This is a genomic window from Arthrobacter sedimenti (assembly GCF_042652025.1).
In the GTDB taxonomy this organism is placed as follows: domain Bacteria; phylum Actinomycetota; class Actinomycetes; order Actinomycetales; family Micrococcaceae; genus Arthrobacter; species Arthrobacter sedimenti.
In genome coordinates, this window is record NZ_JBHSDQ010000001.1 from 382,774 (window position 1) to 495,899 (window position 113,126).

107 protein-coding genes, 1 tRNA gene and 1 riboswitch (2 of these 109 only partly in view) are annotated in these 113,126 nt (G+C 66.1%); of the genes, 41 read left to right on the forward strand and 67 right to left on the reverse strand.

All coding sequences use genetic code 11. From position 1 onward, the window contains the following. The 3 genes from ACFO0G_RS01690 to ACFO0G_RS01700 all read right to left on the reverse strand — a co-directional run. A protein-coding gene (locus ACFO0G_RS01690) for a UvrD-helicase domain-containing protein (RefSeq protein ID WP_376976216.1) crosses the window boundary here: on the reverse strand, positions 1-2,755 show its 5' portion. It extends 776 nt beyond the left edge of the window; only the first 2,755 of its 3,531 coding nucleotides appear in the window; its start codon is at positions 2,753-2,755; the stop codon falls past the left edge of the window. Then, complete coding sequence (locus ACFO0G_RS01695) at positions 2,752-5,964, reverse strand: ATP-dependent helicase (RefSeq protein WP_376976218.1); 3,213 nt, start codon at positions 5,962-5,964, stop codon at positions 2,752-2,754. The genes ACFO0G_RS01690 and ACFO0G_RS01695 overlap by 4 nt, the downstream gene beginning before the upstream one ends. Positions 5,965-6,113: 149 nt before the next feature. Continuing rightward, positions 6,114-6,530 carry an MGMT family protein gene (locus ACFO0G_RS01700; RefSeq protein ID WP_286397967.1) on the reverse strand — a complete coding sequence of 139 codons (417 nt, stop codon included), beginning with the start codon at positions 6,528-6,530 and terminating at the stop codon, positions 6,114-6,116. Between the two features lie 63 nt (positions 6,531-6,593). Here ACFO0G_RS01700 and ACFO0G_RS01705 point away from each other — a divergent pair, with 63 nt between their 5' ends. From ACFO0G_RS01705 to ACFO0G_RS01720, 4 genes are all read left to right on the forward strand, one after another. Continuing rightward, on the forward strand, positions 6,594-7,304 hold the full coding sequence (locus ACFO0G_RS01705; RefSeq protein ID WP_376976221.1) for a 3'-5' exonuclease: 711 nt from the start codon (positions 6,594-6,596) through the stop codon (positions 7,302-7,304). 326 nt (positions 7,305-7,630) lie between these two features. Then, a complete protein-coding gene (locus ACFO0G_RS01710) occupies positions 7,631-8,581 on the forward strand; it encodes a substrate-binding periplasmic protein (RefSeq protein WP_376976223.1) in 951 nt (316 codons plus the stop codon). Between the two features lie 33 nt (positions 8,582-8,614). After that, positions 8,615-9,379, forward strand: coding sequence for an amino acid ABC transporter permease (locus ACFO0G_RS01715; RefSeq protein ID WP_286397970.1), 765 nt, complete (start codon positions 8,615-8,617; stop codon positions 9,377-9,379). After that, on the forward strand, positions 9,376-10,113 hold the full coding sequence (locus tag ACFO0G_RS01720; RefSeq protein ID WP_376976225.1) for an amino acid ABC transporter ATP-binding protein: 738 nt from the start codon (positions 9,376-9,378) through the stop codon (positions 10,111-10,113). Before ACFO0G_RS01715 ends, ACFO0G_RS01720 begins: the two co-directional genes overlap by 4 nt. A 102-nt stretch (positions 10,114-10,215) precedes the next feature. Here the strand turns inward: ACFO0G_RS01720 and hemL are convergent, their stop codons facing one another. From hemL to hemE, 10 genes are all read right to left on the reverse strand, one after another. Beyond that, positions 10,216-11,547, reverse strand: coding sequence for a glutamate-1-semialdehyde 2,1-aminomutase (hemL, locus tag ACFO0G_RS01725; protein WP_286397972.1), 1,332 nt, complete (start codon positions 11,545-11,547; stop codon positions 10,216-10,218). Between the two features lie 34 nt (positions 11,548-11,581). Continuing rightward, positions 11,582-12,673: an LLM class flavin-dependent oxidoreductase gene (locus ACFO0G_RS01730; protein ID WP_376976227.1), complete on the reverse strand. Its 1,092-nt coding sequence runs from the start codon at positions 12,671-12,673 to the stop codon at positions 11,582-11,584. Beyond that, entirely contained in the window at positions 12,670-13,653 is a 984-nt protein-coding gene (hemB, locus tag ACFO0G_RS01735) for a porphobilinogen synthase (protein WP_236798958.1), read from the reverse strand. Before hemB ends, ACFO0G_RS01730 begins: the two co-directional genes overlap by 4 nt. 58 nt (positions 13,654-13,711) lie before the next feature. Then, positions 13,712-14,593 carry a uroporphyrinogen-III synthase gene (locus tag ACFO0G_RS01740; protein ID WP_376976230.1) on the reverse strand — a complete coding sequence of 294 codons (882 nt, stop codon included), beginning with the start codon at positions 14,591-14,593 and terminating at the stop codon, positions 13,712-13,714. Positions 14,594-14,600: 7 nt separating this feature from the next. Continuing rightward, a complete protein-coding gene (gene hemC / locus ACFO0G_RS01745; RefSeq protein WP_286397975.1) occupies positions 14,601-15,599 on the reverse strand; it encodes a hydroxymethylbilane synthase in 999 nt (332 codons plus the stop codon). After that, positions 15,596-16,837 carry a ferrochelatase gene (locus ACFO0G_RS01750; RefSeq protein WP_376976232.1) on the reverse strand — a complete coding sequence of 414 codons (1,242 nt, stop codon included), beginning with the start codon at positions 16,835-16,837 and terminating at the stop codon, positions 15,596-15,598. The genes hemC and ACFO0G_RS01750 overlap by 4 nt, the downstream gene beginning before the upstream one ends. Beyond that, positions 16,834-17,535: a hydrogen peroxide-dependent heme synthase gene (gene hemQ / locus ACFO0G_RS01755; protein ID WP_286397977.1), complete on the reverse strand. Its 702-nt coding sequence runs from the start codon at positions 17,533-17,535 to the stop codon at positions 16,834-16,836. The genes ACFO0G_RS01750 and hemQ overlap by 4 nt, the downstream gene beginning before the upstream one ends. A gap of 113 nt (positions 17,536-17,648) precedes the next feature. Then, positions 17,649-18,674: a hypothetical protein gene (locus tag ACFO0G_RS01760; protein WP_376976234.1), complete on the reverse strand. Its 1,026-nt coding sequence runs from the start codon at positions 18,672-18,674 to the stop codon at positions 17,649-17,651. Between the two features lie 106 nt (positions 18,675-18,780). Then, positions 18,781-20,262, reverse strand: coding sequence for a protoporphyrinogen oxidase (gene hemG / locus ACFO0G_RS01765; RefSeq protein WP_376976236.1), 1,482 nt, complete (start codon positions 20,260-20,262; stop codon positions 18,781-18,783). Positions 20,263-20,266: 4 nt separating this feature from the next. Next, a complete protein-coding gene (hemE, locus tag ACFO0G_RS01770) occupies positions 20,267-21,361 on the reverse strand; it encodes a uroporphyrinogen decarboxylase (protein ID WP_376976238.1) in 1,095 nt (364 codons plus the stop codon). Between the two features lie 158 nt (positions 21,362-21,519). On the opposite strand from hemE, the gene ACFO0G_RS01775 reads away from it, so the two are divergent. Beyond that, positions 21,520-22,842, forward strand: a complete 1,323-nt coding sequence (locus ACFO0G_RS01775) for a glutamyl-tRNA reductase (RefSeq protein ID WP_376976240.1) — start codon at positions 21,520-21,522, stop codon at positions 22,840-22,842. Between the two features lie 67 nt (positions 22,843-22,909). Here ACFO0G_RS01775 and moeB read toward each other — a convergent pair whose 3' ends face one another. Then, entirely contained in the window at positions 22,910-24,109 is a 1,200-nt protein-coding gene (gene moeB, locus ACFO0G_RS01780; RefSeq protein WP_286397982.1) for a molybdopterin-synthase adenylyltransferase MoeB, read from the reverse strand. Positions 24,110-24,194: 85 nt separating this feature from the next. Here moeB and ACFO0G_RS01785 point away from each other — a divergent pair, with 85 nt between their 5' ends. From ACFO0G_RS01785 to ACFO0G_RS01795, 3 genes are all read left to right on the forward strand, one after another. Next, a complete protein-coding gene (locus tag ACFO0G_RS01785; RefSeq protein ID WP_236798967.1) occupies positions 24,195-24,860 on the forward strand; it encodes a TetR/AcrR family transcriptional regulator in 666 nt (221 codons plus the stop codon). A 61-nt stretch (positions 24,861-24,921) separates the two neighbouring features. After that, positions 24,922-25,146, forward strand: a complete 225-nt coding sequence (locus ACFO0G_RS01790; RefSeq protein ID WP_142133232.1) for a DUF3107 domain-containing protein — start codon at positions 24,922-24,924, stop codon at positions 25,144-25,146. A 22-nt stretch (positions 25,147-25,168) separates the two neighbouring features. Beyond that, the gene (locus tag ACFO0G_RS01795; protein WP_286397983.1) at positions 25,169-25,471 is read left to right on the forward strand and encodes a hypothetical protein; all 303 of its coding nucleotides are present in this window, start codon (positions 25,169-25,171) and stop codon (positions 25,469-25,471) included. A gap of 80 nt (positions 25,472-25,551) precedes the next feature. Here ACFO0G_RS01795 and ACFO0G_RS01800 read toward each other — a convergent pair whose 3' ends face one another. The 3 genes from ACFO0G_RS01800 to thiO form a co-directional block, all read right to left on the reverse strand. After that, positions 25,552-26,367 (reverse strand): thiazole synthase, encoded by an 816-nt coding sequence (locus ACFO0G_RS01800; protein WP_376976243.1) that lies wholly within the window; start codon positions 26,365-26,367, stop codon positions 25,552-25,554. A 4-nt stretch (positions 26,368-26,371) separates the two neighbouring features. Beyond that, a complete protein-coding gene (gene thiS / locus ACFO0G_RS01805) occupies positions 26,372-26,608 on the reverse strand; it encodes a sulfur carrier protein ThiS (protein WP_376976245.1) in 237 nt (78 codons plus the stop codon). Next, on the reverse strand, positions 26,605-27,918 hold the full coding sequence (gene thiO, locus ACFO0G_RS01810; protein ID WP_376976247.1) for a glycine oxidase ThiO: 1,314 nt from the start codon (positions 27,916-27,918) through the stop codon (positions 26,605-26,607). The genes thiS and thiO overlap by 4 nt, the downstream gene beginning before the upstream one ends. Next, positions 27,912-28,030, reverse strand: a riboswitch (TPP riboswitch). Its footprint overlaps the gene before it by 7 nt. A 27-nt stretch (positions 28,031-28,057) precedes the next feature. Between thiO and thiE the strand changes: the two genes are divergently transcribed. From thiE to ACFO0G_RS01830, 4 genes are all read left to right on the forward strand, one after another. Then, positions 28,058-28,807: a thiamine phosphate synthase gene (gene thiE, locus ACFO0G_RS01815; RefSeq protein ID WP_376976249.1), complete on the forward strand. Its 750-nt coding sequence runs from the start codon at positions 28,058-28,060 to the stop codon at positions 28,805-28,807. Positions 28,808-28,846: 39 nt separating this feature from the next. Next, complete coding sequence (locus ACFO0G_RS01820; protein ID WP_376976251.1) at positions 28,847-30,337, forward strand: RNB domain-containing ribonuclease; 1,491 nt, start codon at positions 28,847-28,849, stop codon at positions 30,335-30,337. Positions 30,338-30,628: 291 nt separating this feature from the next. Continuing rightward, the gene (locus tag ACFO0G_RS01825) at positions 30,629-32,314 is read left to right on the forward strand and encodes a DEAD/DEAH box helicase (protein ID WP_376976253.1); all 1,686 of its coding nucleotides are present in this window, start codon (positions 30,629-30,631) and stop codon (positions 32,312-32,314) included. A gap of 8 nt (positions 32,315-32,322) precedes the next feature. After that, a complete protein-coding gene (locus ACFO0G_RS01830; RefSeq protein ID WP_286397990.1) occupies positions 32,323-33,195 on the forward strand; it encodes a DNA-methyltransferase in 873 nt (290 codons plus the stop codon). Between the two features lie 33 nt (positions 33,196-33,228). On the opposite strand, the gene ACFO0G_RS01835 is transcribed toward ACFO0G_RS01830, so the two are convergent. Continuing rightward, the gene (locus ACFO0G_RS01835) at positions 33,229-34,077 is read right to left on the reverse strand and encodes a PHP domain-containing protein (protein ID WP_376976255.1); all 849 of its coding nucleotides are present in this window, start codon (positions 34,075-34,077) and stop codon (positions 33,229-33,231) included. An 80-nt stretch (positions 34,078-34,157) separates the two neighbouring features. Between ACFO0G_RS01835 and ACFO0G_RS01840 the strand changes: the two genes are divergently transcribed. Then, on the forward strand, positions 34,158-35,732 hold the full coding sequence (locus ACFO0G_RS01840) for an aminopeptidase P family protein (RefSeq protein ID WP_376976257.1): 1,575 nt from the start codon (positions 34,158-34,160) through the stop codon (positions 35,730-35,732). A 99-nt stretch (positions 35,733-35,831) separates the two neighbouring features. On the opposite strand, the gene ACFO0G_RS01845 is transcribed toward ACFO0G_RS01840, so the two are convergent. Further along, a complete protein-coding gene (locus ACFO0G_RS01845; RefSeq protein ID WP_376976259.1) occupies positions 35,832-36,800 on the reverse strand; it encodes a YflT domain-containing protein in 969 nt (322 codons plus the stop codon). Positions 36,801-36,877: 77 nt separating this feature from the next. On the opposite strand from ACFO0G_RS01845, the gene ACFO0G_RS01850 reads away from it, so the two are divergent. From ACFO0G_RS01850 to ACFO0G_RS01860, 3 genes are read left to right on the forward strand one after another with little or no spacing between them, the layout of a single operon-like run. After that, on the forward strand, positions 36,878-38,161 hold the full coding sequence (locus ACFO0G_RS01850; protein WP_376976261.1) for a magnesium transporter MgtE N-terminal domain-containing protein: 1,284 nt from the start codon (positions 36,878-36,880) through the stop codon (positions 38,159-38,161). Continuing rightward, positions 38,145-38,837 carry a DUF1003 domain-containing protein gene (locus ACFO0G_RS01855; RefSeq protein WP_286397998.1) on the forward strand — a complete coding sequence of 231 codons (693 nt, stop codon included), beginning with the start codon at positions 38,145-38,147 and terminating at the stop codon, positions 38,835-38,837. The genes ACFO0G_RS01850 and ACFO0G_RS01855 overlap by 17 nt, the downstream gene beginning before the upstream one ends. A gap of 58 nt (positions 38,838-38,895) precedes the next feature. After that, entirely contained in the window at positions 38,896-40,053 is a 1,158-nt protein-coding gene (locus tag ACFO0G_RS01860) for an Mrp/NBP35 family ATP-binding protein (protein WP_286397999.1), read from the forward strand. Between the two features lie 45 nt (positions 40,054-40,098). Here the strand turns inward: ACFO0G_RS01860 and ACFO0G_RS01865 are convergent, their stop codons facing one another. The 3 genes from ACFO0G_RS01865 to sigE all read right to left on the reverse strand — a co-directional run bounded on the left by ACFO0G_RS01865 (position 40,099) and on the right by sigE (position 42,091). After that, complete coding sequence (locus ACFO0G_RS01865; protein ID WP_286398000.1) at positions 40,099-40,503, reverse strand: twin-arginine translocase TatA/TatE family subunit; 405 nt, start codon at positions 40,501-40,503, stop codon at positions 40,099-40,101. A 69-nt stretch (positions 40,504-40,572) separates the two neighbouring features. Further along, a complete protein-coding gene (locus tag ACFO0G_RS01870; RefSeq protein WP_286398002.1) occupies positions 40,573-41,469 on the reverse strand; it encodes an anti-sigma factor in 897 nt (298 codons plus the stop codon). A gap of 7 nt (positions 41,470-41,476) precedes the next feature. After that, the gene (gene sigE, locus ACFO0G_RS01875) at positions 41,477-42,091 is read right to left on the reverse strand and encodes an RNA polymerase sigma factor SigE (protein ID WP_286398004.1); all 615 of its coding nucleotides are present in this window, start codon (positions 42,089-42,091) and stop codon (positions 41,477-41,479) included. A 228-nt stretch (positions 42,092-42,319) separates the two neighbouring features. Here sigE and ACFO0G_RS01880 point away from each other — a divergent pair, with 228 nt between their 5' ends. Continuing rightward, complete coding sequence (locus ACFO0G_RS01880; RefSeq protein ID WP_142133214.1) at positions 42,320-42,952, forward strand: O-methyltransferase; 633 nt, start codon at positions 42,320-42,322, stop codon at positions 42,950-42,952. Between the two features lie 60 nt (positions 42,953-43,012). Here ACFO0G_RS01880 and ACFO0G_RS01885 read toward each other — a convergent pair whose 3' ends face one another. The 4 genes from ACFO0G_RS01885 to ACFO0G_RS01900 form a co-directional block, all read right to left on the reverse strand. Then, a complete protein-coding gene (locus tag ACFO0G_RS01885) occupies positions 43,013-43,180 on the reverse strand; it encodes a DUF3117 domain-containing protein (protein WP_009357720.1) in 168 nt (55 codons plus the stop codon). A gap of 233 nt (positions 43,181-43,413) precedes the next feature. After that, positions 43,414-44,670, reverse strand: a complete 1,257-nt coding sequence (locus ACFO0G_RS01890) for a hypothetical protein (protein WP_376976263.1) — start codon at positions 44,668-44,670, stop codon at positions 43,414-43,416. Then, entirely contained in the window at positions 44,667-45,140 is a 474-nt protein-coding gene (locus ACFO0G_RS01895) for a DivIVA domain-containing protein (RefSeq protein ID WP_376976264.1), read from the reverse strand. Before ACFO0G_RS01895 ends, ACFO0G_RS01890 begins: the two co-directional genes overlap by 4 nt. A 44-nt stretch (positions 45,141-45,184) precedes the next feature. Continuing rightward, complete coding sequence (locus ACFO0G_RS01900; RefSeq protein WP_286398011.1) at positions 45,185-45,967, reverse strand: LOG family protein; 783 nt, start codon at positions 45,965-45,967, stop codon at positions 45,185-45,187. A gap of 104 nt (positions 45,968-46,071) precedes the next feature. Here ACFO0G_RS01900 and ACFO0G_RS01905 point away from each other — a divergent pair, with 104 nt between their 5' ends. The 4 genes from ACFO0G_RS01905 (at position 46,072) to ACFO0G_RS01920 (ending at position 49,355) form a co-directional block, all read left to right on the forward strand. Continuing rightward, the gene (locus ACFO0G_RS01905) at positions 46,072-46,827 is read left to right on the forward strand and encodes an amino acid ABC transporter ATP-binding protein (protein ID WP_175316462.1); all 756 of its coding nucleotides are present in this window, start codon (positions 46,072-46,074) and stop codon (positions 46,825-46,827) included. 71 nt (positions 46,828-46,898) lie between these two features. Continuing rightward, positions 46,899-47,786, forward strand: coding sequence for a glutamate ABC transporter substrate-binding protein (locus tag ACFO0G_RS01910; RefSeq protein WP_286398015.1), 888 nt, complete (start codon positions 46,899-46,901; stop codon positions 47,784-47,786). 82 nt (positions 47,787-47,868) lie between these two features. Continuing rightward, entirely contained in the window at positions 47,869-48,519 is a 651-nt protein-coding gene (locus ACFO0G_RS01915; protein WP_286398017.1) for an amino acid ABC transporter permease, read from the forward strand. Further along, positions 48,516-49,355: an amino acid ABC transporter permease gene (locus tag ACFO0G_RS01920; RefSeq protein WP_286398019.1), complete on the forward strand. Its 840-nt coding sequence runs from the start codon at positions 48,516-48,518 to the stop codon at positions 49,353-49,355. Before ACFO0G_RS01915 ends, ACFO0G_RS01920 begins: the two co-directional genes overlap by 4 nt. 72 nt (positions 49,356-49,427) lie before the next feature. Here ACFO0G_RS01920 and dapE read toward each other — a convergent pair whose 3' ends face one another. After that, entirely contained in the window at positions 49,428-50,564 is a 1,137-nt protein-coding gene (gene dapE, locus ACFO0G_RS01925) for a succinyl-diaminopimelate desuccinylase (RefSeq protein ID WP_376976265.1), read from the reverse strand. 51 nt (positions 50,565-50,615) lie between these two features. On the opposite strand from dapE, the gene dapD reads away from it, so the two are divergent. Both dapD and ACFO0G_RS01935 read left to right on the forward strand, forming a co-directional pair. After that, a complete protein-coding gene (dapD, locus tag ACFO0G_RS01930; RefSeq protein WP_376976266.1) occupies positions 50,616-51,644 on the forward strand; it encodes a 2,3,4,5-tetrahydropyridine-2,6-dicarboxylate N-succinyltransferase in 1,029 nt (342 codons plus the stop codon). Between the two features lie 22 nt (positions 51,645-51,666). Then, the gene (locus ACFO0G_RS01935) at positions 51,667-52,524 is read left to right on the forward strand and encodes a transglycosylase SLT domain-containing protein (protein ID WP_417281457.1); all 858 of its coding nucleotides are present in this window, start codon (positions 51,667-51,669) and stop codon (positions 52,522-52,524) included. Between the two features lie 28 nt (positions 52,525-52,552). On the opposite strand, the gene ACFO0G_RS01940 is transcribed toward ACFO0G_RS01935, so the two are convergent. Next, a complete protein-coding gene (locus ACFO0G_RS01940) occupies positions 52,553-53,164 on the reverse strand; it encodes a hypothetical protein (protein WP_286398024.1) in 612 nt (203 codons plus the stop codon). 114 nt (positions 53,165-53,278) lie between these two features. Then, complete coding sequence (locus ACFO0G_RS01945; RefSeq protein ID WP_286398026.1) at positions 53,279-53,887, reverse strand: TetR/AcrR family transcriptional regulator; 609 nt, start codon at positions 53,885-53,887, stop codon at positions 53,279-53,281. Positions 53,888-53,986: 99 nt separating this feature from the next. On the opposite strand from ACFO0G_RS01945, the gene galE reads away from it, so the two are divergent. After that, positions 53,987-55,000, forward strand: a complete 1,014-nt coding sequence (galE, locus tag ACFO0G_RS01950) for a UDP-glucose 4-epimerase GalE (protein ID WP_376976267.1) — start codon at positions 53,987-53,989, stop codon at positions 54,998-55,000. A gap of 157 nt (positions 55,001-55,157) precedes the next feature. On the opposite strand, the gene ACFO0G_RS01955 is transcribed toward galE, so the two are convergent. The 3 genes from ACFO0G_RS01955 to fdxA form a co-directional block, all read right to left on the reverse strand. Continuing rightward, the gene (locus ACFO0G_RS01955; RefSeq protein ID WP_056334606.1) at positions 55,158-56,444 is read right to left on the reverse strand and encodes a citrate synthase; all 1,287 of its coding nucleotides are present in this window, start codon (positions 56,442-56,444) and stop codon (positions 55,158-55,160) included. A 235-nt stretch (positions 56,445-56,679) separates the two neighbouring features. Further along, positions 56,680-57,831, reverse strand: coding sequence for a succinyldiaminopimelate transaminase (gene dapC, locus ACFO0G_RS01960; protein ID WP_286398030.1), 1,152 nt, complete (start codon positions 57,829-57,831; stop codon positions 56,680-56,682). A gap of 14 nt (positions 57,832-57,845) precedes the next feature. Next, the gene (gene fdxA / locus ACFO0G_RS01965; protein ID WP_013601705.1) at positions 57,846-58,172 is read right to left on the reverse strand and encodes a ferredoxin; all 327 of its coding nucleotides are present in this window, start codon (positions 58,170-58,172) and stop codon (positions 57,846-57,848) included. Between the two features lie 137 nt (positions 58,173-58,309). Here fdxA and ACFO0G_RS01970 point away from each other — a divergent pair, with 137 nt between their 5' ends. Beyond that, positions 58,310-58,549, forward strand: a complete 240-nt coding sequence (locus tag ACFO0G_RS01970; RefSeq protein WP_376976268.1) for a putative acetyltransferase — start codon at positions 58,310-58,312, stop codon at positions 58,547-58,549. A gap of 49 nt (positions 58,550-58,598) precedes the next feature. Here ACFO0G_RS01970 and ACFO0G_RS01975 read toward each other — a convergent pair whose 3' ends face one another. Together ACFO0G_RS01975 and typA are read right to left on the reverse strand one after the other, a co-directional pair. Next, the gene (locus ACFO0G_RS01975; protein ID WP_376976269.1) at positions 58,599-59,408 is read right to left on the reverse strand and encodes a hypothetical protein; all 810 of its coding nucleotides are present in this window, start codon (positions 59,406-59,408) and stop codon (positions 58,599-58,601) included. Between the two features lie 202 nt (positions 59,409-59,610). After that, a complete protein-coding gene (typA, locus tag ACFO0G_RS01980) occupies positions 59,611-61,539 on the reverse strand; it encodes a translational GTPase TypA (protein ID WP_236798999.1) in 1,929 nt (642 codons plus the stop codon). Between the two features lie 231 nt (positions 61,540-61,770). On the opposite strand from typA, the gene ACFO0G_RS01985 reads away from it, so the two are divergent. Then, positions 61,771-62,706, forward strand: coding sequence for an SGNH/GDSL hydrolase family protein (locus ACFO0G_RS01985; protein ID WP_376976270.1), 936 nt, complete (start codon positions 61,771-61,773; stop codon positions 62,704-62,706). A gap of 49 nt (positions 62,707-62,755) precedes the next feature. Here ACFO0G_RS01985 and ACFO0G_RS01990 read toward each other — a convergent pair whose 3' ends face one another. The 5 genes from ACFO0G_RS01990 to ACFO0G_RS02010 form a co-directional block, all read right to left on the reverse strand. After that, positions 62,756-64,462 (reverse strand): dipeptide ABC transporter ATP-binding protein, encoded by a 1,707-nt coding sequence (locus tag ACFO0G_RS01990; RefSeq protein WP_376976271.1) that lies wholly within the window; start codon positions 64,460-64,462, stop codon positions 62,756-62,758. Between the two features lie 11 nt (positions 64,463-64,473). After that, positions 64,474-65,418, reverse strand: coding sequence for an ABC transporter permease (locus ACFO0G_RS01995; protein WP_286398035.1), 945 nt, complete (start codon positions 65,416-65,418; stop codon positions 64,474-64,476). Continuing rightward, positions 65,408-66,337 carry an ABC transporter permease gene (locus tag ACFO0G_RS02000; protein WP_236799003.1) on the reverse strand — a complete coding sequence of 310 codons (930 nt, stop codon included), beginning with the start codon at positions 66,335-66,337 and terminating at the stop codon, positions 65,408-65,410. Before ACFO0G_RS02000 ends, ACFO0G_RS01995 begins: the two co-directional genes overlap by 11 nt. A gap of 126 nt (positions 66,338-66,463) precedes the next feature. Beyond that, complete coding sequence (locus tag ACFO0G_RS02005; RefSeq protein WP_286398036.1) at positions 66,464-68,152, reverse strand: peptide ABC transporter substrate-binding protein; 1,689 nt, start codon at positions 68,150-68,152, stop codon at positions 66,464-66,466. A 272-nt stretch (positions 68,153-68,424) separates the two neighbouring features. After that, positions 68,425-70,197 (reverse strand): ABC transporter family substrate-binding protein, encoded by a 1,773-nt coding sequence (locus ACFO0G_RS02010; RefSeq protein ID WP_376976272.1) that lies wholly within the window; start codon positions 70,195-70,197, stop codon positions 68,425-68,427. A 150-nt stretch (positions 70,198-70,347) separates the two neighbouring features. Between ACFO0G_RS02010 and ACFO0G_RS02015 the strand changes: the two genes are divergently transcribed. Next, a complete protein-coding gene (locus ACFO0G_RS02015) occupies positions 70,348-70,773 on the forward strand; it encodes a DUF3788 family protein (RefSeq protein ID WP_376976273.1) in 426 nt (141 codons plus the stop codon). A gap of 121 nt (positions 70,774-70,894) precedes the next feature. After that, on the forward strand, positions 70,895-71,674 hold the full coding sequence (locus ACFO0G_RS02020; RefSeq protein WP_376976274.1) for an alpha/beta fold hydrolase: 780 nt from the start codon (positions 70,895-70,897) through the stop codon (positions 71,672-71,674). A gap of 294 nt (positions 71,675-71,968) precedes the next feature. Here ACFO0G_RS02020 and ychF read toward each other — a convergent pair whose 3' ends face one another. Then, a complete protein-coding gene (ychF, locus tag ACFO0G_RS02025) occupies positions 71,969-73,054 on the reverse strand; it encodes a redox-regulated ATPase YchF (RefSeq protein ID WP_376976275.1) in 1,086 nt (361 codons plus the stop codon). 90 nt (positions 73,055-73,144) lie between these two features. Between ychF and ACFO0G_RS02030 the strand changes: the two genes are divergently transcribed. Then, positions 73,145-74,374 carry a DNA recombination protein RmuC gene (locus ACFO0G_RS02030; protein WP_376976276.1) on the forward strand — a complete coding sequence of 410 codons (1,230 nt, stop codon included), beginning with the start codon at positions 73,145-73,147 and terminating at the stop codon, positions 74,372-74,374. A 96-nt stretch (positions 74,375-74,470) separates the two neighbouring features. Here the strand turns inward: ACFO0G_RS02030 and ACFO0G_RS02035 are convergent, their stop codons facing one another. Then, entirely contained in the window at positions 74,471-75,550 is a 1,080-nt protein-coding gene (locus ACFO0G_RS02035; protein ID WP_286398041.1) for a 4-hydroxy-3-methylbut-2-enyl diphosphate reductase, read from the reverse strand. Positions 75,551-75,559: 9 nt separating this feature from the next. After that, positions 75,560-76,411 (reverse strand): hypothetical protein, encoded by an 852-nt coding sequence (locus ACFO0G_RS02040; protein ID WP_376976277.1) that lies wholly within the window; start codon positions 76,409-76,411, stop codon positions 75,560-75,562. Between the two features lie 160 nt (positions 76,412-76,571). On the opposite strand from ACFO0G_RS02040, the gene xseA reads away from it, so the two are divergent. Continuing rightward, the gene (gene xseA, locus ACFO0G_RS02045) at positions 76,572-77,924 is read left to right on the forward strand and encodes an exodeoxyribonuclease VII large subunit (protein ID WP_376976278.1); all 1,353 of its coding nucleotides are present in this window, start codon (positions 76,572-76,574) and stop codon (positions 77,922-77,924) included. Further along, a complete protein-coding gene (locus ACFO0G_RS02050) occupies positions 77,921-78,139 on the forward strand; it encodes an exodeoxyribonuclease VII small subunit (RefSeq protein WP_285248717.1) in 219 nt (72 codons plus the stop codon). Before xseA ends, ACFO0G_RS02050 begins: the two co-directional genes overlap by 4 nt. Before the next feature lie 11 nt (positions 78,140-78,150). Here the strand turns inward: ACFO0G_RS02050 and ACFO0G_RS02055 are convergent, their stop codons facing one another. From ACFO0G_RS02055 to ACFO0G_RS02080, 6 genes are all read right to left on the reverse strand, one after another. Next, positions 78,151-79,005: a polyphosphate kinase 2 family protein gene (locus ACFO0G_RS02055; protein WP_376976279.1), complete on the reverse strand. Its 855-nt coding sequence runs from the start codon at positions 79,003-79,005 to the stop codon at positions 78,151-78,153. A 51-nt stretch (positions 79,006-79,056) separates the two neighbouring features. Then, complete coding sequence (locus tag ACFO0G_RS02060; protein WP_286398046.1) at positions 79,057-80,277, reverse strand: pyridoxal phosphate-dependent aminotransferase; 1,221 nt, start codon at positions 80,275-80,277, stop codon at positions 79,057-79,059. A 141-nt stretch (positions 80,278-80,418) separates the two neighbouring features. Then, positions 80,419-81,381, reverse strand: coding sequence for an ABC transporter substrate-binding protein (locus ACFO0G_RS02065; RefSeq protein ID WP_286398048.1), 963 nt, complete (start codon positions 81,379-81,381; stop codon positions 80,419-80,421). After that, positions 81,378-82,124, reverse strand: a complete 747-nt coding sequence (locus ACFO0G_RS02070) for an ABC transporter permease (RefSeq protein WP_286398050.1) — start codon at positions 82,122-82,124, stop codon at positions 81,378-81,380. The genes ACFO0G_RS02065 and ACFO0G_RS02070 overlap by 4 nt, the downstream gene beginning before the upstream one ends. Continuing rightward, positions 82,121-82,843, reverse strand: coding sequence for an ABC transporter permease (locus ACFO0G_RS02075; protein WP_376976280.1), 723 nt, complete (start codon positions 82,841-82,843; stop codon positions 82,121-82,123). The genes ACFO0G_RS02070 and ACFO0G_RS02075 overlap by 4 nt, the downstream gene beginning before the upstream one ends. After that, positions 82,843-83,943 carry an ABC transporter ATP-binding protein gene (locus ACFO0G_RS02080; RefSeq protein ID WP_376976281.1) on the reverse strand — a complete coding sequence of 367 codons (1,101 nt, stop codon included), beginning with the start codon at positions 83,941-83,943 and terminating at the stop codon, positions 82,843-82,845. Before ACFO0G_RS02080 ends, ACFO0G_RS02075 begins: the two co-directional genes overlap by 1 nt. Positions 83,944-84,178: 235 nt before the next feature. On the opposite strand from ACFO0G_RS02080, the gene ACFO0G_RS02085 reads away from it, so the two are divergent. Next, entirely contained in the window at positions 84,179-85,201 is a 1,023-nt protein-coding gene (locus tag ACFO0G_RS02085; RefSeq protein ID WP_376976282.1) for a pirin family protein, read from the forward strand. A gap of 17 nt (positions 85,202-85,218) precedes the next feature. Here the strand turns inward: ACFO0G_RS02085 and ACFO0G_RS02090 are convergent, their stop codons facing one another. Further along, positions 85,219-86,199 carry an N-acetylglucosamine kinase gene (locus tag ACFO0G_RS02090; protein ID WP_376976283.1) on the reverse strand — a complete coding sequence of 327 codons (981 nt, stop codon included), beginning with the start codon at positions 86,197-86,199 and terminating at the stop codon, positions 85,219-85,221. A 93-nt stretch (positions 86,200-86,292) separates the two neighbouring features. Then, on the reverse strand, positions 86,293-87,267 hold the full coding sequence (locus ACFO0G_RS02095; protein WP_376976284.1) for a LysR family transcriptional regulator: 975 nt from the start codon (positions 87,265-87,267) through the stop codon (positions 86,293-86,295). Between the two features lie 101 nt (positions 87,268-87,368). On the opposite strand from ACFO0G_RS02095, the gene ACFO0G_RS02100 reads away from it, so the two are divergent. After that, positions 87,369-88,607: an MFS transporter gene (locus ACFO0G_RS02100; protein ID WP_376976285.1), complete on the forward strand. Its 1,239-nt coding sequence runs from the start codon at positions 87,369-87,371 to the stop codon at positions 88,605-88,607. 142 nt (positions 88,608-88,749) lie between these two features. Then, complete coding sequence (locus tag ACFO0G_RS02105) at positions 88,750-89,253, forward strand: Lrp/AsnC family transcriptional regulator (protein ID WP_142133173.1); 504 nt, start codon at positions 88,750-88,752, stop codon at positions 89,251-89,253. A 25-nt stretch (positions 89,254-89,278) separates the two neighbouring features. Here the strand turns inward: ACFO0G_RS02105 and ACFO0G_RS02110 are convergent, their stop codons facing one another. Beyond that, positions 89,279-90,523 (reverse strand): MFS transporter, encoded by a 1,245-nt coding sequence (locus ACFO0G_RS02110; RefSeq protein WP_286398059.1) that lies wholly within the window; start codon positions 90,521-90,523, stop codon positions 89,279-89,281. 170 nt (positions 90,524-90,693) lie between these two features. Between ACFO0G_RS02110 and ACFO0G_RS02115 the strand changes: the two genes are divergently transcribed. Then, positions 90,694-91,188, forward strand: a complete 495-nt coding sequence (locus tag ACFO0G_RS02115) for an Lrp/AsnC family transcriptional regulator (protein WP_286398061.1) — start codon at positions 90,694-90,696, stop codon at positions 91,186-91,188. Then, positions 91,189-92,184, forward strand: a complete 996-nt coding sequence (gene corA, locus ACFO0G_RS02120) for a magnesium/cobalt transporter CorA (protein ID WP_142133170.1) — start codon at positions 91,189-91,191, stop codon at positions 92,182-92,184. Here corA and ACFO0G_RS02125 read toward each other — a convergent pair. The 6 genes from ACFO0G_RS02125 to galU all read right to left on the reverse strand — a co-directional run bounded on the left by ACFO0G_RS02125 (position 92,162) and on the right by galU (position 96,053). Continuing rightward, the gene (locus ACFO0G_RS02125) at positions 92,162-92,917 is read right to left on the reverse strand and encodes a Pr6Pr family membrane protein (RefSeq protein WP_286398064.1); all 756 of its coding nucleotides are present in this window, start codon (positions 92,915-92,917) and stop codon (positions 92,162-92,164) included. The two genes, corA and ACFO0G_RS02125, sit on opposite strands and share 23 nt — an antisense overlap. A 100-nt stretch (positions 92,918-93,017) precedes the next feature. After that, a complete protein-coding gene (locus ACFO0G_RS02130; RefSeq protein WP_286398066.1) occupies positions 93,018-93,170 on the reverse strand; it encodes a hypothetical protein in 153 nt (50 codons plus the stop codon). Between the two features lie 123 nt (positions 93,171-93,293). After that, positions 93,294-93,366: transfer RNA gene (locus ACFO0G_RS02135), tRNA-Ala, on the reverse strand. Between the two features lie 130 nt (positions 93,367-93,496). Beyond that, positions 93,497-94,417: a hypothetical protein gene (locus ACFO0G_RS02140; protein WP_286404508.1), complete on the reverse strand. Its 921-nt coding sequence runs from the start codon at positions 94,415-94,417 to the stop codon at positions 93,497-93,499. 105 nt (positions 94,418-94,522) lie between these two features. Beyond that, positions 94,523-95,143, reverse strand: a complete 621-nt coding sequence (locus ACFO0G_RS02145; protein ID WP_286398068.1) for a GNAT family N-acetyltransferase — start codon at positions 95,141-95,143, stop codon at positions 94,523-94,525. 4 nt (positions 95,144-95,147) lie between these two features. Continuing rightward, entirely contained in the window at positions 95,148-96,053 is a 906-nt protein-coding gene (galU, locus tag ACFO0G_RS02150; protein WP_286398070.1) for a UTP--glucose-1-phosphate uridylyltransferase GalU, read from the reverse strand. 103 nt (positions 96,054-96,156) lie between these two features. On the opposite strand from galU, the gene ACFO0G_RS02155 reads away from it, so the two are divergent. The 3 genes from ACFO0G_RS02155 to ACFO0G_RS02165 all read left to right on the forward strand — a co-directional run bounded on the left by ACFO0G_RS02155 (position 96,157) and on the right by ACFO0G_RS02165 (position 98,005). Next, a complete protein-coding gene (locus ACFO0G_RS02155; protein ID WP_286398071.1) occupies positions 96,157-96,777 on the forward strand; it encodes a 5-formyltetrahydrofolate cyclo-ligase in 621 nt (206 codons plus the stop codon). A gap of 111 nt (positions 96,778-96,888) precedes the next feature. After that, positions 96,889-97,161, forward strand: coding sequence for an FmdB family zinc ribbon protein (locus tag ACFO0G_RS02160; RefSeq protein WP_188570909.1), 273 nt, complete (start codon positions 96,889-96,891; stop codon positions 97,159-97,161). Between the two features lie 115 nt (positions 97,162-97,276). Next, the gene (locus ACFO0G_RS02165) at positions 97,277-98,005 is read left to right on the forward strand and encodes an RcpC/CpaB family pilus assembly protein (protein ID WP_286398074.1); all 729 of its coding nucleotides are present in this window, start codon (positions 97,277-97,279) and stop codon (positions 98,003-98,005) included. 92 nt (positions 98,006-98,097) lie between these two features. Here ACFO0G_RS02165 and ACFO0G_RS02170 read toward each other — a convergent pair whose 3' ends face one another. The 7 genes from ACFO0G_RS02170 to ACFO0G_RS02200 form a co-directional block, all read right to left on the reverse strand. After that, positions 98,098-102,363, reverse strand: coding sequence for an AAA family ATPase (locus ACFO0G_RS02170; protein WP_465251106.1), 4,266 nt, complete (start codon positions 102,361-102,363; stop codon positions 98,098-98,100). Positions 102,364-102,543: 180 nt separating this feature from the next. Continuing rightward, positions 102,544-104,133 (reverse strand): glutamine-hydrolyzing GMP synthase, encoded by a 1,590-nt coding sequence (guaA, locus tag ACFO0G_RS02175; protein ID WP_376976287.1) that lies wholly within the window; start codon positions 104,131-104,133, stop codon positions 102,544-102,546. A 115-nt stretch (positions 104,134-104,248) separates the two neighbouring features. Further along, positions 104,249-104,758: a DUF3817 domain-containing protein gene (locus tag ACFO0G_RS02180; RefSeq protein WP_286398080.1), complete on the reverse strand. Its 510-nt coding sequence runs from the start codon at positions 104,756-104,758 to the stop codon at positions 104,249-104,251. Then, positions 104,755-105,639, reverse strand: coding sequence for an SURF1 family protein (locus ACFO0G_RS02185; protein WP_286398082.1), 885 nt, complete (start codon positions 105,637-105,639; stop codon positions 104,755-104,757). Before ACFO0G_RS02185 ends, ACFO0G_RS02180 begins: the two co-directional genes overlap by 4 nt. An 85-nt stretch (positions 105,640-105,724) precedes the next feature. Beyond that, a complete protein-coding gene (locus tag ACFO0G_RS02190; RefSeq protein WP_286398084.1) occupies positions 105,725-106,213 on the reverse strand; it encodes a PTS sugar transporter subunit IIA in 489 nt (162 codons plus the stop codon). A 38-nt stretch (positions 106,214-106,251) separates the two neighbouring features. Further along, positions 106,252-107,991 carry a glycerol-3-phosphate dehydrogenase/oxidase gene (locus tag ACFO0G_RS02195; protein ID WP_286398086.1) on the reverse strand — a complete coding sequence of 580 codons (1,740 nt, stop codon included), beginning with the start codon at positions 107,989-107,991 and terminating at the stop codon, positions 106,252-106,254. A 103-nt stretch (positions 107,992-108,094) separates the two neighbouring features. After that, complete coding sequence (locus ACFO0G_RS02200) at positions 108,095-109,231, reverse strand: GuaB3 family IMP dehydrogenase-related protein (protein ID WP_142133157.1); 1,137 nt, start codon at positions 109,229-109,231, stop codon at positions 108,095-108,097. Positions 109,232-109,386: 155 nt separating this feature from the next. Here ACFO0G_RS02200 and ACFO0G_RS02205 point away from each other — a divergent pair, with 155 nt between their 5' ends. Together ACFO0G_RS02205 and ACFO0G_RS02210 are read left to right on the forward strand one after the other, a co-directional pair. Next, positions 109,387-110,034 carry a hypothetical protein gene (locus ACFO0G_RS02205; RefSeq protein ID WP_376976288.1) on the forward strand — a complete coding sequence of 216 codons (648 nt, stop codon included), beginning with the start codon at positions 109,387-109,389 and terminating at the stop codon, positions 110,032-110,034. A gap of 28 nt (positions 110,035-110,062) precedes the next feature. After that, on the forward strand, positions 110,063-110,680 hold the full coding sequence (locus tag ACFO0G_RS02210; RefSeq protein ID WP_376976289.1) for a hypothetical protein: 618 nt from the start codon (positions 110,063-110,065) through the stop codon (positions 110,678-110,680). Positions 110,681-110,718: 38 nt separating this feature from the next. On the opposite strand, the gene ACFO0G_RS02215 is transcribed toward ACFO0G_RS02210, so the two are convergent. The 3 genes from ACFO0G_RS02215 to ACFO0G_RS02225 form a co-directional block, all read right to left on the reverse strand. Then, a complete protein-coding gene (locus tag ACFO0G_RS02215) occupies positions 110,719-112,578 on the reverse strand; it encodes an ABC transporter ATP-binding protein (protein ID WP_376976290.1) in 1,860 nt (619 codons plus the stop codon). Positions 112,579-112,617: 39 nt separating this feature from the next. Further along, positions 112,618-113,028: a hypothetical protein gene (locus ACFO0G_RS02220; protein WP_376976291.1), complete on the reverse strand. Its 411-nt coding sequence runs from the start codon at positions 113,026-113,028 to the stop codon at positions 112,618-112,620. A gap of 91 nt (positions 113,029-113,119) precedes the next feature. Next, positions 113,120-113,126 carry the 3' portion of a hypothetical protein gene (locus tag ACFO0G_RS02225; protein WP_376976292.1) on the reverse strand. 1,349 nt of this gene lie beyond the right edge of the window, so 7 of the gene's 1,356 nt are visible here — the last part of the coding sequence; its start codon lies beyond the right edge, outside the window — the gene reads right to left on this strand; its stop codon occupies positions 113,120-113,122.

The following is a 113,126-nucleotide window of genomic DNA, read 5'->3' on the forward strand; positions in this document are numbered from 1 at the left end:
GCTCCAGAATCCCCAGCACGCGCTGGGCGGCTGCTTCCATGGCTGTCCGGCGTCCGCTGGCCAGGCGCAGGCGTTCACCGCTCCGCGGGTCCACAGGACCTTCCAGTGGATCGTACGGCCAGCCTGCTTCTTCTGTTTCGAGGGTCAGCGGGCTCTGGTCAGGAAGAGCAGCTTCTTCCAGCGACAGTGGGTGGACCACCGCGTTCGGAGGCGAGGCACCGCCCGCCCGCTGCGTCAAGGTTTCAAGCTCGGCAAGGAACGGTGACATCTCCGCCCGCCCGGCCCGCGAACCAACCCAGGCGGCGCTGGATACCCACAGCACGTGCTTGGCCCTGGTATAGGCGACATAGGCCAGGCGCCGTTCCTCCGACTCGCCGTGCGCCTGTACGCCGGCCTTGTAGTCCTTCTCGGCGTCCAGCCAGCCCTTCTGGTCCGGCTGGTCAAGGTCCCACTGGGGCAGGTCCGCCCGGTCCCCGCGCAGGGGCCACGGCAGCGCTGCGGCACCACTGCTCCAGCGGGAGTCCCTGTCGCTGGGGAAGGCGCCCGCGTTCATTCCGGGCACAAACACCACGTCCCATTCCAGGCCCTTGGATGCGTGCACGGTCAGCAGCTGCACCGCTTCCCGGTTGACGTCACTGGCGGGCGCTTCCAGCCCGTTCTCTTCCGCCGACGCAGCCTCCAGCCAGGACAGGAACGCGAGGATGTCCACCCGCTGGGAGGTACGGAGGAAACCGGCAGCTGCATCCTGGAAGGCGTCGAGGTTGCGGCGCGCCTGGTGGATGCTGATCCCCGGGCGGGCCGCCACCTCGATATCCAGCAGCATGGCCCTCTCCACCTCACCCAGAAGTGTGGTGAGATCGTCGCCCAGATAGGCCCGCAGTTGCCGCAGCTCGATCGACAAGCGCGACAACCGGCTGCGCGCCCCCGTGCTGAGGGCACGGCCATTTGGCGACGTCCACCCGTCCCGGGGCAGGAAGTCCAACGCTTCGACCAGGCTGGCGCCGTCAGTCAGGTCGCCTTCGAGGATTGGCGCGTCCGCCTCGTCGCTGTCGGTGTCGGGGTTGTCAACGTCGAAGCCCTGTGCTGCCCTCTCCCGGTGCCGGGCCAGCTGGCCCGACCAGTCGCGCAATGCCATGAGGTCGGCGGGACCTATCCGCCACCGGGCGCCGGCAAGCAGCCGCATCAGGGCGTCGGAGCGGCCCGGATCGGCAAGCACCCGCAAGGTGGCCACAAGGTCGACGATCTCCGGGGTGTCCAGGAGCCCCCCAAGACCCACGATTTCGTATGGGATGCCCCGGGCTTCGAACTGCCGCCGGACGGTCTCCATCTGGGCTCGCCTGCGGCACAGCACCGCGATGGCCGGAGGCTCGGCAGTGCCGTCTGGCTTGAGCTCAAAGTCGGTGACCCGATATTTGAGGACGTCGTCGGCCAAGGCTGCGGCTTCCTCAACGTCGCTGGCAAAACGGCCAACCACCACAGTCCCCTCCACGGCAAATGGACTCGGCTGCAATGGAGGGACCTCAGCGGCGGCGGCCTTGCCCCCGGCAGGTCCGTTTTGTGCTGCTGCCCTGCCGAGGGACTGCGACATGACATTGGCTGCTCCAAGAATGGACCGGCCATTCCGCCATGCGGTTGTCAGGTAGGAGGTTGGAGCCGGCGCCCAACCTCCTCCAGGTTCCGCCTGCCCGGTGCGGACGGGGAACTCGCGGACAAAATGGAACAACTGTCCCGCGGAAGCCCCACGGAATCCATAGATTGACTGGTTGGGGTCACCGACCGCTGTCACCGCGTGGCCGCCGCCGAAGAGACGGGAAAAGAGGACCAGCTGCGCGTAGGACGTGTCCTGGAACTCGTCCAGCAAAACCACCTTGTACCGCTGCCGCTCCATCTGAGCCGCCAACGGGACATCCTGCGCCACCTTGGCGGCGAGCGCCACCAGATCGCCGAAATCAAGTGCCCCGCGGGCACGTTTGGCTGCCGCGTAGCGGCCCACCATGTCAGCGACGCTTGCGCGGGTCCGCAGCATGCCCGCAAGGTCCGCGGCCGCTTTGGGCGGGTTCTTCATCTTGCCGGCCAGGTACGGCAGCGACTCAAACTCCGAAAGGCGCGCCATGAGCCACGCTTCGACATCTTCCGGTTCCTGGAGGTGTTCTGCGCACTCTCCCGCCAGCTGGATGACCGCTTTGACAAGGGTGGATTTCGCGGCCCGGAAGTGGGCGTATTCGCCATCGTAGGCCTCGACCACTTCGCTTGCCAGCTGCCAGGCCTGCGCTCCGCCCAGCAGCACCACGTCCCGTTCCACGCCAAGCCTCAGCCCGTAGTCCGAGACAATGCCGCTTGCGAACGAATGGTAGGTGGACACCTTGGGCTCCAGGGCGTCACTGCTGAGAAGGCCCTCGGGGAACATCCCCTTCACGGTGTCCTTGGCGGCGAGGCGCTGCAGGGCCAGAAGCTTTGACCTGATCCGGGTGGCCAGCTCGCCCGCAGCCTTGCGGGTGAAGGTCACGCCCAGGACCTCCTCCGGGGTGACCCAGCCGTTGGCCACCAGCCACACCACCCTGTCCGCCATGGTGGCAGTCTTTCCCGAGCCCGCTCCCGCGATCACCAAGCGGGGTGCCAAGGGCGAGGAGATGATGGCGGATTGCTCGGGTGTAGGGGTGTTCTTTTCGCCGAGGAGCACGGAAAGTTCTTCCGGACTGAAGCGTACGGGCGGTGTAACCTGCGCCGCAGGCAGCGTGGAAAGTGCCTCGCTCATTCGGTCACTTGCCTTCCGCGCACGCATAAGGGGCATACCTCGGGGAGCCGGCAACCATGGCCGCCATGGCTGCCTTTTGAGGGGTCGTGCCGGGCAATAAACTCGCTGCCGCCCATCACGGCGGCGGCGTTCTTGACCATGTCCAATGCCCAGTTCTCCTGCGGGTCGAGAGGTTCCTGCTGCTGGATGGCGGGACTCTTGGCGGTGGTCCCCAGCTGCGCCAGCACCGCTCCGCCGGGCTGGCCGGACCCCGGGGACCCGGTCTCGAACCCACCGGCCAATACTGCGGCCTGGTAGGCACCAAGCTGCGGATGGCGGGACAACTCGCCCTTGCCCGGCTGCCGCTTCCCGGTCTTGAGGTCCACCACCACCAGGCGGCCTTCGCCGTCGATCTCCAGCCTGTCCACTTGCCCCCGCAGGACCGCCTCCCGCGGCGCTGCCTCATCCACCGGCACCTCGCCAAGGGCCACTTCGAAGTCCTGTTCCACGCCCAGCAGGCTGCGGCCTTCGCTCCTCATGGACAGCACGTATTGCGCCAGCTTCCGCACCATGGCCTCGGCACGCTGGAAGTCCAGCCTTCCCTCCCAGTTGTCCTTCATGCCCAGCGCCGGCCACCGGCGGACCAGTTCAGCAACGTACTCGGACCCGGACCCGTCCGGCATGTCCTGGGCGATCGCGTGCACAAGAGTCCCGAGGCTCCGGGCGAAATCGGTTGCCGATTCCCCTCCCGCCGCCTGGACGAACCAGTCCAGCGGCGACTTTTGCACCGTCTCCACCTTCGAGGGGGACACGGAAACCGTTCCGCCCGGGGGAACAACCGCGCCGGAGGACGTCAGGGGCGCCAGCCCCCACCAGCTGTCGGGGTGTGCGCCCGCAACCGCGGGCTGCGCTGCGGCCAGGTGCGCCAGGACCCTGGCTGCTTCCTGCGCCTGCCCCGAGTCACCATCCAGCTGGGCATACTGCCGGAGTTCAGCGACCAACGCGCGCAGCGTCATCGGCCGTTCCACCTGGGTGAAAGCCCTGCCCTCCTGGCCCGGCCTCAAGGGCGCAACGAAGTCCAGGAAGGACGACGGCTGGTCGTCTTCCGAAGACACTGCCGTACACACCAGCACTTCCCGTGCCCGGGAGACCGCCGTGGAGAAGCTTCGGAGTTCGTCGTAACGGATGTCGCGCAACCGGCTCAAGGGGTCGCGCTGGAGGGCATAGGCGGGACCATGCTCCACAGCGTCCGCGTACAGCGTGCTTCCGAGAAGCTCGCCCCGGAGCCTCGTGTTGGGCCATACGCCCTCCTGCAGTCCGGCGATGATCACCACCGGCCATTCCCTGCCTGCAGCACTAGCAGGGGTCATCAGCTCAACGGCGTCATCGAGCTGGGCGCGGGCGGCAAGGGTGTCCATGGGAAGCTCCTGGTTCAGGAGGTACTCGAGGAACTGTTCAGGGCCGGCGCCGGGCATCTGGTCCACATAGCGCTCCGCCGTGTGGAAGAGCGCCATCATCGCGTCGAGGTCGCGGTCAGCGCGGGCCCCGTGGGGTCCGCCCTCCAATGCCGCTGCCGTCCAGGCCGACGAGAGCCCGGTGGAGTCCCACAGTGCCCACAGCACCGTCTCCGCGTTGGCTCCGGGCAGGGCTGCAGCCTCCCTCCCGGCGTGGATCATTCGCGCAGTGCGGCGGGCGGCGCGGCCCTCAATACCCAACGCACCCAGCGCACCGGGTTCGAGCAGGGCTTCGACCAGGAGGGCATCACTGGCGCGTCCCCCACCGCCCAGGAGTTCCTCCCGCCGCAGCGACTGGCGCAGCCTGCGCAGCTCGATGGAGGTGGCCCCGCCGATGCGGGAGGTCAGCAATGAAACCGCAGCTTCCGGTGTCAACAGCGCAGGGTCCAGGGCGATGGCGAAAGCATCCAGGAGTGGACGCACCGCCACCTCGTCCCGGACTGCGGACTCAGCCACTGGTACGCGTACGGGAATGCCCTGCCCGGAAAGGTACCGCTGCAGCTCGCTGACCTGGCCGCCGTTGCGCACGATGACGGCAATGTCAGCAAGGTCGCGGTTGAGGTTGATGTGCTGGTCCAGGATCCGCTGCGCAACGTACCGGAGCTCATGAACGGGAGTGGGAACCAAGTGGGCCTCCACCCCGCCCGTCACCGGCTGGTGTGCAGGCTGTACGGGATGTTCGGGCTTTCCGGGCCATGCGGGTTGCTCAAGGCGGCGGGCCAACTGCCCGCCCGCGCGCTGGGAAATGCGGCCAGCCACGTTCAACCAGGCCTGGGCCACGGCAGGCGTGAGACCGTGGGCATGCCAGAGCGGGCGCTCCATGACGGCCCCCTTGGCCGAGAGCAGCCGGGGCAGTTCAGCCACCAGATCGGGCCGGGCTCCCCGGAAGCCCTGGACCACTGTGTCCGGGGATGACGTCACGTAGCAATCCTTGCCGGCGGCGATGTCCGCCAGCAGCTCGAAGATTGCCGGGTTGGCTTCCTGGACATCGTCCACCAGGACAACCTGCAGCCGGGCGCGTTCCGCAGCGAGGAAATCGGGAGAGTCCTGGAAGATCTGCCGTGCTGCCGTGATGATTCCAGCGGGGTCGAAGGCCTCCGGCATCCGCAGGTCCAGGACGTCCCGGTATTCGGCGTAGAGGGCTGCTGCGGCCTTCCAGTCCGGCCGGTCGCAGTCATCCCCGAGTTGCACAAGGTCTTCGGCCGTACGGCCCGATTCAATGATGCGGTCAAAGAGCTGCCGCACTTCCTGGCGGAAACCGCGGGTTTCCATGGCCCCGTCCAGGTCGGCGGGCCAGGGTAGTTCCAGTCCCGGAAGCCGGTGGCCCTCAAGGAGTTCCTTGATGATGAGGTCCTGTTCAGGGCCTGAGAGCAAGCGCGGTGGCCTGGGCAGTGGAATAACTCCCTCTGCCTTGGCCCGGCGGATCAGGTCGAATGCATAGGAAGCCCATGTCCTGGCTGGTGTGGTGCTGAGGCTCCTGTCCAGCCGGGCGGTGAAACGGTCCCGCAGGAAATCCGCTGCAAGGCGGGTGGGTGCAAGGATCAGTATGCGTTCGGGGTCAACGCCGTCGCGGAAGACCCGCTGGACCGCGGCCTCGACGAGGACGGTGGTCTTCCCGGTACCCGGAGCCCCAGGAACCAGCACGGGCCCCGAGCCCTGGACGACGTCAACCGCTGCCTGCTGGTCCGGTGTGAGCCTGGGCGCTTCCGCATGCACCCGCCGTGGCGGAAGCAACCGAAGGGCGGGGGATCCGGTCAGTGCGCTCCTGGGTTCAGGCCCCCCGGCATCAGGTAGAGCGGGCTCCTGGCCAATCCCAGGCTCTTGCCGTTGGGGGTCCCAAGGGCCGGTCAAAGGAATCGTTACGGTCACAAACTCATTCCATCATCAGCCACCGACAATTCATGGAGGCGGCGCTCCAGGTCCTCGGCAACGGCATCGATACTGTCAAAATCACTGTCTGTCGGCGCCCAGCGCGCGGTCCCCAGATCCACCCGCCACCGCCCCTCCCCGGTGCGCAAGTAGGAACTGTAGGCCCCCAGAAGCGGGGTTCCTTCCTCAAGGTAAAGGAGCAGAGCCTCGGCTTCATGGCCCTCCGGTGCATGGCCGCTGGCTTTCAGGACGCGCCACCAGGGAACACCTCCGCCATGGTGGCTCATGACGTAACCCACCTGGCGGGGACCTCCTGACCCCAGGAGCTCGGAGACGTCCCCGTACGAGACCGCGGACCCTGCAGGCACCAGCCTGACGACGGCCAGGACCGCTTGGACGTACTCATTCCGCATTGATCCAATGTAGCCGCAGTGGCGCTCCCGGGAATTGTCGGCGGGTCCCCTTAGCGTTGAAGCATGAGTTCCTGGAACACGCTCCCCCGCGCAGCCTTCGATCTTGAGACCACCGGCCGCAATTCAAGGGCGGCACGAATCGTCACGGCATCCATCACCGTGGTGGATCACGAAGGCCAGGTCATTACCGAGCACGAGTGGCTGGCCGATCCGGGCGTTGAAATTCCCACCGAGGCAAGCGACGTCCACGGCATCACCACGGAGCAGGCAAGGCGGGACGGGCGGCCCGCGCACGAGGTCACGCGGGAAGTGGCGGGCGTCCTCCAGGAGCTCTTTGATTCCGGAACCCCGGTGATCGCCTTCAACGCCAGCTATGATTTCACGGTCCTTGCCGCCGAGTCGGCCCGCTACGGGATCCCGCAGCTCACCCGCTTCCCCGTCCTGGACCCGTACATCATGAACAAACAGGTTGACAGGTACCGCAAGGGCAAACGCACACTCACCGCGCTTTGCGAGGAGTACGGAGTGGTCCTGGACAATGCCCACACGTCGGCTGCCGATGCCCTGGCAACCCTCCGCGTCCTTGATGCGATGGCGGGAAAGTTTCCCAAGCTGATGATGCCCGCCAGCCAGCTGCACCAGCTGCAGGTGGACTGGGCGGTCAGCCAGGCGGCGGACTTCCAGGGGTATCTTCGAAAGACCAAGCCCGCGGCCGTAATCGAGGGAGACTGGCCCGTACTTCCGCCGCAGGACGCCACGGCTGGAGGCTTCTAGGCCGCCGGGCCTACTCCAAGTGGGAGACATGTCACAGTCACGCCGCGAAATAAACGGGCCGCTACCCATCGAGCCTGGTTCGCCTTCATGCGTGCGCACCGCTTCAAATACTGCGCAGAAAACTCATTCTGCGCATAAAATTCAGCATCAGCAGCAGCGTAGGGCAGTTTTCTTCTGCCCAGGCTCCGGTTCCGCCTTGGTGAGACAATAAAGTTTTGCGGTCACCCCTGCCCCGGACAGCCCAACCCGCGCCGGGCAGGTGCCAGGCGCCACAGCGCTGCCTTGCGGCCCAGTCGACTTACGACTCACATGAAAGTGACAACCTGATGAAAATCAAAGCGATGAAGTGGCTCACTACCGCTCCCGTTGCACTTGCCCTCGCGGTGTCCCTCGCAGCCTGCGGCGGCGGGTCTTCCCAGCCCAGCGGCACCCCCACGGACGCGCTGAAGGGCAGTGACCAGCAGACGCTGGACAAGTACACCACTGCCAACGTGACCCCGATCGACAAGATTGACAAGAGCAAGCTCGGCCTCGCCACCGAGGGCACCCTGCGCGTGGGGACCTTGTCAGACGCCCCGCCGAATATCTTTGTTGATGCGTCCGGCAAGTTCACCGGCTACGACAATGAGCTTCTGCGTGCCATGGCCGACAAGCTGGGGCTCAAGATCGAGTTCGCCTCCACCAAGTTCCAGGCGCTTCTCAGCCAGGTCAAGAACAAGCAGTTCGACGTCGGCTCCTCCTCGATTTCCACCACGGACGCCCGCCGTGAAACGGTTGCCTTCACCAATGGTTACGATTTCGGCTACATGGCTCTGGTCACCAAAGAAAACGCCAGGGTTCAGACGTTCGCCGAACTGAAGAGCGGCCTTCGCATCGGCGTCGTTAGCGGCAGTGTCCAGGAAGACTACGTCAAGAACACCCTGAACATTGAGCCCGTTTCCTTCCCTGACTACAACACCGTCTTTGCCAGCCTGAAGAGTGGGCAGGTGGACGCCTGGGTGGCTCCTTCCCAGCAGGCGACCGGCCAGGTCAAGCCCGGAGACGGCACGAAAATCGCCGAGAAGAAGCTCAACACGCAGAACTTCACCGCGTACGCCGTGGCCAAGGACAACCCTGCGCTGCTCGAAGCGCTGAACTCGGCCCTTGACGCCATAGTTGCCGATGGCACTTGGTCCAAGCTGACTGCCCAGTGGTACACGGACCGCCCGACGGCTGCCGAGCAGACCCCCGAGGGTTGGAAGCCGGGCAGCAAGGCCGTCAAGGTCCCAGCGAACTAGACACCGGCTACCCAGAAAAGATAGCGACGCCATATGGATTTCCTGACACGACTCGGAGAGACCTTCCTTGACTGGGAGAAGATCGCCGAGGTTCTGCCAAGCATGTTCACTGTGGGCCTGCCCAATACCCTGGTCCTGGCGATCACCTCGGGACTGATCGGTGCCGTCGTCGGCCTGGTCCTGGCTCTCATGGGAATCTCACGGAATCCTGTGGCGCGGTGGGCTGCCCGGGTGTACACGGACGTATTTCGTGGACTCCCGGCCGTCCTCACCATCCTGGTCATCGGCCTTGGGTTCGGACCAATCTTCCGCGAGATGACTGGCAGCAACAGCCCCTACCCCATGGGAGTTGCAGCTCTGTCGCTCATGGCCGCCGCGTACACGGGTGAAATCTTCCGTTCCGGCATCCAGAGCGTAGACAAAGGGCAGCTTGAGGCATCGCGTGCCCTGGGGTTCGGCTACGGCGCATCCATGCGGCTTGTAGTGGTTCCCCAGGGTATCCGCCGGGTGCTTCCTGCGCTCATGAACCAGTTCATTGCGCTGATCAAGGATTCCTCGTTGGTCTTCACCTTGGGCTTGCTGGCCACGGAACGGGAACTGTTCCAGATCGGCCAGGACGCCGCCGCCCGCAGCGGAAACTTGTCCCCGTACGTGGCAGCGGCGATTTTCTACCTCGCCATGACCATTCCGCTCACCCACCTGGTCAACTACATCGACGCCAGGCTGCGTACCGGGCGGCCCGAAAAGAAAGAACCGGACGACGCCGCAGCCGTCGTTGGAAAGGGAGCCCAGGCATGAGCGAATTCGCATCAGGAACGCTGAGCGCCAAGAACATCCACCTTTCCTTCGGCAGTAACCACGTCCTGCGGGGCATTGACCTGCACGTTCCGCAGGGCACCACCGCATCCGTCATCGGACCGTCGGGCTCGGGCAAGTCCACCCTGCTAAGAGTGATGAACCGGCTGATCGAGCCGGACCAGGGCGACATCCTGCTGGATGGCCGTTCCGTGCTGAAGGACAACCCGGACGAACTCCGCCGCCGGATCGGCATGGTGTTCCAGCAGTTCAACCTGTTCCCGCACAAGACCGTGGAGGAAAACGTCTCCCTGGCCCTGCGGAAACTGCGCAAGCTCTCCAAGGAGCAGGCGCGCAGCGAAGCGTTGGAACAGCTGGACCTGGTGGGCCTGAAGCAAAAGGCGGATTCGCGCCCGGCCAACCTCTCCGGCGGCCAGCAGCAGCGCGTGGCCATCGCAAGGGCGCTTGCCATGAAGCCCGAGGTTATGTTCTTCGACGAAGCCACCTCCGCACTGGACCCTGAGCTGGTCAAGGGCGTTCTGGCGTTGATGACGGACCTGGCGAAGGGCGGCATGACCATGGTGGTGGTGACCCACGAGATGGGCTTCTCCCGCAACGTTTCGGACTCGGTAACCTTCATGGATGCCGGCGTGGTGGTGGAAACCGGCTCGCCTGAGCAGCTCTTCACTGAACCCAGGACGGACCGGCTCAAAGGCTTCCTTTCAGACGTCCTGTAGCACCCGGAACACAAAAAGGAATCCCCGCCTGCAGCGTGCAGGCGGGGATTTCTATTTCATCTCGCGAGAGGACGACGGCGGGATGAGCCTTTCGGCCCGGGCTCAGCCCCGTGCGGCGGCTGCTGCCTTCGCTGCCGCGGGCAGGGCGTCGTAGATGCGGTTCATGGCGTCGTCGTCGTGGGCGGCCGACAGGAACCAGGCTTCGAAGACCGACGGCGGCAGGTAGACCCCTGATTCCAGCATGGAGTGGAAGAACGGCGCATAGCGGAACGCTTCCTGCGCCTGCGCGTCGGCGTAGTTGTGCACGCCGTGGGCCGAGGTCCCGAAGGCCACCGAGAAGAGGTTCCCGGCAAACTGGATGGAGTGGTCCACACCCGCGGCATCCAGCGCGTTGGACAGCGCCGAGGAAAGCTCCAGCGACCGGACGTCGATGAAGGAGTAGACGTCCCGGGTGGCGTTGGTCAGGGTGGCAACGCCGGCCGCCATGGCTACCGGGTTTCCGGACAGGGTTCCTGCCTGGTACACCGGGCCCGTGGGGGCCAGGTAGTCCATGACGTCGGCACGGCCGCCGAGTGCCGCCGTCGGCATTCCACCGCCGATGACCTTGCCGAAGGTCAGCAGGTCGGGCGTCCAGGGGTCCTCGGCGTCGGGCGCCCCGCCGGTGAGGCCCCAGTAGCCGGAGTAGCCGGTGCGGAAGCCGGTGAGGACCTCATCGACGATGAGGAGTGCGCCGTGCTCGCGGGTGATCCGGGAGAGCCCGGCGTTGAACCCCTCGGCTGGGGTGACGACACCCATGTTGGCAGGTGCGGCTTCGGTGATGACGGCTGCGATGTTCTGCCCGTGGGCGGCGAAGGCTTCCTTGACCGCCGTGAGGTCGTTGTAGGGCAGCACCAGGGTCTCGGCCGCGGTGGCCTCGGTGACGCCCGCGGAGCCGGGAAGAGCCAGGGTGGCCACGCCGGAGCCCGCGGCGGCCAGGAGGCCGTCCAGGTGGCCGTGGTAGCAGCCGGCAAACTTGATGATGAGGTTGCGGCCGGTGAACCCGCGGGCCAGACGGACGGCGGTCATGGTGGCCTCGGTGCCGGTGGACACCATGCGGAGGCGTTCGACGGCGGGGACGCGTTCCTTGACGATTTCCGCGAGGTTGGCCTCGTCAGGGGTGGAAGCACCGAAGGACAGGCCGCGGTCGACGGCGGCGTGCACTGCATCCAGGACGGCAGGGTGGGCGTGGCCCAGGAGCGCCGGGCCCCACGAGCAGACGAGGTCCACGTATTCCTTGCCGTCCGCGTCCGTCAGGTACGGGCCTTTGGCGGAGACCATGAAGCGCGGCGTACCGCCGACGGAACCGAAAGCCCGGACCGGGGAGTTGACGCCGCCCGGCATCAACTGGCGGGCGCGGTCGAAGAGTGCCTCATTGCGAGGATTGCTGGAAGTCATGGTTCCTATTCTCTCAGTTAGCCGGAAGGCACAGTTAGCCGGCGAGCAGCTCCGCCACGCGCGGCGCCACCGCCGTACCCATCAGTTCAATGGAGCGCATCATGGCTGCGTGCGGGAGCGGCCCATTGCTGTACTTGAGGTCGAAGCGGTCCACGCCAAGGTTCCGTTTGAGCCGGACGATCTTTTGGGCCACCGTTTCCGGCGATCCAACGTAGAGGGCACCTTCCGTGGAGCAGAGGGCGTCAAACTCGCCCCGCCCCGCCGGCCCCCAACCGCGCTCGGCTCCCAGCTTGTTGCGCAGCTTCAGCCAGTGCGGGAACAGCTCTTCCCGGGCCTGTTCGTCGGTTTCGGCCACATGCCCCGGCGAGTGGGTGGCAATCTGCTGCATCGGGTGCCCGTACTTGGCCATCGCCTCGCGGTAGAGATCCGCCAGGGGCTTGAAGGCCCGCGGCTGGCCGCCAATGATGGCGAAGATGATCGGGTAGCCGTACTGGGCACAGCGGAGCACGGATTCGGGCGTTCCGCCCACCCCGATCCACGTTGGGAGCAGGTGGTGCTCCAGCGGCGGGTAGACGCTCAGGCCGGCCAGTGCGGGCCGGGTGCGGCCTTCCCAGTGCACGGGCTTTTGCGCCCGCACTTTGTCGAACAGCTCGAGTTTCTCCTCGAACAGGACCTCGTAGTCCGCCAGGTCCAGCCCGAACAGCGGAAAGGACTCCACGAACGATCCGCGGCCCAGCATCACTTCGGCGCGGCCGTTGGAGATGGCGTCCACCGTGGCGAACCGTTGGAAAACCCGGATGGGCTCGTCGGAACTCAGGACCGTTACGGCGGAGCCCAGCCGGATTCGGGACGTCCGCGCCGCAGCGGCAGCCAGGAAGACCTCCGGCGCGGACACAGCGTAGTCCTTGCGGTGGTGCTCCCCCACGCCAAATGCATGAAGCCCGACGGCGTCGGCCAGTTCCGCCTGCTCCAGCAGCTGGCGCAGGACCTCAGCGTGCCTTTGAGGACTGCCGTCGGGATTTTCGCCAACGTCGCCAAAGGTGTTCAGGCCCAGGAGGATCCGCTCCTCCCCCACCGGCGCGGTGGGTCCCGGTGCGGTGCGTACAGCAGCAGGCGCGTCCGTCACCGGGATTCCTTGAGCCAGCCGGCAAGTTCGGCGGCCCAGTAGGTGAGGACCGTGTGGGCTCCCGCACGCCGGATGCCCAGCACTGATTCGGTGATGGCGGCCCGGCGGTCGATCCAGCCGTTGGCGGCGGCGGCTTCGATCATCGCGTACTCACCGGAGATCTGGTACGCGGACACGGGCACGGGGCTCATCGCGGCCACATCCGCCACGATGTCCAGGTAGCTCATGGCCGGCTTGACCATGATGATGTCCGCACCTTCAGCGAGGTCGAGTTCGACCTCGCGCAGGGCTTCGGTGCGGTTGCCGGCGTCCATCTGGTAGGTCCGCCGGTCGCCCTTGAGCTGGGAGTCCACGGCTTCGCGGAAGGGACCGTAAAACGCCGAGGCGTACTTCGCGGCGTAGGCGATGAGGGAGGTGTTGACGTGGCCGGCCTCGTCCAGGGCCGAGCGGATCGCGGCGATCTGGCCGTCCATCATGCCCGAAGGGCCAAGCATGTGCGCCCCGGCCTCCGCTTGTGCAACGGCCATCCGGGCGTAAATCTCCACGGTGCGGTCATTGTCGACGTACCCGTCGGCGTCGAGCACTCCGCAGTGGCCGTGGTCGGTGAATTCGTCCAGGCACACGTCGCTCATGATCACCAGGTCGTCGCCCACCTCGGCACGGACGTCCCGGATGGCCTTGTTCAGCACTCCGTCCGGGTCCAGCGCAGCCGAGCCTTCCGGGTCGCGGGTTTCCGGGATACCGAAGAGCATGATGCCGCCGAGGCCGAGCTCAACGGCTTCCGCTGCGGCGCGCTTCAGGGTGTCGGTTGTGTGCTGGACCACGCCGGGCATCGACGTGATGGGGTTGGGTTCGGTGAGGCCTTCCCGAATGAAGGCCGGAAGGATGAGTTCGGCCGGTGCAAGGCGGGTTTCGGCGGTCAGCCGGCGCATGGCGGGGGTAGTGCGCAGGCGGCGGGGGCGTTGGTTGGGGAAAGTCATGGATCCTGTCCTTCGCATTGGTTGTGAAGCCTTTTTGGAGGTAACGTGCCGGTCCCGGTCAGGGCGGGTTGAGTGCTTTGGCCACGGCCGCCACCAGCCCGTCCGGCGTCGGCTCAGTCGCCACTGCCGCCACGTCCAGGCCCAGGGCGGCGGCCTGGTCCGCCGTCGAGCGTCCTATGGCGACCAGCCTGCAAGCCGCCAGCGGCCCCAGCCCAGCGATCCGCCGGACGGCGCTCGGGGAGGCTGCGATCACGGCGGCGATCTTTCCGGCCGCGATCTCTGCCGCGGCGGCTTCAGGCGTCAGGAGGTAGTACGACGGCGCTTGCGGGCCGGCGTCGCCATCCTCCGGCTGCACGCCGAGCCTTCGCTCCGCTGCCGCCGGGTAGTCAACGGTGCGATAGGCGGTTACCGCCTCAACGGCACTGCCCGCCGCTGCCAGGCCTTCCGCCAGGGTGGGTGCGGCAATGTCCGCCTGGGGCAGGAACACTGTACCGCCGCCGGGCCACACAGCGAGCAGGCCGGCAGCAGACTGCTCGGCGTCCGGCGTGAGGGTTACCTGAACTCCGGCCGAGTCCAGAAGCCTGCGCGTGGCGGGACCGATGGCGGCGACCCGGGTGCCGGCAGGAACCAGCTGGTCCAGCCGCAGCCCACGCTCGGCTGCCTTTTCCATCAGGACGTGGACGGTGGTGGCACTGCTGACCACCAGCCAGTCGAAGGCGCCTGCCGCCAGGGCGTCGCAGGCGACGTCCATGGCATGCTGGTCCCGGGCCCGTTCGAAATCGATGAGCGGGAGCAGCACCGGCGTGGCACCGGCGTCCCGCAGGGCCGCCACCAGTGTTGCGGAGCGTTCCGGGCTGCGCGTGACCAGGACCCGGACCCCGCCGAGCGGCGCGTTGCCGTTCGGCTCGTCCTGCCCGGATCTGCTGGAAGGCTGCGTCATTGCCAGGTCAGGACGCCTGCAGGTCTGCGATGTCGGCTGCTCCGGCAGACAGGAGGGCTTCAGCCAGTTCGATTCCCAACAGGGTGGCACCGACCTCGGTCAGCCCGTCGCTAGCGCGCTTGTCCCGCACCGTGTCTGTTCCGTCGACGGCGCACACTACGGCCTCCAGGTGCAGCATGCTGCCCTTCCGGTAGGCGTAGGCGCCAACCGGAGCGGCACATCCTGCTTCGAGCCGGGCCAGCAGCGCGCGTTCGGCGGTGACGGCCAGGCGGGTGTCGGGGTCGTCCAGCGCGGCCAGGGCCTGGGCCAGGACTGCTTGGGACCCTTCGGCCGATCCGGGCTTCGGCGGCGCGTCGGCCGTACGGCACTCGATGGCGAGGGATCCCTGGCCGGCCGCGGGCAGCATGACGTCGGTTTCGAGGTACTCGGTGACGGCGTCCAGCCTGCCGATCCGCTGCAGGCCGGCCGCGGCGAGGACTACGGCATCGAGGTCGCAGGACTTGCCGGGCACCACCTGGTCCGTGGAGTTGCCGGGCAATCCGGGAACACGGCCCAGGCGGGTGTCCACGTTGCCGCGGATATCGACAATGTCCAGGTCGTGACGGGCGGCACGCAACTGGGCTGCACGCCGCGGCGACCCGGTCCCCACACGGGCACCGGCCGGCAGGTCTGCCAGCTTGAGTCCGTCGCGGGCGCACAGGACGTCGCGGACGTCCACGCGGCGCGGGGTGGCGGCAAGGCTCAAGCCCACTGCGGCCCCGGTGGGCAGGTCCTTTAGCGAATGAACCGCCACGTCACACTCATTGCGCAGCAGCGCGTCGCGCAGGGCAGCGACAAAGACGCCTGTCCCGCCCATCTGGGACAGCGACCCGGTGAGGACGTCGCCATCGGTGCGGACGTGCACCAGTTCCACCGGGAAACCTCCGACGGCGGCCAGCTGGTCTGCGGTCTGCTGGGTCTGGGTGAGCGCCAGCTTGCTGGCGCGGGTTCCAATGCGGACCGTCACAGCTGGGCCGTTTCCCCGGCAGCGGCCGACGGGTACGGATCGTGGCCGGTGCCAACAGTGGTGTCGGCGCCTGCGATGGTGGGCTTTTCGCCGCGGAAGTTGGCGCAGCATCCCGGCCGGCAGACGTCGTACCAGGGGCCAAGATCCGTGACAGCGGGACGGTCGGCGATGTTGTTGGCCACCGTCCGTTCACGGATGAGGTCCACCAGGCCGTCGACGAACTTCCGGTGTGTCCCCGGCGTGGGGACACGGGTGGCGGCCAGGCCCAGGTTGGCGCAGGTTTCCATCGCCTCGGTGTCCAGGTCCCAGACAACTTCCATGTGGTCGCTGACGAAGCCGAGGGGAACGATGACAATGCCCTTGACGCCCTGGCCTGCCAGCTCCTCGATGGCGTCGTTGATGTCCGGTTCGAGCCACGGCACGTGCGGGGCACCGGAACGGGACTGGTACACCAGGGACCACGGTGCGGTCAGCCCGGATTCATCCTTGACGCGCTCGATGACGGCGCCGGCGTTGGCGAGGTGCTGGGCCACGTAGGCGGAGCCTTCCTCGAACACGCGCGGCTCCCCCTCGGAACGGCCTGCAGCTTCGGCGTCCCGGGTGGGAATGGAGTGGGTGGCGAACAGGACATGGATCGGTGCATCCGGCGTACCCGCTTCTGCGAGCTTGGCGCGGACGTCGGCCACGCCGGCGGCGGTTCCTTCCACGAACGGCTCCACGAAGCCGGGGTGGTCGAAGTACTGCCGGACCTTGTCTACCTCCAGCTTGCCGTCCAGGCCGGTCTCCGTCAGCGCCATGCCAATGTCCTCGCGGTACTGGCGGCAGCTGGAGTAACAGGAGTAGGCACTGGTGGTGAGCATCAGCACCCGGCGGTGGCCGGCGTCGTACGCTTCCTGCAGGGTCTCCGGGATGTAGGGCGCCCAGTTGCGGTTTCCCCACAGCACGGGGAGCTCGATGCCGCGGGCAGCCAGTTCGGCTTCCAGCGCCGCCTTGAGCTCGCGGTTCTGCTGGTTGATAGGGCTGACGCCGCCATTGGCGCGGTAGTGGTGCGAGACTTCCTCAAGCCGCTCGTCCGGGATGCCGCGGCCGCGGGTGACATTGCGGAGGAACGGAATGACATCCTCCTGCCCTTCAGGACCGCCAAAGGAGGCGAGCAGGACGGCGTCGTAATTCTTCGGCGCCATGCGTCCGGCCTCGGTCACGGGGTTGACGGCAGTGGCCTGCTGCTCGGGGCTCATGCCAGCACCTCGGCAACCTCGTCGGCAGAGATACGGCGTCCCGTGTAGAAGGGAATCTCTTCGCGCACGTGGTTGCGTGCCTCCGTGGCCCGCAGGTGGCGCATCAGGTCCACCAGGTCCACCAGTTCCGGTGCTTCCAGGCCGAGGATCCATTCCCAGTCGCCCAGCGCGAAGGAGGAGACAGTGTTGGAGATGACCTGCGGGAAGTCGCGGCCCAGCAGGCCGTGGTCGCGGAGCATCTTGCCGCGCTCGGCCTCGGGAAGGATGTACCACTCGTAAGAGCGGACGAACGGGTAGACGCAGAGCCATTCAGCCGGAGCGACTCCGCGGGAGTAGGCGGGGGTGTGGTTCTTGGCGAACTCGGCCTCGCGGTGGACACCCATGGCGGACCAGACAATCTCGGTGCCGGCAAACAGGGTGCTGCGTCGTATGTCGCGGATGGCCTGCTGCAGCGCTTCCGGCTTGGAGCCGTGGAGCCACACCATGACGTCGGCGTCGGCGCGCATGGCCGAGACGTCGTAGCTGCCCCGGTGCGTTACGCCGGCAGCGGCGAGCCGCTCCAGCAGCGCTTCGAAGTCTGCGGCGGCATCGGCGCTGCGGACCACGGACTCCGACCGCTTGAAGACCGTCCAAAGGGTAAAGAACTGCTCGGCTGATTCTTCGGTTTTAGTGACAGATTCGGCAGAAGTGTGGCTCATGGTTACAAGTTTGCCCCTTCCCTCCCTCCAAGACGAAACCGAAGAGTTCTACAACTCGTAGAAGTGACCAAAGTCACGTTTAGCACTGCAGCGAACCGTCTTGGGGAGGGGTCCTAGAGGCGGCGCATGCGCAGGAACACCAAGCCTGCCGCGGCTCCCACACCGACCAGGCCCGCCCCAAGCCAGATCATGGCGTCCGGCACGTCCGGCAGCGGTCCGGTGGATGAAACTGCCTGGCCTGGACCTGCAGGTGCACCCGCAGCCTGGGGCGCGCGGGTGGGCAGGGACTGCCGGGCATTGATCGACAGGGCGGTCGGCAGGGCGATCGGCAGGGCCGGCGCTGGCGTTGCCTCCGCTTCGCTGCTCCCTGCCCCGTTTGTTCCTTCGCGGATGGCCCCTTGCTGGCCCGCAGCATTGCCGTCGGCCCCAAGGATGCCTGGGCCCGCAGGTCCACGCGCTCCGGCACCCGACACGGAGGACGCTGCACCGGAAGCAAGGTCCCCGCCCGGAACTGCTCCTGTTCCCGGTGCGTCGGCCGGAGGAACAGCCACTGGGGCCTGTTCAGGAGCGCCTGCCGCATTCGAGGTGCCGGCAGCGGGGGCTCCGCCGGGTGCGGAGGGGGATCCCGGCCGGACGGTGGCCAGGGCGGATCCGGTGCCCGTTGGAGCCGCGGGGGCTGTGGTCTGCGGGCCGGGTGCCAGGGGCGTTCCGGAGGTGGTCGGCGACGGGGAGGGCGTGGTGCTTGCAGACGCGGAACCTGTGATCACCGGAAGCAAGGTACCCGGCAAGGAGATGGACGGAGACGGCGTCCGCGGGGCCCGGGTTGCAGGGGTGCCGGCAGGGGTGTCACCCTGCTGCCCGGGTGCACCGTTTTCATCGCCCCGCTTGGCTTCCTGCTGGCCGGGGGTGCCTTGGCCCGAAGCGATGGTAAGTCCGAACGCCGCAGCAGATGCTGCCGCGGAAGCCTGCACCGGCGGGTCCTGGGGAGGGGCAACTGCATCGTCAGCCAAGGCTGCCTGGACGCCGGTGGAAAGAACCAGTACCGCTCCGACGGCCGCTGCTGCGGTACCACGTCGGATTCCCCCATGGATACCGGTCCGGGACAGTGAAAGCTCGGACCTGTTTGAAACCATAGTCATCGACCCTAACCAGAACGGTTGGCCGATTGAAAACCGGAAAGACCGGCGGGGCGTGTCCTGGATGGGCTCCGAAAACCAGACCCGGCCGCTTGACCAGCAGCGATGCTCAGGTGGCGGTCAGTTGGCCGATTTGCTCACGTGTGTCGGCCACCACAGCGGCCAACCCGTTCCCGGCCACCCAGCCGCCCACTACGGCCAGGCCGCCGGCGGCGGCGCAGGCCCTGCGGATTTCCGTTGCCCGTTCGCGGTGGCCCACCGCCGCGAACGGCAAGGCGCCCCGCCACCGGACCACATCCCAGCCCTCCACGTCCTCCCCCGTGATGCGGACGCTGAGCAGTGCGGACGCGTCACGGACGGCGGACGCGAACAGCTCTTCATCGGCTTCCGGCCCGGCAGGCTGGGCGGAAGCGCCGTCCACCCTGCCGTAGGAGAGACGCACCACGTGCCTCCCGGGACCGGCGGCGGCAGCCAGCCAGTCCCATTTGCCAGTGGCATGCGTCAGGGCCTTGGCTTGGATTCCCGGCGTTTGCGGGGCCACCAGGATTCCGGTTCCCCGGGGCCTCGCGTCCAGGTCAGGTTTGTCCAGGACCAGTGTGACCAGCTTGACGTCCGGCCCGGAGGCCGGCTTCTTTCCTGCGATGGCAGGAACTGCATCTTCCAGGAGTTCGACGGCGGCAGGCCCGTCCACAGCCACGACCAGCAGGGCGGCGCTATGGGAAGCCGCGGCCGCTTCAACGCGCCAGCCGTCCTGGGTGCGGGCGACAGCCGTGACGGCAGTGCCCGGCAGCAGCGTAACGCCCAGGCGCTGGAGCTCCGCCACCAGGGCGTCCACCAGGATGCGCATGCCGCCTTCGAGCCCGGCGACGGCGGAGCCTGCCTTGGCCGGTTTACCGGTCTGGGCTTGCTGCGCCGGTTGTCCTTGTTGAGCCTGCTGGGCGGCCGCAGTGCCGGCGCGGCGGCGCTGCGCCAGCACCGCGGCAGCGAGGGAACCATGCTTCCGCAGGCCTGCACGCAGGCCCGGAGCCACCATGTCGACGTCGAGGAGGCCGGGGTCGGCTGAGTGGACGCCGCCCACCACCGGCGAGACGAGCCGCTCCAGCACCCGCGACCCCATCCGGGCCCGGACCAGGGCGGCCACGCTGGTAACACCCGCGCCGGCTCCTACGGAGGCAGGCAGCAGGCGGTCCAGGGAGGCGCGCAACGAGCCAAGTGTCCCCAGGGTGCGCCGCACCTCAGGATCCCAGGGGTTCGCCGGAATGCCCAGGACTCCGGTCCGGGGCAGTTCACGGGGCCCGTCCGGAAGCTGCACCCAGGCACCGCCGGGCCGCGGAGGAACGATCTTTCCACCCAGGCCGAGCTCGGCGCAGAGCCGGGCGACGGCGTCGGACCTTGTGGCGAACGACTCGGCGCCGCTGTCAAGGGTGAGTCCGGCCACCACGTGGCTGCCCACGCAGCCGCCCCACGCCGTCCCCGCTTCAAGGACGGTCACCTGGTGGCCGGCGGCGGCAAGTTCCCGGGCGGACAGGAGCCCGGAGATCCCGCCGCCCACCACCAATGCTGTGCCGGGCACCGCCGGAGAGCTGCCCACGGGTTTACTCCGATGAAATGGAGTGGATGAGTTTCACGACCCGGGTCAGGACGTCAGGGTCCGCTTCCGGCGGTACGCCGTGGCCAAGGTTCAGGACGTGGCCCGGCGCTGCCGATCCCGCGGCTATGACCTCGCGGACGTGGGCTTCGAGGATTTCCCAGGGGGCTGACAGCAGCGCGGGATCGATGTTTCCCTGCAGCGGCACCGTTCCGCCCAGGCGGCGGTTTGCTTCGTCGAGCGGCAGCCGGTAGTCAACGCCCACCACGTCCACGCCTACGTCGCGCATGGCAACGAGAAGTTCGGAGGTGCCGGTGCCAAAGTGGATCAGCGGGGCGCCGAGGTGGCGGACATGGTCCAGGGCACGGGCCGACGCCGGCGCAACATATCTGGTGTAGTCGGCCAGTCCCAGCGAGCCTGCCCAGGAGTCGAAGAGCTGGGCGGCCGAGGCACCCGCCTCGAGCTGGGCCTGAAGGAACATGCCGGAGGCGTCGGCAGCCCAGTTGGCCAACGCGGCCCAGGTCTCCGGGTCCGCATGCATCATGGTCCGGGGGCCAAGGTGGTCGCGGGACGGCTTTCCCTCCACCATGTAGGCGGCAAGGGTAAATGGTGCGCCGGCGAAGCCGATGAGGGGGGTCTTGCCCAGTTCGGCCACCGTCAGCCGAACGGCTTCGCGGATGGGCTCCAGGGCTTCCCAGGTGAGCTGCGGCAGGGCGGCAACGTCGGCCGCGGTGCGCACGGGCCTTTCCAGGACGGGCCCCACCCCGGGCACGATGTCCACTCCAACACCGGCCAGCTTCAGCGGGATCACGATGTCGGAGAAGAAGATGCCTGCGTCCACGTCATGTCGGCGGACGGGCTGGAGGGTGATCTCGGAGGCCAGCTCAGGACGGAGGCACGAGTCCAGCATCGCAATGCCCTCGCGCACCTTCAGGTATTCCGGCAGCGACCGGCCCGCCTGGCGCATGAACCACACGGGACGGCGGGACGGCGTGCCCCCGCGGTAAGCCGTGATCAGCGGGGAGTCGGCGGTGCGGCCGTCCATCAGTGGATGGTCTGCGGCGAGGGCGCCGGCAGCTGAGACGGCGGGGCTAGGAGTCATGCTTTTGATTGTGCCCAAAAAGAGCAGCAAAAGATAACGACAACCTGTCGCTGCCAGGGCCCGCTCCGGTAAGGTGGCGCGAATCACCGCGAAGTGTGGCGACTATCCTTTCCGGAGGTTGTTCTACCGGGCAACGAAAAAGCTATGATTGGTCTGCTGTGGTTCTTTTCTCATTGGTGGCTACACACGCCGACATCGATCTTGAAACCGTTGCTCAGTTGAGCAACGGTTCCTCCGGGATTGCCGCATCCGCGCTGACCGAATCCCCTGCCGTGGCCGGGGCGGTGGTCCTTGCCACCTGCAACCGTTACGAAATCTACGGTGAGGCTCCCAACCCACACGACGTCGAAGCGGCCCGGGCAGCCCTCGTATCACGCATCAGCGAGGCCAGCGGCCTGGCCGAACCCCTCGTCTCCCGTTCCTTCAGCACCCGGACGGGACCCGAGGTGACCCAGCACCTGTTCGCCGTCAGCGCTGGACTGGACTCCGCCGTCGTGGGTGAACGCGAAATCGCCGGGCAGGTGCGGCGGGCGCTGATCAACGCCCAGCACGATGGCACCGCCAGCGCCGGCCTTGTCCGGCTGTTCCAGGCGGCCTCCAAGACCGCCAAGGATGTGGGCGCCCAGACCGCCCTTGGTTCCCGTGGGCTTTCCATCGTCTCCGTGGCACTGGACCTGGCCACGGATCTTTCCGAAAACCCTGACTGGTCAACCAAGAAGGTTGTGCTTTTCGGGACGGGCGCCTACGCCGGCGCCACCATGGCACTGCTGCGCGAACGCGGCTGCACGGACATCTCCGTCTTCTCCTCATCCGGCCGGGCCGAAGGCTTCGTGGCCTCGCGGGGCGGTGTGGCCCTGGACGTTGAGTCCCTGCGGCCTGCGGTGGCCGCCGCCGACGTCATGATCGGCTGCAGCGGCTCGGATACCCGCGTCGAGGCTGATGAACTGGCCCAGGTCCGCGCCGGCTCCGCGCAGCCCCTGATCGCCATCGACCTGGCCCTCACGCACGACTTCGACCCCGCCGTTGGCGAGCTGGAGGGCGTTGAGCTGCTCACCCTCGAATCGGTCCGGCTCGCGGCACCGCAGGAACAGGCAGAATCACTCGCCCAGGCCAGCGGCATCGTGAAAGGTGCGGCCAAGGCCTTTGAGCAGGAACGCGAAGCCCGCTCCGTCGATTCGGCCATCGTTGCCCTCCGGCGCCACACCATGAATGTGCTGGACGCGGAAATGGAAAAGGTCCGCGCCCGGCACGGCTGCACGGCCGCCGCCGAGGAAGTGGAGTTCGCCCTCCGCCGCATGGTCAAGCAGTTGCTGCACGTGCCCACGGTCCGTGCCCGCGAACTCGCTGCCAACGGCCAGCAGGACGACTATGTGGCAGCGCTGGAAGCGTTGTACGGCATCACCGTCGAACAGCCCGCCGCCTCCCCCGCACCGGCTGAGGCCGAGTGCCCGGTGGACCACAAGGGCCGCGAAACCGCCTGAGCCCCTTGCTCTATCAGATATGGCTCCTAAACCATCGGTTTGGGAGCCATATCTGATAGAGCAACTGTTAGTAGACGGGCTTTTCGGGTTCCACGTCCCGCACCCAGGCCAGGATCCCGCCGTCGAGGTGGCTCACCCGCTGATAACCGGCCTGCCGCGCCGCCGCCAGCACGTTGGCGGACCGGGTCCCGGCCTTGCAGTGGAACACGATGTCCCGGTCCTGCGGAAGTTCGTCCCATGCCTCGCCGGCCAGGATACGTCCCTGCGGGATGAGCCTGGCACCATCGATCCGCACGATGTCGTACTCCCCTGCTTCCCGGACGTCCACCAGCTCGAAATCCTTGAGCCCGGCTTTCCGCGAGGCGAGCATGGTGGCGAGCTGGGTGGCGGTGACGGTGTGTTCGGTATCGGCCGGCGCTGCCGGCGTGATCCCGCAGAAGGCCTCGTAGTCCGTCAGTTCGGTGATGGGTTCCGCCGCAGGGTCCTTGGACACGCGGATCTCGCGCCAGCTGCCGCCTAGAGCGTCAAAGAGCGCCACACGGCCCAGCAGGGAACGTCCGACGCCGGTAATTAACTTCACCGCTTCGGTCACCATCAGCGACCCCACGGCGGCGCAAAGCATGCCGAACACGCCGCCCTCACCACAGGAGGGGACGGAACCTGCGGGCGGGGCCTCCGGGTAGAGGTCGCGGTAGGTGGGGCCGTGTTTCTCCCAGAACACGCTGACCTGGCCGTCGAAACGGAAGATGGAACCCCACACGTAGGGCTTGCCCAGGATGGCCGCGGCGTCATTGACCAGGTAGCGCGTGGCGAAGTTGTCGGCACCGTCCAGGATGAGGTCGTATCCGCTGAACAGCTCAAGAGCGTTGGACGAGTCCAGGCGCACGTTGTGCAGCCGGACGTCCACCAGCGGATTCAGTTCGGCGATGGCGTCGCGTGCCGACTCGATTTTGGGCCGTCCCACGTCGCCCACCCCGTGGATGACCTGTCGCTGCAGGTTGCTCAGGTCCACCACGTCGTCGTCGATGATTCCTATGGTGCCGACACCCGCCGCGGCCAGGTACAGCAGCGCCGGCGCGCCCAGGCCGCCGGCGCCGATCACCAGGACCTTGGCGTTCTTAAGCCGCCGCTGCCCCAGGGCTCCGATCTCGGGAATGATCAGGTGCCGGGAGTACCGTTCCACCTCGTCTGGGCTCAGGTCCGCAGCCGGTTCCACCAGCGGATCCAGGGAAAGGGTTGAAACATTTGCGGTGAAAGACGAAGCCATACTTCAATGTATGCCCCGGGATACCGCCGGGTCATATTACCCCGCAGTAAAGTGAAGGGTAACTGCAATGGAAAGAAGGACAACTGTGGTCCCTGAAGCACGGGCCGACCGCCCGCCCGCCGCCGAACCGCAAACTCCCTCCCGCCCCGCAGGCCAACGGTCCGCCCGGCTGCCCCGGGATGAGCGCCGCGCCCAACTCCTTGCTGCGGCCCAGGAAGTGTTCGTTGCCAACGGCTACCACGGTGCTGCCATGGACGAGATCGCTGAGACCGCCCATGTGAGCAAACCGGTGCTGTACCAGCACTTTCCTTCCAAACGCGACCTGTACCTCGCCCTGCTGGAAAGCCACCTGGCGTCCCTGACCGAACTGATGCTCGGTGCCCTGAACTCCACCACGGACAACGACGAACGCGTGCAAGCCGTTATGCGGGCGTACTTCCACTTCATTGCCAGCGACGACCAGGCCCACCGGCTGGTCTTCGAATCCGACCTGATCAACGACCCCGACGTCAGCTCCCGGCTGGAAACCTTCAACCGGACCTTCGCCGATGCCATTGCACGGGTCATCGCGGAGGACACCAAGCTCCCCCATCTCGAGGCGGAACTGCTGGGCCGCGGCCTGGCGGGGATGGCGCAGGTCAGTGCCCGGTACTGGCTGGAAACCGACGGCAACCTGGACCTCGATGTGGCGAGCGACCTCATCTACCGTTTAGCTTGGCGCGGAATCTCTCGCTTCCCCAAAGAGTCCTAGACTACAAATAAGACAACACCTCGTAGAGAAGTACGAGCACTTCACAGGCTGGGAGGCCCCCTTGGAAATTAAGATCGGCGTTCAGAACGTTGGCCGCGAAATCGTACTGGAATCGACCCAGGATGCCGAGACGGTGGCCAAGGTTGTCGGCGAGGCCATCAGCGAAGGCAATGAGCTGCGCCTCAAGGATGACAAGGGACGCCTGATCATCGTTCCGGGCAACGCCCTGGCGTACGTTGAAATCGGCGCTGAAGAGGTCCGCCGCGTGGGCTTCGGCCAGTTCTAACCCGCGCCGAAGAGGGAGACCCATGCTTTCGTTGACCATCGTGGTGCTGGCAACCGCCGCGGGCGGCTTCATCGTCTGGGCCAATGACAAGCGCCATGCCACCTACGGCGCGGCGCTGCCGGCTGGAATTGCGGTGGGTGTTGCTGCGCTGGCGTGGATCATCCTCATGACGGCCGGCTTCGGCTACCTGCCCGGCCTGACCTGGCTCCCCTGGGTCCTGCCCATGGTCCTGGGCATCGCGGCCGCAACCGGGGCCGTGGTCTACCTGGGCCGTTCGCGTACCCGCCACGACATGGAGCGGCTGACGGCCATCCTGCGCCGCTGATGCGTCTTTAAATGGCTGTGGCCACTACCCCCAGGGGTAGTGGCCACAGCCATTTAAGGATTGATCAGATTAAGCGGCGGTCAGAGGAACTCCGCCCGGCCCTCCATAGCCGACGACGCAAGGGCGTGCTCCCGGCGGGGAATCCGGCCCGCTGCCCTGGCCATCCTGCCCGCGATCACAGCGTGCTTGAATGCCTCGCCCATGAGGGCCGGGTTCTGCGCGCGCGTCACGGCCGTGGCCAGCAGTACGGCGTCACAGCCCAGCTCCATGGCAAGGGCGGCGTCGGACGCCGTACCGATACCGGCGTCCAGGACCACCGGAACCGATGCGCGCGAAACGATGAGCTCGATGTTGTGCGGGTTCAGGATCCCCAGGCCGGTCCCGATCGGGGCGCCCAGGGGCATCACGGCGGTGGCGCCGAGGTTTTCGAGCCGCAGGGCAAGCACGGGGTCGTCGTTGGTGTAGGCGAAGACCTTGAAGCCGCGGTTGACCAGTTGCTCCGTGGCCTCCACGAGCTCCACGGCGTCGGGCAGGAGGGTCTGTTCGTCGGCGATGACCTCCAGTTTCACCCAGTCGGTTTCCAGGGCTTCGCGGGCCAGTTCCGCCGTGAGGACCGCGTCCCTGGCGGTGAAGCAACCGGCGGTGTTGGGCAGCACCCGGATCCCGTGGTCCACCAGCAGCTGGAACAGCGAGCCGGTTTCGGCGGTTGAGTAACGACGCATGGCCACGGTGGTCAGGGCAGTGCCGGAGGCCAGGAGCGCTGCGCCCAGGCCGTCCAGGCTGGGCGCCCCGCCGGTGCCCATGATGAGGCGGGAGCCGAGGGCGACGCCGTCAATCACCAGGGCGTCGGCGGCACCTGTGTTCCCGGCGGGGTTGATGGTGCTGGTTTCGGTCATGGCGTCAGCCTCCCTGTACTGCTGTAACGAGTTCGATGTCGTCGCCCTCGGCGAGCACCGTGGCGAACCATTGGCTGCGCGGCACCACCTGGGCGTTATGGGCGACGGCGACGCCCAGTTTCCCACCGTCCGTCGCCTGCCCGTTGTCAGCCAGCGGGCGTCCGGTGACCTGGCTGACGAGCGTGGTGATGGAGGCGCCGTTCGCCACCGCGTGCGGGTTGCCGTTGAGGGTGATGTTCACGCTGTCTCCTTGATATCGGTGTCTTTTGCCGCCGGTGCCGGCCTGGAGAACCGGTCGGGGCTGAAGGGTGCCCAGCGGGGGTCGGCTTTTCCGTCCAGCAGTTCCGCGCAAATTGCTGCTGCCGCAGGTGTGAGGAGGACGCCGTGACGGAAGAACCCGGTGGCGATGATGAGCCCCGGGACGTGACCGGAATCCGCTCCGGATCCTTCGCTTCCTAAGGCCAGGTCCACCGGCACCCGCCCCAGCAGCGGTGCATTGTCCGGGGTTCCGGGGCGGGCACGGGCGGTGCACTCCAGCAATTCGAGTTCGGCGACGGCGGGCACCAGGGCCTGGGCATCGCGCAGTAGCTGGTAGACGCCGCCGGCGCTGACGGCATCGGACAGGGCGTCCTCGCGCTGGGTGGCTCCAATCACCACGGTCCCGTCCTGCCGCGGGACGATGTAGACCGGGACTCCGTGGACCAGGCCCCGCACCGTTGCTGTCACCAGGGGCTGGAGGTGCCGGGGAACCGCAAGGCGGAGGATGTCCCCGTGGACGGGCCGCAGCGGCAGTTCGAGGCCACGGGGCAGGTCCGCGAGCGCGCCTGACTGCAGGCCGTTGGCCACCACGGTTTCTGTTGCCAGGACGGCACCGCCACCGGCGAGCCGGACGCCGGCGACCGTTCCACCTTCCCACATCAGCCCGGCTGCCCGTTTCGGCACGGCGTACCCGTCCACCGCACCGGCCACGACCAGGCCAGGCAACTCTTGGGCGGCGCGGGCCAGGGCCTGCCGCAGGGCCGCCACCAACCGGCGGGGATCCACCTGGTGGTCCGCCAGGGTGTCGAGGGCACAGGCGATGGCAGGGCTGAGGAGGGGTTCGCGTTTGCGGGCCTCCCGCACGGTCAGGGGTTCCACGGCCAGGCCGCTCGCCTGCTGGACTGTGCGCAGGTCCATCAGCGCGCGGCGGTCGGCGGCGTCGGCACCCACGGCGAGTGTCGGCGTCGTGAGGTATCCGGAATCCGCCCCCGATGCATCGGTGACACCGGCAGCGAACGCCGGCCACCGTGACGATGCCTCCAGCATGAGTTCCAGGAGGTCCTCCTCCTGGTAGTGCAGTTCGCTCACCGGGGCCAGCATGCCGGCCGCGGCCCAGCTGGCGCCGGCGCCGGGCGCATCGTCGATGAGGACGACGGAGCGTCCGGAACGCTGCAATTCCCAGGCGATGCCATGTCCCACCACTCCCCCGCCAATGACGGCGACGTCGGCACGAAGGGTGGAGGGGATGGACGCGTCAACGGATGCGGGCTGAGCGGTGCCGGGGGTATGCATCTGGGTTCCTTCCCTACGCCGGCATTAACCGGATCAGGTCAAGCGGTCGGCTCTGACGCCCTCTCAGCCCGGCGCTTTGTGACAGCTGCCGCGGGCTCCCGCAGTACCTCCCCAGTTTAGAGGAACTAGGCTTGCAGGCATGAATGCGACCACCTCATCCTTTCCCGCAGGTTCCCATGCTCCGGCCGGCGGAGTTGCCAGTGCCGAGGTTGTCAATGCCCGCGACAGCGAGGCCCTCAAGGCGGCGCGCCTGTACCTCTGCACCGATGCGCGGCGGGACCGCGGCGACTTTGCGGAGTTCGTGGACGCGGCGTTTGCCGGCGGCGTGGACATCATCCAGCTGCGTGACAAGACCATCGAAGCCGCCGAGGAACTGGACCTCTTGGCGGTGCTGAAGGAAGTGGCGGTCCGTCACGGCAAGCTGTGGGCGGTCAATGACCGCGCCGACATCGCCGTGCTTTCCGGGGCCCCCGTGTTCCACATTGGCCAGAAGGACCTGCCGCTGGCGGCAGCACGCACTCTGGTCAACGGCAACGCCGCCATCGGACTTTCCAGCCACACCACCGAACAGGTGGATGCCGCCCTGGCCGCAACCGCCGGCCCCTCCGGGCTGGACTACTTCTGCGTGGGTCCGGTCTGGGCCACCCCCACCAAACCCGGTAGGGCCGCCGTCGGTCCCGAACTGGTGAAGTACGCAGCCGGGGCGTCCCGGCAGGCTGCCGATCCCGTGCCCTGGTTTGCCATTGGCGGCATCGACCACGGCAACGTCCACCAGGTGGCGGAGGCGGGTGCGCGCAGGATCGTGGTGGTCCGCACCATCACCGAAGCCCCTGATCCCGCCGCAGCTGCTGCCTCCCTCCTCGACGCGCTGGACGCCGCCGGCTCCTGAGCCTGCTTAATCGCGGAACTTGGGGCTACGCTGAATTTTGTGTCACATCATCGGCTGGCTCCCAACGTTCACGACCACAAGAATGCCTTGGAAGAGGCGCTGGGCCTGCTGCGGACGGAACTTGAACTTCCCGGCCCCTATCCCGCCGAAGCCGTGGAAGACGCCCTGGCCGCCGTGGCGGCGCTGCAACTGCCGTCCTACGACCTGACCGCCGTCGAGTTTGTCACTATCGACCCGGCGTCCTCCACGGACCTGGACCAGGCGGTGTTCATCGAATTGGACGGGGACGGCTACCGCGTGATGTACGCGATCGCCGATGTTCCGGCCTTCGTTGCGCCGGGAGGTCCCCTGGACGCCGAGACGCGGCGGCGCGGACAGACGTTCTACGCACCGGACGGCCGGATCCCGCTGCACCCGGAAGTCATCAGCGAAGGGGCCGGGAGCCTGCTGCCCGGCCAGGAGTGTTCTGCCTTCGTATGGGATTTCACTCTCGACGGCGAAGCAACCGTCCTGACAGTGGGCGTCCGCCGGGCGCGGGTCCGCAGCCGTGACAAGCTCAGCTACAAGGGCGCCCAGGCAGACCTCGACGCCGGGACGGCCTCCCCCGTGCTCCATCTGCTCCGCGAGGTGGGCCTGAAGCGGGTGGCACTGGAGCGGGCGCGTGAAGGCGCCAGCCTCAACATGCCCGAACAGGAGATCGTCCAACTGCCCGACGGCGGCTACCGGATTGACGCCGTTCCGCAGCTTCCCGTGGAGGACTGGAACGCGCAGATTTCGTTGATGACCGGGATGGCGGCGGCGGAGCTCATGCTGGAGGGCAAGGTGGGCATCCTGCGAACTATGCCGGCCCCGGATGAACGGTCCCTGAGGCATTTCCGGCTGCAGACCGAGGTGCTGGGCAGGCCGTGGGACGGCGAAGTCAGCTACGGCGAATACCTGCGGTCACTGGATCCCACCGACCCGAGGCAGCTGGCCATCATGCATTCGGCAGGCATGCTGTTCCGCGGAGCCTCCTACACCGCCTTTGACGGAACCGTCCCCGAGGATGGGATCCAGTCCGCCATCGGCGCGGCGTATGCCCACACCACCGCGCCGCTGCGCCGCTTGGTGGACCGCTTCGTCCTGGTCATCTGCGAGGCCCTGAGCAATGGCGGCGATGTTCCCGGCTGGGCACGCGAAGCCCTGCCGCTGCTGCCTGGCATCATGGCGGGATCGGACCAGCTGGCGTCCCGGATGGAACGCCTGGCCCTGGACACCGTGGAGGCGGCCCTGCTGCTGAACCACATCGGGCAGGAGTTCGACGCGATCGTAATCTCCGGGTCCAAGCCGCAGAACGGCAGTGGAAGCAACGGGAGAAATGGCAATGGCAATGCGAAGAACGGCAACGGAAGCTCCGGGATCATCCAGATCGCAGAACCCGCGGTGACCGCGCGCTGCGCCGGCGAATTGGAATCCGGCACCAAGGTACGGGTCCGGCTGGTGTCCTCGGACATCACCACCCGGGAGATCCACTTCGAACTCGTTTGCTGAGGAACCAGCGGACGCCGCAGGCGGGCCGAAAGCGTGTTTCCGCACCCATGCGGCTAGACTGGAGGGGTAGAACTGGATGCCCGGTCGTTGATTTCCTCCATTTGAAACCAACAAGCCCGCCCCTACGCGATCTTGAGATTTGCCCGCTGGTCCCCAGTGCCAGCATTAGATAGCCCGCGATCGGCTTCCACTGGAATCGCTTGCGCGCCAGAGCGTGCTCCGGAGCGGCCAGCCTTGGCCGGCCCGTTGAGCAGGCAGCGCCAATGCCTAAATGAATAAGGAAACTCCCCTGTGAGTGAATTGCATACCCACCAGCTTCTGAGCGACGTGTCCGGTACCGAGACCATCGAACCGGAAGAGACCATCATCTCGGACGAGACGCCGCACGAGATCGCCGAGAAGTCCTTTGCCGACTACAACGTCCGCGAAGACATCGTGGAGTCCCTGGCCGACGCCGGGATCACGCACCCCTTCCCCATCCAGGCCATGACCCTGCCGGTGGCCCTGGGCGGCCACGACATCATTGGCCAGGCCAAGACCGGCACCGGCAAGACCCTAGGTTTCGGCATCCCGGCGCTGCAGCGTGTCATCGGCCAGGACGACCCCGGCTACGCCAAACTGGCCGTGCCGGGTGCCCCGCAGGCTATGGTCATCGTTCCCACCCGTGAACTGGCGGTACAGGTGGCCAGCGACCTCCAGACCGCGTCGCGCAAGCGCAATGCCAGGATCACCACCATCTACGGTGGCCGCGCGTACGAACCCCAGGTCGAGTCCCTGAAGCAGGGTGTCGAGGTAGTGGTTGGCACCCCCGGCCGGCTGATCGACCTCTACAAGCAGAAGCACCTGAGCCTGAAGAACGTCAAGATCGTGGTCCTTGACGAAGCCGACGAAATGCTGGACCTGGGCTTCCTGCCGGATGTGGAGACGTTGATCGCCGCCACCCCCGCCGTCCGCCAGACACTCCTGTTCTCCGCCACGATGCCCGGCCCCGTCATCGCCATGGCCCGCCGGTACATGACCCAGCCCACCCACATCCGCGCAGCGGATCCGGAGGACGAGGGCCTGACCAAGCGGGACATTCGCCAGCTGATCTACCGTGCGCACAGCATGGACAAGACCGAAGTGGTGGCGCGCATCCTGCAGGCACGCGGCCGCGGGCGGACAATCATCTTCACCAAGACCAAGCGCACCGCCGCCAAGGTGGCCGAGGAACTGGTGGACCGCGGCTTCGCCGCCGCCGCCCTCCACGGGGACCTGGGCCAGGGCGCCCGTGAACAGGCGCTGCGGGCCTTCCGCAACAACAAGGTGGACGTCCTGGTGGCCACGGACGTTGCCGCCCGCGGGATCGACGTCGAGGACGTCACCCACGTGGTCAACTACCAGTGCGTGGAAGACGAGAAGATCTACCTGCACCGGGTGGGCCGCACCGGCCGCGCCGGCAACAAGGGCACCGCAGTCACGTTCGTGGACTGGGACGACATGCCGCGCTGGGCGCTGATCAACAAGGCCCTGGGCCTCAGCGTCCCGGAGCCGGTGGAAACCTACTCATCATCCCCGCACCTGTACACGGACCTGGATATTCCCGAGGGCACCAAGGGCCGCCTGCCCCGCGACAAGCGGACGCTGGCCGGCGTCGACGCCGAGGTGCTCGAGGATCTCGGCGAGACTGGCAAGAAGAACACCCGCGGCGGCCGGGACTCGGGCCGCTCGCGCGACCGGGACCGGGACGGACGCGGGCGCAGCAAGGGCGGCAACCGCGAAGGAGGCCGCAGCAGCGATTCGGCCGGCCACTCGGGTGAGCGCCGGCGTCGTACGTCCAACCCGGAAGCCACACCTGCCGGTGAAGCTGCCGCCCCTGCAGCCGACGGCGGTCAGCCCTCGCGCGCCCGCCGCACCCGGACCCGCACCCGCCGCCGCAACGGCGAAGTGGTGGCGGGTGCCGACAAGGGCACGCAGCCTGGCAACTCCGAGGGCTAACTGCCTCGATGACTGACACTGTTTGGGCGCCGGACGGCGGCAGCCTGGTGGTGCACGCGGACAACGCGGAGTACCTCCCCACGCTGCCGGACGGCGCCTTCACACTGATTTACGTGGACCCGCCCTTCAACACCGGCCGGCCGCAGCAGCGCCAGGAAACCCGCATGGTGGTCAACGCCGGCGGCAGCGGGGACCGGGTGGGTTTCAAGGGCCGCTCCTACGACACGATCAAGGGCGCCCTGCACCGCTATGACGACGCGTTCAGCGACTACTGGTCCTTCCTGGAACCCCGGCTCGTGGAGGCCTGGCGCCTGCTGGCCGATGACGGCACCCTGTACCTGCACCTGGACTACCGCGAGGTGCATTACGCCAAGGTCATGCTGGATGCGATCTTTGGCCGGGAATGCTTCCTGAACGAGATCATCTGGGCCTACGACTACGGCGCCCGCGCGAAAAACCGGTGGCCCACCAAGCACGACAACATCCTGGTGTACGTCAAGAACCCGGCCAAGTACCACTTCGACAGCGCCGAGGTGGACCGTGAACCGTACATGGCACCGGGCCTGGTGACTCCTGCCAAGCGGGAGCTGGGAAAGCTGCCCACCGACGTCTGGTGGCACACCATCGTCTCGCCCACCGGCAAGGAAAAGACCGGCTACCCCACCCAGAAACCGGAGGGCCTGGTCCGGCGCGTTGTCGCTGCCTCGTCCCGTCCCGGGGACTGGTGCCTGGACTTCTTCGCCGGCTCCGGCACCCTGGGGGCAGTGGCCGCAAAGCTGGGCCGGAAGTTCGTGTGCGTGGACCAGAACCAGCCGGCCATTGACATCATGGCCAAGCGGCTGGGTGCGCACGCCACCCTGGTATCCCGCCAGCCCAGCTAGGTTCCCGCCGGCCCTTCGGGGACGGGCTGCGTTTCAGGGGCGGACGACCATGGCTCCCGTCCCGAGTTCCTCGATCCGCGCCAACATGCCTGGCGCCGTGAGGTTCTCCCCGAGCAGGTTGGGCTTCCCGGTTCCGTGGTAATCAGAGGAGCCGGTGACCAGCAGGTCATGCTTCGCCGCGAGCCGGCGGAGGAAGTCGCGGCCCTCCTCCGGATTGTCCCGGTGGTCGATCTCCAGGCCTGCCAGGCCGGCGTCGATCATTTCGCGGTACGTCCGCTCCCCCACGATCCGCCCCCGGGCGGAGGCCACCGGGTGGGCAAACACGGGCACGCCGCCGGCGGCACGGACAAGTTCGACGGCGGTGGCAGGGTCCGGAGCGTAGTGCGGAATGAAGTACCGCGAGCGGGAGGTGAGGATGGAGGCGAAGGCCTCCGAACGGTCCTCCACTACCCCTGCGGCAACGAGGGCGTCGGCGATATGCGGCCGGCCCAGGGTGGCGCCGGGCGCAACGTGGTGGATCACGTCGTCCCAGGTCAGCGGATAGTCTTCGGCCAGGATGGTCACCATCCGCTCGGCCCGGGTCTGGCGGGAATCCTTGGCCTTGGTGATCTCCTCCAGGAGGCCTGGATGGGTGGGATCGTGCAGGTAGCTCAGGAGGTGGACACTGATGCCCTCCTCCGTCCGGCAGGAGACCTCCATCCCAGGTACCAGGGCCACCCCGTACGTTGCAGCAGCGGCGGAAGCCTCCGCCCAGCCTGCCGTTGAATCGTGGTCGGTCAGCGCCACCACGTCCAACCCCGCACGGGCAGCAGAGGCCATGACATCGGCAGGGGTCTCGGTGCCGTCGGAGACGTTGGAGTGGGCATGCAGGTCAATCCTCACTTATCCAGCGTAGTGGACCGGGAACAAGAGACCCGGGAGGCCTGTTCGCTTAGCCGGGAAGCTGGTGAGACGATGGTGCCGTGAACGATGCCGAAAACACCCAAAACTCTGCTTCCCAGCCGTTGGAGGAGCGCGTCAACAACCGCTCCCAGCGGCCCAGTTCCAACGCCTTCAAGGCCTTCATGGCCAGCAATTGGGCGCCGTCCAGCCAGGAGCTTCCCCAGCTCGACGCCGTCGCCCCCTATGCCGCAAACCGGCGCAAGGCGATCTCCGCCCTGTTCAAGGGCGAACGCCTAGTCATCCCCGCGGGGCCGTTGAAGGTCCGGTCCAATGACTGCGACTACCGTTTCCGCCCGCACTCCGGCTTCGCACACTTGACCGGACTCGGCCTGGACCACGAGCCGGACGCGGTCCTGATCCTGGAACCGGTGGAAGAAGGAACAGGCGAGGACGGCGGGAACCACCGCGCCACGCTCTACTTCCGGCCGCTGGCCGGCAGGGACACGGAACAGTTCTACGCGGACTCCCGCTCGGGCGAGTTCTGGATCGGGGCCCGTCCCACCCTCGAAGAGTTCGAGGCCCGCCTGGGCCTGGCCACCGCACACATCGACCAGCTGGAAACAGCCATCACCAAGGATGTGGGCGCCCCGGAAATCGGCGGCATCTCCGTCCGCCTGGTCCGTAAGGTCGACGAGAACATCGACGCCCTGGTGGACACCGCCCGCTACAACACCGCCAGGGACCCCGAGAACCTGGACCTGGGCGTCCTGGATGCCCTGGACGAAAAGCTCAGCGAGGCGCTCTCCGAACTGCGCCTGCTGAAGGACGAGTGGGAAATTGAGCAGATGAAGATCGCGGTGTCCGCCACCGTGGAAGGCTTCGAAGAGGTTGTTAAGGCTTTGCCGCGCGCCCTCACCCACGCCCGCGGCGAACGCGTGGTGGAGGGAGCGTTCTTCGCCAGGGCCCGCGAGGTGGGGAACGAGCTTGGCTACGACACCATCGCGGCCTCCGGCAACAACGCCACGGTGCTGCACTGGACCCGCAACACCGGCCGCATCCACGCCGGCGAACTCCTGCTCCTGGACGCCGGCGTCGAGGCCGACTCGCTCTACACCGCGGACATCACCCGGACGCTTCCGGCCAGCGGCACCTTCAGCGACATCCAGCGCAAGGTCTACCAGGCGGTGCTCGATGCAGCCGATGCAGGCTTCGCCGCCGCCCAGCCGGGGACCAAGTTCCGCGACATCCACACCGCGGCCACCACGGTCCTGGCCGAGCGCCTGGCAGAATGGGGAATCCTGCCCGTCACTGTTGCGGAAGCGATCAGCCCGGAAGGCCAGCAGCACCGCCGCTGGATGCCGCACGGTACCAGCCACCACCTGGGACTGGACGTGCACGACTGCGCGCAGGCCAAGCGGGAACTCTACCTCGACGGCGTCCTGACCGAAGGCATGGTGTTCACCATCGAGCCGGGCTTGTACTTCAAGAAGGAAGACCTGGCGATCCCGGAGGAGTACCGCGGAATCGGCGTCAGGATCGAGGACGACATCCTCATGACTGCTGAGGGCCCCGTCAACCTCAGCGCAGCGCTGCCTCGCAACGCGGAGGACGTGGAGGACTGGATGGCCGGGATCTACCGGACCGAAGAAGCCTGATTCGCGCCAGCGATTAACGAAGAGCGGGACCGCCGGATTCTTTCCGGCGGTCCCGCTCTTTGTGTGTCCTGCTGTCAGGCTCTGTAAACCTGCCGGCTGCTACTGCCGGTGTTCGCCCTGGTGCTGGTCGCCGTCGGATCCGTAATGTTCTTCCGCACGATGTGCTCCACCATGGTGTTCCTGCTGTTCCGCACCATGTTCCGGGCTATGTCCCGGACCTTGCTGCCCGGCGTCCGCGGCGGGACCCTGCGGGAGCCGGACGCCGTACTGGGGACGGCCATCCGGCAGGTCCGGGTAGCGGACCGAACGGACGGGCTGTTGCTGGCCGCCGCCATACTGCTGGTTGCCCTGCTGCCCGGCGTCGTGCGGATACGCGTGTCCGTCCTGGGCCGATGCACCGTGCTCGGGTCCCTCGTGGGAAGGGCCTGCAGGCCGCTGGCCGTACGGGTCGTTCCAGCCGGCCGGACGCGCGGGCCCCTGCTGCTGCGGATGCTGCTGCTGGTGGGGCTGGTTGTAGTAGTCGTTTTGCGTGTACGGACCATGGCTGGAGGCGGCGTCGGAACGGGACATCGGCAGCTGCTGCAGCAGGCGCCGGGCCTCGTGGGCTGCTTCGGGGGCCACGATGACGTCATAGTTCGTTGCCACCACCTGGCTGGTGGACGTGAAGTCGCGCTTGCCGCGCTGCATGGCGTAGGTGACGATGCCGAAGAGCATGAAGAAGGCGGCACCCATCAACACCGACGTCATGATCGAAAAGTATCCGGGGGAAGACGCGAAGAAGGACAGCATGACGCCGACGAACAGGCCAAACCACATGCCGCTCAGTGCCCCCGAAAGTGCCACCCGGGGGTAGCTCAGCCGCCCGGTCACCCGCTCCACCATCTTCAGCTCATTGCCCACGATGGAGACCATCTGGACCGGGAACTGCTGGTCCGCCAGGTAGTCCACGGCTTTTTGCGCGTCGAGGTAGGAGGTGTAGGAGCCAACGGTGTCACCGGTGGGAACAGCCCGGGCATCGTCCGGTCCGTTCGGGGCGCCGGCCCTGGGTGCACCAAATAAGTTCGACATAACCCCATTCTTGCCCATCAAGGTGGGTGCTGCCTGTAAATTCAGCTAAAAGAGAGCAGACTCGGTAGCCTGTAGTGGTGAGCACAACACCTACACGCGTCTTCGTGGCGCGCCTTCTGGGCCTCGATGTCTTCGACCCGCTGGGCGACCGGCTGGGCCGGTTGCGCGATGTTGTTGTGCTGTCCCGGGGAACCCAGGGTGCCCCGCACGTGGTGGGCATCGTGGTGGAAGTTCCGGGCAAGAAGCGCGTCTTCGTGCCCATGACCCGCATCACCTCGATCGACCAGACCCAGGTCATTTGCACCGGCCTGGTCAACCTGCGCCGGTTTGAACAGCGCGGGGCGGAAACCCTGGTTGTAGCTGAGATGTTCGACCGGCGCGTCACGCTCCGCGACGGCAGCGGCGACGCCACCATCGAAGACATCGCCATCGACCAGCACAGGTCGCGTGACTGGTTCGTCAGCAAGCTCTTTGTCCGGCGCGGGCATTCGCTGTCGCCCCTGAGCCGGCTGCGCCGCAACGAAACCTTGATCATTGACTGGGCAGACGCCCAACAAGGCCAGAAGACCGAGCGGCAGGCCGCCACCCAGTTCGTGGCCAACCACGAGGACCTTAAACCCGCCGACTTCGCCGAGGCCCTCCAGGAGATGAGCGACAAGCGCCGCTTCGAGGTGGCCAGCGAACTGCAGGACGAACGCCTGGCGGATGTCCTCCAGGAGCTCCCGGAGGACGACCAGGTGGAAATCCTCTCCGCACTGGATCTCCAGCGCGCAGCCGACGTGCTGGAGGAGATGGACCCGGACGACGCCGCCGACCTCCTTGGTGAGCTCCCCTCTGCCCAGGCCGAGGAACTGCTGCAGCTGATGGAACCCGAAGGCGCCGAGGACGTCCGCCGCCTGCTCGAATATGACGAGGACACGGCCGGCGGCCTCATGACCCCCGTGCCGGTGATCCTCCCCCCGGAAGCCACCGTCGCCGAAGCCTTGGCCCACGTCAGGCGCGAGGAGCTCTCCCCCGCCCTGGCGTCGTCGATCTTCATTGCCCGGCCGCCGCTGGAAACGCCTACCGGCCGCTTCCTGGGCGTGGTGCACATCCAGCAGCTGCTGCGTTTCCCGCCGTTCGAGGCACTGGGAAACCTGGTGGACAAGAACCTGGAGCCGCTGTCCGACCAGGCGCACATCAGCGAAGTGGCGCGGACGCTGGCTACCTACAACCTGAACTCCCTCCCGGTGATTAACGACGCCGGCCGGCTTGTGGGGGCGGTGACTGTTGATGACGTATTGGATCATTTGTTGCCGGACGACTGGCGCGCCCATGATGGCGAAGCCCCGATAAGAAAGCTCGGTGGCCGCATTGGCTGATATCAGTGCTCCGAAGAACCCCAACCAGCGGAACCTGGCCAAAGCGGAATCAAAAGGCAGCCTCGACACTCCCCTGAGCGGCAGGCAACGGATCCTGCCGACGTTCCGCCCGGACCCTGATGCGTTCGGGCACGCCACCGAGGCCTTCGCCCGGTTCATGGGTACGCCCCAGTTCCTGGTGTACATGACGGTGTTCTGCATCTTTTGGCTGGGCTGGAACACGTGGGCGCCGGTTGATTGGCAGTTCGACTCCCGGGACCTTGGTTTCACCCTGCTGACCCTGATGCTGTCGCTGCAGGCCTCCTACGCAGCACCCCTGCTGCTGCTGGCGCAGAACCGGCAGGACGACCGTGACCGCGTCTCCCTGCAGCAGGACCGCCAGCGCGCCGAACGCAACCTGTCCGATACCGAGTACCTCACCCGGGAGCTTGCCTCCCTTCGGATCGCACTGCGCGAGGTAGCCACCCGCGACTACGTCCGGGCCGAACTGCGTTCCCTCCTTGAGGACCTGCTCGAGGCCCAGGAGGAGCTGCGCACCCACGACGACACCGGCCCGGGATCCCACGAATCTCCGCGGGACAAGGTCAAGGACAAACTGCGCGAACAACGGGACCGGCAGCGCAGCCCGCGTACCCAGCAGATCCCCCGGGTCAAACCCGGCCACTCTGCCCAATGACCGCCAGGCCGTCCACTATCCGGCGGCCCGCAACTGCATGAAAGCCGAGGCTCCTCCTATGAGCGCCCCTATCGATCCCGCCACAGCAAGCGCCGCCCCGCTGCACCAGGCCGTCAACGACGCCCTGGCCACGGTCATCGATCCCGAACTGCGCCGTCCCATCACCGAGCTGGGCATGGTGGATTCCGTCCAGGTGTCCGACGACGGCAAGGTCACCGTGGCGGTCCTGCTTACCATCGCCGGCTGCCCGCTGCGGGACACCATCACCGCCGATTCCCAAAAGGCCCTTTTCGCCGTTCCCGGTGTCACCGCCGTCGACGTCGAACTTAAGGTGATGGACCAGGCGCAGCGCGACGCCCTCAAGGAGAAGCTGCGCGGCGCGGGCGGGCAGCGCAGCATTCCGTTCAATGACCCCGGCTCACTCACCAAGGTCTACGCTGTGGCCAGCGGCAAAGGCGGGGTGGGCAAATCCTCCGTCACCGTCAACCTGGCCAGCGCCCTGGCCGCCCAGGGTCTCCGAGTGGGCATCGTGGACGCGGACGTGTACGGATTCTCCGTCCCTGCGCTGATGGGCGTCACGCAAAAACCCACCCAGGTGGACGACATGATCCTTCCCCCCGTTGCGTATGGCGTGAAGGTGATTTCCATCGGCATGTTCGTCAGCGGCAACAAACCGGTCGCCTGGCGCGGACCCATGCTGCACCGGGCCCTGGAACAGTTCCTCACCGACGTTTACTTTGGCGACCTGGATGCCCTGTTCCTGGACCTTCCGCCGGGCACGGGTGACATTGCCATCTCCGTTGCCCAGTTACTGCCCAAGGCCGAAATCCTGGTGGTCACCACTCCCCAGGCGGCAGCGGCGGACGTCGCAGAACGCGCCGGTGCGATTGCCACCCAGACCGGGCAGAAGATCGCGGGCGTCATCGAGAACATGTCCTACCTTGAAATGCCCGACGGCGGGCGGATGGAACTGTTCGGAAGCGGCGGCGGGGCGGTCCTCACGGAACGCCTTAGCGCCACGGTAGGGGCCGACGTTCCGCTGCTGGGCCAGATACCCTTGGACATCCAGTTGCGGGAAGGCGGGGACTCTGGGGTGCCGATCGTCCTGGGCCAGCCGGCTTCGGCGGGAGCGGCGGCGCTGGCGGCCATTGCAGGGCAGTTGGCGGCCAAACCCCGCGGCCTGGCAGGGATGAAGCTGGGGCTGCAGCCCCGCTGAGCAGTAAGCCCCGATGACGAGGCAGGCCTAAGTGGCCGGGCGGGCTTAGGTGGCTTCGGTGTCGAACGGGGCAATCTCGCCCGGGGCCAGCCTCTCCACAACCCTTTCGGGCCGCGCAGGAGCGGACTCGGCTGCTGCCGCGGCGCCGGAAACTGCAGCCACGGCGGCCGGGGCGCCCGCGCTCACAGGCTTGGTGTCGTCGTCGAGCAGTGCTTCCTTGATGATGCGTCGGGGATCGTACTGGCGCGGATCGTATTTCTTCCAGTCGACATCGTCGATATCGATGCCCACTTCTTCCTTGATCTGCTCACGCGCGCCGTTGGCCATGCGGCGGACTTCCTTGACCAGGTTCGCCAGCTTCTGGGTATATTCAGGCAGCCGCTGGGGGCCGATCACCAGCACGCCAATGATCAGCAGAAGAATGAACTCCGGGCCGTTGATTCCAAACACTTTAGGAAGATTACCCTTTCCGGGCCACGAGTGACGATTCCCGTCCGGCGGACGGAGCAACAGTTCGGGTCACTGCGTAAACAGCGCCGCAATCTTGCCGAACCCGCGCTCCAGCCGTGCCTCCAGCGGCTCGGCCGCCTGCCCCTCTGAGCTGTCCGGAACAGCGGCCGCCACCCCCTCTGCGGCACTGTCCACAAGCCGTTTGAGGATGGGCAGGGCTTGGTTCGACTGCGCGGCGGGCAGGTCGGAGCGGTAGGTGACGGTGAGGCCTGCCGCGCGGTAAGTGGCGGCCCCTGGTGACGTGGCCCAATCCTGCGAGGGGCCTGTTTTCCCACCGTCGGCTTCCGCCGGCGCACTTCCGGCAGCGGCAGCCTCTACTGCCGCCTGCCCGGCGACGGGATGCTGTTCCGTGACGGTGGCATGATTGGCGCCGTCCGTAAGCCAAAGCTGCACCGCAGGCTGGCCGTCAACAACCAGCGCCTTGGCCGATTCCACGTGGAATCCCATGGCCTGCAGTTCAGGGCAGGCCCAGCCCTCGGAGCGCAGCGTTGCGAGCTGTGCCGCGGTCAACGTCCTGCCGTCCGCCGGTGTCTGCGAGGAGACATGCGAAAAGGCCGCCTCCGTGCCCACCGCCCCGCCGGCCGTGGGATCTCCAGCCGCCGTGAACGCCCCAACGGCCAACACTCCGGCCGCGGCCACTGTCCCGCCGGCAGTCAGCGCAAGGGCCCGGGCAGCCAGGCGGGAAGTGCTGCTGTGGTCCACGGACGGTGCCGGCTGTGCGGCCAGTTCTGAGGTGCGCGCCAGCAGCCGTGCGGTCAGGTCATCGCTGGCGGGCGGTACGGGAGCGTCCCGCAGACGCTCCAGGTACTGGCGTTCCCGGCGAACGGTGGCAGCGCACTCCTGGCAGGCCTCCAGGTGGCTGCCCGTGCGCTGATGCCTGCCACCGAAAGGAAACTGGGACCTCATGTGCCGTTCAGAGGATGCCGGCGATGCGCGGCATCTTGAGCTTGCGGCGGGACTGCTGGGGGCGCGGGTCGCGGTGGGCCAGCTTCTCCCGGAGCATCGTCCTGCCCCGGTGGATGCGGGACCGGACAGTGCCCAGCTTGACGCCCAGCGCCTCCGCGACTTCGTCGTAGGACAGCCCCTCGAGGTCGCACAAAACCACGGCAGCGCGGAAGTCCGGCGGAAGTTCCTCCAGCGCGGCCTGCACATCAAGATCGAGGTTGTTCAGTTCGAAGCTTTGCTCGGGACCGGGCTCGCGGCCCGGCAGCCGGGACTCTGCGTCCTCCGCCAGGGCATCGAAACGGATGCGGGTCTTCCGGCGCGCCTGGTCAAGGAACAAGTTGGTGGTGATGCGGTGCAGCCAGCCGTCGAGCGTTCCGGGCTTGAAGTTGTCCAGGGAACGGAAGACGCGGACGAACACTTCCTGGGTGAGGTCCTCGGCGTCGAACTTGTTGCCGGTCAGGCGGTAGGCCAGCCGGTAGACCTTCGCGGAATGGTTGGTGACCACTTCTTCCCAGGTGGGACGGACCCACTCATCATCGGGATTGTTGACTGCAGGGACAGGTGCCACAACTGAAGATGACATCGTCCACTCCCCTCGTGGAATGCTAACGCCCGGATACTGTTGACATCTCTGATTCGGCGCCGGTCACCTTTTGGATGAGCGGATACCAATCATGTCAAACTTGGCTGGGAATTTCCTGACCGCAGGCAAACTTCAGCCTTGGGCGCAACGGGTGCTTTCCCGGCCTGACCGGCCGGACACAGTAGGCTTGGGGAGACATTCCCCCCTTACGCCCAGAAAGCGAAATCCATGAGCGCCGACAAGTCCAGCAGCTGGTCCTATGCAGAAGATCTGCCCGCTGAGGATGAGGTTATGCTTCGGGCCCGGGAGCGGTCGTTTGAATTGGGCGTCAGCGCCATCAGCCCCGGCGTGGGCGCCGTCCTCACGGTGCTGGCTGCTGCATCCAAAGCCCAGACCGCCGTGGAAATCGGCACAGGCGCCGGCGTCTCCGGCGTGTGCCTCCTGCGCGGCCTAAGCCCGCACGCGGTCCTGACCACCATCGACGTGGACGTCGAACACCTGAGGGCGGCCCGCGAGGCATTCGCCGAGGCCGGCAGCCCGGCCAACCGTACGCGCACCATTTCCGGCCGCGCCGGCGATGTCCTGCCGCGGCTGACGGACGGGGCCTACGACCTGGTGTTCATCGACGCGGACAAGCCCGGCCTCCCCGGCTATGTGGAACAGGCCATCCGGCTGCTCAAGCGTTCCGGGCTGTTGGTCATCAACGACGCCCTGGACAAGGACAAAGTGGCCAACCCCGCCGGCCGGGAGCCCAACACGGTGACCCTGCGTCAGGTGGGCAAGGCGATCCGCGACGACGACAGGCTGGCGTCGGCAATGCTTCCCACCGGGGACGGCCTGCTGGTGGCCGTCAAGAAATAGGTATCCCCCAGAGACGGACAGGGTCCGCAGCCCGCAGGCTGCGGACCCTGTCCGGCACGTTTATTCGGTAACGCCGACCAGGCATTCCTTGAGATTGGCTGCTTCGGCAGCATTCAGTTCGACCACCAGGCGTCCGCCGCCTTCGAGCGGGACGCGCATGATCAGGCTGCGGCCCTCCTTGGTGACTTCCATTGGGCCGTCGCCGGTGCGTGGTTTCATAGCCGCCATGAGGAATTCCCCTCCATTTTGTCCCAGGACTGATCAGCCCGGGCGGGCTGTGTCCGCATGTCGATCAGGCGGCTATGGCGGGGTGTTGGCTCCACCGCCAAGGCTGCGCGTTTTCTGAATGCTTTTGTCCTTGCTTACCTATCATTATCGCGGAATTACCCGCACGTAGCTAATCGATGGACATTTTCCTGGGCGTGTTATTCCCGCCCTGACCTGCGCAGAAGCATGTATTGCTACGGCGGATAATCCCCTCCGCCGGGCAGCGGCGCCCACGCCCACAGCCAGACGATCCACACTACCTGGAGCAGCAGGAACATCACCACAACGGTCCCCCGGTACGCCCTCGACCGGGAGAGGAACACCGCGCCCAGGGCCAGTGGAAACAGCGGCAGCAACATCCTGAAGGTGCTGGTCTGCGGGTGGAGGAAGGCCAGCAGGTAGCCCATGTAGCAGGCGCACCACAGCCTCAGTTCGACGCCGAGCCGCACCACCGGGGGAAGGAACAGCATCGCGCCGAACAGCGCCACGAACATCACGGGGGCCAGGACGCCCACCACCGGGCCAAATAGCTCGACGCCGGTGTCGAACCACGGTTTGAAAGGCACCAGGTCCTGGCCGCGCCACACCGTCTCCGTTTTGGTATAGGCCTGCGGGTCACCCGTGGCCGCCCACGCCACCGCGGGCCAGGCGAGGCCGGAGACGCCTGCGACGGCGGTAAGCCCGGTAAGTGCCGCCAGGTCCCGGCCGGAATGGGATGCGTCATCGCTGCCGCGCTGCGGGCCGGCGTGGACGAATGCGACGGCGCGGAAGACCAGGAGCAGGCCCACCATGGCGGCAAAGGGGACACCCACCGGCCGGGACAGGCACAGCAGGACCACCACGGGCATGGCCCACAGGTACTGCCGGCGCACTACCAGCAGCAGGGCCCAGGCGAGCAGCAGGAGCGACAGGGGTTCGGCGTAGGGCACCTGGAGGACGGCGGAGACGGGGAAGACCGAGAAGAACGCAACCCCCCACATGGCGGTGGCATGGCCGGCCTTCTGCCGGAACAGTTGGTACACCGCCAGCGCTGCGGCCCAGCCGGCCAGCATGGCGATCAGAGTCAGCGAGGCTGCTGGGTTGAGGCCGGTGAGGCGACTGAGTCCGCCTGCCAGAGCCGGAAAGAGCGGGTAGAAGGCCCAGGTATTTTCCTGCACGTTGCCGGCAGTGTCCGTGGGAAGGACCGACGGGTAGCCGTTGGCGATGACCTGGCCGTACCAGCGCGCGTCCCAGATATTGATGAAGTTCCAGTAGTCCGGCTTTGGCGGGAACCAGGGGTTGGGTCCCTGGTGGAGGGCCGCGGCCATGAAGATGCAGGCGGAAACCAGCCTCGCCGCCGCGTACAGGGCCATCACCTGGAGCCAGGACGGCCAACTGCGGACGGCGGAGGCCGCGCGGTGGGCTGCGTTGCCGGCCGATGCCAGCGGGTTGCGGCGGGCCACCGTGCTCACAGGCCACCCTTCCCCGGTGCTGCGTCCTCAGGGACCTGCGCGGAACCGCCATGGAGGGCAGCCTCTCCGGCGCTTCCTGTGCCCGGCTCTTCCCCTGCCTCATCACCGGTGGCGGATCCGGCGTCGGACGACTGCTCCGCAGGATCCTCCGGGGCCTCCAGCCTGCCGCGAAGCTCGGCTATTTCCGCATCCTTTGCAGCCAGCTGGCCCCGTAGCTCGTCCAGGACCTGGTCCACCTGGTCCATCCGGTAGCCGCGCAGGCCAAGCGAGAAACGCAGCCGGGTCACGTCCTCGGGAACGGCGTTCCCGGGAAGGAGCACTGGCGGAAGGTTCGCGGGCGGCTCCTCGAATCCGCCATCCAGGAGTGCAGGCAGCCCGGTGTTGCCGGTTGCGCGGGAACGCCGGCCCAGGCCGGCCCAAAGGACCGCCGCCACCAGCAGGACGGCGAGGAAAACGAGGAAGAAGCTCACGGTTCCATCGTGCCAGACCCGCCGGCTGGAACCGTTGCGCCAGGCTACTCCGGCCGCTGCTCGCCGGTCATCGCTGGGGCCACCGCGACGTGCAGGACGCGGTCCACGGCTTCCGCGGGGTCGTCCACCAGTTGGATGAGGTCCAGGTCCTTTTCGGAAACCATGCCCTCGGCCACCAGCGTGCCCCGGATCCAGTCGATCATCGGTCCCCAGAAGTCGACGCCAAGGAGCACGATGGGGAAGGACGTCACCTTCCGCGTCTGCACCAGGACCATTGCCTCGAACAGCTCGTCCAGGGTGCCCAGTCCGCCGGGGAGCACAATGAAGCCCTGGGCGTATTTAACGAACATGGTCTTGCGGGCGAAGAAGTAGCGGAAGTTGATGCCGAGGTCCACCCACTGGTTCAGGCCCTGTTCGAACGGCAGCTCGATGCCCAGGCCCACTGACACCCCGTTGCCTTCCACCGTTCCCCGGTTGGCCGCCTCCATGGAGCCCGGGCCGCCACCGGTAATCACGGCGACTCCGGCCTCGGCGAGCTTGCGGCCCACTTCCACGCCCATCTCGTAGTAGATGCTGCCGGGTTTGGTGCGGGCTGAACCGAAGACGCTGACCGCTTTTCCAATGTCCGCGAGCGCCCCGAAGCCTTCCACGAACTCGCTCTGGATACGCAGCACGCGCCAGGGATCCGTGTGGACGAACTGGCCGGGGCCTTTGGTATCAAGCAGGTGCTGGTCCGACATTTCCACTGCCGCCTGCTTGCGGCGCAGCTCAAGGGGCCCCTTACGGCGCGGCTGGGAATTCTTGGCCGGATCTGCGTTGATGCTCATTCCCCTAGGCTAACCTCCAACTGCAGGTATCTCTTGAATCACGATCAGCACGAAGTTGGGGTGATTGGCGTCATAACCCCCGGTTGTTCGCTAGATTCTTTCCTATGACTACTCATGTGCCCGGCGATGCTCTCGTCTCCCTGAACGCCGTTAACAAGCATTACGGCCAGCTGCACGTTCTGAAGGACATCAACCTGCAGGTCCGCAAGGGCGAGGTTGTTGTGGTCATCGGACCCTCCGGTTCCGGTAAGTCCACCCTCTGCCGGGCCATCAACCGCCTGGAGACCATCGAGGGCGGAACCATCAGCATCGACGGGAAAGTCCTCCCCGAGGAAGGCAAGGAGCTCGCCCAGCTCCGCGCCGACGTCGGAATGGTCTTCCAGTCGTTCAACCTCTTCGCACACAAAACCATCCTTGAAAACGTGACCCTGGGGCCTATCAAGGTCAAGGGCGTTTCCAAGGGGGCCGCTGAAAAGGACGCCATGGCGCTCCTGGAACGGGTGGGCGTGGGCCACCAGGCCCCCAAACTCCCGGCCCAGCTCTCCGGCGGCCAGCAGCAGCGCGTCGCGATTGCCCGCGCCTTGGCAATGAAGCCGAAGGTCATGCTGTTCGACGAGCCAACCTCCGCCCTGGACCCCGAAATGATCAACGAAGTGCTGGACGTCATGGTCCAGCTCGCCAAGGAAGGCATGACCATGATCGTGGTCACGCACGAGATGGGCTTCGCCCGCAAGGCGGCGGACCGCGTGGTTTTCATGGCTGACGGCCAAATCGTTGAGGATGCCACCCCGGAGGAATTCTTCACCAACCCGAAGAGTGACCGCGCCAAGGACTTCCTGTCCAAGCTGCTCACGCACTGACTCAACCGAACAAACACACTTCAGTTCGCATCCAGGCCGGAAAACCCACGGCCATCAATGAAAGGAATGTCATGAAGACATTTATGTCCCGGCGGAAGTCCTTCGTCGTGGCGGCTACCGCTGCCCTCGCCCTGTCCCTCAGCGCCTGCGGCGGCGGCGACTCCGGCGGGTCCAGCAACCCGAGCCCGGTCGAGAAGCCGTCCTTCGCTGCCGGAACCACCATGGAGAAGCTGGCCTCCGCCGGCACCATCAAGATCGGCACCAAGTTCGACCAGCCGCTGTTCGGCCAGGTGGGCCTGGACGGCAAGCCCGTCGGTTTCGACGTTGAAATGGGCAAGCTGATCGCCGCCAAGCTGGGCATCCCCGCCGACAAGATCGAATGGTCGGAGACCGTCTCGGCCAACCGCGAACCCTTCATTGAGCAGGGCAAGGTGGACCTGGTCATCGCCACCTACACCATCAGCGACAAGCGCAAGCAGGTTGTCGACTTCGCGGGACCGTACTACGAAGCCGGCCAGGCCCTCATGGTGAACAAGGACAACGACACCATCAAGAAGCCCGAGGACGTCAAGGGCAAGAAGGTCTGCTCCGTGACGGGCTCCACCCCTGCTGCCACGATCGTGGACAAGTACGGCGCGGAACTGGTCCCGGCCGCCACCTACTCCGCCTGCCTCGAGCCGCTGCGCAACAAGCAGGTTGAAGCCGTGACCACGGACAACGTGATCCTCGCCGGCTTCGTCGACAAGGAACCGGACGCCTTCAAGCTGGCCTCCGACGAAACCTTCACCAAGGAGCCTTACGGCATCGGCCTGAAGAAGGGCGACACCGAGTTCCGCAACTGGATCAACGACCAGCTGGAGTCCTTCGAAAAGGACGGCTCTTACAAGAAGGCCTGGGAAGCCACCGCAGGTTCGGTCATCAAGACCGCACCGAGCCTCCCGGCCATCAACCGCTACTAAACAGCGTCCACGCTGCCGGGGCTGCACAACGGCCCCGGCAGCACAGCTTTTAATCCGTCCACGCTTACAGCCGAAGGATCCTATGGACGTCATCATTGAAAACCTGCCCCTGTACTGGAGCGGTTTTCTTCGCACACTTTTCCTCTCCGCCGTCTCCGGCGTCTTCGCGTTGATCCTCGGCACCCTGCTGGCGGCGGCGCGCGTTTCACCCGTAGCGGCGCTGCGCGGTTTCAGCACTGTCTACGTGGAGATCCTCCGCAACACCCCGCTGACCATCGCCTTCTTCTTCGCAGCCGTTGTGCTCCCCCGGCTTGGGGTAAAGTTTGAGCAGTTCGAAATTGCCGCGATCATCGCCCTCAGCACCTACACCGCAGCGTTCATCGCCGAAGCTGTCCGCTCAGGTGTCAACAGCGTGCCCGTCGGCCAGGCCGAAGCCGCACGCAGTATCGGCATGAAGTTCGGCCAGGTACTCACGCTCATCATCCTCCCCCAGGCCCTGCGGACGGTGATCCCGCCGCTGATCAACATCCTGATCGCCCTGGTCAAAAACTCCTCCGTGGCCGGCGCGTTCTTCGTCCTGGAACTGTTCGGCTACGGCCGGCAGCTGGCCAATGCCAACGGTGACGCCGTCATCACCGTCCTGTTGGGCACCGCGTTCTTCTATCTGCTCCTCACCGTTCCGCTGGGAATCCTCGCCAACACGGTTGAACGAAAGGTGGCGATTGCCCGATGAGCTCCGTCCTGTACGACGTTCCCGGCCCCAAAGCACGCCGGATCTCCCTCATTGCCTCGATCATCGGCGGCCTGCTGATTCTCGGCCTGCTGGCCTGGATCATCATGACCCTGGGGCAGCAGGGCATCTTCGAGAGCCGCCGCTGGCAAATCTTCACCCGGGCCGACGTATGGCGGCTGCTCGGCAACGGCCTCGGGGCAACGCTTTCCGCGGCAGCCATTGCTGCGGTGATTGCCTTCCCGCTGGGCCTGCTGCTCTGCCTGCTGCGCATCTCGGACGCAGCTGCCATCCGCGTCCCCATGCGGATCATCTTGGAATTCCTGCGCGGCATGCCCGTGGTCCTGATGATGCTCTTCATCCTGCTGGGGTTCCGCACCTCTGCCTTTGTCGCCGTCATCGCCGGCCTGGTGCTTTACAACGCCGCCGTCTTCGCGGAAATCATCCGCGCCGGCATCCAGTCCCTGCCCAAGGGACAGCGCGAGGCGGCGCTGGCCATCGGCCTGACCAGCTACAAGTCCCGCATGCTGATCGAGCTGCCGCAGGCCATCCGACGAATGATGCCCTCGCTGGTGGCGCAGATGGTGGTGCTCCTGAAGGACACCTCACTCGGATACATCGTGGCATACGGTGAACTGCTGCGCGCGGTGCAGGTCATGGCGGACTTCCTGGGTCCGCAGTACTTGTTCCCCGTATTCTTCGTAGCCGCCGCCATCTACATCGCCATCAACATCTCGGTGTCCCGGCTGGCTGTGTGGATCGAGCGCCGCGGCTCCAAGAAGGCTGCCGGCGGAACGGCCAAGGCGGAACCGGACGTCCTGGAAGCTGCGGCTCCCTAGTCTTCGCAGCTGCCCACCAAAGAGGGCCGGAACTCCCGTGGGAGTTCCGGCCCTCTGCTGTTGACCCCTTCCTCAGGCAGCGAGCCAGCTTTGGAGCGCGGCAAGGCATTTGCGAATGGCGTCGGCGTGGACGTGCTCGTTATCCTTGTGGGCCAGCAGCGCATCGCCGGGGCCGAAGTTCACCGCCGGGATGCCCATTTCGCTGAAGCGCGCGACGTCGGTCCAGCCGTATTTGGGCTTGGGCTCGGCTCCCACGGCGGCAACGAAGGAGGCGGCGGCGGGGTGCTGCAGACCAGGCCGGGCCCCGGCTGCGGCATCGGTGCGCACCACGTCGAAGCCTTCCAGCAGTTCCCGGACGTGCGCTTCGGCCTGGTCCGGCGTCTTGTCGGGGGCGAACCGGTAGTTGATCTCCACCACGCAACGGTCCGGGATGACGTTGCCGGCGGTGCCGCCGTTGATCTTCACCGCGTTGAGGCTCTCACGGTAGTCGAGCCCGTCCACGTTGATGGTCCGGGGTTCGTAGGCTGCCAGGCGGGCCAGGATGGGCGCGGCGGCGTGGATGGCGTTGCTCCCCATCCACGCGCGGGCCGAGTGCGCGGCCTCCCCCGCCGTGCTGGCCTCGAACCGGCTCGTCCCGTTGCAGCCGCCCTCCACGGTGCCGTCGGTCGGCTCCAGCAGGATGGCGAAGTCTCCCTGCAGCAGGTCTCCGTGGTTCCGGACCAGGCGCCCCAGGCCGCTCTTCACCGCCTCCACTTCCTCGTGGTCGTAGAACACAAAGGTCACATCACGCTTGGGCTGCGCGCCGCCGTCGAACATTCCTGCGGCCAAGGCCAGCTGCACCGCCACGCCGCCCTTCATGTCCGTGGCGCCGCGGCCATACAGGATGCCCTCGCCCGCAACACCGGACTCCCAGCTGGAGGGGACGGTGCCCCTGGAGCCTTCGGTGAGCGGCAGCGGGACGGTGTCCAGGTGTCCGGCCAGGATTACGCGCTCACTGCGGCCGAGTTCCGTCCGCGCGATGATCGCGTCGCCGTCACGCACCACGCTGAGCTGCGGAATCTCCAGCAGGGCGGCTTCGACGGCGTCCGCCAGCTGCGTTTCATTGCCGGACACACTGTTAATATCCATCAGGGCTGCGGTCAGCAACGCCACGTCCTGGCGGAGGTCAAGGGCGGATACGGCAGGTTCAGGGGCGGTTTCAGCAGTCACGAAGCCAGTCTAGTTCGAACCGCCCGCCCGGCCCTCGATAGACTGGGGCACATGACTGAGACCGCTTCCTCCGCCGTGCCCGCAACCCTGACCTCAACCGCTGGTGACCGTTCCGCCTATGGCTTTGGCGTGGCCACCATCGCCACCGCCGGCAGCGAGGCGACAGTCCTGGACGTCTGGTTCCCGGCACCGGCACTTGGTGTTGCGGCGGAAGACCTCCGCTCGGTGGAAAACGCCGACGAAGCCCTGACCCGCATCGCGGAGAATGGCGCCGACGAGGACCGCGGCACGGAACAGAAGGTGGTCTTCGTCCAGATCAACCTGGATGAGGCCCCCGCGGACACCGCTGATGCCTACCTGCGGCTGCACCTGCTCTCACACCGCCTGGTCCAGCCCAACACCATCAACCTGGACGGCATCTTCGGCAAGCTTCCCAATGTCGTGTGGACCAACTTCGGGCCGGCGGCCGTCGAAGGCTTCGAACTGACCCGCGCAAAGCTGCGCCGCCGTGGTGCCGTCACCGTCTACGGCATCGACAAGTTCCCGCGCATGGTGGATTACGTGGTGCCCAGCGGCGTTCGGATTGCCGACGCCGACCGGGTCCGACTGGGTGCCCACCTCGCGGCCGGCACCACCGTCATGCATGAAGGCTTCGTCAACTTCAACGCCGGTACGCTGGGCACTTCCATGGTGGAAGGCCGGATCTCCGCCGGCGTTGTCACCGGCGACGGCAGCGACGTTGGCGGCGGTGCCTCGATCATGGGCACCCTCTCCGGCGGCGGCAAGGAAAAGATCACCATCGGCGAGCGCGTCCTTCTGGGTGCCAACTCGGGCGTGGGCATCAGCATCGGCGACGACTCGGTGGTGGAGGCGGGACTGTACGTCACGGCAGGCACCCGCGTCCGCGTTCCGGGGCCCAAGGACGAGGTGGGCGAGGACACCACCAAGATCGTCAAGGCCGCCGAACTCTCCGGCGTCCCCAACCTGCTGTTCCGCCGCAACTCCACCACCGGAGCAGTCGAGGCCCTGCCCCGCAAGGGCCAGACCGTTGAGTTGAACGACGCCCTGCACGCCAACTAGTTCCTTCATGGCACCTCTGTCTGTGGCGCGCAGACGCGGCCTGCGCCGTCTGGCGGTGCTGCTCCTCACCCTCGCACTGGTAGCGGGAGGCATTTATACGGCGGTGTACTTTGTGCAGCGTTCCGAGACCCTCGTTTCGGAACGCTGCACAGCCAAGGCCGCCGACCGGACCGGGGAGCTGGCACCAGATCAGGCGTCCAACGCGGCTTTGATCACCGCGGCGGCGGTCCGGCGGGGCCTTCCCCCGCGTGCTGCCACCATCGCCCTGGCGACGGCCATGCAGGAGTCGAAGCTGCGCAACATCGGCCACGGCGACCAGGCCGGACCGGACTCGCGCGGACTCTTCCAGCAGCGGCCGTCCCAGGGCTGGGGCACGGAAGCGCAGATCATGGACCCTTACTACGCCGTCAATGCGTTCTATGACGCGCTGGTGAAGATTCCCGGCTACGAGACACTGGACATCACCGACGCAGCCCAGCAGGTCCAGCGGTCCGCCTACCCCAAGGCGTACGCGCAGCATGAGGAAATGGGACGGGCATTCGCGTCCGGGCTCACCGGACAAACGCCGGCAGGAGTCCAGTGCACGCTGCGCTCCCCCACAGCCGGCGGGAATTCCGCGTCGGTGGCCACGGAACTGGACCAGGCCTATGGCGGCGTCGACAGCCGGGTGGACGGCGCCACCTTGGTGGTGGACTCCCAAGGGGCGCTGGCTTGGTCGGTTGCCCAATGGGCAGTCGCCAACGCCAAGGACCTTTCCGTCGTGCGGGTGGAAGTGGAGGGGCACACGTGGCAGCGCGCCAGTGGCGACGGCTGGCAGGTGACAGGTTCCCCTGACGGCCAGGTGCGCATCACCGTTCGGACGGCCGACGGCGGCAGCTGAGGGCCGCCGTCGGCCTCCTGTGCGGGGGCTAGACCAGGATTTCCAGCACCGGCTGGACGTAGCTGCGGAACAGCTCGGGCTGGCTCATCAGCTCCTGGCTCATGATGATCTTGTCAGGTTCCAGGTACCAGGCCCGCTGTTCATCCAAGGGCAGCTCGATGATGGTCAGCTTGAAATCCCGCGAGTCCCGGCCCACTTCCATCAGCCTGTCGTCCACCATGTCCTGGAGCAGCTGGTCCGTTCCGGTGGCCACGCGTTCGGCTTCAAGCTCTGCATATTCGCTCCTGCGCTCCCTTGCCCAGGTGAGCGCGGCGCCGAAATGTGCCTGCAGTACCCGCTGCAGGGCCGGGGAGTTGCCGAAGGCTTCGAAGCTGGGCGGAGAGAGTTCCGGGGACGACTGCGGATAGGCCTTGAGCAGCTGTTCCCACCAGGCCTCCCATTCAGTCTTCAATGCGCTGAGGCCGCCCACATCCGAGGTCAGGTGCTTGTGGTCTGCCGGGCGGATTTTGGGCGTTCCGTGGGACAACATGGGGCGGCCCACGCCATTCAGGCCGGCCGCGTCCCGCACGTACAGCGCAATCATCATCGGCCCGGACGTGTCCGTAGTGATCTGCCACCCTGAACCGCTTGCGTGCTGCATCCGAAGTCCTTCCCTGGCCTGCTTCTGCGGGGCGCCATGACCGGTCCGGCGCATCCGGCTATCAGTCTATTCCCGCAGCCAATTCACGGTAGTGCCGGCAGGCGGTCCGGCCGTTCACCGTGCCAGCCCGTCCAGGTGCCGCTCCAGGACGTCCCGGCACATCTGCGCGGTCATCCAGCCCGGCTGCAGCAGGGCATGCATGAGCAGCCCGTCCAGGGTGGCCAGCAGCCGTTCGGCCTCGACCACCAAATTCTCCTGCGGCTCATCGTTCGGGAGCAGGGAAGCCACCACACCACCCACGATGGCGGCGACTTCACGATGGCTGCGGTCGGCCTCGCCCGCAAGGAAGGGCCTGATCCGGGCGGCGTTCTTGAAGGCCAGCCAGGCACAGGCATCCATGGCTGTGCGTTCATCCAGGGGAAGCATGCCGCCCAGGAGGGTTAAAACAGCTGCACGCTGCTCGGGGCTGCCCGCGGCCGCCCCCTGGACGGGCGGCAGCAGTCCCTCCAGCCGGGAAACCACCCGGTCCACCACCGTGCCGAAGGAGAAGGCCAGGAGCTCCTCGCTCCCCTGGAAGTAGTGCCGCACAGAACCAACGGCCAGCCCGGCTTCGTCCGCCACTTCCCGCAGGGAGGCCCGCTCCAGCCCGTCCACGGCGATAATGCGGAGAACCGCCTGGACAACATCCTGCCGCCTGGCATCGGCGTCAACTATTTTGGGCACCATCCTTATTAGCACGGATGTGCTTCCATCACCGCACCCGCGCGCCCGGCATCCGGAACGCTGCCGCGGCGGGCGGTCCGCGTGGGATAGCGTTGAGGCATGAAAATCTTGGTTACAGGGGGCACCGGCTACATCGGTTCCCACACTGTTCTTTCCCTGCAGGAAGCCGGCCACGACGTGGTCGTCATCGACAACCTGGTCAACTCCAGCGAGGAATCGCTGCGGCGCGTGGCTGAGCTCAGCGGCAAGGCCGCCGAGTTCCACCACGTTGACCTGGTGGACGAGGCCGCCGTCGAAAAGGTCTTTGCCGGCAGCGCGATTGACGCCGTCATCCACTTCGCCGGACTCAAGGCCGTCGGGGAGTCAGTGCAGGAGCCGCTGAAGTACTACTACAACAACCTGGTGGGCACCCTGAACCTGATCCGCGTCATGGACAGGCATGACGTCCGGTCCATCGTCTTCAGCTCCTCAGCCACCGTCTACGGCGAACACAACCCCATCCCCTACGTGGAAAAGATGGAGATCGGCGCCAACAACCCCTACGGGCGCACCAAGGAGCAGATCGAGGACATCCTCTCCGATCTCGGCGCGGCCGACTCCCGCTGGCACATAGCACTGCTGCGCTACTTCAACCCGGTGGGCGCGCACCCCTCAGGCCGCATCGGCGAGGACCCCCAGGGCATCCCGAACAACCTGGTCCCGTTCATCGCCCAAGTGGCCGTTGGCCGCCGCGAGAAGCTCATGGTGTTCGGCGGGGACTACGACACCCCCGACGGCACCTGCCTGCGCGACTACATCCACGTGGTGGACCTCGCCGAGGGGCACGTGGCCGCGCTGAACCATATCGCGGGACGCACCGGCGTCTTCCGCTGGAACCTGGGTTCCGGCAAGGGCTCCTCCGTGCTCGAGGTGCTGCGCTCGTTCGAGAAGGCCGTGGGCCAGCCCATCCCCTACGAGATCACCGGCCGCCGTGCGGGAGACCTCCCCGCCTTCTGGGCTGACGCCACCTCCGCCCTGGCGGACCTGAGCTGGTCCACCACCAAGACCGTGGACCAGATGTGCGAGGACCACTGGCGCTGGCAAAAGAACAACCCCCAGGGCTACGCCTCCTGACCCTCCGCCATCGATTGCTCCGTAACTGCCCTTTTGAGCCCCCAAAAGGGCAGTTACTCAGCAATGGATGGTGATTAAAGTGAACCGGCCGCCCACCTGTGGAAGGTGGGCGGCCGTCGTCGTTATTACTGCTGTGCCTGGGGGCAGGCGCTGGGGATCAGCGGGCCGGGTAGTCGCGCTCCGGTTCGCCGATGTACAGCTGGCGCGGGCGGCCGATCTTGGTGTTCGGATCGCTGATCATCTCGCGCCACTGGGCAATCCAGCCCGGGAGGCGGCCGATGGCGAACAGGACGGTGAACATCTTCTCCGGGAAGCCCATGGCCTTGTAGATCAGGCCGGTGTAGAAGTCCACGTTCGGGTAGAGCTTGCGCTGGATGAAGTAGTCATCGCTGAGCGCCTTCTCTTCCAGGCGCATGGCGATATCCAGCAGTTCGTCGTTGCCACCGAGCTTGCTGAGGATCTCGTGGGCCGTGGCCTTGACGATCTTGGCGCGCGGATCGTAGTTCTTGTAGACGCGGTGCCCGAAGCCCATGAGGCGGACGCCGTCTTCCTTGTTCTTGACCTTCTCCATGTAGTCCTCGGGCTTGAGGCCCTCGGCCTGGATCTGGCGGAGCATCTTCAGCACGGCCTCGTTGGCGCCGCCGTGGGCGGGTCCGAAGAGGGCGTTGATGCCGGCCGACACAGAGGCGAACAAGTTGGCGTTGGAGGAGCCCACCAGGCGCACGGTGGAGGTGGAACAGTTCTGCTCGTGGTCCGCGTGCAGGATGAGGAGCAGGTCCAGTGCCTTGACGATCACCGGATCCAGCTCGTACTGCTCGGCAGGCAGGCCGAAGCTCAGGCGCAGGAAGTTCTCCACCAGGTTCATGGAGTTGTCCGGGTACAGCATGGGCTGGCCGATGGACTTCTTGTGCGCGTAGGCGGCGATGACCGGCAGCTTGGCCATCAGGCGGATGGTGGAAACCTCCACCTGCTCGGCGTTGAACGGGTCCAGCGAGTCCTGGTAGAAGGTGGACAGCGCGGACACGGCCGAGGACAGCACCGGCATGGGGTGCGCGTCGCGGGGGAAGCCGCCGAAGAAGCCCTTGAGTTCCTCGTGCAGCAGGGTGTGCCGGCGGATCTTCTGGTCGAACTCATCCAGCTCAGTAGGCGTGGGCAGGTTGCCGTAGATCAGCAGGTAGGACACCTCCAGGAAGCTGGAGTGCTGCGCCAGCTGCTCGATGGGGTATCCGCGGTAGCGCAGGATGCCTGCATCGCCATCGATGTAGGTGATGGCGGAGGTGGTTGCTGCGGTGTTCATGAAGCCGGGGTCGAAGGTAACGGCACCGGTCTGCTTCAGCAGCTTGGAGACGTCGTAACCTTCGTTCCCTTCAACAACCTGGATGCGCGGGAGCTTCAGCTCGCCACCTGCGTGGAGCAGGGTCGCAGCATTGTTGGTCTCAGTCATGGAGTCCCCTTCATGAGGCGTCTTTGGCCTCTGTCGAAAGCTTGATCCAACATCAGGTGAGCCGTGCACGAAGCCTGAAGAGACAGGTTCCAACACCCGGGCTGCCTTCTTGTAGAAAGCCACCATTGATCAGTTAAAAAGTACCGCTCCTTAGCGGGTGTCACTAATCCGGGGTCCGCCCGTGCGGCCTAAAACACACCGGATGTGCGGCGAGTCACACGAATATTACGTACCCTTAGGAGCCTGCTTCGGCCAGCCGCGCCACTGCTGCGTCGATGCGCTCATCCGAGCCGGTCAGGGCGACCCGCACATAGCCATTGCCCGCGTCCCCGTAAAAGACCCCTGGCCCCACAACGATGCCCCGCTCAGCCAAGCGGGCAACGGTATCCCACGTGCCCTCTCCTGCCGTGGACCAAAGGTACAGGCCGGCGTCGGATTCCTTGATCTCCAGACCGAAGTCCAGCAGCGCGGGCACCAGGCGTTCGCGCCGGCCACGGTACAGGTCTTTCTGGGCCTCGACATGCGCATCGTCGCCCAGTGCCACCCGCATGGCTTCCTGGATGGGGTAGGGCACGATCATGCCCGCATGCTTGCGGCTGTTGACCAGGTTGGGCATCAGGTCCGGATCACCGGCGACGAAAGCTGCCCTGTAGCCGGCCAGGTTGGACTGCTTGCTGAGCGAGTAGACGGCGAGCAGTCCCTGGTGCGAGCCACCGGCCACGCGGGGATCGAGGATGCTGGGGACGCGCTGGCCGCCGCGCTGGACGTCCCAGTCGCCCCAACCGAGCTCCGCGTAGCATTCGTCCGACGCCACCACGGCGCCCAGTTCACGGGCCTGGACCACCAGAGCCTTCAGGGAGTCAGCGTCCCTGACGCTGCCTGTGGGGTTGCCCGGCGAGTTGACCCAGATGAGGCGGACCCGCGCCCGGGTGGCCTCGTCCAGCTCGTCCAGGTTGTCCGTTGCCACCGAGGTGACGCCCGCGAGGGTCGCGCCGATATCGTACGTGGGGTAGGCCACCTTGGGACGTACGACGACGTCTCCGGGCTTGAGTCCCAGCAGCAGCGGCAGCCACGCAACGAGTTCCTTGGAACCCACCGTGGGCATGATGTTCTTGGGGTCCATGCCCGCCACACCGCGCCGCCGTTCAAACCAGCCCGCGATGGCTTCCCGCAGCGCCGGTGTGCCGTGGACCGTGGGATAGCCGGGGGCGTTCGCGGCGGCCTTCAAAGCGTCCTGGACCAGCTGCGGCGTGGGATCCACGGGCGTGCCGATGGAGAGGTTGACGGCTCCGCCGGGATGCCCGGAGGCCTTGGCCACGTATGGTGCCATGGCCTCCCAGGGGTAATCAGGCAGATCCAGGCCAAACGAATTCACTGCTGCGGTCACGATGTCCGTCCGCGTCAGTGGTCTTGGTTCTGCGGGGGCAGGGCGGCGATCATCGGGTGGTCCTTGCCAGTGTTGCCGATCTTGGCTGCGCCGCCCGGGGAGCCGAGGTCATCGAAGAACTCAACGTTGGCTTTGTAGTAGTCGGCCCATTCCTCCGGGGTGTCGTCCTCGTAGTAGATGGCCTCAACCGGGCACACCGGTTCGCAGGCTCCACAGTCGACGCACTCATCCGGATGGATGTACAGCGAACGCTCACCTTCATAGATGCAGTCGACGGGGCATTCTTCAATACATGCCTTGTCCTTAACATCCACACACGGCTGCGCGATTACGTACGTCACGTCCCTGGCCTCTCCACGTTGGGGTTCCGGCGTCCCGCCGGCTCTTGCATCCGGCAGCACAGCCGGTATCTGACATCTGAGCCTATTATCTCCCAGCCCGTTCCCGCGAACCTAGCCGGGCACCCTAGTATGAACTGGTGAGTCAGCCAGTACCTGCGCCAGCGCGCTTCCTCGCCGCGGCCGAGCCAGGCACCCGGGTGGTGGTGCGCTACCGAATCGAGGGCGGCCTCACGGACGCGTTGGGACATCTGCTGGCCTGCGACGCCGGTTCCTGTACCGTCCGCACCCGGCAGGCCGACGTCGTGATTCCCCTTGACCGCGTGGTGGCGGCCAAGAAAGTGCCGCCCGCTCCCCCGCGTCGCGCCGCTGCACACTGACACCGCCGCCCACGGCGCAGGCACTGTCCCCGCGCACCCACTCCCGCAGTCATTGCGCAGTACGGTACGTAGCCAACGCCCGCTGCACCATCTTCACGAACCCGTCCGGCTCGCGTAGCAGCATCTCAAAGGTAATCCGAAGGGTTGGGACACCCTGGATAACGGTGGCATTCCAACGCCGTCTATCCTCGCGGTAAGCCTCCCGGCTGCTGTGGTGGGCGTAACCATCCGTCTCAATACCGAGCAGGCCATCAACGAGTAGATCCAGGTGTCCCATCCCGGGGATCCTGACCTGCAGCTCGACCGTGTGCCCGGCTTCCTCCAGCAAATACCGTGCCATCGTTTCGATGACGGACCCGGATTGGGGGCGGATCCGTGCCACCAACTCCCGGAGGCCCTTTTCGCGGACGGCCGGAAATCGCTCCCGCAGGGCAGGAAGTTGGATGAGCCCGTTCTTGACCGCGGATTCCGCAATGGTCAGTCCCTCCAGGGGCGCCAGGCAGCGCAACGACTGGCACACAACGTCCAGGGGTGTCAGCGGAATCCTGCTCCGGTGCACCATGCAACCCGGGATCGGCCTGCCGTGTGCTGCGGCCAGGTGCGGTCTTTCTGGTTGGCTGACAACCCACAGGCCAGCGGCGCCGGCAGCCGAGACGCAGCCCAGGACCGCGTGGTGGCGGCCCGCGTGGATAAGCACCGGGTCCGCCTGCGGGTGGGCATAGACGCCCCGGGCAATTCGTTGGACTGAGCCTGCGGCCACCCCCGATTCCAGGTTCCGGCGCGAAACTCCCGCCATGGACAGCGAGTGGGTACTGGCAACGCCGCCCAGGGCAGCCAGGACTTCGGAAACAGTCGGCATAACTGCATGCTTGCCGTTTACGGGGCCGGACGCAGGGCCAGGAAACCGCTATGTGGACAACCGTCAGTGCGCGGTGACAGCGCGGCTCGTTGTGCACGGACAGTCCCTGCACAATGAACCGCTACATCATTGCGCCGGCGAGCCCGTTAAGGCAGAACGCCACCGGTAGATACCGGTGGCGTTCTGTGGACCTGCGGAGTTACTAGGCCTTGGCGCGGGCGCGGTTGGCCTTGGCGCGCTCGTTGGTGTCCAGGATCACCTTGCGGATGCGGATGGCCTCCGGGGTCACCTCGACGCACTCGTCCTCGCGGGCGAACTCCAGTGACTCTTCGAGGGTGAGCTCCCGCGGCGGGGTCAGGTTCTCGAAGGTGTCGGAGGAAGCGGCACGCATGTTGGTGAGCTTCTTTTCCTTGGTGATGTTGACGTCCATGTCGTCGGCGCGGGAGTTCTCGCCAACGATCATGCCTTCGTACACCTCGGAGGTGGGCTTCACGAAGAAGGAGCCGCGTTCCTGCAGGTTGATCATGGCGAAGGGGGTGACCACACCGGCGCGGTCGGCGATCATGGAGCCGTTGGTGCGGTACTCGATGGGGCCGGCCCAGGGCTCGTAGCCTTCGGAGATGGAGGCTGCAATGCCGGCACCGCGGGTGTCGGTGAGGAACCGGGTCCGGAAACCGATCAGGCCACGGGCCGGAACGATGAACTCCATGCGGCACCAGCCGGTACCGTGGTTGGCCATGTTGGTCATGCGGCCCTTGCGGGCTGCCATGAGCTGCGTGACGGCGCCAAGGTATTCCTCGGGCACGTCGATAGTCATGTGCTCCATGGGCTCATGGATCTTGCCGTCGATGGTCTTGGTAACCACCTGGGGCTTGCCCACTGTGAGCTCGAAGCCCTCGCGGCGCATTTGCTCAACCAGGATGGCCAGCGCCAGCTCGCCACGGCCCTGGACTTCCCAGGCATCGGGACGCTCGGTGGGGAGCACCTTGATGGAGACGTTACCGATCAGTTCCTTGTCCAGGCGGTCCTTTACCTGGCGGGCCGTGACCTTGGCGCCCTTGACCTTGCCGGCCAGCGGGGAGGTGTTGATACCGATGGTCATGGAGATCGCGGGGTCATCAACGGTGATCAGCGGCAGCGGCTGCGGGTTCTCGACGTCGGTGAGGGTTTCGCCAATGGTGATGTCCTCGATGCCGGCGACGGCCACAATCTCGCCGGGGCCGGCTGATTCTGCGGGAACGCGCTCCAGTGCCTTGGTGGCCAGCAGTTCGGTGATTTTGACAGTCTTGAGCTCACCGTTCTGGCGGGCCCAGGCCACCTGCTGGCCCTTGCGGAGGGTGCCGTTGTAGATGCGGAGCAGGGCGAGGCGGCCCAGGAACGGGGAGGCATCCAGGTTTGTGACGTGGGCCTGCAGGACGCCCTCGGGGTTGTACGTGGGGGCCGGAATGTGCTCGACAATGGTCTTGAAGAGCGGCTCGAGGTCCTCGTTCTCCGGGGCGGTGCCGTCAGCGGGCTGTTCGAGGGACGCACGGCCAACCTTGGCTGCAGCGTAAACAACGGGAACTTCGAGGATCTTGTCCAGGTCCAGGTCGGGAACTTCGTCCGCCAGGTCGGAAGCCAGGCCGAGGAGCAGGTCCATGGACTCGTGGACGACCTCCTCGATGCGGGCATCGGGACGGTCGGTCTTGTTGACCAGCAGGATGACAGGCAGGTGGGCGGCAAGGGCCTTGCGGAGGACGAAGCGGGTCTGCGGCAGCGGACCCTCGGAGGCGTCAACGAGGAGGACGACGCCATCGACCATGGACAGGCCGCGCTCCACCTCGCCGCCGAAGTCCGCGTGGCCGGGGGTGTCGATGACGTTGATGGTGATGGTCTCGCCGTTGGAGGAAGGACCGTTGTAGGCCACCGTGGTGTTCTTGGCCAGGATGGTGATGCCCTTTTCGCGCTCAAGGTCACCGGAGTCCATCACGCGGTCTTCGAGGTGGTTGTGCTCGGCAAAGGAATTGGTCTGCTTGAGCATGGCATCGACCAAAGTGGTCTTGCCGTGGTCAACGTGGGCCACAATCGCGACGTTGCGCAGATCACTGCGCGATGCAGTGGCTACCGCGGTGTTGGTGGTGGTTTCAGACATGCGTAATGGCTCGATTCAGTGGAGTCAGCTGTTGTATCGCGACATTTCCAACTGGAACGCACGACGGACTTGGCCCTTAACACAGGGCGTCTGCTTCCAGTCTAAACGCTGCGGCAAGTGATGGCCTAAATCCGGACGCATGCGGGGCTGCCGCCAGTCCCCGGAACCACCTCTGCCTGCCAGGTCACACTCACTGGATAAATACCCGCCAATGCCCCATTATTGCTGTTGATGAGCAGCCCATCGCCCCGCAAAGAATCCCCTCGTACAGCGCGCGTGCTCACGCGCGCCGCGGTGCTGGCCCTTGCCGCGGGACTTGTCCTTGCCGCCCCCGGGCAGCAGGCAGACGTGGCACCTGATGAGGCCTCCACCACAGAGGGCTACCTGCCATCCGCACTGCTTAGGGCCGACGCCGTCGGCCAACCTAATGCAACCCAGTACGCGTCAGGCGTCGACCTCTCAACGGTGCTGACGCGCCCCGCACTGTTCCCGGGTGAGATTTACCGCAATCCGGTCTTTGGACGCAATGAGCTGGTGGTGGCGAATGCGAGAAGCACCGCCGTGCTGATCGGCGACTCCCAGTCCGTACCCGATGACAGCTGGCCGCGCAGGGCCCTGGCGGGCCTGGGCTACGGCGTCCACTTCTGCGGCTACGGCGGCACGGGGTTCACTGCTGCCAACGGGAAAGTGGGCAACTACATCGATGCCCTGGAACGCGGCGATTGGCTGCTGCCGGCCGGAGAACCAGGCCTGATCGTGATTGAAGGCGGCGGCAACGACGCTGCCCGGGGCGCATCCGATGCGCAAATCAGTTCCAACGCCAACCGGCTCATCGACGCACTGAAAGCCAGGTACCCCGGCACGCGGATCGTGATGGTGGGAACTCTTGCGCGCGGAGCCCAGGACGGCGGCGGCCGGCGGAGCCAGGTGGACGCACTGCTGGCGGGCATCGCAGCCCGGCAGCGGGTCACGTTCGTGAGTGCCGGCGACTGGCTGACCAAATACAACCTGACCCAGCACCTTGCTGATGCGGTCCATATGGATGCGGAAGGCCGGAAGCAGCTGGGCGGGGTCCTGGAGCGCCGCTTGCGTGAACTCGGGGTTCCCCCTGCCCCGGGAGCCGGACAGGCGCTGGCATATACGGGAGCGAACGGCAAAAACGGCTGAAGCCGGGACCCGAAGGCCCCGGCTCCAGCCGTTTGAATCAAGTGTCCTGCTACGCCACCTCGGGCGGAAGCATCAGCTTCGCGCCGGGGATGGCATTGAGCAGGGCCTTCGTGTAGTCCTGCTTGGGCGACTCGAAGACCTCGTCCGTGGAACCGGTCTCCACCAGGCGGCCCTTCTCCATCACGCACACGTGGTCCGCAATCTGCCTCACCACGGCAAGGTCGTGGGTAATGAACAGATACGTCAGGCCAAGGTTGGCCTGCAGGTCCGCCAGCAGGTTCAGCACCTGAGCCTGTACCAGCACATCGAGGGCGGAAACTGCCTCGTCACAGATGATGACCTCGGGGTCAAGCGCCAGTGCGCGCGCAATGGCAACACGCTGCCGCTGCCCGCCTGACAGCTCGTTAGGGTACCGCTGCATGGTGGACTGCGGCAGGGCCACCTGGTCCAGCAGTTCGCGGACCTTCTTCTCCCGGCTGGCCTGGTCCCCGATCTTGTGCACCCGAAGCGGTTCTTCAATGGTGCGGTAGATGTTGTACATCGGATCGAGGGAGCCGTACGGATCCTGGAAAATGGGCTGGACGCGCCTGCGGAACTTGAAGAGTTCGGCAGGTTTCAGGGCAGAGGTGTCCACACCGTCGAACAGGATCCTGCCTTCCGTCGGCTTTTCCAGCTGGAGCACCATCTTTGCCACCGTGGACTTGCCGGAACCCGACTCCCCCACGATCGCCGTCGTGGTTCCCCGCCGGACGTCGAAGCTCACGCCGTCCACCGCCGCGAAGTCCGTCGCCTTGCCCAGCCCCTGGCGCAGCTTGTAGACCTTGCGCAGGTCCTGGATCTGCAGGAAGGTGTCCGACTTTGCCGCCTCGGCTGCCGGTGCCAGCAGGTCCGCGGTCTCCACGCCCTGCTCCCGGGCAGCCTGGATACGGCGGCTGGCCAGGGACGGCGCGGACTCCACGAGCCGTTTGGTGTACGGGTGCTGCGGGTTGCGGAGCAGCTCCAGCGAGGGGCCTGCTTCAACCACGCGGCCCTGGTACATGACCACCACTTTGTCTGCACGCTCGGCTGCCAGGCCCAGGTCGTGGGTGATCAGCAGCACCGAGGTGCCCAGTTCGTTGGTCATCGTCTCCAGGTGGTCCAGGATCTGCCGCTGGACGGTGACGTCGAGGGCCGATGTCGGCTCGTCGGCAATCAGCAGGCGCGGCTGGCAGGAGAGGCCAATAGCGATCAGCGCGCGCTGGCGCATGCCGCCCGAGAACTCGTGCGGGTACTGGTTGGCCCGGCGCTTGGCGTCCGGCAACCCCGCCTCGGAGAGCACCTTGGCAATATCGTCCGGCCCGCTGGGGCGGCCGTTTGCCTTCAGTGTTTCCCGGACCTGGTAGCCGATCTTCCACACGGGGTTGAGGTTGGACATGGGGTCCTGCGGAACCATGCCAATCGTGTTGCCGCGCAGCTCGATCATGCGCTGCTCGGTGGCGTGGGCGATGTCCTCGCCGTCGAGCAGGATCTGTCCGCCGGACACCCTGCCGTTGTTGGGCAGGAGGCCAATGGCCGCGAGGGCCGTGGTGGATTTGCCGGAACCCGATTCCCCCACGATGGCGACCGTTTCGCCCGGCATGATGGTCAGGTGTGCGTTCCGCACGGCCTGGACCTCACCGCCGCCGGTCTTGAAGGTGATGGCGAGGTCACGGATTTCGAGCAGCGGCCTGACGCCGGTGGTGCCGGCCTCTTCGATGCGGACGTCGGGAGTTGTCATCTCTTTATCTCTCATCGCTGACGGCTCTTCGGGTCGAGGGCGTCACGCACTGCGTCGCCCAGCATGATGAAGCTCAGCACCGTGATGGACAGCGCCGCGGCCGGGTAGAGCATGATTTCCGGCCGGGTCCTGATGGACGCCTGGGCGCCTGCGATGTCATTACCCCAGGACATGATGCTCTGCGGCAGGCCAATGCCCAGGAAGGACAGGGTGGCTTCGGCCACGATGAACACGCCGAGTTCCAGCGTTGCAAGCACGATGATCGGAGCCAGGGCGTTCGGCAGGACGTGGCGGATCAGCGCGCCGAACTTAGAGACACCCAACGAGCGCGCCGCGGTGACGAAGTCGGAATTGCGTACCTCAATAACTGCGCCGCGCGTAATGCGTGCCATTTGCGGCCATGCCAGGAGCGAGATGACGAACACCACGGTCCACACGCTCTTGTTCTCGCGGAACAGGGGCAGCTGCGTGATCACCAACGCGCCGAGGACCAGCGGCAGTGCGAAGAAGATGTCACCCAGGCGGGCAAGAACAGCGTCAATCCAGCCGCCGTAGTATCCGGCAAGGGCGCCAAGGGTCACGCCGATCACCAGGACGCACAGCACCGAGAGCAGGCCCACGGACAGCGAGGCCTGGGTGCCGTGGATAACCCTGGAGTACACGTCGCAGCCCTGGAAGGTGAATCCGAACGGGTGCCCGGCAGTGGGGGCGCCTTCCGAGTTCCCGAGTTCGCAGCCTTCGTTGGGCGGCGTGGACGTGAAAAGTCCGGGGAACAGCGCAATGACGATCAGGGCGAGGATCAGCAGTGCCGAGATGATGAACAGCGGACGACGGCGGAGCTTGCGCCAGGCGTCGGCCCACAGGCTGAGCGGGGCCTGGTCAGTCTTGACGGCGTCCGTTGCCTGCAGCGGCGTCTCTTCAATGGGGGCCACGAAGTGGCTGTTATTACTGGTCATAACGGATCCTCGGGTCAAGCCAGGCGTACAGGAGATCGACAAGCAGGTTGGCCACGACGAACACCAGCACCAACACGCTGACGATGGAGACGATGGTGGGACCTTCACTGCGGAGGACTGCCTGGTAAAGCTTGTTGCCCACGCCGGGAACGTTGAAGATGCCCTCCGTGACGATGGCACCGCCCATCAGGCCGCCAAGGTTGGCGCCCAGGTAGGTCACCACCGGGATCAGCGAGTTGCGCAGGATGTGTGCCAGGACCACCCGGGGCCGTGACAGGCCCTTGGCGGTGGCAGTCCGCACGTAGTCGGCGTTCATGTTCTCGCTGACTGAAGCGCGGGTCAGGCGCAGGACGTAGGCAAAGGAAACAAGCCCCAAAACAATTGCGGGCAGCAACAAGGTGCCCCAGTTCGCATTGGCGCCTACTGTCGGCTTGGCCCAGCCCAGCTGTACGCCGAAGACGAGCTGGAAAACGAAGCCGAGAACGAAGGTGGGAACTGCGATGACCACCAGCGAAGCCACCAGGACGGTGGAGTCGAACCAGCCACCGCGGCGCAGGCCGGCGAACACGCCGAAGGCCACGCCGAAGATGGCCTGGATGGCCAGTGCCTCGATGGCGAGCATCGCGGTTACCGGGAAGACACGCGCCAGGCTGGCCGCAATGGGCTGGCCGGTGAAGTCGTTGCCCAGGTTGAAGGTGAAGAGGTTCTTGAGGAACAGACCGTACTGGACCCAGAAGGGCTGGTCGAGGTTGTACTGGCTGCGCAGGGTGTCAATGACTGCCTGCGGGGGCTGGCGGTCGCCGAACAGCGCGGCGATGGGGTCGCCGGGGAGGGCGAACACCATGTAGTACACCAGGAGGGTAGTGCCGAGGAAAACAGGGATCACCTGCAGGAGTCGGCGCAGAATAAACCGGATCACAGGATCACCTGCCTTCCGGTAAAGGGGAAAACGCGTTCATGAATGCCTTCCTGCCGCTTGCAAGCCAATGGGGGCCCGGACGTAACCGGAACCCCCATCAGCTTGTCGGCAAGTTAGATCTTGGAACTACTTGGCCGTGATGCCGTAGTAGAGAATTTCACCGTTCCAGCCGGTCTCGGCCTTCGTGATGTTGTTGCTCCACACGATCGGACGTGCCTGGTCCCAGAGCGGCAGGCCGGGCAGGTCCTGGAACAGGATCTCCTGTGCCTGGTTGAACTTGGCGTTTGCCTCGTCCGTGCTCTTGGCTGCCAGGCCTTCCTTCAGCAGCTTGTCAAACTCGGGGTTCGAGTACTTCTCGTAGTTGGAGGAAGCGCCCGTGGCCCAGACCGGTCCCAGGAAGTTGTACAGGGACGGGTAGTCACCCTGCCAGCCGGCACGGGTCAGGCCCGGCAGCTGCTGGGACTTGCGCAGGTTCAGGACTTCGGCGAACTTGGCGAAGGGCTGGATTTCAGCCTGGATACCGAGGTTGTTCTTGAAGCCGTTGGCTACGGCGTCGATCCATTCCTTGTTGCCACCGTCAGTGTTGGAAGCAATCTGGAGCGGCTTGGAATCGTCGTACGGCTGGATCTTGTTGGCCTGGGCCCACAGGTCCTTGGCCTTGGCGGGATCGAAGTTCAGGACCTCGCTGCCCTTGAGGCCTTCCTTGAAGCCGTCGATAACCGGCGGGGCGAAGGCCTTGGCCGGGGTACGGGTGCCGTTGAAGACCACCTTGGCGATTTCCTCGCGGTTGATGGCGTAGGACAGGGCCTGGCGGCGCAGCTTGCCCGCTTCACCCTGGAAGTTCGGGTTGTAACCCGGGATGTTCAGGGTGGAGTCGGTGGCCACGGCCTTGGTGGCGTTGCGGTCCGGGAAGTCGTTGACGTACGTCTTCAGGGCGTTGGACGGCAGGACGTCAGTGATGTCCAGGTTGTCCGACTGCAGATCCGTGTATGCGGGGCCCGGATCGGTGTAGAACTTGAAGGTCACGCCGCCGTTCTTGGCTTCGCGGGTGCCCTTGTAGTCGGCGTTCTTCACCAGGGTGATGGACTGGTCGTGGACCCAGGAACCCTGCTTTTCGAACTTGTAGGGGCCGTTGCCAACGGGGTTTTCACCGTAGGTCTTGGGATCCTTCAGGGCGGCGGAAGGAAGCGGGTAGAAGGCGGAGTAGCCAAGGCGCAGGGACCAGTCGGCCTCCGGCTGGGCGAGCTTGACCGTGATGGTCGAGTCGTCGGTTGCCTGCAGGCCGGACATGGTGTCGGCCTTGGGGGCCGGAGTAGTGGTGGTCTTGCCGTCAGCACCCTTTACCGAGTCAACTGCCGACACATCTTCATAACCGGCGATCGATTCGAAGAAGAATCCGTTGTTCTGCAGGTTCTTGGAGTTTGCGGCGAAGTTCCAGGAGTCAACGAAGGTCTTGGCCGTGATGGCCTCGCCGTTGGTGAACTTCTGGCCCTGCTTGACCTTGATGGTCCAGTTCTGGGCATCGGTGGAATCGATGGAGTCGGCCAGCGCATTAACTGCCTTGCCGTTCGCATCGTAGCTGCGAAGACCTTCGAACAGCAGGTTGACGACGCGGCCGCCGTACACCTCATTGGTGTTAGCCGGCAGCAACGGGTTTTGTGGCTCGTTGCTGTAGGCGGTGATGACCTTGTTCGGATCGCCAGCTGCGCTGCTGGAACCGTCAGTGCTGCCGCCGCCGCCGGCGCCGCACCCGGTCAGGGCAAGCGCGGCGATTGCCACGATGCCCAGTGCTTTGGAAGTGCGCGTAAAACGCATTCCGCCTCCTATGAGTTGTGGGAGAGATATAGGGGAATCTTTGTGTTTCCCCGCAGGCTGGACGCAGCTCACCGCTGTGACGAAACCTACATAATACGGAGTTAGCCTAACCGCACGAAGTCCAGATACTGGTACTCCGTTGCCAAACCGTGACCGGCGCAGTGAAATGCCCGGCAGGTATTCGGCAGTAAGGCACGTCACATGCTACTCGCCGGTAAGCCGTACGGCGAATCGGGCCCGGGGAGGCTGCGCAAGGGGCGAAAGCCCCTAAGTCACGCCGCAGGGTTGGTTAGGCGCCAGTCCCAAACGTTCCACCAGACACCCAGGGGTCCGGGGCTGGTCTTAATGCCGGCTACCCGGGAGTTGAAGGCAGTTGTTCCCAGGGTTTGGTAAAGCGGGAGTCCATAGGCGTCCTCCCAGATGTGCTTGTCGATTTCGGCCAGGAGTTCATCCTGCTTGCCCAGGTCCGTGGTCACGGCCAGTTGCTCCATGACTTTGTCCGCGTCGCCGTCGGAATATCCCGTGAAGTTGCTGCCTGCGCCGGTGCGGAAAATCTGCGGCACCCGGCTTACGCCGGCCTCCGTGCCGATCCATCCCGACAGGGCGGCGTCATAGCCGCCCCGGCTGAGTGCGGCGGCCCAGTCGGCACTTCCCTGCCCGCCGTCGACCACCCGGAACCCGGCCAGCGCGGCCGAGTCGCGGATCAGGGCGAACGACTTGGCCCGGTTCGGATTGTCGCGGTTGTAAAGAATGCGGACGCTGGGCGTGGCATCCTTCAGGAGCTTCTTTGCCCCTTCAATGTCCACCTTGGCGTAATCGGAGGAACCGTTTTTCTTCACGGTGTCGTCGTACTTTGGCTGTCCCGGCAGGAACACCTGTGAATCCAACGGCTTGTTGTCCGGCAGCTGGGTTCCCACCACAGCGTCCATGATCGCCTGCCGCGGCACTGTCTTGAGGAAGGCTTCCCGGACATCTTTGTTGGCAAAGGACCCGGAAAAGCTGAGGTCCAGGTGGTCGTAGCCGGACTGTTTGTAGCGTTCCACGGTGATGCCCTGGCTTGACAGGCCGGTCAGGAGACTCTCCGTAGCGGCTGAGGGCTGGGGTGAGATGATGTCGGCCTGGCCGTTGCGGAGAGCATCCACCGCTGCCGGCACCGCCCCGGTAAACCTGACATTGATCTCGTCCAGCCAGGGTTCGGCGCCCCATGTGTAGTCCCGGTTGCGGACCAGTTTCATCGAGACTTCCGGGACGATGTCCTGGACGATGTAGGGGCCGCTGGACAGGTAGAGTGCCGGGTCGTCGGGCACAATTTTTGTGTTGAACCCGGTGTTCCAGAAGTCGCTGACTTTCTTGAGTGCAGGGTTGGACGCCGGCTTTTCCGGGTTGCCACGTGGCGCGTCCTTGAGCAGCGTCACCAGGTCTTCCTCGTCGTTGAGTCCGCTCTTCGCGGCAACGACGTGCGCCGGGAGTCCGACGTCGAACGCAACTTCCCAGTCAGCGTACGGTGCGGCGTACTCGATGGTGATGGAACGCCCGTCGGATCCGATCTCGGGAAACAGCGTGCCGGCGAGTCCCGTGGTGTCGGAGGCAACCGAGAAGTATTTGGTCCCCTTGCCGGCGGCGGGATCGACGTCGTCGTAATAGCCCGACCCTGCGGCCCAGCTCAACAGAAGGTCGGCGGCGCCGATGGGGGCGCCGTCGGACCACTTGACGCCCTCGTTCACCGTGTACTTCACCTTCAGCGGCTGGTCGGAGACCTTCTCGAAGTGTCCGAATTTGTCGTTGCGGACAACCTTGGAACTGTCATCCAAGTAGAAGAAGCCGGAATGGGTGATAGCACCGATCTTGGAATTAATGTCGGTATTGCCGCCGGCGCTGTAGGGGTTGAACGAGGAGAAGGCGTTGACCTCAGCCACCGTTACGCTGCCGCCGCGCTTCGCCTCCCCCACCACAACGGACGGGGCGCTGCCACCCGAGCAGCCGGAAAGAACAAGGGCGGCCGACAATGCGGCGACGAGCAACTGAATCAGACGCCGTACCGGCATGCCGCCTCCTTGTGTTTTTCCCTCTCCAGGAGGGGACCCGGGCCGCCCAATCGCGCCCTACCACTTCAGGATAAGCTGTCAGGCCGGCCAGTCGTTGATGTGGGGCATTGGACCCTGTGGTTCCGCCCGCCGGGCCGCTACTATGAACCCGTGCCTGGCCATGTCGCTGTCCTGACCGATCCCGGCCGCATGCCCGACGACGAACAGATCCGCCAGCATCTGGGTGCTTCCTTCGCCGCCTGGCAAGACCTCAAAGAGCTGTTGTCCCGACCCTACCTTGGCCTGGAGTTGTCGTGGCACCACTATCGGGACGGCGGATGGCTGTGCAAGGCTCTCCGGGGCAGCAAGAATATGGCGTGGTTGGCGGTCTGGGACGGCTACGCCACGGTCACGTGCTACTTCTCCGCCCGACACCGCAATGACCTCGCCGCGCTGCCCCTCCCTGACAACCTCCGGGCCCAGATCACCGGGGTGGAGACGTCCGGAGCGATGCTGCCGGTCGTCGTCCGGATCCGCTCGCCGGAGGATATCGGGGCCGCCATCGAGGTGGTCCGTTACAAGCTTCGGGCGCGGTAGCAGCGGCAGCCGCCCGCGGAAGCGGGCACGTCATGGTGTCGTGGCCACCACGGGCTAGACGTTGAAGCGGAACGAGGCCGGTGTTGGCCAGATATATTGCACCGCCCCCTAGAGTGAAGGCATGCTGCACTCAACCCGGCAAGGCTCCGGTAAGCCACTCCTCCTGATCCACGGACTCGGTTCCAGTATTGGTAACTGGAACCCGGTAATCCCGGCGCTGGCCGCTGAACGCAATGTAATCGCCATCGACCTCCCCGGTTGCGGCGAATCCGCGCCGCTGACCGGCGAAACCACCATTGCCACGCTGACCGATGCCGTCGAAGCCTTTATCCGCGACGAGAAACTGGATGACATTGACCTCGTAGGCAGCTCCATGGGCGCCCGGATGGCAATGGAAATGGCGCGGCGAGGGCACGCTGCCACCACGATTGCACTGGACCCTGGTGGCTTCTGGAATGACCGCAAGGCAGCGATCTTTGGGGCAAGCATCAAAGCATCCGTCGCACTGGTGCGCCGCATCCAACCGGCACTCCCCTTCCTCACGGGCAACCCCGTGGGCCGCACGGCCCTGTTGGCTCAGTTCTCCGCCCATCCCTGGAAACTGCAGCAGGATCTGGTCCTGCATGAGCTTCGCGGGTTCAAGACATCGACCAGCCTGGACCCGGCCCTCAACGCGCTGATTCACGGCCCCCGCCAGGAAGGCGCACCGGCCGGTTCACTCAAGGGCAAAGTGGTAATCGGATGGGGGCGGAAGGACAAGGTCACCCCTCCCAGTGAGGCGGCGCGTGCCGCGGAGCTGTTCCCGGATGCCACCCTCCACTGGTTCGAAAACTCCGGTCACTTCCCACACTGGGACCAACCAACGGAAACGGCACGCCTGATCCTCGATAGCACGGGCTGAGCTGTGCGGCGGAGTCATTGGCCTTGAGGCAGTGTTGGCGGTGTGTACATTGCTTCGAGCACGGCAAAGAGCCATTCCCCGTCCCGGCCCTGCTCACCAAACCTTGAGTCCGAAACGCCCGTACTCATTCCCCGGACGGGCGTAAGGGGAGTGCTCGAACGACCGCTTATCCCCCCGAAAACGAGCCGCAGTCAATTTTTGCCGGGACAGGTTTTTCTGACCCTGGATACAGGCGAAGGCCGCTAAGAACAGTGTTCTTGGCGGCCTTCGCAGAGGTTTCACGAGGGTCAGAAACTACACATTGAAGCGAAATTCAACCACGTCGCCGTCGGCCATGACGTATTCCTTGCCTTCGATCCGCACCTTGCCGCGGGACTTTGCCTCGGCCATGGAGCCGGCCTCGACCAGGTCATTGAAGGAAACAACTTCGGCTTTGATGAAGCCACGCTGGAAATCGGAGTGGATGACACCCGCCGCTTGCGGTGCCGTATCCCCCTGCCTGATGGTCCAGGCCCGTGCTTCCTTGGGGCCGGCCGTGAGGTAGGTCTGCAGCCCCAGGGTGTGGAAGCCGACGCGGGCCAGCTGGTCCAGGCCGGACTCGTCCTGGCCGTTCATCTCGAGCATCTCGCGGGCCTCTTCCTCGTCCAGTTCGACGAGGTCCGCTTCGAGCTTGGCGTCCAGGAAGATGCAGTCTGCCGGAGCGACCATGGCGCGCAGCTCTTCCTGCTTTTCCGCGCTGCCCAGGATGCCTTCGTCGGCATTGAAGACGTAGATGAAGGGCTTGGCCGTCAGCAGCCCCAGCTCCTTGAGGTGCTCCATCTCCAACTTGTCGCTCTTGATGGAGGAATAGATGGTGTCGCCGCGCTCCAGCACTGCCTGCGCGGCCTTGATGGCGGCGAGTTCGGCAGCTTCCCGCTTCTTGATCTTGACTTCTTTTTCGATCCGCGGGATGGCTTTTTCGATGGTCTGCAGGTCCGCGAGGATCAGCTCGGTGTTGATGGTTTCCATGTCCGAGCGCGGGTCCACCTTGCCGTCAACGTGCACTACGTCGGGGTCGTCGAAGACCCGGACAACCTCGGCAATGGCCTCAGCCTCGCGGATGTTGGCCAGGAACTGGTTGCCCAGCCCCTCCCCCTCGGATGCGCCCTTGACGATGCCGGCGATGTCAACGAAGGACACTGCGGCGGGCAGGATGCGCTGCGAACCGAAGATTCCGGCGAGCTTCTGCAGCCTGGGGTCCGGGAGGTTCACCACACCCACGTTGGGTTCAATGGTGGCGAACGGGTAGTTCGCGGCCAGGACCTGGTTGCGGGTAAGCGCGTTGAAGAGGGTTGATTTGCCGACGTTGGGCAGTCCGACGATGCCAATAGTAAGAGCCACGAGCATTGATTCTACCCGCCGGGCCGCCGGGGACAGTACCGGGGAATGTCACTGCCGGTGAATGTCAGAGCCCCGTGCAACAGTGAAGCCATGGATGCTTTTGCCTTGATTCTGGCCCTCTTCATGCTGCTGTTGGGCGCCCTTGCCGGCGCCGCAGCCACCTATTTCTCCCTTCGCCGCAATTCCCATGCGCTGGAGGCGGACTTTGACCAGGTCTCGTCGCGCCTTTCAGAGGTCACGGCGCAGTTTGCAGCGGCCGACGCCGAGCGGCGGCTTTTGGCGGCACAGAACCGCGAGCTGGGAGAGGCCAGGACACAGGACGGGAGTGTGCTGCGTGCCCTTGCGCCCGTGGCGGAGAAGCTGTCCGCCGTCCAGCAGCAGGTCGCGTTGCTGGAGCGGGACCGGGTGGAGCAGTACGGCCAGCTGGCCCAGCAGCTGCAGGAGGCCCGGCTTTCCGACGAACAGCTCATCCGCTCCACCCATGCCCTGGAATCGGCGCTGCGTTCCAACAGCGCCCGGGGCCAGTGGGGCGAGGTGCAGCTCAGGCGCGTGGTGGAGGCCGCCGGGATGCTCCGTCACGTGGACTTCGTGGAACAGGTGCACAGCGCCGGCCACGACTCGGCTGTCCGGCCGGACCTGGTGGTGCAGCTGCCGGGCCAAAAGCAGCTGGTGGTGGACGCCAAGGTTCCACTGTCGTCATACCTTGAGGCGCAGGAACTGGGCGCGGTGGACCTTGGCCCGGCCCGGCGGTCCGGGGCGCAGTCGGCGAACGACGGAAGGAACCAGCAGGCCCTGCTGGCCGCGCATGCCAAGGCCCTGAGGGCACACGTCGATGCGCTGGGCACCAAGAAGTATTGGGACATTCCGGGGAACTCGCCGGAACTGGTGGTGTGCTTCATCCCGGCCGAATCCATCCTGGCGGCTGCCCTGACGGCTGACTCCGGCCTTCTGGACCATGCCTTGTCCCGCAATGTCGTCCTCGCGTCCCCAAGCACCCTGCTGGCCGTGCTGAAGTCCGTGGCCTTCACTTGGCGCCAGGACGTCCTGACGGACAGTGCTCGCGAACTCTTCGAACTCGCGCGGCAGCTGTACGACCGGATGGGCACGCTGGGAGAGAACGTCACCAAACTCGGATCCTCGCTGAAGACCTCCGTGGACCGCTACAACGCCATGGTCGGCACGCTGGAAGCCAGGGTGCTGCCCACCGCCCGGAAACTCAACAGCCTGGAAGAGTCGGGCCTCACCACGCCTTCGGTGGTGGAGGTAACCCCACGCGCGCTGGCGGCTCCCGAACTTCAGGGTGATGACGAGGCGGCCTGAAGTTCCCATGAAGACAGGTGGGGCCGGGCAGTCGGTGACTGCCCGGCCCCACCTCAAATTCTGCTTAAATGCGCTGGCTGTTTGCCGTGGTTGTTTTCAGTTGCGGGACCGGCGGCCACCCAGGGCGCGGCTGACATCGCCGGACTGTTTCAGGGTTGCGCGAAGTTCCTTGGGCAGCGAGAACAGCAAGTCTTCTTCGGCCGTCACCACTTCCTCCACGGTGCCATAACCGTAATCGGCCAAGAGCCTCAGCACGTCCTGCACCAGCACCTCCGGAACGGACGCCCCAGACGTGACCCCGATGCTGGCGACGCCTTCAAACCATGCTTCGTCAACCTCATTGGCGAAGTCCACGCGGTAGGAAGCCTTGGCACCGTATTCGAGCGCCACCTCCACCAGGCGGACGGAGTTGGATGAGTTGGCCGAGCCCACCACGATCACCAGGTCCGCCTTGGGCGCGATCTTCTTGATGGCCACCTGCCGGTTGGTGGTGGCATAGCAGATGTCATCGCTGGGCGGGTCCTGCAGGGTGGGGAACCGTTCCTTGAGCAGCCGGACTGTCTCCATGGTCTCGTCAACACTCAGCGTGGTCTGGGAAAGCCAGATGACCTTCCCGGGGTCGCGGACGGTCACCTTGTCCACTTCGTGGGGGCCGTTGATGATCTGGATGTGCTCCGGCGCTTCGCCGGAGGTGCCTTCCACTTCCTCGTGTCCGTCGTGGCCGATCAGGAGGATGTCGAAATCGTCCTTGGCGAAGCGAACGGCTTCCCTGTGCACCTTTGTGACCAGCGGGCAGGTGGCGTCGATGGTGCGCAGACCGCGGTCTTCCGCGGATTGGACCACTGCCGGGGAGACGCCGTGGGCGGAGAAGATGACCAAGGCGCCTTCCGGGACTTCGTCAGTCTCGTCCACGAAGATGGCGCCCTTTTCCTCCAGGGAGCTGACTACGTGGACGTTGTGGACGATCTGCTTGCGGACGTAGACGGGCGGGCCGTAGTGCTCCAGCGCCTTCTCGACCGCAATGACGGCCCGGTCAACGCCGGCGCAGTAGCCGCGGGGAGCCGCCAGCAGCACCTTCTTGGTGCCGTCGACGGGGGCTGCGGCTGCTACTTCCTCAGGCGAACGGCGCCTACGTGGAATGGTTGGCATCGAAAGGGGTACGGCCGTGGTGGTCATCCCTCCATGTTACCGGCTGGTCCGCGCCCGTTTCCGGGATGCGAACAACGTCACAATGCCCGCCGCCACCAGGACGCCACCCGTAATTGCTGCAGTGGTGATCCACCCCTGGAAGTCTGCCCCTGCGGCGGCCAGGAACTCGTCACGGAACATGTTGGCCATTGCATTGCCGGTGTCTGTTGCCTGGGCACGGGCCGAGCCCACCTGCAACCCGGTCCCCCACAGGGCGGCGAGCGCCAATCCTCCAACGCCGGCTGCCAAGAGCACGGTCCAGCGGCGCCGTGCAGCGACCAACGCCAGCAGGAACGCTGCAGCCGAACCGATGGCCAGGATGTAGCCCATCGGCGCATAGGTGGCCAGCCGTTCGGTCCACTCCCTTTGCGCGGGCTGGCCGACGTTGATCAGGGTTTGCTCCGGCGGGTTCAGGGGAAGCCGCGTGGTCCGGGAGATCTCCTCCGAGCCGAGGGCTACCAAGGGGGCCACGTCGAGAGTCAGCGATGACGGCGACGCACCGCCCTGGGAATCCGCCGAAGGGTCGGCGAAACTCAGACGGTGGCTGCGGCGGAGCGTCTCCTCCCAAGCCGCCGGGTAGCCCGGCAGCCCGGTCAGCGATTCCGCCGCCTTCTCAAGCATTGGTTCGACCAGTCCCGAAAGAAAGCTGGGGACCGATCCGGTGTCAATCGTTCCCACGGCCGCCCCAGCCAGCTTCCGCTGGAAGTCGGAGTCCTTGCCGAGCGGAGCGGCGAGGCGGACAAACCCGTCTTCCTGGACAATGTTCCGGTCCACCCAGATAGCGGGAACGGCGACAGCGGCCAGGAGGATGCCCAGCACGGTGGCAATGGCAGAGACAAAAGTACGCACAACAGGTCCTTCGTGGTTGGGGGCCTTAACCCATCCTAGGCAGGACAGTTGGGCTCTCCCTGTCAGCCCCCGGTGCTACACCTTATGGATAAGGTTGGTTGAAGCCCCCACGAGATAAAGGACCGCATGCCCGCAGCACCAGCTTCCCAATGGCGTCCGCATGTCTGAGCAGGCGTCCCTACCGGGTACCGCCCCCACTACGCTGCCGGCTACCGCGGCGGAAACCAGCCCGGATAACCCCTGGCCCCTGCAGCTGCTCTCGCAGAAGCTGAAGGCCCACATTGACCGCACTCCGTCCGCATGGGTGGAAGGCCAGGTCATCGAGCTGAACCGCCGCGGCAGCAACGCCTACCTGACCCTTCGCGACGTGGACGCAGAGGTCTCACTGCCGGCGTCCGTATGGACCAAGGTGCTGGAACGCCAGAACCTACCGCTGGAGCGCGGGTCGCGGGTGGTGGCACTGCTGAAGCCGGAGTTCTGGCTGAAAACGGGCAGGCTCAACATGCTGGTGCGGGACATCCGTCCGGTGGGACTTGGTGACCTGCTGGCCAGGATTGAGCGGCTGCGGCAGGCCCTGGCAGCGGAGGGCCTGTTCGCAGACTCCAGGAAGAAGCCCCTGCCGCTGCTGCCGCACCGGATCGGTCTCATTACGGGCCGCGACTCGGATGCAAAGAAGGACATCCTGCGGAACGCAGCCCTGCGGTGGCCGGCGGTTGAATTTGAGATCCGCGAGGTCGCCGTCCAGGGGAATACGGCTGTGGCCCAGGTGGTCCGTGCCCTGCGCGAACTGGATGCCCGGCCGGAGGTGGACGTAATTGTCATCGCCCGCGGCGGCGGAGCGCTGGAAGACCTTTTGCCATTCAACAGCGAGGACCTGATCCGCGCAGTGGCTGCGGCCTCGACTCCCGTGGTGAGCGCCATCGGCCACGAGGCGGACCGCCCGCTGTTGGACTATGTCGCGGACCTGCGCGCCTCCACCCCCACCGATGCCGCCAAGCGGATCGTGCCGGAGGTCTCCGAAGAGCTTGCCGGAGTACGCCAGGCCCGTGAACAGCTGCGCCGCTGCATGGAGCGGCTGGTGGACCGGGAATCGGACCGGTTGGCAGCCCTGCACTCGCGGCCTGTCATGGCAGCCCCGGAGGGCATGGTCTCGGTCCGGGCCGAGGAAATAGAACGGCTTCTGCGGCGTTCGTCCGCTGCGGTAAGTTCCACCGTGGTGCGCGCAGCAGACCAGCTTGAGCACCTCAAAGCCCAGGTACGCGCACTGTCCCCGCAGAAGACGCTGGACCGGGGGTACGCCGTCGTCGAACTGGCAGGAAACCAGGCCGCGCGGATCGCCGAAGCCGGGCACGCAGTTGTCCGCCGCCCCGCCGAGGCGCCTGCTGGTGCCGCCCTGTCCATCCGCGTGGCGGAGGGACGCTTCGGCGCCACGTCCACCGGACCTGTGCAGTCCGCCGGCGGATCCCAACCGGGAGACCCAGACCACCACGAGGAGTTGGAAGAAAAAGCATGACGGAACAGAAACCAGAGCCGGACGTCGCAGGTCTGAGCTACGAGGAAGCACGGGAACAGCTCATCGCCGTGGTGGGCAGGCTGGAGGCGGGAGGCGCAAGCCTTGAGGAATCGCTGGCGCTGTGGGAACGCGGCGAGGCCCTGGCAGCCCGCTGCGAGGAGTGGTTGGAAGGTGCACGGAAGCGCCTGGCTGCAGCCAGGGACCAACCACTGTAGGCGGCGGATTTTCAGGAACGGGCCACCAGTTCGCGCTCCGTGGCGACGTCGAATGCAGCCTTTGGCCATTTGAGGTTCATTCCGGACAGGGCTCCGAGCAGCAGCTGCTGGACCGCGATGCGGGCATACCACTTCTTGTTGGCCGGGACGATGTGCCACGGCGCGTCCGGCGTGCTCGTTTCGTCGATCGCCGCCTGGTAGGCACTCATGTAATCGTCCCAAAATGCGCGCTCGTCCAGGTCGCCGTGGCTGTACTTCCAGTGCTTGGCCGGGTTGTCCAGCCGGGCCAGCAGGCGTTCCTTTTGCTCGTCACCGCTGATGTGCAGCATCACCTTGACCACTTTGGTCCCGGAATCCGTAAGTCTCGCCTCGAATTCATTGATGGCAACGTACCGCCGCTTGATTTCATCCGGACTGGCCCAGCCATGAACACGGTGGATGAGGACATCCTCATAATGGGAACGGTCAAACACACCCACCATCCCGGCGGCCGGCACTTCCTTCTCGATCCGCCACAGGAAGTCGTAGGACTTTTCCTCGTCGGTGGGTGCCTTGAAAGCCTTGAACTGGACACCCTGCGGGTTCATCGAGGCCATGACGTGGCTGACGATTCCGCCCTTGCCGGCGGTGTCCATGGCCTGCAGAATCAGCAGGACCCGCTTGGTCCCGCCGAAGCGGGACTCGGCAAAGAGCTTCTCCTGCAACCCGGAAAGTTCGTCGTCCATCTCCGCGAGGAGCAGCTTGCCGTCGTCCTTGTTCCCGCTGTAACCGGGAGTCGAGTCGGGATCCACCGCGGCAAGGGAGAACCCCTCCCCCGCCCGAAGGGTCTGAGCAGGATGCTGGTCGAAGCCAACGACGCGGGCCATGGGGAATCCTTTCGGCAAGGGTTGCACGGACCGGCGGCCCGTGAGCACAGGCTAGTTCCCCTGGTACCTGCTTAGGAAGTCCCCCATCCGGCCAATGGCTTCCTCGATGTCCTTCACGTTGGGCAGCGTCACCATGCGGAAATGGTCCGGGCGGACCCAGTTGAAGGCCCGGCCATGGGACAGCAGGATCTTCTGCTCCCTCAGCAGGTCGAGGACAAATTTCTCGTCATCCCGGATGTGGTACACCTCCGGGTCCAGGCGCGGGAAGAGGTACAGTGCGCCCCTGGCCTGCTGGGTGCTGACACCGGGAATGGCGTTAAGCATGTCGTAGGCCTTGTTCCGCTGCTCCAGCAGGCGCCCGCCCGGGAGGATGAGGTCGTTGATGCTCTGGTAGCCGCCCAGTGCGGTCTGGATGGCGTGCTGGGCCGGAACGTTGGCGCACAGCCGCATGTTGGCCAGGAGGTTGATGCCTTCGAGGTAGTCGGCGGCCTCCTTCTTGGGGCCGGATATGGCCATCCAGCCGGCCCGGTAGCCACAGACCCGGTAGGCCTTGGACAGGCCGCTGAACGTCAGGCACAGGACGTGGTCGTCGGTGAGTTTGGCAAGGTTTACGTGGACGGCATCCTCGTACAGGATTTTTTCGTAGATCTCGTCGGCGAAGATCACCAGGCCGTGCTTTTCAGCCAAGGCAACGATGCGCTTGAGCGTCTCTTCGGGGTAGACGGCGCCCGTCGGGTTGTTCGGGTTGATGACCACGATTCCCTTGGTGCGGGGCGTGATTTTGGCTTCCATGTCCTCAAGGTCAGGCTGCCAGCCGGATTCCTCGTCGCAAAGGTAGTGGACGGGCTTACCGCCGGCGAGCGCCACGGAGGCCGTCCACAGCGGGTAGTCCGGCGTGGGGATGAGGACCTCGTCGCCTGAATCCAGCAGCGCCATCAGGGACATGGTGATGAGCTCACTGACACCGTTGCCCAGGTAGATGTCATCAACGTGGATGTTCTGGATACCCCGGGTCTGGTAGTACTGCGACACCGCGGTGCGCGCCGAGAAAATGCCGCGCGAGTCGCTGTACCCCTGCGCGTGCGGCAGGTGGCGGATCATGTCCACCAGGATGGCATCCGGTGCCTCGAAGCCGAACGGGGCCGGGTTGCCGATGTTCAGTTTGAGGATCCGGTGGCCCTCCGCCTCCATCTGCTGGGCGGCCTGCAGAATCGGTCCACGGATGTCATAGAGAACGTTGTGAAGCTTCGTGGACTGCCTGAATTCTGCCATTCCTCAAATATGCCACAGAAGGGATGCGTCCCCGTTGAGACATCCACCACACGGCCGACGGCGGCTGCCGGACCTTTTGCAGGTCCGGCAGCCGCCGTCGTCGTCACCGAAGTTCCCCTCGCCGGAGGGGAGGCGCAATGCCTACTTAACGATGCCCTTCTCCTTGAGCCAGTTGTTCGCCGCGGTCTTGGCGTCCTGCTTCTGGCTGCCGCTGACCGCACGGTTGAGGTTGATCAGGTCATCGGTGGTGAGGGTGCTGGACACCGAGTTCAGTGCCTGCTTGGCCTTGTCCGTCATCTTGGCCTTGTTGTACAGCGGCAGGACCTGCTGGGCGATGAAGTTGTTCTTGGGATCGTCCAGCACCACCAGGTCGTTGTCGGCGATGGAGGGGGTGGTGGTGTAGATGTCCGCCACCTGCACCTGGTCCTCCAGCAGCGCCTTCAGCGTGACGGGGCCGCCGCCGTCACTGAAGGGCTCCAGCTTCTTGGGCTCGCAGTTGTAGTTCTTCTTCAGGCCGGGCAGGCCGTAGGCGCGCTCGGCGAAGGTAGCCGGGGCGCCGACGACGATCTGGCTGCAGACCTTGGCCAGGTCCTCGATGGACTTCAGCTGGTACTTTTCCGCGGTGGCCTTGGTGACCACCATGGCGTCCTTGTCTTCAGCCTTGGACGCGTCCAGCACGCCGAGCCCGTCCGGCAGCTTGCCGGGCAGCGCCTTGGCGATGTCGCCGGCGGAGACTTCCTTGGCTTCCTTGTCCACGTACAGCAGCAGGTTGCCGCTGTAGTCGGGCACCACGTCCACGGAGCCGTCCTGGACCGCCTTGAAGTAGACCTCCCGGGAACCAATATTCGGCTTGGTGGTGGCGGTGATTCCGTTGGCGTTCAGCGCGCCGGCGTAGAGCTCGGCGATGATCTGGCTTTCGGGGAAGTCGGCGGAACCCACCACCAGGGAGGTGGCTTCGCCGGAAGCCCCGCTGCTGGACGCCGGCGGGTTCTTCAGGGGGTCGGATGAACCGCCGCAGGCGGATAGCACCACAGCCAGGCCAACTCCGGCGGCGAGGCCACCGAATGCCCGCCTGCCGAGGCGCTGGGGACGGCTATCTTTCATGACTTACCTCCTTGTACAACAGTCTCCGCAACAACGGGGTCTGTGAGATCAACCGCAGCCTCCTGGCTGCGGTAGGACAGCTTCGAGGGCCCCTGGGTCAGGAACAGCCTCTGGAACAGGGCCAGGATGAGGTCGACGGCGATGGCCAGCACAGCGATGAGGAGGGAACCTCCCAGCATCTGGGGGAAGTCGCTGAGGGCCAGGCCGTCGAAGAGGTAGCGGCCCAGGCCGCCGAGGTTGATGTAGGCAACCACGGAGACGGTGGCGATCACCTGCAGCACGCCGGTCCGGAATCCGCCGAACATGACGTGGAGCGCGTTGGGCAGCTCGGCCCGGAACAGGACCTGCAGTTCGGTCATGCCCATGGCGCGGGCGGCATCCACCACGTTCCGGTCAACACTGGAAATTCCTGCGTAGGTTCCGGCGAGCAACGGCGGGACGGTGAGGATCACCAGGGCCCACACCGGGGGCATCAGTCCGATGCCGGCCAGCAGCACGAACAGGATCAGCAGGCCAAGGGTGGGAAGCGCACGGAGTGCCCCGGCCAGCGCCACGACGGCCACGCGGCCCTTTCCCGTGTGGCCGACAAAAAGCCCGACCGGAACGGCGATGGCGGTGGCGATGAGCATGACCAGCCCGGTGTATTGGAGGTGCTCCCCCATGCGCGCTGGGATGCCCATGCTTCCGGACCAGTGGAGCGGGTCGGCGAGCCAGGCGAACGTATCGGCAAAGACGTTGCTCACGCTGTTCCTCCCGCCGTTGACGCGGACGGTTCGGCTGCGGCAGGTGCTTCCGAAGAGGTACGCCCCACGCCGCGGTCCCGCCGGTTGCCGGCCCGCTCCCAGGGGGTGAGAATGCGCTCCAGCAGGACCAGGACAGCATCCATCAGCAGGGCCAGGACCAGGATGGCGATGATGCCGACCACCACCTCGGTGACGAAGTCACGCTGGAGGCCGTCCGTGAAGAGCATGCCCAGGTTGCCGACACCCAGGAGGGCCGCAACACTGACCAGCGAGATGTTGCTGACGGACACCACGCGCAGTCCGGCGAACAGAACCGGCAGGGAGAGCGGCAGGTCGACCTGCAGGAACCTGGCCAGCGGTTTGAAGCCCATGGCCTGGGCGGCCTGGCTAATGTCCGCGTCAACGGAATCGAAGGCGTCCAGGGCGGCGCGGACCAGCAAGGCCACCGCGTAGATGGTCAGTGCCACCACCACGTTGAGGGGGTCCAGGATCCGGGTGCCCAGGATGGTGGGCAAGATGATGAACAACGCCAGCGACGGGATGGTGTACAGGAGGGAGGATGCGGTCAGCACCACGGAACGCAGTGCGCTGTTCCGCCGGGCCAACTGCGCCAGCGGGACGGAAATCAACAGGCCCAGGACCATGGGAACAATGGCCAACACCAAGTGCTGGCCAGCGCGCTCGAAGATCATGCCGCTGTTGGCAAGGAACCAATCCATCAGAGGGCTGCCTGCCGAACCTGGCGTGCTTCCTCGATCAGCGCCAGGACTTCACCGCCCCGGACCACGCCAAGGACCTTGCCGTCCGCATCCACGGCGACGCCCAGGCCCGACGGCGAAGACAGTGCTGCATCCAGGGCGCGCCGAAGGCTCTCTCCGGGCCGGAACAGCGAACCGCCGGGAATGATATCGGTTTCGGTGCCCGGCGCCGTCCACCCGAGCGGACGGATATCCGCGTCCACCACCAGCTGCCAGCCGCCCGCTGTGCTTGAATCAGACTCGTATCCGCCCTCGGAGCGGATGATCGTCGGCACCGGGTGGACCACTACTCCGTCGGACGGGCTGAAACCGAGGTGCCGGAAGCCGCGGTCCCGGCCGACGAAGGACGCAACGAAGTTGTTGGCCGGCGCCCGAAGGATCTCCTCTGGGGTGGCGTACTGGGCCAGTTTGCCGCCGGTGGCAAAGACTGCCACCTTGTCGCCCAGGATGGTGGCTTCGTCGATGTCGTGGGTGACGAACACGATCGTCTTGGCCAGGTCCTTCTGGAGGCGCAGCAGCTCCTGCTGGAGTTCCTCCCGGACAACGGGATCCACTGCGCTGAAAGGCTCATCCATGAGGAGGATGGGCGGATCCGCGGCGAGGGCACGCGCCACACCCACCCGCTGCTGCTGGCCGCCGGACAGCTGTGAGGGGTATCGGCTGCCCAGGGAGTGGGCCAGGCCCACCACATCCAGGAGTTCCTCGGCACGCCTGCGGGCGTCAGCTTTCGAAACGCCATTCAGCCTGGGGACGGTGGCGATGTTGTCCAGGACCGATCGGTGCGGCAGCAGCCCTGCCGACTGCATGACGTATCCCATGGACCGGCGCAGTTCGGCCGCAGGCACCGAGGTCACGTCCCGGCCATCCACGGTGATGGTCCCTGACGTGGGTTCCACCATGCGGTTGATCATCCGGAGGGATGTTGTTTTGCCGCAGCCGGAAGGGCCCACGAAGACGGTGACCGTGCCCTTGGCGATGGACATGGACAGCCCATCAACAGCAGGCTGGCCGCCCGGGTACTGCTTGGTAACGCTCTGAAACTCGATCATCGCCTGGTCCATGGTGCGGACTTACCTGTTCTCTTGGACGGACTGCTCCCAGCACCGCGACATTGCCATCAGCATGCTGATAGTTACGGTAACCCAAACGGGGGCAGGCTTCAGCAGCTAAAGCCCTAATCCCCGCAAAGGAATCCCTACTGTAACCATTCGGTACCCGCGCCGGCCCGGATGGGTTTCGAATCCGCCTGCGCAACTGCTCCTGTCGGGGTGCCCTCGGCCCGCTTAGAGTAAAGGCGTGACCAACTTGGAAGTTTCACCCCAGGAAGAGCTCTGCCCGCCTGCCACCGCCGAGGAAACCTCGGGCCCCTGCCTTCAGCTGTGGCCTGAACGTGAAGTTCCCCTGGGAGGCGTCCGCGCCATGAACGTCAAACGGACGCTGCCGCAGCGCGGGCTTCCCACCATCGGCGCCTGGTGCTTCCTGGACAGCTTCGGCCCGGACCGGACCGCCATGTCCGTCCTTCCGCACCCGCACATCGGGCTGCAGACGGTGACCTGGCCGTTGGCGGGGCACATCCGGCACCGGGACAGTGTGGGCAGCGATGTGGTGGTGCGCCCCGGGGAGCTGAACATCATGACTGCTGGGCAGGGCGTGTCGCACTCGGAGTTCGCGGTGCTTCCTTCCGACGGCGGCCAGGAGTTGCCGCTGCAGCGGGGCCTGCAGCTGTGGGTTGCCCTTCCTGACGGGGACAGGCACAGGGAACCGGCGTTCGAACAGCACCGCGAGCTGCCGCGCGCCGCCGGCCAGGGTTACACCGCCACAGTGATGGTGGGCAGCCTTGCGGGAGTAACCTCGCCGGCAACGGTGTACTCGCCCATCGTCGGCGCTGACGTTTCCTGTGAAGGCGATGCTGTGCTCCCGCTGGACCCCACCTTTGAGCACGGGATACTGGTGCTCGACGGCGGCCTGGCGGTGGACGGGCAGGACCTGCCGGCGGGTCCGCTGGGCTACCTGGGCACCGGCCGTAGTGAATTACGGATGCAAGCGCGCCCCGGCACCCGGTTCCTGCTGATCGGCGGTGAGCCGTTCGGCGAGGAGCTGCTGATGTGGTGGAACTTTGTGGGCCGCACGCACGACGAAGTGGAACAGGCCCGGGACGACTGGGAAGCACAGGCGGGGCTGCCGGACACCGAAACGGCCGCCGCCCGCTACGGCCTGGTGCCCGGGCACGGTCCGGACGCCGGAGCGGAGGCAGGACGCATCCCGGCTCCCCCGTTACCGGGCGTTCGGCTGACGCCCCGCAAGCGCTCGGTCAGCTAGGAGCCGTGCCTAAAGAGTCAGGCGGGCTCTGCCAGCAGCTGGAGGACACCGAACACGGGTTCCTGGTCCAGGACGCGCACATCCATAATCCCGGCTGCGGCAAGGTTCCGGCGGAATGACTCCTGCAGGGGCGCGACGTTCATCCCCAGCCCGCCGCCCAGGATCACCGGCCCGTCAATCTTGAGCTGGCCCAGCACCTGCCCCGCCAGGTCGGCCAGGTCCCGCCCGGCCTGGTCCAGCAGGGCTGCACTGTCCTGGTGCCCGGCAGCTGCTGCTTCCACGACGTGCCTGGCCTGCTGTGCCCAGAAGCGGCGCCCGGTGTCCGGGGAGTGGAACAGCGCAATGAGCTTGTTGGGGTGGTCCAGCCCGCAGGACTGCAAAAGGGCTGCGGTGAGCTGGTCGATGGGCAGGCCCTGGTTCATCCTGCGGAGGCTGCGCCGAACGGCTTCTCGTCCCAGCCAATAGCCGCTGCCTTCATCCCCCAACAGGTAACCCCAGCCGCCGGCCCGGGCCTCGCCGCCTTCGGCGTTGCGTCCCCAGGCGGCCGAGCCGGTTCCCGCGATGACGGCCACACCCGTGCCCGCACGGCCGGCCGCCAGCAGTAAGCGGGAATCGTGGACAACGGTGATGAGTGCTTCCGGGACCAGCGGCTGGATCAGGGCAGCCAAGGCATCGGCGTCCTCGTCGGTATCGATTCCGCCGGAACCCGCATAAACCCGGTCCACGCGCCCACCGCCGATCCGGCCAAAAAGCTCCGCCAGGTTGCGGGCCGCCTGGTCACGGGTGACGTTCTGGACGTTGGAACTGCCTGCCGAATCGTCCGCGACCGGATGGCCGTCCTCAAAGCGGACCCCGTGCGTCTTCGTGCCGCCGATGTCCAGGCCGATCGTGACGCCCCGAAGCGGGTTTCCGGGCAGCGGATCGCCAGGCCGCGGTTCGCGCGGAGATTCCGCGGCTGGCTCGACAGGATGGGCGAAAGGGTTCTGGGTGTTCGTCACGTCACAAGGGTACTTGCGGGGACGGCTTGCCGGTGCTGCACCAGGGTGCCGCCCGGCGCCGCGCCGCCCGCCGCCGTCGGACGCCTCACTTGGTCAGCGGCCCGCTTTGGTAACCAGCCCCGCCAACAGGCCCGGACCTTGGGCTACCACCAGTTCGCGGAAGAGCCTGGCCGGAACAGGTTCGCTTTCAGGCTTCCGGCGCCGCCAGCTCACGCCGACCTCACGGAACGCGAACGGTGAATCCAACGCCACTTCCACCCAGCCCAGGTCACCCGTTTCGGGGCGCAATATCCGGCCGGGCGCGTCACCACCTGGCGGCAGGATGCTGACGCCAAGGCCTGCCGAGACCAGTCCGCGGACAGTGTGGGAATCCTGGCTTTCAAAGGCGATCCGCGGGCGGTACCCGGCCTCGCGAAACAGGGCGTCGGTCAAGGACCGCAGCCCGTACCCGGGCCCCAGGGCGACGAACGGCTCTGTCCGGATATCGGCCATGGCCGCCTTGCGCCGCCGCGCCAATGGATGGCCATGATGCACCACCAGCCTGAGCGGCTCCCGGTACAGCGGTGCCGACTCGGCGTTTTTACCGGCTGGGGCCACGGGGGCGGTGAGAGCAAGGTCGGCTTCGCCGGAGGCAAGCTCCTCCAGGCAGGTGCTGCGGGCGCCCTGGCTGAGCCGGAAGGCGGTTCCGGGGTGCCGGGCGCGAAAGGCGCTAATCAGCAGGGGCAGCGTGGCCTCGCCGAAAGTGTGCTGGAAGGACACGGACACGGTGCCCCTGACCACCTCGGACTCGTTCCGGACCAGGTCCAGCCCGGCCTGGAACTCCGCGAGGGCATGCTCGATGTAGGGCAGCAGCGTACGGGCGGCGGGAGTCAGGCGGACTCCCCGCCCGTCCCGGACCAGGAGTTCGGTGCCGACGGCGGCGCTGGCCCGGGCCAGCGCCCTACTCACCGTTGACTGGGGTACGCCGAGCAGTTCCGCTGTCTCCGTCACGTGCTCAGTGCGGCCCAGCTCGGCCAGTACCGGCAGGAGCGGCAGCAGCTGCGCCAACTGTTTCCGGTCCGGTTCCATGGCTCCTCTTTCCTCCGTCTTCCGAGTAATCCGATATTGATATCAGTCAAACAGAAAACATGCATTGGAAGCATCCATCGGCGGAGGACTACCCTGACTGGATGCCACAGAAAGCACCAGCCGGCACCGGCTCTTCCCCCGTTTGGAGTGGCCATCCCAAGGGATCGCGGGACTACGGCCGGATCCTCGCCGGCTTGGCGTGCGCCGGTGTGGCCACTTTCGCGCAGCTCTACTCAACCCAGGCTGTCCTGCCCCTCATGGCGGCCGACCTGGACATCACTGCTGCCGAGGCCGCCCTCACCATCTCCCTGGCCACCATGGGGTTGGCCGCCACGGTGATTCCCTGGTCCTTCCTGGCAGACCGCATTGGCCGGGTGAAAGCCATGATGTGGGGCATTACCGCGGCCACCGTCCTGGGCCTGCTGGTGCCGTTGTCCGCGAACTTCACTATGCTGCTTGTGCTGCGGCTGCTGGAAGGCATGGCCCTGGGCGGGATCCCCGCCATCGCCATCGCCTACCTCAACGAGGAGGTCAGCAAAGCCCATGCCGCGTTGGCAGCAGGAAGCTATGTTGCCGGCACCACCCTCGGGGGCCTGTCCGGCCGGCTCGTGGCGGGGCCGGTTGGTGAACTGTGGGGTTGGCGATCAGCGGCCTTGGCTGTGTCCCTGCTGGCGACCCTTGCCGCCGTCGTATTTCTTGTCCTGGTGCCCCGAGCCCGGGGCTTCGTTCCGGCCCAGGCCACTGGCCTCCGGAGCGCCCTCCATACGCTCGCCGCCCATCTGCGGAATGTCCGGCTCCTGGCCATCTACACGCAGGCATTCCTGATGATGGGCGGGTTCGTGGCCGTCTACAACTACCTGGGCTTCCGGCTGTCCGCTGCGCCGTTCGGGCTCCCGGCCACCGTGATCAGCCTGATCTTCCTGGCCTACCTGTCCGGCACTGTCTCCTCCCGCTGGGCGGCGGGCCTGACCACGAGGTTTGGCCGCCGGAACGTCCTGCTCGCGGGACTTGTCCTTGCCGTGGCCGGTCTCGCCCTTACCCTCACCCCGGCCCTGGTGCTGATCCTGACCGGGCTGGTGGTGTTCACCGGGGGCTTCTTCGCCGCGCACAGCATCGGATCCGGGTGGACCGGCGCCATCGCCAGTACCGGACGGGCCCAGGCGGCCTCGCTGTACAACCTGGCCTACTACCTGGGTTCCAGCCTCCTGGGGTGGGCCGGCGGCCTGGTCTTCCAGGCCTGGGGCTGGGGCGCCCTGGCGGGAGCCGTCATGGCCCTGGCTTGCCTCACTGCCGCAACTGTCGCCGTCGTCCACCCCCGGGCCGAAACGCTCCCAGCCTGAGGCCCGCCGAGCCACTCATGAATTATCCGGCTTCAACAGCCGCAAGCGTGGTCTGGATATTCGGCGGGGCGCGTCCCTGCTGCGCGGATGGCGGCGATTCTGCGGTCTAGGATGAACCAAAGACCGTGTGGAAGGAACCGCAGTGAGTACGAATCCCAGGAACACCAGGCCCGGGCCACATCTTGAGCCGCTGGATGCGATTGACGAACGGCTCCTGGAAGCCCTCGTTTCCGATGCCAGGATTTCCAACAAACAGCTCGCCGAACTGGTGGGGATCGCACCGTCCACAGCCCTGATGCGCACCCGCGCGCTGTCGGAACGGGGCATCGTGCAGGGCTATGAGGCGAAGCTGAACCTGTCGGCCATCGGCAGGTCCGTGCAGGCGCTGGTGGCCGTGCGGCTCCGCGCCCATGACCGGGACCAGATCGACCGGTTCACCGCACGCGTCCCGCACCTGCCGGCCGTGCTCTCCACCTTCCACACCTCAGGATCCGTGGACTACCTGCTGCACATCGCCGTCGGTAGCACCGAAGACCTGCGGGACTGGGTCCTGGACAACCTCGCTACCGATCCCGTGGTGGGGCACACCGAGACGACGCTAGTGTTCGAACACATCCAGGGCAACCACGGTCCCCTTCCGGACTAGCGCTGCTACGCAGGGAGGCCGGGCGTTACTTTCCCCGCCGGACGGCGGAGGCGGTGAATGTCCAGGCTGACAGGACAAGGGCCGCTGCGCCGCACAGCAGGACGAAGCCTTGGACGGCCGGGGCCATTCCGAACGCGGCGCTGGCCCAGCCAAGGCCCAGGACCGGCACTGCGCTCCCCAGGTAGGTGATGACATAGACGGTGCTGATGATCTGGGCATGGCGGGACGGCTCCACCCTGTCCGCAACGTCGTTGAAGACGATCCGGAATGCCAGGCCCTGCCCGAGCCCCGCCGTAACGGCGGCCCCAACCAGCAACAGGGGGCTGTGCCAGGCGCCGGCGGCCCCCAGCAGGATGACGGAGACGCCAAGGACGGCCAGGCCCGCGGGGAGGGTCAGGCGGCCGCGCACGGTGACCAGCTGGCTCAGGGCTGACGCCGCCAGGGGAAGGCCGGCCAGCACGCCAACCAGCGGCCGGGACTCCGTGCCCAGGACCTGCGCAAAGTAGCCCGGCGCCAGGGACAGGGAGAAGCCAAACACGGCAAAGCTGAGGAAGCCGACGGCGGACGCCAGCCAGAAAGCGCCCCTCGCCTGGCGTGAAACGGACGGCCGGCGCGGTGCAAGCGCGTGCATCGGACGGGACACGGCGGGCGCCATGATGGCCGGGCGGGCACGGACCAGGTACAGCGGGACCAGGAGCCCGGCAAGCAGCAGCGAGTGGACAACGTACGGGGCGGTGGTGGGGCCGGGAAGCAGCGACAGCAGCCCGCCGATAACGGGGCCCGCGGCCACTCCCCCGGACGAGGCCAGCAGCGTGAAGCGGGATGCCCACTCCGGGCGGGACGGAAGCAGCTCCCGGAGGGCAGCGGCGCTTGCCCCGGTGGCGAGCGCAACAGCCATTCCCTGCAGGGCACGTCCGGCACAGAGTGCGGCGAGCGATGCCGCTTCCGCGAAGATCCAGCCGCCCGCCAGCCCGGTCAGCACAGCAAGCAGGAGTGCAGCACGCCGGCCGATATGGTCAGACCAGTGGCCGGCCAGCAGCAGGGTTCCCACCAGTGCCAGGACGTAGCTGGCGAAAGCTGCGGTCACCTCGAGGCTGGAGAGCCCCAGGTTGGCCTGCAGCAGCGGGTAGAGCGGCGTGGCAAGGTTGGCACCTACCAGGAGCAGGAAGATGGCCGCGCCGGATATCACCAGCCGCGCCGTGGTGGAGGCATTCCATCCACTGGACGCCGCCGTTGCCGGACGCATGCGCAGTTCACTGAAGACCGTCAATGTGCCGCCTTAGGGATCGTCGCGGCAGGTTGTCCTTGTGGGAGCCTGCGCGCGGATACAACTTTGATGCTCCAAGAATGCGGTAGGGCTGCGCGATCCATCGGTTTTCACGGGGATAATTGACCAGAATTATCAACTTCCGACTTCCAACCTGATGGAGAGTGACGATTTTGAACAAGTTGGACCCTACCGACCTGAAGATCCTCCTGGCCCTTATCAGGGACCCCCGAGTCCAGATCGGCGAAATCAGCGAGTCCCTGGGCATTGCCCGCAACACCGCGCAGTCGCGGGTACGCCGCCTGCTGCGCGCCGGGGTGCTGCGCCCGGGCGGGCGGGAAGTCGACCTGGAAGCAGTGGGCTATGACGTGGTGGCGTTCGTCACCATCGAGGTTTCCCACCGGGAGCTCGACGGGGTCGTGGCGGCGCTGAGGCTCATTCCGCAGGTCCTGGAGGTCCACGAAATCTCCGGCCGCGGCGATGTCTGGTGCCGGGTGGTGGCCACGGACACCCATAACCTTCAAGCGTCCCTGCGGCAGGTCCTGAGGATCAAAGGCGTGATCCGGACGGAAACGGTACTCGCCCTGCACACGCATATCCCTTACCGGACGGAGCCCCTCATCAGCGGCCTCAGCAGCGGTGCAGCTTCGGCCGCTAGGATTTCCTGAATGACCATCATCGATAACGCCGTCTACGTCAACGGCGTCCGCCACGCGGAGCCTGAAAGCCTGGAGCAGACCTTTGAGACCCTGGCCCGGCACGGCGGAATGGCCTGGATCGGGCTTTACCGGCCCACTGTTGAGGAGATGGCTGCAGTGGCCGCCGAATTCGGGCTCCATGCCCTTGCGGTGGAGGACGCCGTTTCGGCCCACCAGCGGCCCAAGTTGGAGCGTTACGATGACAACCTCTTCACGGTCCTGCGGCCGGCCAGGTACCTGGACGAGGACGAGACGGTGGAGTTCGGCGAACTTCACGTTTTCACGGGCAAGAATTTCGTGGTGACCGTACGGCATGCCGAAACAGCGGGCGTGGCCACGGTACGGCGGCGGCTGGAGTCACGGCCGGATCTCCTCCAGCATGGCCCCGAAGCGGTGTTGTACGCCCTGCTGGACCGGGTGGTGGACGACTACGCCCCGGTGGTGGCAGGGCTGGAGAACGACATTGACGAGATCGAGGACCAGCTGTTCAGCGGCGACTCCTCAGTGTCCCGCCGGATCTACGAGCTGGCGCGCGAAGTCATCCAATTCCAGCGGGCCATCCATCCCCTGCCGGAGATGCTGGACCAGCTCAAGCGGGGCTTCGAAAAGTACCAGGTTGAAGGCGACCTGCGGCACAGCCTGCGCGATGTGGAGGACCATGTTGAGCGGGTGATTTCCCGGGCGGATTCCTTCCGGGACCTGCTGCAGAACGCCCTGACCCTGGACGGAACCCTCACCGCGAACCGGCAGAATGAGGCCAGCGCCGAGCAGAACGAGCAGGTGAAGAAAATCTCCTCCTGGGCGGCCATCCTGTTCGCGCCCTCCTTCGTCGCCGGGATCTACGGGATGAACTTCGACAACATGCCCGAGCTCCATTGGGCCTTCGGCTATCCCTACGCGCTGGTCCTCATGGTTGCCGCCGGGGCCCTCATGTACGGGATCTTCAAAAAGAAGGGCTGGATCTAGGCATCCTGGCCCCCGCAGCCTTTCCGGCTGCCAGCGCCGCCCGCGCGTTGCCCGCGGCATGCACCAGGACCGACACTGCCAGGAAGGCGGCCAGGACCTGCCCGGTGGCCACCAGCACCCTGGGCCAGCCGCCGTCGAGGGTGGGGTCAAGGAAGTCATAGACGTACCACCCGTCCAGCCCGCCCCGGATCCACGAGAAGGCCAAAAACACTACGGGGTAGCCCAGCCACGCAGCGGGCCGCCACCAGGGGCCGCGGACCGTGCGGGTGACCAGGGCCCAGTCAAGGGCCGCCACCAGCGGGGCCAGGCGGTGGTGGACAAGCTGTGGCCAATACAGGTCCAGGGTCCACCAGGGCTCCCCCGGCGGAGCCACGAGCACCACGTAGATGATCCCGGTCATGACCAGGTACAGGACCAGTCCCCCGAAGACGTGGTCCCACCAGGGCGGCAGCACGCCCCGCCGCAGTACTCCTGACATGATCAGGACAAGACCGAAAACGAGGTTCCCCTGCACGGTGAATTCCGAATAGAGCTGGGGGATGTCCACATCGTTGCCGGGCAGGGTGGCATCCACGGTCTTCTGGACCACTGCGGCAAGAACGATCAGGCCTGCCAGGACCCGGATGACGCGTATCCACGGACGGTCCGGGTGCAGGGCGTGGTTGGCGGCAAGGTTACGCCGGATCGGAGGAACCAGCGGCGTCAGGCCGCCCGGCTTCGCTGCAAGGCCCATGGAGCCAACGTGCCGCCGCCAGTTCGAAAAGACCAGGGTCCTTGGGCGGTTGATGACCGCCGCCTACCGGCCCCAATAACGGTCCGGAAGGCGGTGATTGTCAGGCGTTGGTCCTGCGTTTCAGCCAACCCCAGACGCCGGTGGCAACGAAGAGGACCAGGCCGATGATGGCGAGCCAGAGAAGGCCCTTCACGACGAAGCCGAGGATGGACAGGATGAGCCAGAGGACCAGAAGGCCGATGATGATTCCCATGGGCCCACTCTAGGCCTGAGCTGTGGGAATGGGACGGGCATCGCCCAGCGTTTCGCGGACCGGATTCGGAGCATCGGGCAGGTAGGCACGAAAAAAGCCCGCTGTTTCCAGCGGGCTTTGATGTGGAGCTAAGGAGATTCGAACTCCTGACCTCTTCGATGCGAACGAAGCGCTCTACCAACTGAGCTATAGCCCCGGAACTGGCTGCCTCCTGGAAGGTGTTCCAGGCTGGTGCGGAACCGGTGTCCCTAGGCTACAAATTTTCCATCCCTAACGCCAATTGACGCGCGGGCAGCTGCCGGGAATGCGGGCTCCCCTGCCGTGCCTTATGCGCGGCGGCGCTGGAGGACGTCGTCGAGGTTGCTCAGTGCGCTCTGGGCCTTGGACAACTGCTGGGCGCTCAACTGCTCCGCTTCGCCGGCTTCGGCTGACGGTGCGCCGGCAGCGCCCTTCTTCAGGGACGGCTTCCCGACTGCTTTGGGCGCCTCCGGAAGCTCCAGCGGCTCCGGCTCGGGGCGCTCAGCCTTGGCCGCCTCCACGTAAACAGGCTTGGGAACCTCCACCGGCTCCCAGGGCGTGCCCACGGGAATGACGGATGGAGCCGCTGCGCTGGTGTCACCGGCAGCCACAGCGACGGCGAGGGCCGCTTCACGCAGCTCTACGGCCGTCAGCGGCTTGACCTTCGCCTGGCCCGCCTCCGCATCGAAGAGCGTGCTTTCCGGCAGCACGGGGGCAACCTCCGGCTTGGCAGGTACAACGACGGCGTCTTCCGGGCGGCGTGCCGGGGCACTCATGGCAGAGCGGAAGGCGGCGTTCACCTTCGCTTTGCGGTCGCGGACAGCGAGCCATCGCAGCAGTGCCACCGACGCGACCGTCAACAGGGTGCAGGTGAGGGGAAGAGCTGGCGAACCGACGCCGAACGGAAGCAGCACGCCCGAGATGAAAGCGGTGACCAGGGACAGCAGCCCCACAAGGGCCAGGGCCGTGCGGCCGTAGCGGACGCGGAACCTGGCCGGGGGCGGGGTGCTTGCAGTGCCTGCAGCGGGTGCGGCACTCTTCCTGGGTTCCATGGCTTTCTCCTGCTGGGCGGCGACGTTCAGGACCAGGCCGGGGTGCGGATCCGGCCTTTCATCGGCGGGGGCGTCTGCCAGGAAATCGCCGGCAGGCTGGAATTGGTGCCGGCGGTTCCGGAGGACGTAGGGGGCAACCCACACAATCCAGAGCGCGACGGCAACCACAAGGATCACTGAGCTGCTAAGGGGGAAGTCCACACTCAAAACCGTATGAGCATCATGCCTGCTCAGGCCGCATTATCAAGGGTGTGTCGTGCCCCTGTGGGCAAACCGTTTGATTTATGACCGACGCGATGCCAGCCAGGGACCCAACAGGCCTTCCGGGACTTCTTCCGCGGTGAGGGCGAAGGAGCGGTGGTCTGCCCATTTGCCGTTGATGTGGAGGAAGCGGGGCCGGTACCCTTCGTCCCGGAACCCCAGTTTTTCCACCACGCGCAGGCTTGGTCCGTTCTCGGGCCGGATATTGATTTCCATCCGGTGCAGGCCGAGCGCCCTGAAGCAGTGGTCGGTTACCAGCGCCACTGAGGTGGGCGCTATCCCCCGTCCTGCCCTGTCCTGGTCCACCCAGTACCCCAGGGTGGCCATCATGGCCGAACCCCAGACGATGGAGGACACTGTCAACTGTCCCACGATGGCGGGGTTCCGAAGCCCCGGCTGCCATTCGGTGATAAGGAAAGGCAGTGCAGTGGCCTGGGCAGCCTGGATATTGAGCGAGCGGACCATGTGCCGGTAGTCAGGGAGGCCACCTGCCGGGTCCGGGTTGGACGCCTCCCACGGTGCCAGCCACTGGCTGTTGCGCGACCGCACCTCGGTCCATTCTTTCTTGTCGCGGTACCGGATGGGCCGCAGGACCAGGTCGCCGCATTCAAGGGTGACCGGCCAAATGGGACCTGTGCGCACGGGGTTACCGGGAAAGGCCGGCGGCGAAGCCGGGCAGCCATTCCCGCAGGCCCGGACCCAGATCTTCGCTGTCGACGGCCAGCTGGACGCAGGCCTTGAGGTAGCTCAGCTTGTCTCCGGTGTCGTAGCGGCGGCCGCGGAAGACCACTCCGTAGACGCCGTGCCCCTCGGCATCACCGGAGGCAAGTTCCTGGAGGGCATCCGTCAGCTGGATTTCACCGCCCCGTCCCGGCTTAGTGTGCTCGAGGACTTCGAACACGGCCGGGTGCAGGACATAGCGCCCGATCAGCGCAAGGTTGGACGGGGCTTCCTCCGGTGTGGGCTTCTCCACCAGCCGGTTGACGCGGACGTAGCCTTCGCCGTCAATCTCCTGAATGTCGGCGCAGCCGTAGGCACTGATCTGCGAGGGTTCCACCTCAATAAGCGCGACGACGGACCCTCCCGTTTTCGCCTGCACGTCCATCATGGTGCTGAGCAGTTCGTCGCGGGCATCAATCAGGTCATCCCCCAGCAGGACGGCGAAGGCTTCGTTGCCTACATGCTGCTTTGCCCGGAGTACCGCGTGTCCCAGCCCGTGGGGGTCGCCCTGCCGGACGTAGTGGATGTCGCCCAGTTGGCTGGCCGCCTGGATAGATGCAAGCTTTTCCGTGTCTCCCTTGTCCTCCAGCGTCGATTCAAGGGAGGGCACCCTGTCGAAGTGGTCTTCCAGGGCGCGTTTGTTGCGGCCGGTAATCATCAGAACGTCGTTGAGGCCTACATGGACCGCTTCCTCCACCACATACTGGATGGCAGGCTTATCCACGACGGGAAGCATTTCCTTAGGCATCGCCTTGGTGGCGGGCAGGAACCTGGTGCCAAGGCCCGCGGCGGGAATGACAGCTTTGCGGACTCTGGGGTTACTGGTGTTCACCGGACTAATCTAACGTCAGCGTCAAGCATTTCAGTAACCATCGGCGCGGCAGGCTGGCATCCAGCCAGAAGCCGTAGAGTACTGGCAACGCAGGAAGGACACCATGCTGCAGGAGACGAACGCGGTCAAGGACGATATCCGGGCCGCCCACCGGCGCCGGCGCGCCGGGCTGACCCCGGCGCAACTGGAAGCGGCAGGCAGCGCCCTGGCTGTGCACGGCAATGCCTGGGCCGGGACGGTCACCGGCGGCCGGCCCGGCATTGCGTGCGTGTACCTGGGCGTGGGACAGGAACCGCCTACCCTGCCGCTCATTAATGCCCTGCACAGCAGCGGGCACAAGGTGCTGCTTCCGGTGTGCGAACCCGGCAGGGAGCTGAGCTGGGTGTTTTGGACGCCGGAAACAGGCTTCGAACGCAGTAAGTATGCGCCCATCCTTGAGCCCGCCGGACCCCGGCACGGGCCTGAAACGGCAGGCGGGGCGGCAGTCCTTTTCATTCCCGCCACCGCGGTGGACCGTGCCGGCAACAGGATCGGCCAGGGCGGCGGGTACTACGACAAGTTCCTGGGGCATCTTGCCACGGCCGGGAAGGAAATTCCGCTGGCCGCTGTTATCTACGACGATGAATTGCTGCCTGCGGGACGGATTCCTGCGGAGGAGTTCGACCGGCCGGTGCCGGCGGTCCTTGCGCCGTCCGGGTACCAGCCGCTCACGGGCGGCGCCTGACCCCGGGCCGTCCGGGGGCAGTGATAGAATTAGCACTCAGGCCCTGCGACTGCTAATGGTTTACCAGGTGGCAGCTCGGGACCTCTCGTTTGCCCAAGAGGAGGAGCACCAGTGCCAACATATGCTTACGCCTGCAAGGATTGCGGCCACGCCTTCGACATTGTCCAGTCGTTCTCGGACAGCAGCCTGACGTCCTGCCCTGAATGCCAGGGTACGTTGCGCAAGAAGTTCAACAGCGTGGGTGTCGTCTTCAAGGGCTCCGGTTTCTACCGCACCGACTCGCGCGATTCCAAGGGCAGCTCCGTCTCCCCGGCGCCGGCCGCGGCCCCGGCTGCGCCCGCAGCTGCCCCCGCCGCTTCGGCGCCGGCTGCAGCAGCCAGCTAGACAGGCATAAGTCTTAAGTACGACGGCGGCCGGCGCGTTCCAGCGCCGGCCGCCGTTGTCCACATAGCGTTCGTTCCGGCTCCCCAGGTGCGTTTACCGCAACTAGCGTGGGCGCATGTCCAGACTTCCCCGCCGTCGCCGCGACCGTTACCGGCCTCCCGCCAGCCCCCGAAACGTTGCACGCCGCGGTAAAGACCGTTCCCCGGGGGCACGTCTCGCCGGGTGGCTGAACCGCAACCGCAGGCTTGTTGCCGCGTTGTTGTTATGCGCAGCTGCAGCCCTTACGGTGCAGCAGCTCACTCCTCCCCCGCTCGCCACTGTGACGGCGTTGGCCGCAGCCCGGGATCTTCCCGCCGGGACCGCCGTGACGGCAGCAGATCTGGCGCACCTCCAGGTGCCGCCGGGAATGGTGGCCGACGGCTTTTTGCAGGATGACGCCGCCGCAGCGGGCAAGCAACTGGCCGCACCCGTGCGCAAAGGCCAACTCCTCACGGACGCTCAACTGCTCGGTCCGGGACTGCTCGCAGGCACTCCGCCCGGTTCAGCGGCGGTTCCCCTCCGCATGGCGGACGCCGCATCCATCCAGCTGGTCTCCCCCGGCCAGCTGGTCAACGTGGTGCTGACATCGGCCAACGGGTTTGACCAGCAGGGTCCCTCCCAGGTCCTGGCATCTGCCGTCCCCGTCCTATGGACTTCAAACAACGGCGGCCAGGGCGGGCAATGGCTGGGCACCACCGAAACGGATGGACTGATTGTGGTGGCGGCCAACGCGGAACAATCCTCGCGCCTGGCCGGAGCCTCAACCCAGGGCCGGCTGTTCTTCGTCCTGGTCGGCCCGCCGTAACATCAGCCAGCCGCACCGGGCCGAAACCGGACACCGGGTAGTCGATCCCCTGCGCCGGGTCCCTCCGGACGCCGCGGTCCGCCCCAGTGCGGTCAGCCCCAGTGCGGTGGCTTCTGTTCCTTCAACCAGGTGTCATGGTCGTCCTCCCGGTCACCCCAGCTGCGGGCATCGTCCTCAGCAGCCTTGCTCGGAAGGATTTCCTCACTGCCACCCTGTGCTGTGCGTGCGGCCGGGGCGGATGCCGCAGCGTCCCCGGAGGAGGCAGGGCCAGCACCTGGTGCAGTCTCTTGGTTCTTGTTCCGATCGTGGTGCATATCTTCCTCGGGCCCGGCGTTCCCGGCCCTGTCTTCCTTACTCGGGTTTTCGTTGCTCACGGGGTCCGACTCCTCGATTTTCGGGCTGCCCGAGCGCCTGCCCTGGCCGTGGTGACCCGAACCGGCGCCGGAACGGTCCGCGCCGGACGCGTCCGAGTTGCCGTCGGCGCTGTGCCGGATTGTCCCGGCTTCCTGGCGGTCCCCGTCGCTGTCCAGGTTTCCGGCCGCCCCGCCCGGCAGGTAGGAGGCGGCGGATGGTGCAGTATCGATTCCATTGAGCGCCTGGTGGACGTCGTCGTCAAGGAATCCCGTGGAGGTGGTGCTCCTGCCCGGCAGCACGATGTTCTCAAGTCCCAGGTACCCGGCGATGCGGTCGGCGCAGGTGGAGGGGTCGGTAAAGACTTCAATGGTCCACAGCGGCATGTAGCGCCAGCCCAGGCGTTCCAGCAGTTCCGGGCGCAGCCGGCTGCGTTCACGTACGCTCATGGCGCGGTACTGCTTGGTGCCGTCGGACTCGATGGCCACAGGCCGGGGCAGGTCCAGGTCGTCTTGGCCCATGGTGTTCAGGGGGTCGGCCGCGGCGACCACGTCAATGGCGCCGTCGTACTGGTGCCATACCCTGGCCCCGCGGGCGCGGAGCCGGTCCCCCAGATCCGCTACCAGGGGGTCCGCCCCAAGTGCCTGTTCGCTGGCAGCGGCGCGGGAGGCCGGGGTACCAAGGTCGGTGTTGCCGGAGATTTCCCGGTCCAGCAGCGTGTACAGGTCCACGGCGCCATGAGTGAGGCGGGTGTGGTCCAGGTCTTCCGGGCGGAAGCAGGTCAGCACGTGCAGGGAGCGCCGTGCCCGGGTCATGGCCAGGGCGAACTTCTCCCGGCCGCCTTCCGCGGACAGCGGCCCGAAGTTGTGCAGTGCACGGCCGTGCGGGGTGCGCCCGAATCCCGGCGAGAAGATGACGTGGTCACGGACCAGGCCCTGGGCGCGTTCCAGGTCAACCACCCGGAAGGACTCCGGGCCGGCTCCGAAGAATCCGGCCAGGCCGGGCTGGTTGGACAGCTGGAGCCGGATGGACTCGCCAATCCGGGCCGCATGCCGGAGGCTGGCGGTCACCACGGCGAGGGAAGTCCGGGGACGCATCCGGGCGTGCTCGAAGACCAGTTCCACAACGCGGTTGACCTCTGCCACGACGGATTCCACCCCCTCGTGGTCGGCACTGGGAAGGCCGGTGCCGTCCGGCAGGTACTCAACCAGCAGGGAGCGGTCCAGCCCCGTGGCGGACTGCCCTTCCGGCAGCCGGCGCAGGCCGCCGTCGTAAAAGCTCTTGCTCAGCTGGAGGACCAGGTCCTCATCCACCGCGCGGTACACCACGTTGAGCTGCCATACCGGCAGGACGGCGGAGAGCGCGGTAAAGGCGCTTTCCACACGGTGGTGCGCCGATTCTCCGGGCGCCAGCCGCTCCACCCCCACCGTGAAGGTCCGCGGCGTGGCAATGCGGGAATCGCCGAAGGCAATGACCTGCCGGGCACGGGCAATCGAGGGCAGGACCGCCTGCAGGGAGGTGGCCTCCGCATCGAGGATCACCACTGCGTCGAAGTGCTGTTCGGCTGGAAGCAGGCCCGTCATGAGGTAGGGGCTGACAGACCAGACGGGAACCAGTGTGCCGATCAGGTCCGGAGCCTGTGCGGTGAGGGCGGGCAGGGAGACCCGCCCGTCCTTGAGCAGGCTGCGCAGGAGGCCGGCCTGCCGCGGCTGGGCGGCAATGGCGGTGCGCCACCGCTCCGCCAGGGCCCACCGCAGCCGGGCTGCGCCGCTGGCAATGTGCGCGTTGTCCGCGAGGCGGTACTCTGCCTCGAGCTGGCGCAGGGCGTCGCCGTCGGACATGGCAAGGTAGTCGTCACCGCTGATCATTGCCTCGAGGGCGGACTGCCACCAGGCCAGTTCCAGTTCGGCCGCGACCGATCCTTCGTGCACCTCCCGTTCGGCAAGATCGGCAAGGAGTTCACCGAGGCCGTGTTCGCGCATGCTCTCAATGAGGAGCGTGCGTTCGGGCAGCGTTTTGAGTGTGTCGGTGTCCGCCACCAGCCGTTCCAGGCGTTCCATCAGCTGCCGGTAGGGAACGCCGGTCAGTGACCCGCCGTCTTCGGTATGCCGCAGGGCCTCGCCCAGTTGCGCCAGCTCCTTGTCCAGCGAGCGGTACATGGCGTTCATTTCCGCCAGGCCCGATGGAACGGCGGGGTGCCGCTGCGTGGTCGCGTATCCGGCCCACAGGGCCCGCTGTTCCTGGACCAGCAGCAGGGACGAGTGCAGGTCCGCGATGTGGACGCCCGGGCGCACATATTCCTTGGCCACCCGGCGCAGCCTGGAGCGCTGCATGGCGGTCAACTCGATGCCGCGCTCACGCCGCCACGAGGACGGCGCGGTGGCGGAGATCAGGTCCGTCACCGGGCGGTCGAAGATGTCCGGGGTGAACTTGTCCAGGCTGCCGCGCACGGCGACCAGCAGTTCCAGCTGTTCGCCCCACTCGGCGAAGGATTCGCCCAGGCGGATTTCGGCGTGCTCGGCAACGGCGTCCATGCGGTCGCGGAGGATGGGAAGGCTCTTGGCCACAGACCGGACCAGGTCCTGCGCTTCCTCGGTTTCCTTGCGGGTCAGCAACCTTGCGCCGTGCCAGGGGCTGGTGGTGGCCGCCTTGCTGAAGCTGCCCAGCTCGGCAGCCCGGCGCAGACGGCCGGCGAGCTCCTCGCGGTCCCGGATGCTGTCCAGCACGCTGCGCTTAAGCCGGACGGTGGTGGCCGGTGCCGGGTGGATGGAGGTGAGCTCGGCGAGGGACTGCATGGCCTGGTACGGCGAGCAGCCCCAGCGTTCGCGGACGTTGTGCAGCGATGCCACGTGGTCCATCAGCGCGTGCCGGTGCTCGGTGAGGGTGTTGTGCAGGTTCCCCAGTTGCGGTTCCAGCGACTTCTCGTTGCGGACGATCGCCCGGACCAGCTGGCCCTTCAGCTGTTGGGCCGTGACGTTCCCGGTGAGCTGGAGCAGGATGGAGTCCAGGCCCAGCGACTCCAGGTGTCCGGAGACCTCGTTGAGGCTGGCGCGGCGGTCGCCCACCACCAGCACTGTCTTGCCGGCATCCACCAGGGCGCCGATGGTATTGATAGCGGTCTGGGTCTGGCCGGTGCCGGGAGGGCTGCTGACCACCAGGGAGTCCCCGGCGCGGGCTGCGTCGATCACATACTGCTGGTCCGTGTCCGCGTCCAGCAGGAGCAGCTCATCCTTGGGGGGCCGGTTGTCCAGGTTCGGGAAGCGGGACGGGTCCGGTTCCTCGACGTCCACCATCTCGCCGCCGGCGGCGGTGGCCAGCGCGGACACGATGGGGTGGGTGTCGTTGATCCAGGGGTCGTCCAGGTTGCCGGAGAGATCGGCGAAGGTGGAAACGAGCAGGTTGTGCTGGGTTTCCGCTCCGTGGATGGGCCGGATCAGGGTGGCCAGACGGTCAAGGACGGGCTGGGGGTCGAACCGGGCGGTGCTGTAGGCCAGGCGGGTCACGGCGTTGACGTCGAAAACGATGCCGTGGATGTTCTTCAGGTGCCGCACCAGTGCCGGGTTAATTTGCGCCTGCTCGGTGAGCTGCAGTTCAAAGTCGTCCTCCCCCGGCCGAACCGTGAGGGAGATGGCGGTCAGCATCACGGGGGCGGAGACACGCTGGGGCTTACCTCCGACGGCGGAGGTCCACACCACCGTTCCCGCGGACAGGTACCCGGCGTCGATGCCGCGGTCGTTGGCGAGCTCGAAGATCTTGGACCGGATGTTGCGCGAAGCCCTGGCCGCCACCACGTACTGCTGCCGGTCCCGGATCAGGGTGGACAGGCGGGTGCGGCGCCCGGCCATGAGCTGGGCGAGTCCGGAGGGGTGTGCCGAGGTGAGGTCGATTGAACCTTCGGGCGTCTTGGTGAAGCGCAGCATTGTGTCCGCGCCGGTGACGGGTTTGAGCCCGGACAGCCATTTACGAAGCTCTTCCGAGCCCTCCGGGTGGCCTTGACCAACTGACACTTCTGCCTTCTTTTCTGCGTTTGCACGTGACGCCCTGGACCATACCGGCATAGGTTCGAGAGTAGCCGCTTCGGCGCCGGACTTGAGCGACCGCAACACTGGAGCACGGGAAATTGCGGAGGATTCGTTGGGGAAAAGCAGTGGCCGGCCCCCGCTGGCGGAGGCCGGCCACTTAGGATGCTATTCCCACTCGATGGTTCCCGGCGGCTTGCTGGTGACGTCCAGCACCACCCGGTTGACGCCGTCCACCTCGTTGGTGATCCGGTTGGAAATCCTGGCCAGGAGGTCGTAGGGCAGGCGCGACCAGTCGGCGGTCATGGCGTCCTCAGAGGAAACGGGACGCAGCACGATGGGGTGGCCGTAAGTGCGGCCGTCACCCATGACGCCGACGCTGCGGACGTCCGCCAGCAGCACTACCGGCATCTGCCACACCTCGTTGTCCAGGCCCGCCGCGGTCAGTTCGGCGCGGGCGATAGCGTCTGCCTTGCGGAGCAGGTCAAGCCGCTCCTTGGTGATATCACCGACGATTCGGATGCCCAGGCCGGGGCCGGGGAACGGCTGGCGGCCAACGATTTCCTGCGGCAGGCCCAGCTGGGCGCCAACAGCGCGGACCTCGTCCTTGAACAGGGCGCGCAGCGGCTCAACGAGCTCGAACTGCAGGTCCTCGGGAAGGCCGCCGACGTTGTGGTGGCTCTTGATGTTCGCGGCACCTTCGCCGCCGCCGGATTCGACGACGTCCGGGTAGAGGGTTCCCTGGACCAGGAACTTGATCTTCTCGCCGTGTGCGGCGGCCTCGGCAATGATGGCCAGTTCGGCTTCTTCGAAGGCGCGGATGAACTCGCGGCCAATGATCTTGCGCTTGGTTTCTGGGTCGCTGACGCCCGCCAGTGCCGAGAGGAAGCGCTCCTGTTCGTTGGCCACATACAGCTTGACGCCGGTGGCGGCGACGAAGTCGCGTTCCACCTGTTCCGCTTCGCCTTCACGCAGCAGTCCGTGGTCCACGAACACACAGGTGAGCTGGTCGCCTACGGCACGCTGGACCAGGGCCGCGGCCACTGCTGAATCTACGCCGCCGGAAAGCCCGCAGATGACCCGGGAATCCCCGATCTGCCGGCGGATCCGCTCCACCTGTTCTTCCAGGATGTTGCCGGTGGTCCAGTTGGGCTCAATCTTGGCGCAGTTGAACAGGAAGTTCTCGAGCACCTGCTGGCCGTACGCGGAGTGCTTGACCTCCGGGTGCCACTGCACACCGAAGAGCCCCTTTTCCTCGTTGGCGAAGGCAGCCACTTCCGCGCCCGCCGTCGTGGCCAGGACCTCGAAGCCCTCGGGCGCCGCGTGCACGGAATCGCCGTGGCTCATCCAGGTCTTCTGGTGCTGGGGCATGCCTTCAAGCACGGACCGCCCCTCGCCCAGAATGGTGGTCTCGGTGGATCCGTACTCCCGCAGGCCGGTCTTGTCCACCTTGCCGCCCAGCGCGTTGGCCATGGCCTGGAACCCGTAGCAGATGCCAAAGACGGGGACGCCGGCTTCGAAGAGGTCGGCACCAACGCTCGGGGCGCCGTCGGCATAAACGCTGGAGGGGCCGCCGGACAGGATGATGGCGGCGGGGTTCTTGGCCAGGAGCTGTTCGGTGGAGTAAGTATGCGGAACCACTTCCGAATACACATTCGCTTCCCTGACGCGGCGGGCAATCAGCTGCGCGTACTGGGCACCGTAATCAACAACCAGCACCGGCTTCTGGGAAGTCTGGGATGCAGTGGGAGTAGTCACCGTAATAGCCTACTTGGCGCCATTGCACCGGCGCATCTTGGGACGCCGCGCTGTGACGGAGCAAACGTCCGACGGCGGGCGGCCGGTTCCCGATGCGGGGCTGCCGCGGAGGGGTTCAGTAGCGCTGCGGAGCCTGCGGGTTGGCGGCCAGCTCGGCCTCCACCTCGGCGTGGAACTTCTTCTCGACGATGAAGGACAGGAACGGCACCACGCCGCCAAGTGCCAGCAGGACCAGCTTCAGGAACGGCCAGCGCATGAGGGACCACAGCCGGAAGTTGGAGATCAGGTACACCACGTACATCCAGCCGTGCACGATCAGCACCGTGACGGAGACGTTGACGCCGTTGATCACCCCGGCCGGCTCGGCGTCGGCGAATCCGAAGCCGAAGGGCTGGCCGCTTACGGCGTTGGTGCCGCCCGCGAACAGGTACTGCCCGAAGCCGTACCGCACCACGAGTTCGGCGCAGAGCAGGAGCAGCATGGTTCCGGTGAGGTAGGCCATGACCTTGTAGAACTTCAGGGCGGACCGGATCTGCGCCTCAGTACCGCCGAAGCGGCGCTTCTTGGGGGAAGTCTTGCCGCCGGATGCCTGCGGGGACGGAGTGGCGGGTTTCGGATCAATCATGGCTGTACCTTCTGCTGGTGCTGGTCAGGCTGCTGCTGTTCAGGCCCGTGTGGAAGAGGCGGTGTTTCGTGGAGCCCGCCTGCGGGGGCTTCATCGTCGTCCTCAAGGGCTTCCTCAAGGTCGCGGTGGTAGTCGTCCTTGACCAGGCGCCACCAGATGAAGAAGGCGAAGCCGGCGAAGACGACCCATTCGATGGAGTAGAACAGGTTCAGCCAGTTGATGTGCTGTTCAGGGGGCTGTGGCCCGATGTTCAGGGGCAGGAGTTTTCCAGGGACGGCTGAGGCGCTGAGGTCCTGGCCGCCCACCACCTCTGCGGTGGCGGACACAAAGCCCGGGTAGCTGCTCACGTCCCAGTAGTTGATGAGTTCGGCGACGGAAACAGCCGAGGCCTCCCCCGGTTTCGGTGCCTTCCCTGCCACCGGTGCCTCCGATGGCAGGAGGCGCCCGGTGAGTTCAACAACGCCCGACGGCGGTGCTGCCGCGTCCCCGGGTTGGGCCACCCACCCGCGTGCCACCGGGATCCAGGTCTGGGGAGATGCGCCCGCGCCGGTCAGGGTGGGGGCTCCGTTGACGGCGAAGGCGGACACTACCCAGTAGCCGCTTTTGCCGTCGTGGAGCCTGCCCGGAACCAGGACCTGCTTGTCGGGGCTGTACGTTCCCTGTGCCGTGACCATCTGGTCTGCGACGCTGCCGTGGAAGAACTCCCCTGGCTGCAGGGTGTTTGTGAGCGGTTGGACCTGTTCGGAAGCCGGGTTGACCGGCACTTCGGGCTGGGTGGAGCGGCCGAACTGCCACTGGCTCAGCAGCACGAAGACCCCGGAGATAACGATCGCGAAGATAAAGCCTGCGATCCATCGGGGCTTAAGGGCTGTTTTCCACACGTCTTAACCGTACTTCGTACTTCTGTAGAACAACTAAACGCCTGGGCATTCGGACCGGAAACGGGACGGTCCGCCCCAGCGGTGCCTAGTGGTCGAAGAACACCAGGCTGGAATTGATGAGTTCGGCAATCACTTCGGCGTCATAGGCCCGCCGCAGCGACTCCCGGAATGATTCCTTGGAGAGCGACCGGGCCAAGGTGGCCAACACTTCCAAGTGGTCCGAGAAGGAGCTGGCTGGCGTGGCAATCAGCAGGATGACCGTGGCGGGACCGTCCGCGGCACCAAAGTCCAGCGCATGGCCGTATTTGGCAATGCCCACCGCGATGGAGGTTTGGGAGACGAATTCGCTGCGGGCATGCGGCAATCCGATGCCGCCCGGGAGCCCCGTCGCCAGCTGGTGCTCCCGGGCATTGACATTCGTCAGGAACCCGTCAAGATCCGAGATCCGCCCGGCGGCGTACAGCCGCTCTGCCAGTTGGTTGGTGGCGTCGGTCTTGTCCTTCGCCTCCATTTCCAGGATCACCATGTCGGCGGTGGTCAGGTGGGCGTCATACGGGTCCAGTGGTTCCGCCAAGGCGTATCCCTTCGGTCAGCAGTGGGGCTAGCGGCCCCTCAACGCAAGGGCACGATGTCTTCCGCGCCCAGGCGGGCGGCGTCTGCGGATTCGTCGTCCGGCTGTTGCTGGCTAAGGCGTTCCGCTTCCACGCGGGCAAGGTAGTGGCGGACTTCGTTTTCGCGCTGCGCCTCGCTCCAGCCAAGGACGTCACCCATCAGTTTAGCGACAACGGGGGCGGCGGACACGCCGCGGTCCCAGGCCTCGATGGAGATCCGTGTCCGCCGGGTCAGGACGTCCTGCACGTGGCGGGCACCTTCGTGGGTGGCGGCGTAGACAGCTTCCGCCTGCAGGTAGTCGTCTGCTCCGGGGATGGGCTCAGCCAGCTCAGGATTCTGCCCGATGATTTCCAGGACTTCGGGCGTCATGGACCCATACCGGTTGAGCAGGTGCTCGATCCGCGCCACGTGGACCCCGGATTCCTCGGCGGTACGGTTCCGGCGGTTCCAGGCAGCCCGGAAACCGCTGGCACCCAGCAGCGGGATGGTCTCGGTGCAGCTGGGCGGCACCCGCTCGTCCATGGTGCGGGTGGCCTCGTCGACGGCATCCTTGGCCATGACCCGGTAAGTGGTCCACTTGCCGCCCGCCACCACCACCAGTCCGGGGACCGGATGCGCCACCACGTGCTCGCGGGAGAGCTTGGCGGTGGAGTCGTTTTCGCCGGCAAGCAGCGGCCGCAGCCCTGCGTAGACCCCTTCAACGTCTTCCCTGGTCAGTGGCCGCTTCAGCACTTGGTTCACGTGTTCCAGGACGTAGTCAATGTCCTTGCTGGAAGCGGCGGGGTGGGCCTTGTCCAGGTGCCAGTCGGTGTCGGTGGTCCCGATGATCCAGTGCCGCCCCCACGGGATGACGAACAGCACGGACTTCTCGGTGCGCAGGATCAGCCCCACGGTGGACTGGAAGCGGTCCCGCGGAACCACAAGGTGGATGCCCTTGGAGGCACGGACGCGCAACTGGCCGCGGTCGGTCACCATGGCCTGGGTCTCGTCGGTCCATACGCCAGTGGCGTTGATGACCTGCTTGGCGCGGATGCTGAACTGGGTCCCATCTTCGCGGTTTTCCACCTTGGCACCGACTACCCGTTCGCCTTCCCGGAGGAAGTCCACCACCTTCATCTGGTTCACGGCATGGGCGCCATAGTAGGCAGCGGTACGGACCAGGTTGGCGCAGTATTTGGCATCGTCCACCTGCCCGTCGTAGTACCGGATGGACCCGACGAAGGCGTCGTCCTTCAGGCTGGGCGCGGCGCGCAGGGTGCCGCGGCGGCTCAGGTGCTTGTGGAACGGGACGCCGCGGCTGTGGCCGGCGGAGACTGACATGGCGTCATAGAGGGCGATGCCGGCACCAACATAGGGCCGCTCGATGAAGGGTTTGGTCAGCGGATACAGGAACGGCACCGGCCGGGCCAGGTGGGGTGCAATCTCGGAGAGGAGCAGCCCGCGTTCCTGCAGGGCTTCCTTGACCAGGGCAAAGTCCAGCATTTCCAGGTAGCGCAGGCCGCCGTGGATGAGTTTTGACGACCGGGAGGACGTTCCCGCAGCCCAGTCGCTGGCCTCGACGATGCCGACGCTCAACCCCCGGGTCACGGCGTCAAGGGCGGCTCCTGTGCCGACGATGCCGCCGCCGACAATCAGGATGTCCAGTTCCTGGCCGGGTTCCGTGGTGGCGCGCAGCCGCTGGATGGATGCTTCCCTGGCTTCGGGGCCAAGGACCCCGCCGTTTGCAGGAACACTCTTCATTGAACGCCTCCAGTGCCTCTAGTGCCGGTAGTAAACCCACACTACTTGCAAGTGGCGTGCTTGGGCAGGGCCGGGTGGTGCCCACCCGGCCCTGACCTGTGCGTTAGTTTCCTTCGTAGGGAGATACGACGACGTCGACCCGCTGGAATTCCTTCAGGTCCGAATAGCCGGTGGTCGCCATGGAGCGCCGCAGGGCCCCGATGAGGTTGGACGTTCCGTTGGTGTGGTGGCCGGGTCCGAAGAGGACCTCCTCCAGCGGACCCACAGTGCCGACGTTGGCGCGGTCCCCGCGCGGCAGTTCGGTGTGGTGGGCTTCCTGGCCCCAGTGCCAGCCCTTGCCCGGCGCTTCTTCTGCCCTGGCCAGGGCACTGCCCAGCATGACGGCGTCGGCGCCCATGGCGATTGCCTTGACGATGTCGCCCGAGGTGCCCATGCCGCCGTCGGCAATTACGTGCACGTAGCGGCCACCGGACTCGTCCATGTAGTCCCGGCGGGCGGCCGCGACGTCGGAGATGGCTGAGGCCATGGGCGAGTGGATGCCCAGCGCGCGCCGCGTGGTGGTGGTTGCGCCGCCGCCGAAGCCCACCAGTACGCCGGCAGCGCCGGTGCGCATGAGGTGCAGCGCCGGGGTGTAGCCGGCAGCACCGCCGACGATGACGGGGACGTCGAGTTCGTAGATGAACTGCTTCAGGTTCAGCGGTTCGTGGTCCTTGGAGACGTGCTCGGCGGAAACGGTGGTGCCGCGGATGACGAAGATGTCGACACCGGCGGCCAGGACGGTCTTGTAGTGCTCCTGGGTGCGCTGCGGGGTCAGGGACCCGGCCACGGTGACGCCGGCTTCCCGGATTTCGGCCAGCCGGGACGTGATGAGTTCGGGCTGGATGGGCGCCTGGTACAGCTCCTGCATCCGACCGGTGACGGCGGGGCTGTTGGTCTCGTCCTCCAGCGCCGCAATCTCATCGAGAACCGACTGCGGATCCTCGTACCGGGTCCAGAGGCCTTCCAGGTCCAGCACGCCGAGCCCGCCGAGCTTGCCCAGCGCGATGGCGGTCTGCGGGGACATGGCTGAGTCCATTGGGGCGGCAATTACCGGCATGTCGAACTGGTAGGCGTCGATCTGCCAGGAGACGGAGACGTCCTTGGGGTCGCGGGTGCGACGGTTGGGGACGATTGCAATGTCATCCAGGGAGTAGGCACGACGCCCACGCTTGCCACGGCCGATCTCGATCTCATAAGTCACTGCTCTAGGTTATCCCAGCAGGTCCGCTGGCCTTGCCTGGGCCGGACCAGAAGGGCATCCTCGGCCCTGGAGACTGCGCCGAGCAAGCACGTAGCCTAGGCAGGGGGCTTCGGTGGATGCTTCCCGATAGCTTCAACGATTGGCCTCCTTCCGATATGACGAACTCCGTTCCTTTTCCCGCCGACACGCCTGTCCATTCGCTCGACCATTGGCTCTCCCCGGAAGTGGCCCGGGTCAGCCCACCGGACGCCCCGTCCCGGCTGCGCCAACTGGCGGATGCCCAAGGCACCGTGGCCGCCGGCTGGAGCGGGGCGATCGCCGGCGGACCCGTCCTGGCCCTGGCAGGCGCCTTCACATCCGTGATGTCGGGGAACCCTGTGGCCGCGCTCGTCCTGGTCCCGTTGGGGGCTGTGCTGATGGTGCTGGGCTTGGTCGGGTGGAGACGGGTCCGGGCCGTCCTGCCCAGGTCCGACAGGGTCCTGATCACCCGTGGTCCGGGATCCTCCCGGGGCGGCATCGCCATGGTGTCTTTTCTGGGGGCCATTCTGGGCGGGATCATGATTCTCGCCCTGCCCTCGGCCGTGGCAAAGGGTGCCGGTGAGGTCACAATCGTGGTGGGCATCTACGTGCTCCTCCTGGCCCTGCTGGTCGCGTGCATCATCGTCCCGTCGGCGGTCCTGGGCAGGGCCCGGGAGTCGTTCCGCCTACGGGTGCAAACCAACCCGAGCCTTCGGAGGGCAGTCGAGGAGGACCTGGCCGTCTGGCGCGATCCGTACGGCAATGCCGCCTACGGACCTCTGTGAGGCGCACCCTTCCCGCTACAGTGGCGTGATGGGCAGCCGCTGGACATTTGACGGGCACATCGCCGGGATCGGCACTGCTTCCGGGCTGCGCGCCGTCGTCGGGATTTGGCAGGACTCCCCCTTTGGGTCGTTCGCCGACGTCATGGTGCAACAGCCTTCAGGACACCGGCTGCTGCTGGCACCGACGCCGGACGTTGCCGGCTTCATCTCAGCCACCTACAACTTTGATGACGTGCGGGTGCTGGACGTTGGTGCCTCGCTCACCGATCAGACGTTGACGGTCGACGCCGGCCCGCTGGCAATCCGGGCCGTCACCGGTGCGAGGACCCTGCTGGGAGCAGCGCTGCGGGCAGTACCCCGGCGCCTTGCCGTCCATCCCCGCTGGCTCGCCGCGGTCAACCCGTTCGCTGCCCTCGCGGCACCCGGCGCCCGCACGTACGGAACTGCCGGCAGTGGAAGGGCGGAGTTCTATGGGGTGACCGACCTGCACCACCTGGCCTCCGCCGTCGTCACCTGGGAAGGTGCCAATGCCGGGACGCTCTCCCCCATCCGGCCGGCCGTCACGTTCGGCTTCAGCAGCGTCCCTCCGCGGCCCAGCGTGGCGCGTGTGCGCACCACCATCATTGGGGCCTCCAACGACGAATAGAACTGCCCACCGCGGCACACTCGCTTCGCGAACCTGCGTCAGACTCCTTCCGGTTCCTCCACGGAAAGCTGGGACTCGAACATGCGGAAGTAGCGGCCGCGCTGGGCCACGAGTTCCTTATGGGTTCCCTGCTCCACGATTTGGCCATCCTCCAGCATGTAGACGACATCCGCCTTCTCGATAGTGGCAAGGCGGTGGCTGATGGCGATCATGGTGCTGCTGCGGTCTGCGAAGAGACGCGTGAAGATCCGGTGCTCGGCCAGTGCGTCGATGGCGGAGGTGGGCTCGTCCATGACCATGAACGACGCGTCGCGGTAAAAGTTGCGGGCCATGGCCAGTCGCTGCCACTGGCCGCCGGAAAGGCCGCTGCCCTTCCGGCCCCTTGGGTCTTCCATCCAGTTGCTGACGTGGTTGTCCAGGCCGTTGGGCAGCTTGTTGATGAAGTCGAGTGCTTCGGCGTCGGCTGCGGCCCTGCGGATGCGGTCGTCATCGCGGGGACTTTCCACATCGCCGAAGTAGATGTTCTCGGCCGCCGTCGCGAATTCGTACTTCAGGAACTCCTGGCTGAGCACGGCCAGGTGCCGGTGCCAGGAGGTGACGTCGACGGCGGCCAGGTCCACGCCGTCGAGCAGTACCTGTCCGGAGTCGGGACGGTAGAGGCCTGCCAGGATGCGGATCAACGTGGACTTGCCGGCACCGTTCTCCCCCACGATGGCGATGTGCTGGCCCTGCCGGATGGTGAGGCTGATGCCCTTGATCACTTCAATGTCGCTGCCCGTGTAAGTGAAGCGGATATCCTTCAACTCCACTTCCTTCGGTGCTTGCAGCAGCGGCGGCGCATGTTCCGAGTGCACGGGCATCGCCATGAACAGCTCGTAGTCCTTCAGGTTGGCGAGGTCCTCATCGATGGAGCTCAGGGACGACACCAGGTTGTTCGCCGTGGACAGGGCGCGGCTCACAATCTGCTGGACGTAGAGGAACTGACCCACGGGGGCTGCGCGGGCGATGATCTGCCCCACCACCCAGATCAGCGAGACCACCTCGGCACCGTATTGCAGGGCGTCCGCCGCCAGTTGTTTGGGAATGTAGCGGCGCTGGTAGTCGAGGCGCCGCCGCTCGTCCGCGTCGCGGAGCCGGGACCGAAGATCCATGAGGAAGCCGACAATGCCGTAAAGCCGCATCTCGGCAATGTGCTGCGGCCGGAGGAGGTTGGTTTCGATCATGCGGCGCTGGCGGCGGGAGTCCACCTGGGTGTTCCAGTGTGCGATTTGCTCCCGGGACAGCTTGAACTGCAGGTAGACGCTGGGGATGATGGCCACCAGGACGATGACGGCGATCCACCAGCTAACCAGCAGCAGCGCGCCGATGGCCAGGATGACCGAGACCAGCTGCGTGAAGATGGCGGCGATCCGGTCAAGGACGCGGGCGTAGGAGTCGGAGAACCGCTTGGCGCGGTCGTAGAGGTCAACCGTTTCCTTGTCGTCGTAGCGCCAGAATTCGAGGGCGAGGAACCGCTCATACATCTGGTCCCCCACGATGGCGCCGACTTTGAAACTCATCAGCTGCTGGATATATCGGTCCACGCTGTTGAAGGCGCCCCAAAACAGCCCCAGCGCCGCAGTGACGACGACGTAGACGATGGCACGGCGTCCTGCTCCGCCGTCGCCCGCGTACGCTGCGGCCAAGGCAGAGGTGGTGAGGGACGCGAAGTAGGTGGTGACCAACGGTAGAACGGCCGAGATGAGTGAGCCGAGGACCTTCATGACCACGGCCCCCGGGGACGCCCGGAAGCTCACGCGAAGGACCTGGGCCACGGCCTTGGCATAGGGGCGCAGGGCAAGCCGCTTTTGCGGGTCGCGTTTGGGGGTCAGCTCCGCCGGATGGCGCGGTTGGGACATGGAATCAGCCTAGTGCCGCGCCCCTGGGTACGGCGGAGGTCAGTACTCCTCGCCGTACTCGTACTCGGGCAAATCGAAGCAGGCGCTGTAACCTTCCACCCTCAGTGATTCGGGGCTGTCCAAAAAGAACACGAACAGATGGGTGCCGTCGCTGTGCAGAAGGTCTAACCGCCGCGCTCCGTCTGGCGCCGTCCCATCTTTCACCGTCCAGCCGTCCTTGGCCTGCATATGCTGCACCACCTCGTCCAGAAAGCCTTCCCGGTCCACAGCGTTGCCAAGTTTGGCTTCCGCGTCCCCTGTCCACTTGCGCCGGTTTCCATCCATGCAGGACATTAGGCGGGACGTGTTGTCAGCGAACGTGGACACCACTGAGCTGCCCGGCAGCAGGGCCAGGATTTCCTGTTCCGAGGACATTACCTTGGTCTTGGCTGATTCGAGGCTGACGCCCATGTTTCCTCCATTTCCTGGCTGGCCGCATGAGGCCGTTATCGCCAGCAGAATTGCTAACCCGGTTAATCGCCATGCCGGCCATGGGCCGGCCTCACCGT

Bases quoted from the DNA above. Each gene is read 5' to 3' on its own strand.
- ACFO0G_RS01700 (WP_286397967.1), bottom strand. From the start codon at position 6,530: ATGCGGAATGAGTACGTCCAAGCGGTCCTGGCCGTCGTCAGGCTGGTG.
- ACFO0G_RS01705 (WP_376976221.1), top strand. From the start codon at position 6,594: ATGAGTTCCTGGAACACGCTCCCCCGCGCAGCCTTCGATCTTGAGACC.
- ACFO0G_RS01710 (WP_376976223.1), top strand. From the start codon at position 7,631: ATGAAAATCAAAGCGATGAAGTGGCTCACTACCGCTCCCGTTGCACTT.
- ACFO0G_RS01715 (WP_286397970.1), top strand. From the start codon at position 8,615: ATGGATTTCCTGACACGACTCGGAGAGACCTTCCTTGACTGGGAGAAG.
- ACFO0G_RS01720 (WP_376976225.1), top strand. From the start codon at position 9,376: ATGAGCGAATTCGCATCAGGAACGCTGAGCGCCAAGAACATCCACCTT.
- hemL (WP_286397972.1), bottom strand. From the start codon at position 11,547: ATGACTTCCAGCAATCCTCGCAATGAGGCACTCTTCGACCGCGCCCGC.
- hemB (WP_236798958.1), bottom strand. From the start codon at position 13,653: ATGACTTTCCCCAACCAACGCCCCCGCCGCCTGCGCACTACCCCCGCC.
- ACFO0G_RS01740 (WP_376976230.1), bottom strand. From the start codon at position 14,593: ATGACGCAGCCTTCCAGCAGATCCGGGCAGGACGAGCCGAACGGCAAC.
- ACFO0G_RS01750 (WP_376976232.1), bottom strand. From the start codon at position 16,837: ATGAGCCCCGAGCAGCAGGCCACTGCCGTCAACCCCGTGACCGAGGCC.
- hemQ (WP_286397977.1), bottom strand. From the start codon at position 17,535: ATGAGCCACACTTCTGCCGAATCTGTCACTAAAACCGAAGAATCAGCC.
- ACFO0G_RS01760 (WP_376976234.1), bottom strand. From the start codon at position 18,674: ATGACTATGGTTTCAAACAGGTCCGAGCTTTCACTGTCCCGGACCGGT.
- hemE (WP_376976238.1), bottom strand. From the start codon at position 21,361: ATGACTCCTAGCCCCGCCGTCTCAGCTGCCGGCGCCCTCGCCGCAGAC.
- moeB (WP_286397982.1), bottom strand. From the start codon at position 24,109: ATGGCTTCGTCTTTCACCGCAAATGTTTCAACCCTTTCCCTGGATCCG.
- ACFO0G_RS01795 (WP_286397983.1), top strand. From the start codon at position 25,169: ATGCTTTCGTTGACCATCGTGGTGCTGGCAACCGCCGCGGGCGGCTTC.
- ACFO0G_RS01800 (WP_376976243.1), bottom strand. From the start codon at position 26,367: ATGACCGAAACCAGCACCATCAACCCCGCCGGGAACACAGGTGCCGCC.
- thiO (WP_376976247.1), bottom strand. From the start codon at position 27,918: ATGCATACCCCCGGCACCGCTCAGCCCGCATCCGTTGACGCGTCCATC.
- thiE (WP_376976249.1), top strand. From the start codon at position 28,058: ATGAATGCGACCACCTCATCCTTTCCCGCAGGTTCCCATGCTCCGGCC.
- ACFO0G_RS01830 (WP_286397990.1), top strand. From the start codon at position 32,323: ATGACTGACACTGTTTGGGCGCCGGACGGCGGCAGCCTGGTGGTGCAC.
- ACFO0G_RS01845 (WP_376976259.1), bottom strand. From the start codon at position 36,800: ATGTCGAACTTATTTGGTGCACCCAGGGCCGGCGCCCCGAACGGACCG.
- ACFO0G_RS01860 (WP_286397999.1), top strand. From the start codon at position 38,896: ATGAGCGCCCCTATCGATCCCGCCACAGCAAGCGCCGCCCCGCTGCAC.
- ACFO0G_RS01870 (WP_286398002.1), bottom strand. From the start codon at position 41,469: ATGAGGTCCCAGTTTCCTTTCGGTGGCAGGCATCAGCGCACGGGCAGC.
- sigE (WP_286398004.1), bottom strand. From the start codon at position 42,091: ATGTCATCTTCAGTTGTGGCACCTGTCCCTGCAGTCAACAATCCCGAT.
- ACFO0G_RS01880 (WP_142133214.1), top strand. From the start codon at position 42,320: ATGAGCGCCGACAAGTCCAGCAGCTGGTCCTATGCAGAAGATCTGCCC.
- ACFO0G_RS01885 (WP_009357720.1), bottom strand. From the start codon at position 43,180: ATGGCGGCTATGAAACCACGCACCGGCGACGGCCCAATGGAAGTCACC.
- ACFO0G_RS01900 (WP_286398011.1), bottom strand. From the start codon at position 45,967: ATGAGCATCAACGCAGATCCGGCCAAGAATTCCCAGCCGCGCCGTAAG.
- ACFO0G_RS01905 (WP_175316462.1), top strand. From the start codon at position 46,072: ATGACTACTCATGTGCCCGGCGATGCTCTCGTCTCCCTGAACGCCGTT.
- ACFO0G_RS01910 (WP_286398015.1), top strand. From the start codon at position 46,899: ATGAAGACATTTATGTCCCGGCGGAAGTCCTTCGTCGTGGCGGCTACC.
- ACFO0G_RS01915 (WP_286398017.1), top strand. From the start codon at position 47,869: ATGGACGTCATCATTGAAAACCTGCCCCTGTACTGGAGCGGTTTTCTT.
- ACFO0G_RS01920 (WP_286398019.1), top strand. From the start codon at position 48,516: ATGAGCTCCGTCCTGTACGACGTTCCCGGCCCCAAAGCACGCCGGATC.
- dapD (WP_376976266.1), top strand. From the start codon at position 50,616: ATGACTGAGACCGCTTCCTCCGCCGTGCCCGCAACCCTGACCTCAACC.
- ACFO0G_RS01940 (WP_286398024.1), bottom strand. From the start codon at position 53,164: ATGCAGCACGCAAGCGGTTCAGGGTGGCAGATCACTACGGACACGTCC.
- galE (WP_376976267.1), top strand. From the start codon at position 53,987: ATGAAAATCTTGGTTACAGGGGGCACCGGCTACATCGGTTCCCACACT.
- ACFO0G_RS01955 (WP_056334606.1), bottom strand. From the start codon at position 56,444: ATGACTGAGACCAACAATGCTGCGACCCTGCTCCACGCAGGTGGCGAG.
- ACFO0G_RS01975 (WP_376976269.1), bottom strand. From the start codon at position 59,408: ATGCCGACTGTTTCCGAAGTCCTGGCTGCCCTGGGCGGCGTTGCCAGT.
- typA (WP_236798999.1), bottom strand. From the start codon at position 61,539: ATGTCTGAAACCACCACCAACACCGCGGTAGCCACTGCATCGCGCAGT.
- ACFO0G_RS01985 (WP_376976270.1), top strand. From the start codon at position 61,771: ATGAGCAGCCCATCGCCCCGCAAAGAATCCCCTCGTACAGCGCGCGTG.
- ACFO0G_RS01990 (WP_376976271.1), bottom strand. From the start codon at position 64,462: ATGACAACTCCCGACGTCCGCATCGAAGAGGCCGGCACCACCGGCGTC.
- ACFO0G_RS01995 (WP_286398035.1), bottom strand. From the start codon at position 65,418: ATGACCAGTAATAACAGCCACTTCGTGGCCCCCATTGAAGAGACGCCG.
- ACFO0G_RS02005 (WP_286398036.1), bottom strand. From the start codon at position 68,152: ATGCGTTTTACGCGCACTTCCAAAGCACTGGGCATCGTGGCAATCGCC.
- ACFO0G_RS02010 (WP_376976272.1), bottom strand. From the start codon at position 70,197: ATGCCGGTACGGCGTCTGATTCAGTTGCTCGTCGCCGCATTGTCGGCC.
- ACFO0G_RS02020 (WP_376976274.1), top strand. From the start codon at position 70,895: ATGCTGCACTCAACCCGGCAAGGCTCCGGTAAGCCACTCCTCCTGATC.
- ACFO0G_RS02030 (WP_376976276.1), top strand. From the start codon at position 73,145: ATGGATGCTTTTGCCTTGATTCTGGCCCTCTTCATGCTGCTGTTGGGC.
- ACFO0G_RS02035 (WP_286398041.1), bottom strand. From the start codon at position 75,550: ATGACCACCACGGCCGTACCCCTTTCGATGCCAACCATTCCACGTAGG.
- xseA (WP_376976278.1), top strand. From the start codon at position 76,572: ATGTCTGAGCAGGCGTCCCTACCGGGTACCGCCCCCACTACGCTGCCG.
- ACFO0G_RS02050 (WP_285248717.1), top strand. From the start codon at position 77,921: ATGACGGAACAGAAACCAGAGCCGGACGTCGCAGGTCTGAGCTACGAG.
- ACFO0G_RS02055 (WP_376976279.1), bottom strand. From the start codon at position 79,005: ATGGCCCGCGTCGTTGGCTTCGACCAGCATCCTGCTCAGACCCTTCGG.
- ACFO0G_RS02060 (WP_286398046.1), bottom strand. From the start codon at position 80,277: ATGGCAGAATTCAGGCAGTCCACGAAGCTTCACAACGTTCTCTATGAC.
- ACFO0G_RS02065 (WP_286398048.1), bottom strand. From the start codon at position 81,381: ATGAAAGATAGCCGTCCCCAGCGCCTCGGCAGGCGGGCATTCGGTGGC.
- ACFO0G_RS02075 (WP_376976280.1), bottom strand. From the start codon at position 82,843: ATGGATTGGTTCCTTGCCAACAGCGGCATGATCTTCGAGCGCGCTGGC.
- ACFO0G_RS02080 (WP_376976281.1), bottom strand. From the start codon at position 83,943: ATGGACCAGGCGATGATCGAGTTTCAGAGCGTTACCAAGCAGTACCCG.
- ACFO0G_RS02095 (WP_376976284.1), bottom strand. From the start codon at position 87,267: ATGGAACCGGACCGGAAACAGTTGGCGCAGCTGCTGCCGCTCCTGCCG.
- ACFO0G_RS02100 (WP_376976285.1), top strand. From the start codon at position 87,369: ATGCCACAGAAAGCACCAGCCGGCACCGGCTCTTCCCCCGTTTGGAGT.
- corA (WP_142133170.1), top strand. From the start codon at position 91,189: ATGACCATCATCGATAACGCCGTCTACGTCAACGGCGTCCGCCACGCG.
- ACFO0G_RS02125 (WP_286398064.1), bottom strand. From the start codon at position 92,917: ATGGGCCTTGCAGCGAAGCCGGGCGGCCTGACGCCGCTGGTTCCTCCG.
- ACFO0G_RS02130 (WP_286398066.1), bottom strand. From the start codon at position 93,170: ATGGGAATCATCATCGGCCTTCTGGTCCTCTGGCTCATCCTGTCCATC.
- ACFO0G_RS02155 (WP_286398071.1), top strand. From the start codon at position 96,157: ATGCTGCAGGAGACGAACGCGGTCAAGGACGATATCCGGGCCGCCCAC.
- ACFO0G_RS02165 (WP_286398074.1), top strand. From the start codon at position 97,277: ATGTCCAGACTTCCCCGCCGTCGCCGCGACCGTTACCGGCCTCCCGCC.
- ACFO0G_RS02180 (WP_286398080.1), bottom strand. From the start codon at position 104,758: ATGATTGATCCGAAACCCGCCACTCCGTCCCCGCAGGCATCCGGCGGC.
- ACFO0G_RS02195 (WP_286398086.1), bottom strand. From the start codon at position 107,991: ATGAAGAGTGTTCCTGCAAACGGCGGGGTCCTTGGCCCCGAAGCCAGG.
- ACFO0G_RS02205 (WP_376976288.1), top strand. From the start codon at position 109,387: ATGACGAACTCCGTTCCTTTTCCCGCCGACACGCCTGTCCATTCGCTC.
- ACFO0G_RS02210 (WP_376976289.1), top strand. From the start codon at position 110,063: ATGGGCAGCCGCTGGACATTTGACGGGCACATCGCCGGGATCGGCACT.
- ACFO0G_RS02215 (WP_376976290.1), bottom strand. From the start codon at position 112,578: ATGTCCCAACCGCGCCATCCGGCGGAGCTGACCCCCAAACGCGACCCG.
- ACFO0G_RS02220 (WP_376976291.1), bottom strand. From the start codon at position 113,028: ATGGGCGTCAGCCTCGAATCAGCCAAGACCAAGGTAATGTCCTCGGAA.